This window comes from Georgenia sp. SYP-B2076 (assembly GCF_003991205.1).
Classification (GTDB): Bacteria; Actinomycetota; Actinomycetes; order Actinomycetales; family Actinomycetaceae; genus Georgenia.
This window is the reverse complement of sequence record NZ_RXOZ01000031.1, coordinates 173,015-288,357: the sequence shown is the minus strand read 5'-3', so window position 1 is coordinate 288,357 and position 115,343 is coordinate 173,015. Positions and strand designations below refer to the sequence as shown.

Genomic DNA, 115,343 nt, shown 5'->3' with positions numbered 1-115,343 from the left:
GATCAGGTTGAAGCGCACCGTGGTGCGGGTGGGATCCTGCACCGTGAATCCCACGCCCTCGGTGTGCACGGTGGTGCCCGCCAGGCTCGTGGCCTGCCACACGATCCCGGCGATCACGAGCGCGGCGGCGAGGACCGCGGCGACGATCAGCCCGCGTCGGCTGCCCGGTGCGCCGGGCCGGCGGCCGTAGCGGGCGTTCATGATGGCCGGGTCGACGGCGGCAGGGTCGCGGTGACCGGGTGCTGGCGTGGTGGGCACGCTTGTCCTTCCCTCGGGGATCCGTGACGGGACGTCGCGTTCGGTGCACGGATGCGAGACCATTGTCCCCGCACCCGCCCTCCCGCATGTCCGCCCGTCGGCCACGATCCCCCGTCGGGCACCCACCTTCTTGAAGGAGCTGTCCCTTGTCGCACCACGCGCTCCGCCTGATGGCCGTGCACGCCCACCCCGACGACGAGTCCAGCAAGGGTGCGGCGATGATGGCGCGGTACGCGGCGGAGGGCAACACCGTGCGGGTGGTCACCTGCACGGGCGGCGAGCGCGGCGACATCCTCAACCCGCACCTCGCGGGCAGGACGGACATCCTGCGTGACATGCCTTCCTACCGCCGCCGGGAGATGGCCGCGGCCGCGGCAGCGCTGGGGATCGAGCAGGTCTGGCTCGGCTTCGTCGACTCGGGCCTGCCCGAGGGGGACCCGCTGCCGCCCCTGCCCGAGGGTTGCTTCGCGCTCGAGCCGATGGACGTCACGGTCCGGGCGCTGGTGCGTCAGGTCCGCGAGTTCCGCCCCCACGTGATGACCTGCTACGACGAGAACGGGGGCTACCCGCACCCGGACCACATCATGAGCCACAAGGTCGCCGTCGCGGCCTTCGACGCCGCGGCGGACCCGGCCGCCTACCCCGAGGCGGGCGAGCCCTGGGCGGTGCAGAAGCTCTACTACGACACGTCCTTCTCGGTCTCGCGGATCGAGGCGGTCGACACCGCGATGCGCGAGCGCGGCCTCGTCTCCCCGTTCGCGGACTGGCTCACGCATCGCTCGGACCGGCCACGTCGGCGGGCGACGGCGCGGATCGAGTGCGCCGCGTACTTCCCCCAGCGGGACGCGGCGCTGCGAGCCCACGCCACCCAGATCGACCCCGACGGGTTCTTCTTCTCCGTGCCGCGGGACATCGAGGCCGAGGTCTGGCCGTACGAGGAGTTCGAGCTCGTGCGCACCCGGGTCCCCGTGGCGCAGGACGTCGAGGATGACCTCTTCGCCGCCGTCGTGCCCGGCGGGCTCACCGTCGTCGACGCGGTGCCCGCCGACCTCGCGGTCACCCGCTCGGGCGAGGCACGTGTCGCCGGCGCGCCTGGCCATGACCGTGCTGTCGCGGAGGCCGGCGCGCGGACGGCCGAGGCACGCGGAGATGGCAAGGTGGGGTCATGACGCCCGTGCTGGTCCTCCTCGCGGCGACGCCCACGCCGGCGCCGCCCCCCACCCAGATGCAGCCGTGGGAGGTCTCTCCCGGCATCACGGGATTCTTCCTGGGATTTTTCGTGCTCGCGGTCGTCTGCATCCCGCTGTTCCGCTCGATGAACAAGCACATGCGCCGGGTCGACCACAACCAGCGTCTGCTCGAGCGCGCGGAGGAGCTGGAGGCCGAGCGGGCGGGGGAGACGCAGGCGGCGGAGACTCAGACGGGGAAGACGCAGGCGGCCAGCGACGTGCGGCCCGCTCGCACGACGGCGGATGGCGCCGGGCGCGACGGGGCCCACCCCGGGACGGACGAGCGCACGGACTGACCGACGCCGGACCCTCGATGCCGCGCACGCCGTCGCCGACACGTGCGCAGGGGGCCGACCCCCAGGGCTCGTCCTCGCGCACGTGGTGAGGGACACTGGTGAGGTCGTTGCACCGGTGCCTCGCCGCGCCGGTGCAACGACCCGCACCCACGGGCCCACCACCGTGCGCCGGCACGCGCTGACCCGCACGGACGCTGGCCCCGCCAGGACGCGGAGCCCGGACGCTCCGGCCTGGTGGGCCGTGAGGCCGGACGGCTCGGCCCCGCCAGGACGCCGAGCCCGGATGCTCAGGCCTGGTAGGCCGCGATCGAGACCGCGATGTAGTGGCACACGTACCCGACCACCGTCGCGACGTGGAAGATCTCGTGGAAGCCGAACCACCGGGGGCTGGGGTTGGGCCGCTTGGTGCCGTAGACGACGGCGCCGAGCACGTACGCCAGGCCGCCCCCCAGCACCAGCCAGACCACCGCGGGCCCGCCGCCCTGCCAGAACTGGGGCAGGAATCCCAGGGCCACGACGCCCAGGGCCACGTAGCTCGGCACGTACACCCACCGCGGGGCGGAGAGCCACAGGAGCCGCGCCGCGATGCCGACGGCGGCGCCGGCCCACACGATCACAAGGAGCGCCGTAGCGGTGCCGCGGTCGAGCAGCAGCACGGCGAGCGGGGTGTAGGTGCCCGCGATCAGCAGGAAGATGTTGGAGTGGTCCAGCCGGCGCAGCACCGCGAACGCCCGCGGCGACCACGTGCCGCGGTGGTAGACCGCCGAGCACGTGAACAGCACCAGCGCGGCGAGCGCGAAGACCGCCGTGGACCACCGGGCCGCGGGCGTGGGGGAGAGCGCGACGAGCACGCTCCCGGCCACCAGCGACACGGGCGCCATCCCGGTGTGGATCCACCCCCGCAGCCGGGGCTTGACGACGGCGGCGATCGTCTCGACCGCGTCCTGCGGGGATGAAGCGGCGGCCGGGCCGTTCTCGTGCGCCATGACTGGGTCTCCGGAGGGTGGGAAGAGGGTGGCCGGCGCGTGCGGCTCAGCGGGCCGGTGCGCTACCTACGGTAGCGTAGGTACGCTCGTACGGCGGCGCGGTCCCGCTGCGGCGGTAACCTCTGCCATGCGGGGGGCGACCGGCCGGTATGGCGGTGCCCTCCCGTCCGCGGCGGCGCCGCGGCCGAGCTGACGAGGGGAAGTTCGAGGGACAGATGCATTTCCCGGGCCTGCTGTACCAGCTTTACGAGCGCCGCCTCGTCAGGTCCCTCGACCGCGCCAACGTCCCGCGGCACGTCGGAGTCATCCTCGACGGCAACCGCCGCTGGGCGCGGGCGCTCGGCACGCCCGCCTCGCACGGGCACCGGCGGGGCGCCGACAAGATCACCGAGCTGCTGCAGTGGTCCGAGGAGGCGGGGGTCGAGGTCGTGACCCTGTGGATGCTCTCCACCGACAACCTCCAGCGCGACCCCGTCGAGGTGGCGGAGCTCCTCGAGATCATCGCCACGGCGGTGGACAAGCTGGCGGACACCGGGCGGTGGCGCCTGAGGGTGGTCGGCGCGCAGGAGCTGCTGCCCGCCGGCGTGGCCGAGAGGCTCAGCCGCGCCGGGACCCGCACCGACGGCGTCGCCGGCCTCCAGGTCAACGTCGCGATCGGCTACGGCGGCCGCCACGAGATCACCGACGCGGTGCGGTCGCTGCTGCGCGAGCGCGCCGAGGCGGGCCAGTCGATCGAGGACGTCGCCGCGGAGATCGGCGTCGACGACATCACTGCCCACCTCTACACCAAGGGCCAGCCGGACCCGGACCTGGTGATCCGCACGTCGGGCGAGCAGCGGCTGGGGGGCTTCCTCCTGTGGCAGTCCGTCCACAGCGAGTACTACTTCTGCGAGGTCTACTGGCCGGACTTCCGGCGGGTGGACTTCCTCCGCGCCCTGCGCGACTACGCCCAGCGGGAGCGGCGCCTCGGACGCTGAGGCCGAGTGACGCGCGGGTGAACATCGCGCGCCGAACGCGTGACAGGGTGTGTTTCGGGCCCCGGCGGTATCCTGAACCTCCTAGCGTCCGATGTGTCGGACGGCACACCCGCTGTCCTCCGGGAGGTCAGCCCATGCAGCGTCGTGCTGTTGATAGGAGGGGCCGCCGGCCCCTCCTGGGCCGGCCTGCCGCCCACACCACGCCAGGGTCGTGCCTGTGTCCCACGACCCCATGCAGCTGAGTTCGGCGCCCAGGCGCCGGAGGGAGCCCATCGTGAGCGTCAACCGCATCCCCAGCGCCCAGCAGACCCGAGCCTCCGCAGGCCGTCCGACCGACGTGCCGACGACGCCGGGCAGCCCGCCGACCGACCTCGGCGCCGTCGTCGCCGACGAGATCGGCGTGGCCGAACCGACAGGGACGGCCCTGCGCACCTACGTCCTGGACACCTCGGTGCTCCTCTCGGACCCCAAGGCGATCCTGCGCTTCGCCGAGCACGACGTCGTCCTGCCGGTGGTGGTCGTCACCGAGCTCGAGGCCAAGCGGCACCACCCCGAGCTCGGCTACTTCGCCCGCAGCGCGCTGCGGCTGCTCGACGCGCTGCGCATCGAGCACGGCCGGCTGGACTCCCCGGTCCCGGTGGGCGACGAGGGCGGGACGGTGCGCGTCGAGCTCAACCACTCCTCCGACCAGGTGCTGCCCACCGGCCTGCGCCTGGGCGACAACGACACGCGGATCCTGTCGGTCGCCGCGAACCTCGCGGCCGAGGGGCACGACGTCACCGTCGTGTCCAAGGACCTGCCCATGCGGGTCAAGGCGTCCGCCGTCGGGCTGCTCGCCGAGGAGTACCGCGCCCAGCAGGTCGTGGACTCCGGGTACAAGGGCATGACGACGGCGGAGCTCACCGAGGCCGAGATGGCGCAGCTGTGGGGCGACGAGTCCCTCGACATCGCCGCGCTCACCACGCCGGGCACCCTCGCGGAGGAGCCCTGCCACACGGGTGTGGTGCTGCACTCCACGCGCGGCTCGGCGCTGGCGAGCACCACCGCGGACGGCCGCCTGCGCCTGGTGCGGGGCGACCGGGAGGTGTTCGGGGTCCGGGGCCGCAGCGCCGAGCAGCGGGTGGCCATCGAGCACCTGCTCAACCCGGAGATCGGGATCGTCTCCCTCGGCGGGCGCGCCGGCACGGGCAAGTCCGCGCTAGCCCTGTGCGCGGGCCTCGAGGCCGTCATGGAGCGCCGTGAGCACCGCAAGGTCATCGTGTTCCGCCCGCTGTACGCCGTGGGCGGTCAGGAGCTCGGCTACCTGCCGGGCGACCAGGCCGAGAAGATGAACCCCTGGGCCGAGGCCGTCTTCGACACCCTCGGTGCGGTCGTGGCGCAGGAGGTGCTGGAGGAGGTCATGGCGCGGGGCCTGCTGGAGGTGCTGCCCCTCACGCACATCCGCGGGCGCTCCCTGCACGACGCCTTCGTGATCGTCGACGAGGCGCAGTCCCTCGAGCGCAACGTGCTCCTGACGGTGCTCTCGCGGATCGGGCAGAACTCCCGGGTGATCCTCACCCACGACGTCGCCCAGCGCGACAACCTCCGGGTGGGCCGCTACGACGGCGTCGCCGCCGTCGTCGAGGCGCTCAAGGGCAAGGAGCTCTTCGCCCACGTGACCCTGACCCGCTCGGAGCGCTCCGCCGTCTCGGCCCTGGTCACCGAGCTCCTCGAGGGGATCGACATCTAGGGACCGCGCCCCCGGGCACGCGCCCTGGCCTCAGCGCACGCTCCCCGCCCCACGGCGCCGCGGACGACGACCGTCCGCGGCGCCGCGGGGTGGGATGCTCGGGCGCGTGCCTGACCTCTCCACCCTCGACTGGACCCTGCTCGCCCTCGCCGCCGCGCTCGTGGGCGCGGCGAAGACGGCGCTGCCCGGCGCCGGAACCATCTCCGTCGCCCTCTTCGCGGCGGTGCTCCCGGCCAAGGCCTCGACCGGCGCCCTGCTGCTCCTGCTCATCCTCGGCGACCTCTTCGCCGTGCGGACCCACCACGCCCACGCCGACTGGGGCGTCCTGCGCAGGCTCGCGCCCGCGGTGCTCGTCGGCGTCCTCGCCGGCACGGTGTTCCTGCGCCTGGTCGACGACGCGTCCGTGCGGCGCGTGATCGGCGTCATCCTGGTGGCGATGATCGCCCTCACCGTCCTGCGCCGGTGGGCCGCGGTGCCGCGCGCGAGCGGGCGTGGCCGGCGCCGCACACCGGCGCAGCTCACCCCGCCGGACGGGCCCGGTGCGGCCGGGGCCGCACCGGGGGGCCGGCGTCCGTGGCGCAGGCGGGCGGAGAGCGGGACGTACGGCGTCCTGGGCGGCTTCACCACCATGGTCGCCAACTCCGCGGGCCCGGTGATGTCGATGTACTTCCTCGCCGGCAACTTCTCCATGCACCGCTTCCTGGGCACGTCGGCGTGGTTCTTCCTCGCGGTCAACCTCGCCAAGACGCCGTTCTCGGTCTCGCTCGGGCTGATCACCGCGCAGTCGCTGCTGCTCGACCTGGTGCTCGCGCCGCTCGTCGTCCTCGGCGCGCTCGTGGGCGGCCGGCTGGTGCGCCACATCAACCAGAAGCTCTTCGAGCGCGCCGTGGTGGTCCTGACCCTCGTCTCGGCGACGTACCTGATCCTCTGACCCCCGGCCCCGTGACCACGCCCACCCCCGTCACAGGTCAAGTCCTGACACCACCGGCTCGGACGGGCCGCGTGGCCCGGCCAGGCGTGCCGGAGCGCCGCCTGACCTGCCGGTGCACCGCCCCACCTGCCGGTGCCGCTTGGGCGGCGTGAGCCAGTCCCGGGACGGACATCGTCGGCGCCCCCGCTCTTGACATCGGAATGCGCGCGGGTACCGTAGGGGGAACGGCGCAGTAACCGGTTTCTAAGCCGGGGCGGCCGTGCTGGACGCGGGCGGTCCCACGATCGGGGCGAAAGCGTCCGGGCTGTCGGGCTGAACGCAGATGTTCAGCACACGCGACGCCAAGGAGTGAGCCTTGACTGTTCCCAGCCTCGTCGTAGAAGACGTGAATGTGCGGTTCAAGCAGTCCGTGATCCTCGACCACATGTCGCTCGACTTCGCGGACGGAGAGTTCGTCAGCATCATCGGCACCTCGGGCTGCGGCAAGACGACGCTGCTGCGTGCGATCGGGGGGCTCCTCCCCGAGGCAACCGGGAGGATCCTCCTCCACGGGCAGCCCCTCAACGCCCCCGACCCGCGCGTCGCGATGGTCTTCCAGCACTTCGGGCTCTTCCCGTGGAAGACCGTCGAGCAGAACGTGGCCTACGGGCTGGACGTCCAGGGACGCACGGACGACGACGGCAACATCGACCGTCTCCTGGGCATCATGAAGCTCGAGGACGCGCGCAAGAAGTACCCCTACCAGCTCTCGGGCGGGATGAAGCAACGCGTCGGGATCGCCCGGGCTCTGTGCCTGGAGCCGGAGCTGATGCTGCTCGACGAGCCGCTGAGCGCGGTCGACGCCATCACCCGCGAGACGATGCAGTACGAGGTCCTGGGCCTCTGGGAGCGCCAGACCAGGATGAACGCCCTCCTCGTCACCCACGACCTGGACGAGGCGATCATCATGTCCGACCGCATCGTCGTTCTCACCGGGCCGCCCGCGCGCATCGTGCTCGACGTGCGCGTGCCGATCGAGCGGCCCCGGCAGCTCGCCGGCATCCGGAGCCACCCGGCGTACCTTCCGCTCCGGAACCAACTCTGGGACAGCCTCCAGGGGCCGGAAGCGGCGCGGGCCCCGTCCGGGAGCAGTCAGGAGTCAGCAGCATGAGCGACCCCGCACGCGAGATGTTCCAGGAGCCGGCCCGGCTGACCCCACCGACCACCACCGGCCGCATGCGCGGGCACCGGAAGACGCGCACCCGGACCCCGAGCCAGAAGCGCATGATCCGCACGGCCTCCACGATCGTCATCCTCGTCGCCTGGGAGATCTACGGCCGCACCGTCAACCCGGTCATCTTCACGTACCCGACCGCCATCGCCCGGGCGTTCGTCGCGATGGTGCGGGACGGGACCCTGGGCCAGGCGCTCGTCCAGACGCTGATCGTGCTCGCGATCGGCACCGTGATCGGGTCGATCCTCGGGATCCTCCTCGGCCTCCTGGCCGGTCGTAGCGAGACGTTCGGGGCGATCATCGAGGTCCCGGTGAACGCCCTGTATGCGACCCCGACCGTCGCGCTGATCCCGCTGGTCGTCGTCTGGTTCGGGTTCGGTGCCACGGCGAAGACGGTGGTGGTCACGTTCTTCGTGATCTTCCCCGTCCTGATCAACACCATCCGGGGCGTCCAGGAGGTCGACCAGGAGCTGATCGAGGTGACGCAGTCGTTCTGCTCGCCCGAGCGGCGGGTGTGGCGCGACCTGCTGATGCCCTCGGCGCTGCCCTACATCTTCACGGGGCTGCGCCTGGCGATCGGGCGTGGCCTCGTCGGAGTCATCGTGGCGGAGTTCTTCACGGCGATCTCCGGGCTGGGCAACCTCATCGTCACCAACGCAAACACGTTCCAGACCGACCGGATGTTCGTGCCGATCGTGCTGCTCTCCGTCATCGGCGTCATCCTCACCTCCATCCTCGCCGGGGTGGAGAAGGCCGTCGCGCCGTGGCGCCGCGGGCGCTGACGTGCCCGGACCACTGCCAGTGCCCTGATCACTGCCACAGGAAGGGTGAGACATGACCACGAGGACAAGGCGACGTCTGGCGGGGGCGGTGGCGGTCGTCACGCTGAGCCTGACGGCCGCGGCGTGCGGCGGCGGCGCGAGCCCGGGCGGGTCCACCGGCGGGGGGTCCGCGTCGGCGGGCGGCGGGGGGACCGTCAAGGTGGGGCTGCCCACCTCAGTGACCAGCTTCGCGAACGCCGACATCGTCGTCGCCGACGAGCTGGGGTACTTCAAGGACGTCGGCCTCAAGGTCGACGTGACCAACCTCAAGTCGGGGACGTCGGTGACCACGGGGGTGGTCAGCGGGAACCTGCAGGTCGGCGGCGCCAGCATCGAGCCGGTCATCAACGCCGCCGCAGGCGGCGGGGACGTCCGCATCATCGGCAGCTACACGGACCGCCTCGAGGTCGAGATGGTCACGCCCGAGAGCGTCAAGTCCGTCGAGGACCTGCGCGGGAAGAACCTCGGCGTCCAGGAGATCGGGGCGTTCCGGGAGGTCATGACCCGGATGGTCCTCGAGAGCGCGGGGATGACCCAGCAGGACGTCAGCTACATCCCCACCAACGCCGACGCCTACATCTCCGCGCTGCTCCAGGGCCGCATCGACTCGGCCATCCTTCACCCGGAGCAGGCCATCGCGGCGGAGCAGCAGGATCCCAGCCTCCATGCGCTCGTCAACCTCTACAAGGTCGAGCCGGACTACTACTACGGCGTGTACTTCGTCTCCGACAAGTGGCTGAAGGGCAACCAGGACACCGCCCAGAAGTTCCTCCAGGCCGTGACGAAGGCGCACCGCACGATGTACGACGACAAGGCGAAGGTCGTGCCCATCATCGCCAAGGCCACCGGCTTCGACGCGGCGGTCATCGACCAGGCGTGGGGCGTCTACATGACCGAGATCCAGGCCTTCCCGAAGAACGAGGGGCTGGAGCAGAACCGCCTGGACTACACGGTGAAGCGGATGGGTGAGCTCGGCACGCTGCGCAAGGGGGAGGAGCCCGACCTGGGCACGCTCGTCGACCGCAAGCCGATCACCGCGGCGGTGAAGGAGCTGGGCAAGGCCGACGGCCGCTAGCGGCGAGCCCGGAGGGAGGTAGGGGCATGGAGGCCACGAGCGCGGCGCTGGGCGTCATCGCCGACGACTACACGGGTGCCGTGGACGTCGCGGGCGTGCTGCGCGAGCGCGGTGCGGCGGTGAACCTCCACTTCGGCGTCCCGGCGGACGAGGCCGCCGGCGCGCCGCAGCCCGACGGCGGAGCGGTCGTCGTCGCGCTCAAGACCCGCTCCGTGCCGCCCGACGTGGCCGTGGCACAGGCGCTCGCCGCCGCCCGGTGGCTGCGCGCGCGGGGCGCGCGGCAGCTGTTCTTCAAGTACAGCTCCACCTTCGACTCGACCGACGCCGGGAACATCGGCCCGGTGATGGACGCCCTCTACGACGAGACCGGGCTGGCGCACTCGCCCGGCCCCGTGGCGCCCGTGCTCGCCTGCCCGGCGGTGCCCGGCTACGGGCGGACGGTGTACCAGGGACATCTCTTCGTCGGCGACCGCCTCGTCGCGGAGTCGCCGGCCGGACGCCACCCCCTCACCCCGAAGACCGACTCCGACCTCGTGCGCCTGCTCTCCCGGCAGACCGCCGCCGTGGTGGGCCTCCTGCCGCGGCAGGTCACCGCCGGGGGAGAGGCGGCGGTGGCGGGCGCGCTCGCCGCCATGGGTCGGGCGGGCGTGCGGTACGCCGTCGCGGACGCCGTCGACGACCGCGACCTGGCCGTCCTCGGCGCCGCCGCCCGTGGCCACCCGCTGGTGACCGGGGCGGCGGGACTCGCCGCCGCGCTGGTCGGGCACCTGCCGCCGGCTCTTGGAGCCGGCGAACCCCCCGCCGGCCTGCCCGCGGCCGTCGTCTCCGGCAGCGGCACCGAGGCCACCTTGGAGCAGGTGCGGCGGTTCTCCCGCCTGCGCCCGACGTTCCGGGTCGTCCCCGGCGCGATCGCCCGGGGCGACGACGTCGTCGCCGAGGCGCTCGCCTTCGCCCGGCGTCACCTGCCCACCGGCCCGGTGCTCGTCAGCGCGACCGCCCCGCCCGAGGCGGTCCGGGCGGAGCAGCAGGCGCTCGGCGCCGAGCGGGCCGCGCGCCTCGTGGAGACCGCGCTCGCGGAGATCGCGGCCGGTCTGGTGTCTCTCGGCGTCCGCGCGCTCGTCGTCGCCGGGGGCGAGACCTCCGGCGCCGTGGTGGGCCGGTGCGGCGTCGACCACGTCGTCATCGGCCGCGAGGTGGCCCCCGGAGTCTCGTGGGCCCGCACCGCCGGGCCGGACCCGCTCTGGCTGCTGCTGAAGTCCGGCCCCCTCGGCGCACCCGATCTCTTCGCGGAGGCGCTGCCGGGCCGGGCGGGCACCGGTGGTGTGCCGGGTGGCGGCATGCCTGCGGCCGCCGTCCCCGCCCGCGGCGCCGGCAGGTAAGGGGCGTCCGTGTTCCCGTTGACAGGCCCAGGAGCCGCCACTACGTTGATAGAAACCGGTTACTACGAAGGGCTGGCATTGTCCGTCACCATCCGCGACGTCGCTGCGGCGGCCGGCGTCTCCGTCGCCACCGTCTCCCGCGTCACCGGCCCCGGCAGCACCTACCCGGTGGGGGCCGCGACGCGGGCCCGCGTGATGGCCGCCGTCGAGCAGCTGGGCTACCGGCCCAACGGCCTCGCCCGGGGGCTGACCCAGAAGAACAGCCGGCTCATCGGCGTGGTGGTCCCGGACATCGCCAACGCCTACTACCCGGAGGTCGCCCGCGGGATCGAGGACGTCGCGGGCGAGCACGGCTACCAGGCCGTGTTCTGCAGCACGGACCGCGACCCCGACAAGGCGCGCGCCTACGTCGAGGCGCTGCTGGACAAGCGGGTCAGCGGGCTCGCGGTCATCGGCGGCGGCGAGGAGGTCGCCTTCGCCGAGGCGGACCTGGCCGGCTACGGCGCCTCCGCCGTCTTCGTCGGCCGCCCCTCCAGCGCATTCCCCACCGTCCGCGTGGACAACGTGGGGGCGGCCAGGGAGATGACGGAGCACCTGCTCGGGCTCGGCCACACCCGCGTGGGGCTCATCGCCGGCAGCGAGACGTCGTCCACCGCCTCGGAGCGCCGCCGCGGCTACCACGAGGCCCTGGAGGCGTCGGGGCACGGCCCCGGGCTCGTCGAGCTCGGCGACTTCACCGAGGCGGGCGGATATGCCGCGGCCCGGCGGCTGCTCCAGGCTCCCGAAACCCCGACGGCGATCTTCGCCTCCAACGACCGCATGGCGCTCGGTGCGCTGGCGGCTCTGTCCGACCTCGGCCTGCGCGTGCCGCAGGACGTCGCCCTGGTCGGCTTCGACGACGTGCCGATGTCCACATATGTCCGGCCGGCCCTGACGACCGTGTCGGTATCCGCCCGGGAGCTGGGGGTGCGCGCGATGCTGCTCCTCCTCCAGCGCCTGAACGGGCAGCCCGGTCCGAGGGAGGTCCGGGTCAGAACGCGACTGATCGTCCGCGAGAGCTGCGGCGCGAGCCGGCAGACACGAACAGCGAAAGACCCAGACGCGCCGTCGACGTAGACGGCGCACAGCAACGAGGAGACACGATGACCGTCAAGGACTACGCGACGACCGACGCCAACCGCGACCGCAAGCACAACATCCTCGGCATGTCCTTCGCCGAGGTGGCGGAGCGGCTCAAGGAGCCCGGCCAGGACGTCGTGCTCGTGCCCATGGGAAGCACCGAGAAGCACGGCGCCCACATCCCGCTCGGCACCGACAGCTACGTCACCATGGAGGTCGTCGAGCGGGCCGCCGCGGCCGCCGACGTGCTCTTCACCCCGCTCGAGCCGTTCGGGTACTCCCCGCACCACATGGGCCGCAACGAGGAGGGCGCGGGGACGATCACGCTCCGGGCCGAGACCTACCGGCGGGTCCTGCACGACGTCGCCCGCAGCCTCATCTACCACGGGGTCCCGAAGATCATCTTCGTGAGCCACCACGGCTCGAACACCAAGCCGATCGACGAGATCATGCGCACGGTGCACTACGAGACGGGCGCGTTCATCTCCTTCTACAAGACGCCCACGGAGCGGGAGGCCGTCGTCGTGCAGGACCTGTTCGAGAACCCGCCGGAGGAGACCCCGGGCTGGCACTCGAGCGAGCTGGAGACCTCGTGCCTCATGGCCACCGCGGACGGCCTGGTGCACATGGACCGCGCCGTGGAGGACCGCGCGCACGCGCCGGCGTACATGGGATCGGCCTTCTCGAAGATCGACGGCACCGGGACGGTGAAGTTCCGGGAGTCGGAGAACATCTGGGTGCCGATGGACCACCACGAGTACTCCGACACCGCGACCATCGGGAACCCGTTCCGGGCCACCAAGGAGAAGGGCCTGGCCATGTTCGACCGGATGGCCGAGCACCTGGCCGCCTACGTCGCCGAGGTGCGCAACTTCGACGTCAAGGTGACGCACAGCGACTACCCCGAGCGGGCGTGGTGACGCGAGCGTCAGGTACGGGAGGTGTCCCATGAGCGAGGAAGACCGCTCCAGCCGCCTGGCTTCCGTGGAGCCGTCGGTGCTCCGCCTGCTGCGGGAGGAGCTCGTCGCGATCTCGCGGCGGGGATATGAGCGCGGCCTCGTCACCGGGGTCAGCGGGAACAACAGCCTGCGGATCCCGGGGACCGACCTCCTGCTGATCAAGACGACCGGCTGCTGCCAGGGCGACATGGACACCGCGGACACGGTGGTGATCTCCATGGAGGGGGAGGTGCTGGAGGCGGGCAAGGTGCCCTCGAAGGAGTGGCGCTGGCACTCCCGGATCTACCGCGTGCGGCCCGACGTCGGCGCGGTGGTCCACCTCCACCCGCCCTACTCCGTGGCGTTCGCCGTGGCGAACCGGGTCCCGCCGCTCGTGCACGGCGCGGCCCGGGGGCACCTGCGCAGCGTCGGCCTGGTCGACCTCCTGCCCGCCGGCTCGCCCGAGCTGGCCGACCGCATCACAGAGATGTTCTCGGACGGCGAGCTGCGGGTGGCGCTGATGCGGGAGCACGGCACCATCTCCGTCGGGCCGGACCTGCGGACCGCGTACTTCCGGACGGAGTACCTCGAGGACGACGCCAAGGTGGCGATCTTGGCCGCCCAGGTCAGCGCCATGTCGCCCGACGAGCACATCCACCTGGCGGGGGACCCGTCACCCCTGGCGGACGCCGGATGACGGCCGCCCCGCGCATCGCCGTCCTCGCCACCCTGGACACCAAGAGCGAGGAGGCTGCCTTCCTGCGCGCGGTGATCGGGGCGGAGGGCGGCGAGGCGCGGGTGGTCGACATCGGCCTGGGCGCCGCCGCCTACCCGTTCGCCGCCGTGGGCGCCCCCGAGGTGGCCCGGGCGGCGGGCCGCGAGCTCCCCGAGCTCCGGGCCGGGCTCCGGGGCGAGGCGATGGCGGCCATGGGCCGCGGCGCCGGCCGCCTGCTCGTGGACTGGTACGCCCGGGGCGAGCTGGACGGCGCCATCGCCGTCGGCGGCAACCAGGGCACGGCCATCGCCTCGATCGCGATGCGGCAGCTGCCCATCGGCCCGCCGAAGCTCATCATCTCCACGGTGGCGTCCGGGAACGTCCGCAGCTACGTCATGGACAGCGACATCGCCATGCAGTTCTCCGTCGCGGACCTGCTCGGCGGGCCGAACCTCATCACCACCCCGATCCTGCGGCGGAGCGCGGCCGGCATCGTCGCGATGGCCCGCGCGGCGTCCGCCGAGACCGAGGTCGCGCACGCGCCCGCCGTCGCGGTCACCGCGTTCGGCAACACCGAGCAGGCGGTCGTCGCCGCCGTCGCCGAGGTGCGCGCCGCGGGCCTGGAGGTCATCCCCTTCCACGCCTCCGGCGCCTGCGGGTCCGCCATGGAGCGGCTCGTCGACGAGGGACGCATCCAGGCGGTCCTCGACCTCACGACCCACGAGGTCCTCGGTGAGCTCCACCCCGAGGACATCTACGCGCCCGTGCGCCCGGGGCGCCTCACCGCGGCCGGGCGCGCGGGGATCCCGCAGGTCGTCGTCCCCGGCGGCCTCGAGTACCTGTGCTTCGGAGGGGTGGAGACGATCCCGCCCCGCTACCGCGGCCGTCCCACGCACATCCACAACCCGTACAACACGAACGTGCGCACGACGGCGGAGGAGCTCGCCGCCGTCGGCCGGCTCGTCGCGGAGCGCCTCAACGCCGCGACCGGCCCGGTCGCGGTGCTCATCCCGCTGCGGGGATGGTCCCACGTGGGCAGCCCGGGCGGCGTCCTCCACGACCCCGCCGCGAACGCCGCGCTCGTCGCCGAGCTGCGGGCCAGGCTCCGGCCCGACATCCCGCTGGAGCTCTTCGACCTGACCATCAACGACCAGGAGTTCGCCCACGCGGCCGCCCACGCGGTCGTGCGGATGATGGCGGAGCCCTCCCGGCCCCCTATTCCCGCCCAGAACCCGATGGAGACATCATGACAACGACGTCAACGAGCTCGGCGGCCCCCACCGGCACCGGCATCCCGGCCACGATGCGGGCCGCCGTGATGTTCGGTCCCGGCGACATGCGGGTCGTCGACAAGGCGGTGCCCGCGCCGCTGGCGGACGAGGTGCTCGTCAAGGTCGCCATGTGCGGCATGTGCGGGACCGACCTGAAGATCTACGACGGCCACTTCCCGCAGACCCCGCCGTACGGGGAGTACACCCCCGGCCACGAGTGGACCGGCACCGTCGTCGCCTGCGGCGAGAGCGTGGACGAGCTGGCCCCGGGCGACCGGGTGTGCATCGAGGCCCACCACGGCTGCGGGCGCTGCGACAACTGCCTCCGGGGCCTCTACACGGCGTGCCTGAACTACGGCAACCGGAAGAAGGGCCACCGGGCGAGCGGCATGACCGCCGACGGCGGGTTCGCCGAGTACGCGATCCATCACGTCTCGTCCCTGTACAAGATGCCCGAGAACGTCTCCTTCAAGGACGCGGTGCTCATCACCACCGCGGGCACCGGGCTGTACGGCCTCGAGGCCACCGGCGGCTACGTCGCCGGCCTGGACGTCGTCATCTTCGGGCCCGGCCCGGTCGGCCTCATGACCGTGCAGGCCTGCAAGCAGCTCGGCGCCCGCCGCGTGATCCTGGTGGGCACCCGCGCGAGCCGGCTCGAGATGGGCGCGCACCTCGGCGCCGACCACGTCATCAACACGCGCGAGACCGACGCCGTCCAGGCCATCAAGGACCTGACCGGCGACGGCGCCGACCTCGTCATCGAGACCTCCGGGTCGACGGCGACGCCCCAGCAGTGCGTCGAGACGGTCCGCCGGGGCGGCAAGATCCTCTTCGTCGCCTTCTACCCTGGGCCGGTGACCTTCGACCTCAGCGCCGTGGTGCGCAACGACGTGACGATGTACACCACCCGCGGCGAGGGCGGCAACAACGTCAAGCGGGCCGTGGCGCTGGCCGAGATGGGCCGGCTGAAGGGCGAGGAGCTGGTCACCCACGAGTTCCCGCTCGAGAGAATCGAGGAGGCCCTGCGGGTCATGCGCGAACGCGAGGGAGACCCCCTGAAGGTCGTCATCACGTTCTGACCCACCCCCACAGCAGTGACCGGTCAAGTCCTGACACGTCCCGCAACCCGGAGGAGGCCCCCGGTGATCGTCACCCTGCGCGGCACGACGTCCGCGGCGGTCAACAACCGCATGGTCACGCTGCGCCAGGAGCAGGGCGTCGTGTCCCTGGGGCGGGTGCTGACCCTGGTGATCCTCGCCCGGGACGAGGACTCCGCCGAGCGGGCCATCACGGTCGCGAACGTCGCCTCCCACGAGCACCCCGCCCGGGTGCTCGTGGTGCTGGCGGACGCGGGGGACCAGCCGCCGGGCCTGGACGCGGAGATCAGGGTCGGCGGGCACGCCGGCGCCTCCGAGGTCGTCGTGCTGCGGCCCCGTGGCGGCGCCGGCCTCACCCCCGACACCCTGGTCCAGCCCCTGCTCCTGCCCGACGCCCCGATCGTGGCGTGGTGGGCCGACGAGCCGGCCGCGGCGCCGTCGAAGGACCCGATCGGCACGATGGCGCAGCGGCGGATCACCGACTCCCTGCGCGCCCGCGCGCCGCGCGCCACCCTGGCCGCGCTGGCAGCCAGCTACGCCCCCGGTGACAGCGACCTGGCATGGGCCGGCGTGACCATGTGGCGCAGCGTCCTCGCCGCGGCCCTCGACGAGCCGCCCTTCGAGCCCGTCACGTCGGCGGCCGTCGCCGGGTCCGCGACGCGCCCGACGATCCCGCTGCTCGCCGGGTGGCTCGCGGCGCGCCTGCGGGTGCCCGTCACGATCCGCCCCGACGGCAGCGACGCGATCAGCAAGGTCGTCCTGGACCGCGGCCCCGGGCCGATCACCCTCGCCCGCGCGCAGGGCTCCGACGTCGCCGTGCTCTCCCGCGCTGGACGGCCCGACCAGGAGGTCAACCTCCCCAGGCGGGCGATCGAGAACTGCCTCATGGAGGAGCTCCGCCGCCTGGACCCGGACGTCACCTACGAGCAGGCCCTCAAGGAGAGCCTCACGGTGCCAGTCCTGGAGCCCGACGGGTCCGGGGCACCCGCGCGCCCCGACGCGCCGTGACCGCGGCGCGCCGTATGAAGCCATAAAAACCGAAAGGACGAACGAGATGCAGACAACCACCGGGGTCGAGATCACCGGAGCCGTCGGCGACCGCTACGAGGAGATCCTCACCCCTCGTGCCCTGGAGCTGGTCGCGCTCCTGCACCGCGAGCTGGGTGGCCGGCGCCTCGAGCTGCTCCGGGCGCGGGAGGAGCGCGTGGCCGCGCTCGCCGCCGGCGGCACGCTCGACTTCCTCACCGAGACCGCCCACATCCGCGAAGACGACTCGTGGCAGGTGGCGCCGCCGGCACCCGGGCTGGTGGACCGGCGGGTGGAGATCACCGGCCCCACCGACAAGAAGATGACGATCAACGCGCTGAACTCCGGGGCGAAGGTGTGGCTGGCGGACCACGAGGACGCTAACACCCCGCTGTGGCCCAACGTGGTGGGCGGCCAGCTCAACCTCCTCGACGCGATCAACCGGGCCATCGACTTCACCGCCGACGGGGGGAAGTCGTACGCGCTCAAGCCGGACGAGGAGCTCGCCACGATCGTGGTGCGCCCGCGCGGCTGGCACCTGCCGGAGAAGCACATCCTGGTCGACGGCGAGCGCACGTCGGGCTCGCTGGTGGACTTCGCGCTGTACCTGGCCACCGGTGGCCTGCGCCAGATGGAGAAGGGCCTCGGCCCCTACTTCTACCTGCCGAAGATGGAGTCCCACCTCGAGGCGCGGCTGTGGAACGACGCGTTCGTCCTGGCGCAGGACTTCCTCGGCATCCCGCGGGGCACCATCCGCGCCACGGTGCTCATCGAGACCTACCCGGCCGCGTTCGAGATGGAGGAGATCCTCTACGAGCTGCGCGAGCACTCCGCGGGCCTGAACGCCGGGCGCTGGGACTTCATGTTCTCCGTCATCAAGTCGTTTCGGACGCGCGGCGCGGAGTTCATGCTGCCCGACCGCAACGCCGTGACGATGACGGTGCCCTTCATGCGCGCCTACACCGACCTGCTCGTGCGCACCTGCCACAAGCGCGGCGCGCACGCGATCGGCGGCATGGCCGCGTTCATCCCCAGCAAGGACCCCGCGGTCAACGAGGCCGCCTTCGAGAAGGTGCGCGCGGACAAGACCCGGGAGGCGAACGACGGTTTCGACGGCTCCTGGGTCGCCCACCCCGGCATGGTGGAGCTGTGCAAGGAGGTCTTCACCGCCGTCCTGGGGGAGCGGCCGAACCAGCTGGACAAGAAGCGTGAGGACGTGACCGTCACCGCCGCCCAGCTCCTCGACGTCGCCTCCACGCCCGGGGAGGTCACCGAGGCGGGGCTGCGGAACAACATCTCCGTGGGCATCCAGTACCTCGCCTCCTGGCTGCAGGGGACCGGCGCCGTCGCGATCTTCAACCTCATGGAGGACGCCGCGACCGCGGAGATCTCCCGCTCCCAGGTGTGGCAGTGGCTCCACAACGACGTCACGCTCGCCGACACCGGGCACAAGGTCACCCGCGCGCTGGTCGAGCGGATCGTCGAGGAGGAGATCGCCAAGCTGCCCGGCGAGCCGGCCGACTACGAGGACGCCCGCACCACGTTCCTCGAGGTCGCCGTCGCCGACCACTACGCGGACTTCCTCACCCTCCCCGCGTACGAGCGCATGGACTAGCGCCGGGGGCGACGGCGGAGCGCGGCGCCGCCGCAACGTGGCGGGGAGACGGCGGATCGCGGCGCCGTCGCCCCACCGCGGTGCGGCGGCACCGCTGGCTGCGTCAGAGCGCGCCGATGTGGTCGACGATGTGCGCCGTCCCGTCCGCCAGGGCGTACTCGACGCCCACGATGGCGCAGCGCCCCTCGGCCACCGCGGCACCGAGCGCGCCGGAGTAGTCCCGCAGCATCTGGACGGTGGCGCGCACGTGCTGGCGCCGGAGCTCGTCGTCGTCGGGCAGGTGGAGGGTCCGGCTGGCCTCGCCGCCCTCGCTCGCCGCGTCGACGCCCGGTGCGGGCGTGGCGGGCGTGGGCTCGGGGCCCAGCTCCGCCCGGGTCAGCAGCGAGGGGATGACCCGGTCGGCGATGGCCCGCACGAACCCGGTCGGCATGTGCCCGGTGAGCAGCGCCTGCGTGGCCGCGCCCACGGCGCCGCAGTGGTCGTGCCCGAGGACGACGACGAGCGGGGCGCCGAGCTCCTCCACGCCGAACTCGATGGAGCCGATGACCGTGGTGTCCAGGACGTGTCCGGCCGTGCGGACGACGAAGAGGTCGCCCAGGCCCTGGTCGAAGATGATCTCGGCGGCGACCCGGGAGTCGGAGCAGCCGAAGAGCACGGCATAGGGCTGCTGGTTCTGCGCAACGGCGGCCCGGCGGTCCGCGCCCTGCGAGGGATGCTGCATGGCGTCGGCCACGAAGCGGGCGTTGCCCTCCTCGAGGCGGCGCCAGGCCTCGGCCGGGGAGATCTGTGGGGTGGGGGTGGTGGATGTGCTCACCCGTCCATAGTGCCCGCTGCCGGGCGCGCCCGCCGAGCCGGCTCTCGGGTGGCGCTCAGGGGCCGACGGGAGTTTGCTAGCACCGAAGTCACCAATGACCAGGAGGTCTCGTGCGACGACGCCGACTTCTAGGTGCGGGCCTGGCGCTCGCGATGGCCGCGGCCGTGTCGGCCTGCGCCGCCGAGGCAGGCCCACCGACGCTGACGTGGTACATCAACCCCGACGACGGCGGTCAGGCCGCGCTCGCGAAGGCGTGCACCGACGCCTCCGACGGGCAGTACCGGATCGAGACCGCGCTGCTGCCCCGCGACGCCGCCTCCCAGCGCGAGCAGCTCGCCCGCCGCCTGGCCGCCAAGGACACCTCCATCGACCTCATGAGCCTCGACCCGCCGTTCATCCCCGAGCTGTCCGAGCCGGGGTTCCTCGCGCCGGTGCCCGACGCCGTCGCGAAGAAGACCACGGAGGGCGTCGTGCAGGGCGCGATCGACGGGGCCAGCTGGAAGGGCAAGCTCGTCACGGTGCCGTTCTGGGCCAACACCCAGCTCCTCTGGTACCGCAAGTCCGTGGCCGAGGCCGCGGGGCTCGACATGAGCCAGCCCGTGACGTGGCAACAGCTCATCGACGCCACCAAGAGCCAGGACAAGCTCATCGCGGTCCAGGGGAAGAAGGCCGAGTCCCTGACCGTCTGGATCAACGCGCTCGTCGCGTCCTCGGGCGGGAAGATCATCACCAACCCCGAGGCGCCCGGTCGGGACATCAAGCTCGGTCTGGAGTCCGACGCCGGGCGCACGGCCGCCGAGATCATCGGCGAGATCGGGAGGTCCGGGCTCGGCGGCCCGGGCCTGCCGACGGCGGACGAGTCCGCGTCCCTGACCCTGTTCCAGGGGGACCAGGGCTCGTTCATGGTGAACTGGCCGTTCGTGTGGTCCTCCACCGCGGGGGGCGTGGAGGCCGGGACGTACGACAAGTCCCTGCTGGACGACATCGGCTGGACGTTCTACCCGCGCACCGACGCCGGCACCCCCTCGGCGCCGCCATACGGCGGGATCAACCTCGGGGTCGGGGCGTTCAGCGACCACGTGGACCTCGCCTACGACGCCGCGCAGTGCATCGTCACCCCGGAGCACCAGGCGCAGTACTTCGCCACCAACGGCAACCCGGCGGCCAGCACCGCCGCCTACGACGACCCGGCGGTCCAGAAGGCGTACCCGATGTACGCGACGATCCGCGACTCCCTCCAGGAGGCGACGCCGCGACCCCAGACGCCGTTCTACAACGAGGTGTCCACGGGCCTGCAGCAGACCTGGTACCCGCCCGCCGAGGTCGACCCGAGCCGCACACCCGAGCGGTCCACCCAGCTGATCACCAGCGTGCTGCGAGGGGAGAGTCTGCTGTGACAACTCAAGCCACCCCGCCGATCGCGCCCAACCGGGCGCCCGCCACCCAGCCGCCGGCGCGGGCCGGGAAGAGCGACCGCGCCCGGGCTGAGTCGCGGCTGGGCTGGTGGCTCGCCGGCCCGGCGTTCGTCGTCATGCTCGCGGTCACGCTCTACCCCATCCTCCAGGCCGTCTACGACTCGCTGTTCAGCTACCGCCTCACCGCCCCGGGCGAGCGCCGGTTCGTCGGCCTGGGCAACTACGCCGTCGTCCTGTCCGACCCGGTGTGGTGGCGCGACCTGCTGGTCACCGTCCTGATCACCGTCGTCACCGTGGTGATCGAGCTCATCCTGGGCTTCGCCCTGGCCATGGTCATGCACCGGGCGGTGCACCGGCTGCGCGGCCTGCTGCGCACCGCGATCCTGGTGCCCTACGGCATCATCACGGTCGTCTCCGCCTTCGCCTGGTTCTACGCCTTCGACGTCACCTCTGGGTACGTCAACCACTGGTTCGACTGGGTGCCGGGCATCAGCCCCGACCTGAACTGGTTCGCCAGCCAGGGCACCTCCCTCCTGGTGATCATCGCCTCGGAGGTCTGGAAGACGACGCCGTTCATCTCGCTGCTCCTCCTCGCGGGGCTGGCGCAGGTGCCCGGTGACATGGAGGAGGCCGCGAAGGTCGACGGCGCGACGACCGGCCAGGTGCTGCGCCGGGTGATCCTGCCGAACATGAAGGCCTCGATCATGGTGGCCGTCCTGTTCCGGGCCCTGGACGCGTTCCGGATCTTCGACAACGTGTTCATCATGACCAACGGCGCGAACGGCACGGAGACCTTGTCGCTGCTGGCGTACCGGACGTCCATCGGGCGCCTGGAGATCGGCCTCGGCTCGGCCGTGTCGGTGCTGCTGTTCGTCTGCGTGATCCTGATCTGCTTCGCGGCGATCAAGCTGTTCAAGGTCGACCTGGCCAGCGCGAGGGGGGAGTAGCGATGAGGCTCACGACGCGGCAGAAGGTGGGCTGGACCGTCATCGCGGTCATCGTGCTCGTCTACGCGCTCTTCCCCGTGGTGTCGATCTTCATGACCTCGCTGAAGTCCAGCAGCGAGATCAACTCCGGCACGTTCCTGCCCCCGACCGTCTCCTGGGAGAACTACAGCCAGATCCTCGCCGGCTCGGCGCAGGGCCTGTTCCTCCCGGCCCTGCGCAACTCGATCGGCATCTCGCTCATCGCCACGGCCATCGCCGTCGTGCTGGCCACCCTGTGCGCGTACGGGATCGCCCGGCTCGACTTCCCCGGCAAGCGGCTCATCCTCACCACGGCCCTCGGCGTCTCGATCTTCCCCGTCATCTCGATCGTCACGCCCCTGTTCAACCTGTGGCGGAACATCGGCCTGTACGACACGTGGCCCGGCCTGATCATCCCGTACCTGTCGCTGACCCTGCCGATCTCGATCTGGACGCTCTCGGCGTTCTTCCGGCAGATCCCCTGGGAGCTGGAGCAGGCGGCCCAGGTGGACGGCGCGACGCCGTGGCAGGCGTTCCGCAAGGCGATCGTGCCGCTGGCCGCCCCCGGCGTCTTCACGACGGCGCTCATCGCGTTCTTCATCGCCTGGAACGACTTCGTCTACGGCATCTCGCTGACGTCGACCAGCGCCGCCCGGCCGGTGCCGGCCGCGCTCGCCTTCTTTACCGGCGCGTCGTACTTCGAGCAGCCGACGGGCGCCATCTCCGCGGCGTCGATCATCGTCACCATCCCCGTGGTGATCCTCGTGGTGCTCTTCCAGCGCCAGATCGTGTCCGGACTGACCCAGGGCGCCGTCAAGGGCTGAGGCCCCGGCACCAGGAAGAAGAGAGGCCCACATGGCATCCATCACCATGGACCACATCGTCAAGAAGTACGGCGACGGGTTCCCCGCCGTCAACGACGTCTCCCTGGACATCGACGACGGCGAGTTCGTCATCCTCGTGGGCCCCTCGGGCTGCGGGAAGTCCACGCTGCTGCGGATGATCGTCGGGCTGGAGGACATTACCTCCGGCGAGATGCGTATCGACGACCAGGTCGTCAACGACAGGGCCCCGCGTGACCGGGACCTGGCGATGGTGTTCCAGAACTACGCGCTCTACCCACACCTGACGGTCTACGAGAACATCGCGTTCCCGCTGCGCCTGCAGAAGGGGCTCCCAGACGAGGAGATCGACAAGCGCGTGCGCAAGGCGGCGGGGCTGCTCGAGCTGAACGAGCACCTCGACCGCAAGCCCGCGAACCTCTCCGGCGGGCAGCGCCAGCGCGTCGCCATGGGCCGGGCCATCGTCCGTGAGGCCCGCGCGTTCCTCTTCGACGAGCCGCTGTCCAACCTGGACGCGAAGCTGCGCGGGCAGATGCGCACGGAGATCTCCCGCCTGCAGCGCGACCTCGGGGTCACGACCGTGTACGTGACCCACGACCAGACGGAGGCCATGACCCTCGGGGACCGTGTGGCGGTGCTCAAGCGCGGGATCCTCCAGCAGGTCGCCAGCCCCCGGGGGCTCTACGACCAGCCCGTCAACCTCTTCGTCGCGGGGTTCATCGGCTCCCCGCCGATGAACTTCCTGCCCGGGGAGGTCCGCGGTGACGTGCTCCACCTCCCGATCGTCGACGTGCCCCTGGACGACCGGCTCCGTGCGGCCGTCGCGGGCAAGGACCTCGTCATCGTCGGGATCCGCCCCGACGACTTCGACGACGCGAGCACGCTCTCCGACGACAAGCGCGCACAGGGTCTCCTCTTCGACGCGAACGTCGACGTGACGGAGTGGCTCGGCGAGGTGCTCTACGCCTACGTGCCGTTCGAGACCCACGAGGCCGTGCGCGGCAAGCTCGAGGAGCTCGACCGGGACCTGGACGGTGAGGGGATGCGCACCCAGCTCGTCGTGGCCCTGGAGTCCATGAGCGGGGTCCGGGACGGCGACACCGCCGAGCTGTGGGTCGATCCGTCGAAGATGCACATCTTCGACCCGGAGACCGGCGACAACCTCACCCGGGACGAGGACCGGGCGAACCAGCTCGACGAGGAGGCGCGGCGCCAGCGGGAGCGGTCGATCGAGCGGGCCCGGAAGCGGGCGGCCGACCGGGAGGCCATGGCCCGGGTGTAGTCAGGACGCGCGGCGGCTGACCCGGCGCCCCGGCCCGAGGCGCCGGGGTGTCGCTGCGCCGCGGGTCGGCTGTGCCACGGCCGGCCCGCGCGGCCGTCACTCGGCGGTCAGCTCGGCGCGGCTCGGCGGGTTCGCCCCCGCCCGGGAGACCGTGATGGCCGCGATGTGCGAAGCCTCGTCCAGCACCCGTTGCAGCGTGCCCGCCTCGATGTCGCGCAGCGCCTCGCGGTGCGCGGCCCCGAGCAGCCCCGCGCTCCAGAGACCGTCGATGAGCCCGGCCGTGAAGGAGTCGCCGGCCCCCACGGTGTCGGCCACCTCCACGGGCCAGGGGGCGACGTCGAGCTCGATGCCGGTCGAGGTCACCGCCCACGCGCCCCGGCCGCCACGGGTGACCACCACGAGCGCGGGACCGAGGCCGAGCCACTGCCGTGCGACCGCCTCCGGGGCGGTGTCCGGGACGAGCCAGGCGAGGTCCTCGTCGGACACCTTCACGACGTCGGACTGGGCCACGAACTCCTCGACCGTGCGGCGCGTCTGAGCGGCCTCGCCCATGAGGTTGGGGCGGACGTTCGGGTCGTACGTGATGGTCGCCGTGCCGCGGTACCGCGCGATGGTGGCGGCCACCGTGCCGGCGCCCGGTTCGAGCACGGCGGCGATGGAGCCCGTGTGGACCACCAGCGGCTCCACCATGGGTTCGGGCGGGGGCGGCGCCCACTCCAGCTCGAAGACGTAGGTCGCCCCGCCGGCGGCGTCCAGGCGCGCCCGGGCCGTCGAGGTGCGCGCCGCCCGGGCGGAGGCGGCGGAGAGCCGCACGTTCTCGAGCTCCAGGTGGGAGCGCAGCAGGCTGCCGTGCGCGTCGGCGGCGAACCAGCTCACCAGCTCGACGTCGCGGCCCAGCCGGGCCAGCCCCACGGCGACGTTGGCGGGTGAGCCGCCGGGGTGCTCGGCCGGGGTCTCGCCCGGTCGCTCGACGATGTCGATGAGTGCCTCGCCGATCACGAGCGCCGAGCCGTCGTCGCCGCGCTCGCCCGGCAGATGGGCGTGCTGGCCGGGGCCGTACGCGCGCGTGGTCGACGGCGGCGGCCCGGCGCGCAGCTCCGGGTCGTCCTCCGCGCGGAAGCGGCGGTGCTCCGCCGGCGCCTTCGCCGAGCGGCGGGTGGGCTCGCTCATCGCGGGTCCTCGCCGACGGCGGCCGCCGCGTCGTCCAGCGCGGCCTCTCGCGCGGCCTCCGTGTCCGGGCCCCCGGTCTCGGTGCCCACCGCCGACGCCGAACGGGCGGAGTCCAGGCGCTCGCGGGCGTTGTCGAGCCACGCCTGGCAGCGGGCAGCGAGCGCCTCCCCGCGCTCCCAGAGGGTGAGCGCGTCCTCGAGCGCGGTGGAGCCCGCCTCCAGGCGGCGCACGACGTCCACGAGCTCGTCACGTGCCTGCTCATAGGACAGCGTGGAGACGTCGGGCAGCTGGGTCGTGTTGGTCTGGCTCACGCCCGTCAGTCTCCCAGAGGCCTCAGACATCCGCAGGATCCCCCTCCTTCGTGGACGCGCTGACGACCTCGACGCCCAGGCGCCCGGAGGAGAGCAGCGCCTCGAGGCGCTGCCCGGCGGCGACGTCCGTGGCCGCGCGGACCACCGCGCCCGCGTCCGTGCGCAGGACCGAGTACCCGCGGGCCAGGGTCGCCGCGGGGGAGAGGGCCCGCAACTGCGCGTGCGCGGCCCGCAGCTCGGCGGAGGCCCGTTCGGTGCGCCACGCGAAGGCGCGGCGAGCGGCCGTGCGCAGGCGGTCGACCTCCTCCGCCCGGACGGTGACCAGGGCGTGCGGGCTGGCCAGGACGGGACGGGAGCGGAGCTGGTCGAGGCCGCGCTGCTCCGCCCGCAGCCGGCCGGTGATGGCCAGGTGCATGCGCTGGCGCGCCTGGGCCAGCCGGCGCCGCTCCTCGACGACGTCCGGCACGATGCGCTTGGCCGCGTCCGTGGGAGTGGAGGCTCGGTAGTCGGCGACCAGGTCGAGCAGCGGGCTGTCGGTCTCGTGTCCGATGGCGGAGACGAGGGGCGTGCGGCACACCGCCGCGGCGCGCACGAGGGTCTCGTTCGAGAAGGGCAGCAGGTCCTCCACCGCGCCGCCGCCGCGGGCCACCACGATGACCTCCACGGCCGGGTCGGCGTCGAGCTCGGCGATGGCGGAGGTCACCTCGGCGACGGCCCGGGCGCCCTGGACGGCGACCTCGCGGATCTCGAAGCGCAGGGAGGGCCAGCGGGCATGGGCGTTGACGACGACGTCGTGCTCGGCCTTGGACTCGCGCCCGCAGACGAGGCCCACGCACCGCGGCAGGAAGGGCAGCGGCACCTTGCGGTCGGCGTCGAAGAGTCCCTCGGCCGCCAGGATGCGCTTGAGGTGCTCGATGCGGGCGAGCAGCTCGCCTACCCCCACCGGGCGCACGTCGTCGGCCTGCAGCTGGAGCGACCCACGCTTGGGCCAGAAGGTCGGCTTGGCGTGGACGACGACGTGCGCGCCCTCCTCGAGCGGGGTGGCCATGGCCGCGAGCACCCGCGCCTGCACGGCCACGGGCATCGACATGTCGGCGTCGGTGTCGCGAAGCGTCAGGAACGCGAGGTTCGCGCCCGGGCGCCGGTTGAGCTGGACCACCTGCCCCTCGACCCACAGCGGGGACATCCGGTTGACGTACTGGTCGATCTTCGAGGAGAGCAGGCGCAACGGCCACGGGTTCTCGGCCGTGGTGTCGAGGGCGCGGGCGGCCAGCCGGCGCGCGGTCTGGGAGGGGCTGTCACTGCTCACGGCCCCAGCCTCTCACCGTCCACCGACACGACGGCGTGGCCGCCCACACCCGAGACCCCCGGCACCCGGCCGGCCACCCTCGGGGCCGCCGGCACGCCCGGCCCGCCACGCCCGGGGCCGCCGGCACGCCCGGCCGGCCAGCTGTTCAGCGATCCACGCCGAGGACGGCGAGGGCCTCCGGGTCGGAGTCGTCGAGCAGCTTGTGGCACCGCGCGACCTCGTCGGCCTCGCCGATGGCGGCGGCGGCGTCGGCCAGCGCCAGCACCGAGAGGAGGAAGCCCTGGTTCGGCAGGTGGCTGGCGGGCACGGGGCCCTGCCCGCGCCATCCGGCCTTGCGCAGCGCGTCGAGGCCGCGGTGGTAGCCGGTGCGGGCGAAGGCGTAGGCGGCCACGGGGTCGCCGCCGTCGAGGGCGGCGCGCGCCAGCGTCGCCCAGGCCAGGCTCGCGGCCGGGTAGCGGGCCGCCACCGCGCGGGCGTCCTCACCGGCGTCCAGTGCCGCGCGCGCCGGCACGTCGGGGTGGTCTTCGGGCAGCAGGATCGGGTCGGGACCGAGGAGGTTCGTAGGCATGTGCTGATCCTGCCTCCCGAGGGCGGCGGGCGGCTGCTGGGCGCGCCGCGCCCCCCGCCGCCGTGACCCACGCCCCCGGGCGTCCCGGCCCGACGAATCCCCGAGCCGGGACCCACCCGCCACGGCCGACGCCGCCGGGCACGTCGCCGTCATGGTGAGCAGGCGTGACGCAGCTCATGGCCCGGTTTGTGGGGCGCCCGTACTCTGGAGCGGTGACTTCCGCCGACGCCACCGCGCCAACCGCCACCACGACCGCCACCACGACCCCGGGCGTCGGGACGACGTCGTCCCTCGCCGGGGCGTCGGCGTTCCCCAGCCCGGTCGAGAGCGTGCCGGCCGTGAACGGCAAGCGCATCCTGCTGGCGGCGCCGCGCGGCTACTGCGCCGGCGTCGACCGCGCCGTCGACGCCGTGGAGAAGGCGCTGGAGCTGTACGGGGCGCCGGTCTACGTGCGCAAGGAGATCGTGCACAACAAGTTCGTCGTCGAGACGCTCAGCCAGCGCGGCGCCATCTTCGTCTCGGAGACCGACGAGGTCCCCGAGGGCGCGCGGGTGGTGTTCTCCGCGCACGGAGTCTCGCCGGCCGTGCACGCGCAGGCCGCGGCGCGCAACCTCGCCACCATCGACGCCACGTGCCCGCTGGTGACCAAGGTGCACAAGGAGGCCGTGCGCTTCGCCAGCGAGGACTACGACATCCTCCTCATCGGCCACGACGGCCACGAGGAGGTCGAGGGCACCCAGGGCGAGGCGCCCGAGCACATCCAGGTCGTCAACGGCCCCCACGAGGTGGACGGGGTGCAGGTGCGCGACCCGGAGAAGGTCATCTGGCTCTCGCAGACCACTCTGAGCGTGGACGAGGCCATGGAGACGGTGAAGCTGCTGCGTGAGCGTTTCCCCCACCTCCAGGACCCGCCCAGTGACGACATCTGCTACGCCACCCAGAACCGTCAGGTCGCGGTGAAGAAGCTGGCGCCCGGCGCCGACGTCGTCATCGTCGTCGGGTCCGCGAACTCCTCGAACTCGGTGCGCCTGGTCGAGGTCGCCCTCGAGGCCGGCGCCGGCGCCGCCTACCGGGTCGACAAGGCCGACGAGGTCGATCCCGCCTGGCTGGAGGGGGCGACGACGGTCGGGCTGACCTCGGGTGCGTCGGTGCCCGAGATCCTCGTGCGCACCGTGATCGAGCAGCTCAAGGAGCTGGGCTTCACCGGCGTCGAGGAGGTGCGGACCGCCACCGAGGACATCATGTTCTCCCTGCCCAAGAACCTGCGGTCGGACCTGAAGAAGGCCGGCGAGCAGCCCGACCGTCCCCACCGGGCCCGGCGCGAGCGCGCGGTCGCCGCTGCGGCGACGGCGACGCCTGGCGCCTAGGCCAGGCGGGCCACGCGGTCCTCGCCCTCCACGTCCACGAGCTCGGGCGCGGTGAACGTCCGCACCTGGGCGTCGTCCGCGTCGATCGCCTCGACGGTGAGGTCCTTGCCCTCCGCCAGCGACTCGAAGTCCCGCGCCGTGACGAGCAGACGCTGCTCCATCGACGCCACCGCCTTGTTGTAGTGCTGCACGCTCGAGCGCAGCGAGCGGCCGAGCGTGGAGAGGTGCCCGGCCACCACACCGATCCGCTCGTACAGCGTGCGACCCAGCGCGAGCAGCTCCTTGGCCTCGGCGGTGACCTGCTCCGCGGACCAGATCGACGCCGTCGTGCGCAGCAGAGCCAGCAGGGAGGCCGGCGCCGTGGGCGCCACGCCGTGACGCAGCGCGTACTCCAGGAGCGACGGGTCGGCCTCCATCGCCGCGGCAAGCAGGCCTTCGGAGGGCACGAACATGACCACGAGTTCGGGGGAGCCGGGCAGCTGCTCGTGGTAGCGACGCTTGGCCAGGGCGTCGACGTGGGCGCGCAGCGCCTTGGCGTGGGCCGCCAGCAGGCGCTCGCGCCGGTCGGCCTCCTCGCCGCCGGCGCGCTCGCTGATCGCGCTGGCCTCGAGGTAGGAGTCCATGGGCACCTTGGCGTCCACGGCCAGGTACTTCTCGCCCGGCAGGTGCACGACGACGTCGGGCCGCCCGGCGCCGGCGGCGCCCCGTCCGGCGGCGCCCACCCCGCCGAGGGAGCGCTGCTCGACGAAGTCGACGTGGCGCATCATGCCCGAGGCCTCCAGGACACGGTGCAGCTCGACCTCGCCCCACTGCCCCCGCGCGGACGTCGAGCGCAAGGCGCTCTCGAGCTGCGCCGTCGTGCGCTGGAGCTCGACGTCGGAGCGCCTGGCGTGGTGCAGCTGCTCGGTCAGCACCGTGTACTGCTCCGTGCGCTCCCGCTCGAGCAGCGCGACGTGCTCCCCGACCTGGGCGAGCGTGGCCCGGACGGGGGCGAGGGCCTGCAGCACGTCGTGGTCGTGACGGGCGCGCTCGTGAAGCTCGTCGACCTCCTCGGCGAGGCGCTCGGCGCGGGCCTCGGCGGCCGCCGCCCGCGCGCGCAGCCCGCTCGACTCGGCGCCGATGGCCGCCACCTCGTCCGAGCGGCGGGCCGCGGCGCGCGCGGCCGCCACCGCGAAGCCCACCGCCAGCCCGACGGCGATCCCCACGAGCATCAGCAGCACTGTTGTCATCTCCATGGTCCGCACCCTGCCAGCAGGCACCGACATCGCCGCGGACGCGCGGCCGCCCGGGTGCATGACGACCCTTCAGGTCCCGGCGCGTGCCCCCGCGATCCCGGCGCGGCGGCCCACGTGCCGGCAACGTCACACGGGCCGCCGCCTTCCCAGCACGTAGACTCGGCCCACGTGGCCCTCACCATCGGAATCGCTGGACTGCCCAACGTCGGCAAGTCCACCCTGTTCAACGCCCTGACCCGCGCGAGCGTGCTCGCGGCGAACTACCCGTTCGCGACTATCGAGCCGAACATCGGCATCGTCCCGCTGCCCGACCCGCGCCTGGGCAGGCTGGCGGAGGTGTTCCGCTCCGAGCGCCTGGTCCCGGCCACGGTCTCCTTCGTCGACATCGCGGGGATCGTCAAGGGCGCCTCGGAGGGGGAGGGGCTCGGCAACCAGTTCCTCGCCAACATCCGCGAGGCCGACGCCATCTGCCAGGTCACCCGCGCCTTCGCCGACCCCGACGTCGTGCACGTCGAGGGCAAGGTCGACCCCAAGGACGACATCGAGACGATCTCCACCGAGCTGGTCCTCGCGGACCTGCAGACGCTGGAGAAGGCGCTGCCGCGGCTGGAGAAGGAGGTCCGAGGCAAGAAGACCGCCCCGGAGGTCCTGGAGACCGCCAAGGGCGCCGTCGCGCTCCTCGAGCAGGGCACGCTGCTGTCCGCGGGCGCCGCCGCGGCCGGCCTGGACCCCGAGATCCTCGCCACCTTCCAGCTCATGACGACGAAGCCGTTCATCTACGTCTTCAACACCGACGACGACGGCCTGGCCGATGAGGCCCTGCAGGCCGAGCTGCGTGAGCTCGTCGCCCCGGCCGAGGCAATCTTCCTCGACGCGAAGTTCGAGTCCGAGCTCGTCGAGCTCGAGCCCGACGAGGCCGCCGAGATGCTCGCCGAGACCGGCCAGGACGAGGCGGGACTCGACAAGCTCGCCCGCGTCGGCTTCCAGACCCTCGGCCTCCAGACCTACCTGACGGCCGGCCCCAAGGAGGCCCGGGCGTGGACCATCCACCAGGGCTGGACCGCCCCGCAGGCCGCCGGCGTCATCCACACCGACTTCGAGCGCGGCTTCATCAAGGCCGAGGTCGTCTCCTTCGACGCCCTGATCGAGCTGGGCTCGATGGCCGAGGCGAAGGCACACGGCAAGGTGCGCATCGAGGGCAAGGACTACATCATGCAGGACGGCGACGTCGTGGAGTTCCGCTTCAACGTCTGAGACGGCGCGTTTGCGCAGCTCAGGTGTGACCACTCCCAGTCCGCAGAGAGTGCGCATGGCTCTTAGCGGGATGGCTTGAATCGGGCTGCTTCGGAGGGGCATCCCGGACCCGGCGCTATCGGTTGGCACGTCTTTAATGTGACGTCACCCGCCGGTCGGCCTTGTAGAAGCTGAACCACGGGATGCCGTTCGATGCCTGCCGTTCAACGCAGGAGAAGAAAGTCTGGTACTCCTGAGCCACCCCGACCGCCACCACCCCGGAATGGCCGGCCTTCGCCTGGGCGTCGAGGTACCGGCACATCACCTCGACCTTCCGGTCGCCCTTGCCGAACCGGATGATCCGGATGCCGTTCGCCTCGGCGAAGGCGTTGACAGCGCGACGGAACCGGGTGCCGATCTTCTCCATGATCGCCGGCGAGGGGATCGGGAATCCCAGGGCATTCCGCATGAACTTCACCACCTGCCCGGCGACCTGCAGTGTCGGAACGCACCCGTTGAGGTTGGATCCGGTCGAGGCACTCGATCTTCAGCGCCACGTGACCATCGAACACTTCGTTCACCGTCACCGTCGACATCCCACCACACTGCGGACCGATCAGGCAGCGACGCGCGAGACGAGCAGTGCGCCGCAGTGAGCCAGTCCCGGCGCTCCCCGACAACCGCGATAGCCACCACGGGTCTCAGGCAGCGCTTCGTACCGCGTGGCGCACGTAGATCACGCCATTGCGGAATCGACGGTGGTCCAGCAGCTCGAGGTCGAGCCGAACGCCCCGGGGCAGCGCCGGCTTGCCGCCGCCCACAGTCACGGGGCACAGGAGCAGCACGCACTCGTCCACCAGCCCGTGGTGGAACGCTTCGGCCCCGATGGTAGCGCCGCCGATGCTCAGGTCCGAGTCGGAGGTTTCCTTGAGCTGCCGTACCGCCTCGGGCTCGAACTGTCGCTCAATCCTCGTCCGCGCCGTCGACACCTCGTCGAGCGTTGAGGAGTAGACCACCTTGTCGGCGTCGCGCCAGATCCGTGCATATTCGCGGACGACGGCTGGTTCGGTCGTCAACCAGTCGTCGCTCTCCCATACGCGCATCGTCTCGTACATGCGGCGGCCGTACAGCGAGGTGCCGATGTGCCGCTCGTGCTCGTTCCAGAACGCGTGCACCTCCTCGTCAGGCACGGACCAATCGAAGGAGCCGGTCTCGTCCTCGAGGTAGCCGTCGAGCGAGGTGTTGGCTGCGTAGATCAACTTGCCCATGGGTGCCTCCGGCCGGACGGGTCTCCAGGGTGCATGGTCACGGCGACACCGGCAAGCATCGACGGCGGAATAAGCCGATTCCGTCGGGCAGGAGCCACGTAGGCGTCGGTGGCGTGCCTCTCGATGCATGGCTGCGACGGAAATCCGTGACGCCTGCTGGTGGGAGTCAAGATCGAGGCCGACGTCTCGGACCGCCACGTCGACATCGTCGAGGTGCGCCCACCGTGGGGCGGCGCCGGCGAGCACACCCGGTTCCCGATTGCGCGGCTCCACGACACGAAGTGACCGGCCTGTGGGCATCTACTGTCGCGACCGCGAGGTCCACGAGTACAAAGGCAAGTGCCCGACCGTGAGCGTCCACGCGCTGCTGGACTACATCGACACGGGTGGCGACCCGATCTTCTGGGGGTGACTGGGACGTCAGCGTTATCTATCGATATCGTGGAGGATATTCTCAGTTATATGAGAACTGAGGCGCCGCTCCTGGCTCCGATCTTCCGGTCGGACGGTCAGGCGCGCCTGCTCTCGACGCTCTTGCTCACCGGCGACGAGCTGAGCATCACCGATCTGGCCAAACAAGCCGGCCTGGCCTAACCGACCGCGCACCGCGAGGTCGCGCGACTGCTGGAGGCCGGCATCCTGAGCGAGCGGCAGGTGGGCCGCACGAGGCTGCTCCGCGCCAACGACGTAAGCCCGCTGGTGAACCCCTTGCGCGAAATTCTCATGGTCGCGACCGGTCCGGTGGTGATCCTGGCCGAGGAGCTTGCCCACATCGACCGGATCGAGTCGGCGTTCCTTGTACGGCTCCTTCGCGGCCGGATGCTGGGGGATGCCGGCCCGGCACCGCACGACATCGACGTCATGGTGCTCGGTGAGCCCGACGGCGAAGCCGTCTACGAAGCGTGCACCCGGGCGGAGGCCGCGGTGCACCGTCCCGTGAACCCGACCATCCTCACAACTCAAGAGTTCGGCGAGCGTTCCGCTTTCCTGAACAACGTGCGCAGCGGCCCGGCCGTCGCCGTGATTGGGCAGCTGCCATGGCGCTGAGAAGGACCCTATCCACGGCGCTCGTCCTGCGGGCGGTCGCGAACCGGCTCGGCGGCATCCTCCACGGCTGCTTGCGCCACCACGCCTTTTACGACGAGCACACCGCCTGGCACGCCACCCACAGCACGGCCGAGCCCGCCGCGGCTTGACAGCCCGGAACCGTGGGATGGCTAGCCTCGCGCTTTCATGCGCGGCGCTCCTCGGCATCCGGCCCTTATGCTCTCTGCATGGCTTCGAACCGCAAGCCACTCGACGACTTTCGTGAGACTGTGGGTCGCCTGGGCGATCAACTTCAGCGGCCCGGTCTGCGGGGCGTGGACGACCTCTTCGGCGGGCGTCCCAGACCGGTTCGGCCGCTCTCGGCGGTGCAGGCGGAGCTCGAAGGGCTCGTTGGACTGGAGACGGTGAAGGAGCAGGTACAGGCGCTGGTCGCCTTCCTGCAGGTGCAGGCGCGCCGCAAGACGCACGGCCTGCCCGAGGTGGCGACGTCCCAGCACCTCGTGTTCCTCGGAAACCCGGGCACGGGCAAGACCACGGTGGCGCGGCTCCTGGCCGAGATGTATCGGGCGGTCGGCTTGCTGCAGAAGGGCCACCTGGTGGAGGTCGATCGGGCCGCTCTGGTCGGGCAGTACGTCGGTGCGACCGCGATCAAGACCGACCGCGTGATCCGCCGGGCGCTCGACGGCGTCCTGTTCATCGACGAGGCCTACTCGCTGGCGCCGGAGGGCGAAGGACGGCTCGACTTCGGACCCGAGGCGGTCGAGGTACTCCTTAAGCGCATGGAGGATTACCGCCATCGCCTGGTGGTGATCGTCGCCGGCTATCCCCGGCTGATGGAGTCGTTCCTGGTCTCAAATCCTGGCCTCCGCTCCCGTTTCGCTCGCGAGGTCAGGTTTCCCGACTACTCGACGGACGAACTCGAGGCGATCTTCGCGACCATCCTGATCCAGCACGAGTACGTGCTAGAGCCTGGCGCCGAAGCGACGCTCCGCCGCATCCTCGGTGGCCTCCGTCATGGTGAGGAGTCCGGCAACGCGCGCTTCGCCCGCACGCTGTTCGAGCAGGCGCTCAACCGCCAGGCGCTGCGCCTGACGCGCGACGAGAACCGGAGTGTGGATGCGCTCGACCGTGCCGACGTGACGACCCTCACCGCCGACGACGTCGCCGAGGCTGCCCACGCGCTGGGCGAGGAGCCAGTGCGTGAACCCGAGCTCTCTCGATGGCGACGCTGGCTCGGGTAACGTCCTGGGCGCCGGCGGCGTCCCGGGCGCGACCCAAATATCGGCCAACCCGAGGCCTCGTGCTGACAGCCCAAGATGGTGTGGTCCGTGACGCGATCATCGCGCGGAACCCGGTTTGAGAGCCTCGCGAGCGGCGCCGGGGCTCCCGGACTCACGAAACGCTCTAGCCCGCTGAGTGACATCAGGAACTACGCGTCCCGTGACCGAAATGGTCGAGGGTTGTTGCCGCGGGTCGACAACAGAAGATGGTCGACGAGGTCTTGCTGCCGTTCCATGCACCGAAGATTGCCGCGGGCAAGAGGGGCGAAATGACGTCGCGGAAGGACTGGCGTCCGCATCGAGTCGCCAGTGCGACATCGTCATCGTGGATGAAGCGTATGACTTCTCGGTCATCCAAATTAGAGCCATGATCGCTCGTCTGCTGCCCGAAGTTTTACCGACCGTTAGGTGATCCTTCCCTGGCGGCCACCCCTCCGGTACTGTCTGGTGCGCACCTCCGAGGCGAGGAGTCGATCGTGCCGGAACCGTTTGCCTTCTCCGACGTCACAATTGTTACCGGTGATCGAGACGGGACCGTGCTGCCCGGTAGAACTATTGTCGTGGGAGCGAACGGGAAGATCGAACAAGTCGGCCTGTCGGCGGATACCGTTGTCCCGGCCGGCTATAAGGTCGTTGACTTGACTGGGCGCTTCGTCGTTCCTGGCTTGATCAACGCCCACGCGCACCTGTTCTCCAACGGCCTGCCGCTTCCCAAGATCCTCCTGAAGGAGTCCACGGCGGGAGTCCTCGCGAGGTTCGGACGCGGCCCTGTCGGCCGGCGGCTGTTCAAGAAGCGCGCAAAGGCCAATGTGCTGACCCAGTTGTATTCCGGAGTCACCACGATTCGCAGTGTCGGCGACGTGGCCTACGAGGTTGTCGAGGTTGCAGACGAGATCGAGCGAGGCGAGTATCGCGGCCCGCGGGTGCTCGGCTCGGGACCGCTGCTCGCGATCACCGGAGGGCATGGAGCACCCCAGATCGCTTTGACCAGCGATTCTCCGTGGGAAGCTCGCCGAAATGCCCGTATCAACGTGCAACGAGGAGTCAAGGCGATCAAGATCTCCGCTACGGCGGGTGTCACGGACGCTCGCGCGATCGGTTACGCCGGGCGCCCGGAGATGACCGAGGAGGAGATGGCGGCGATCTGCGAAGAGGCACACAACGCCGGTATCCGCGTAGCCGCCCACGCGCAGAGCACGGCCGGTATTCGTGCATCGCTCCGTGCGGGAGCCGACACGATCGAACATGGTGCGGCGCTGGATCCAGAGGTAATCGACCTATTCCTCGACAATCCGCGTTCGCTAAGCGGCTTCTCGGCACTCATTCCGACAATCCTGGTATGTCTGCCGCTCGTGAAGCTCGACCAGTCGATCACGGGCGCCAGCGACGTCGTCAGAGCCAACGCGGCAATGGTCTTTGAAGAGATGATGCGGGGGATCGAGGACGCACGGCAGCACGGCATCGCGATCGGCATGGGCACCGACTCGGCACTGACTTACGTGACACACTACGACGCGTGGCGAGAGATGGACCTCCTCGTGCGTTACGGGGGGTTCGCTCCGGCTCAGGCATTTAACGCCGCCACTCAAACTAACGCGCGGATTCTCGGTCTGGACGACATTACCGGTTCGATCGAGACGGGCAAAGACGCGGACCTGGTTGTACTCGATGCGAACCCGATCGACGGGTTCCGTGCCTTCGTGAATCTGAGAATGGTCGTCGCGCGAGGCGACATGATCGACACGCCCTCGGTCACTCGTCATGCGGAATTGGATGCACGGCTCGACTCCTTCTGAGTTGGGCGGGCATCGTGGCACGTCAGCCGCGGTCGTAAGCCGGGCCGCCGCTGTCAGGCGTCGACGAAACGAGCGGCTGCCGTGCCAGTGCGACGAACGTCATAGGGCGCGCCTTCGTCGTGAGGTTGAGCGGTATCGAGGGCAAGGACTACGTCATGCAGGACGGCGACGTCGTGGAGTTCCGCTTCAACGTGTGAACGGCGCGTCTTCGCACGGAGCCCGCCCTGCAGGGAGCATGGCCTGAGTTGGCTCACGGTCGGGCGCGTTTGACCGGTGGAGGTTCATGACCTGCGGTGATGGCCCGTGGTTAGTGCGTTTTCACGCACTAAAGGGTGTCTAGAGCCGGCGGTGTGGCGGTCATCGGGCGTGTGAGGACCGCGTCGGGAACGGCGGTCCAGATCGCCGATGTCGCCTGCATGGCGCCGGGCTTGAGGCGTGGGAGGTCGTGGCCGGCGCCGAGGGCGACGATGCCGCGCGCGCCTGGTTCATCGGGATGAACCCGTTCCTCTGCGAGACGCGCTCGGTCAGCGCCTGCGCCGGCCGCGTGGATGACGTCCGGGCCGCGGCGAAGGCGCAGGCGGGCGCATCCGGCGCGGCCTCGCCTACGGGGAGAGACTGGCATTGAGTTCGTTCTCGTACTCGAGCGCGGATGCCCACATCTCGTCCTCGGTGATGAACGAGTCCCATGTCCTGAGGTACGGACGGTGCTGTTCGATGCCGTTGCTGCAGACGACGTCGTCGTGCCAGTCGTCGTTCATCGTCGGGTCGTAGAAGCAGGTCCAATAGGAAGGGCCGGGCTCGGGTGCAGGTGCTGGTACTGGCGCGGGCGGCGCCTCGTAGACCGCCTCGGTGTCGGGCGGGCCGTTGTCGTCGAGCCAATCACTTCCGTCCGTGCCGGAGTATCTGTCGTAGCCGGTGCATCCGGCCACTGCGAGGCTCGCCACGGCGGCGATCAGGGCGCTTGCCGTCACTCGTCGCAACACTGAGACGCCTTCCGTTGATGGCCGCGGGGTCGGCTCTGGTCGGAGCGTATCGAGGCAACCGCAAGAATGCGCTGAAGGTCGGCCGCTTTCTTGAACTGGCGCTCCTGACCGGTGCCGCACCGGGCTCGCTATCAGCAACGTCGTCCGTCCGCTCCGGCGCTTGCACTCAGCGACCATCGCGATCAACGGCACCACACAGACCTTCGCCCCGGCCGTACCCACCGACCACCAAGCCATCCTCGACGCGACCCAAGGCGCGAAACTCACGCACTAAACGAATGAGCCAAGTCAGGCATGAGGCGGAGGCGGCTGGCCGCGCACGATCATCGGCAGATTTGATCGTTCTTCTCTACGCCGACACACGGTGGGTGACGCCCAGGCCCGCGCTGTCAGCCGACGAGGGCGGCCAGGGCGGGCACGGCCTCCGTGGGCAGCGGCAGGTTGCCCATCTCCACCGCGATGCGGCGCGCTGACGCGGCGTAGGTGGGAACCGCCAGCAGTCGGGGGACCTCTGTTGCGGCGAGCCCCACCGCTGTCGGCCCCCTCCCCACGGTGAGCCCCGCGCCCACAGCCGCGACGTGCTGGCCGTTGACGACCTGGTCGAAGCTGAAGAGCGGCACGACCACCTGGGGGACCCCCGCTGCCAGAGCGCCCATGGTCGTGCCGAATCCGCCGTGCCCGAGCATTGCCGCGGCGTGCACGAGCACAGCATCCTGAGGCCACCACTGCTCGACGTGGGCGTTCAGGGGCAGCGCACCGAGCCCGGCGGGGTCGATCTTCCGCCCGACCGTCAGCAGCACGCGCGCCTCGACATCGGCGAGGGCATCCAGCGCCGCACGGAAGACGCCAGCGAACGTCGGGAGCGAGCCGGTGACTGAGCCGAAGGTGACGTAGACCAACGGGGCGTCCGGGTCTCCCCACCCGGCTAGGCGATGGTCGCCGGTGGTCGGCGGAGGTTCGTGGAACCGCATGAAGCGGTCGGCTCCCGGCAGCACGCGGCCACCCGCGTGGTCGAGGACCTCGGGCACCAGGCTGAGGACCGTCTCGGAGGCGAGCGCGGCGGTCATCCGGCCCTCTGCCAGACCGGCGAGCCGACCCAGCTCCTCCAGCGGGTCGCCGATGGCCTCGGCGAATCGAGAGACGACCTCGTGCATGCCGATGCAGACGTGCACGTGCGGCACGCCGGCGCGCTCAGCGGCGGCGAGCGAGGCGAGCTCGGCGGATTCACGGATCACCAGATCGGGACGCCAACGCTCGACCGTCTCGATGAGCGACGGCAGCCCGGCCTGCGCGTCAATCCGCGCGAACACCTCACGGACCACCACGTCGTCGGCCTCGTCGAACGCCAAGGTCGGCAACCTGGCCATGACCGGACCTATCAGCTCACGTGGGGCGTCGGCGAACGGTTCGTGAAGGAACCCCGCCCCTGACACCGCGCCGGTGTATGACGCGGGAGCCGCCACCCGCACCTCGAATCCCGCCGCCGCAAGGGCTCGTGCGAACGGCAGGAGCGGCCCGAAGTGGCCGTCGTTGCCCGTCGTGGCACACAGCACGCGCACATGCCGAGGGTCCCACCGGGCGTCATCCCCGGCAACGCCGTGGTGCGCGTCGACCGCCGGCCGAGACCGCGAACCGAAGCCGCCCGGCCCGCCCGAGCGAGCGCCGGCGGAACAGCTTCCTGCAACGCCCTGCATCCGAACCGCCCGCTCCGGCGGAATACCTTCCACAACGTTCCTCAGGGCACGGAAGGTCACGAACTCAGATGTGCACGAGCACCGCCCGCCTCACCCCACTCCCGCCCGACGGCGCCGGCCGGACCCCCTTGCTCCGCGCGGGCCACGTCGTCCGGATCCGCCCCGCACAGGAAGCGTCCGACCGCTGATGCTCCCCGGCCGATACGCGTCCACGGCCGCGCCGACCTTCGCCGACAGGTATCTCGACGACACGCCCTGGCGGCGGCACGGCTATCCCGCACGCCCCGCCGAGTACGAGGTCGACCGGGCGCTCGAGGCGGACCAGGCGAGGTTCGTCGCCCACCTGCGCCAGGTCCTCGCCGCGGGCATGCGCATCCCGTGCGTCTTCTGGAGCGAGCTCGAGTCCGGCTGGACCTCGGACCTCCCCACTGAGCAGGAACGTGCCGCGGCGCTCTGCCGCGGTTGTCCCGCGCTCGACGCCTGTGCCGACTACGGCCGGCGCCACCCCGCCGAGCGGGGCGTCTACGGTGGCGTGACGGAGCGGCAGCGGCGGCGGCGCGGCGCACGCGCCGAGAGCCACCCGTGCACGGGCACCGGGTAGGGCGCCGGGCCGCCGTGCCCGGTGGGGCGCGGCGGCCCCCACCCCTCCGGGCACCGGGATCCGGTCGGGGCGCGGCACGTGTCGGACCCGCATGGCAGGGTGAGCGCCATGCTCATGGGTGTCGCGCAGCTCAGCGCCACGACGGACAAGACAGCGAACCTGGCCGAGGCCACCGACCTGGTCGCGCGCGCCGCGGCGGCTGGGGCGCGTCTTGTGGTGCTTCCCGAGTACACGATGTCCTACGAGCCCGGCGCCGCCTCGCTCCTGGACGCCGCCGAGACGTTGGGCGGTCCCTTCGCCGGCGCGATCGCCCGCGCGGCGCACGAGCACGGCATCGCGGTGGTGGTCGGCATGACCGAGCGCCCGGCCGACGGCGCGGCGCGGCCCGCGAACGCCGTGATCGCCGTCAACCAGGGGGGCGAGCTGGTCGGCGTGTACCGCAAGGTCCACCTCTACGACGCGTTCGGGGACCGTGAGTCGGACCGGCTCACCGCCCATCGGCCCGAGGCGCTGGTCCTGGAACTGGGAGGGCTCCACGTGGGCGTGATGACCTGCTACGACCTGCGGTTCCCCGAGATGGCGCGCTTCCTCGTCGACGCCGGCGCCGACGTCCTCGCCGTGCCCGCGGCCTGGGCGGCCGGGCCGGGCAAGGTGGACCACTGGGTCACCCTCGCCAGGGCCCGCGCCATCGAGAACACCGCCTACGTGCTGGCCAGCGGTCAGACGGGGCCGCACTGCACGGGCCACAGCATGGTCGTCGACCCGATGGGCGAGGTGCTGGCATCGGCGGGAGAGGAACCTGGCGTGGTGGTCGCCGAGGTTGTGGCCGAGCGCATCAGCGCCGTGCGCGAGCGCAACCCCAGCCTGGTCAACCGGCGGTTCGAGGTCCGCCCGCTGTAGCCGGGCGGCGCGGCCCGCCCCTACGCTGGACTCGCCGCACCCCTTCGACGCACCGCCGCCCGCCCCCGGAGGCCACGATGAACGAGTCGGTCACAGGCAACGTCAACCTCCCCACCGAGAGCGCCCGCGAGGCACTGACGGTGCGACGGGTCTTCGGCGAGGCCTACCAGCACGAGGGCGTGCTGGTGATCCCGGTCGCGAAGATCATGGGCGGGAGCGGCATGGGCTTCGGAAGTGGCCTGACGGGGGAGCAGCGGCCGGGTGAGCCGCCCAGGCCCGAGGGGCGTCACGGTCACCACGAGGCGGGTGAAGGCTCCGGCGGTGGCGGCGGCTTCGGCGTGCGCGCCCGGCCGGTCGGGGTCTACGTCATCCGCGAGGGCAAGGTGCACTGGCAGCCCGCCATGGACCTCAACCGCATCATCCTCGGCGGCCAGATCGTCGGCGCGATCGCCGTCGTGTCCTTGTCCTGGGCGCTGCGCAAGCGCCGCCGCTTCGGCGGCCGCTGAGCTCCGGCGTCGGCGCCCCGAGCGCCCAGCCGCCGGCACCGCCGAACCCCCGACGGGCGGCCGCCGGCACCGCCGAACCCCCGACGGGCGGCCGCATCGGTCGCGACTCCCCGGCAAAGCGTTAACGGACCCGGGTGTCCCAGGCCGCCGCGCGCCGTCCTCCCGTCCGGGGCCCCAGCCGGTCGTTGGGGCGTGCCCGTCGACTGGCCCCGCTGCCGGGGTGAACACCGTGCAAACGTGCGGTTTCGGGCAAACGGCCGCGTGGCGTCTCAGGTACGTCCGTGTGGGACGTCTCACATGGTGGTCACGATCGCGTAACGATCAGCTACCCTATTTCGTTCCGGGCCGGACCGAGATCTATCCTTGCCGAAACCTACCCAGCGTCGGCTGTGTCGCCGAGCGTGCTGCGCGCGGCTCTGGGCCGGAAGAGCATCGTGCTCTCTCATCAGGAGGAACATTGAAGACCAGGCGTATGGCGGGCGTGGCCGCCTCAGTCCTCGCCGGTTCCCTCGTGCTTGCCGCGTGCAGCTCGAGTGACACCAGCGACGAGAACACCACAGCTGCGGACGGCGGCGCGAGCACCGCGGTCGTCACCGTCAATGGCGGTGAGCCCCAGAACCCGCTCCTTCCGGCGAACACCAACGAGACCAACGGCGGCAAGATCACCGACATGATCTTCGCCGGCCTCGTGTACTACGACGCCGAGGGCAGCACGCACAACGAGGTCGCCGAGTCCATCGAGACCGAGGACAACCAGACCTACACGATCACCCTGAAGGACGGCTGGACGTTCTCCGACGGGACGCCCATCACGTCCAAGAGCTTCGTGGACGCCTGGAACTACGGCGCCCTGCTGAGCAACGCGCAGGCGAACAGCTACTTCTTCGAGACCATCGAGGGCTTCTCCTGGGATGTCGACTCGGAGCTGACCGGCCTCAAGGTCGTCGACGACAAGACCTTCACCGTCACCCTCACGGCGCCCGACGCCAACTTCCCGCTGCGCCTGGGCTACACCGCGTTCGCGCCGCTGCCCGAGTCCGCCTTCGCGGACATGGCGGCCTTCGGCGAGAACCCCATCGCCAGCGGCCCGTACATGCTCGACGGCGAGGGGGCCTGGGAGCACAACGTCCAGGCCACGCTCGTGCCGAACCCGGAGTACAAGGGCGAGCGCGTCCCGCAGAACGGCGGCGTCACCGTCAAGTTCTACGACACCCAGGACGCGGCGTACAACGACCTCCTCGGTGGGAACCTCGACGTCATCGACGCGATCCCGGACTCCGCATTCGCCACCTATGAGGACGAGCTGGCGGGCCGCTCGGTCAACCAGCCGGCCGCCATCTTCCAGTCCTTCACGTTCCCGGAGTACCTGCCGGAGTTCGCGGGCGAGGCGGGCCACCTGCGTCGTCAGGCCATCTCCCACGCGATCAACCGCCAGGAGATCACCGAGACGATCTTCCAGGGCACCCGCACCCCGGCCACCGACTTCACCTCCCCGGTGGTCAACGGCTGGTCCGACTCCATCCCCGGCTCCGAGGTGCTCGCGTTCGACCCGGAGAAGGCCAAGGAGCTGTGGGCGCAGGCCGAGGCGATCGAGCCGTACACCGGCACGTTCTTCATCGCCTACAATGCCGACGGCGGCCACCAGACCTGGGTCGACGCCGTGGCGAACTCGATCCGCAACACCCTGGGCATCGACGTCGAGGGCCAGCCCTACCCGGCCTTCCAGGCGCTGCTCGACGACCGCGACGCCGGCACGATGAAGGGCGCGTTCCGCTCCGGCTGGCAGTTCGACTGGCCGGGCATGGACAACTCGCTGGGGGCCATGTTCGCCACCGGCGCCGGCTCCAACGACGGCCAGTACACGAACCCCGAGTTCGACGCGCTCCTGAAGGAGGCCGCCACCGCGGGCTCCGTCGACGAGGCGACCACCCTGTACCAGAAGGCGCAGGAGATTCTCTTCACAGATCTCCCGCAGGTGCCGCTGTGGTACTCCAACGTCAACGGCGGTTGGGCCGAGGGCGTCGAAAACGTGGAGTTCAGCTGGAACAGCATCCCGCAGATGTACGAGGTGACCAAGAACTGACGCTGATGCAGCCGCATCTGTGACGGTTATTGGGGGGCGGGACCTCACGGTCTCGCCCCCCACATCTGTGCTGTGGGACGGATCACAGCAATTCGTAGACGGCTGTCCGCGGCGTATTGTCGTACGGCGCGTGTGGCCACCGCAGCGCGAGACGCGAAATTCGAACGAGGAGGAGACCTGATGCTCCAGTACATCGGGCGCAGGGTTTTGCAGGTGATCCCTGTGTTTCTTGGGGCCACCCTGCTCATTTATTTCATGGTCTTCGCCCTCCCCGGCGACCCCATCGCGGCGCTGGGCGGTGACCGCGGGCTGCCGGAGGCCGTCCAGGACCAGCTCCGGCAGCGCTACAACCTCGATGAGCCGTTCATCGTGCAGTACCTGCTCTACCTCCAGGGCATTCTCACGCTTGACTTCGGCATCACGTTCTCCGGCCGTGACGTCTTCGACGTCATCAAGGAGGCGCTGCCGATCACGTTCAAGCTCTCGGTCATGGCGCTGGTCTTCGAGGCCATCTTCGGCGTGGCCGCCGGCCTGCTCTCCGGCCTGCGCAAGGGCGGCATCTTCGACTCGACGCTGCTGGTCATCAGTCTCGTCGTCATCGCGGTGCCGACCTTCGTGATCGGCTTCGTGCTGCAGTTCGTCGTGGGCGTGAAGCTCTCCTGGCTCCCCACCACCGTGGGCGGCAACGTCTCGTTCGAGAGCCTGCTGATGCCGGCGATCGTGCTGGGCGCGGTCTCCTTCGCCTACGTCCTGCGCCTGACGCGCACGTCGGTGTCCGAGAACCTGGGCGCCGACTACGTGCGCACCGCCACCGCGAAGGGCTTGTCCCGGCCGCGCGTGATCAACGTGCACGTGCTGCGCAACTCCCTCATCCCCGTGGTGACCTTCCTCGGTGCGGACCTCGGTGCGCTCATGGGCGGCGCCATCGTCACCGAGGGCATCTTCAACATCAACGGCGTCGGCGGCACGCTCTTCCGGGCGATCACCCAGGGAGAGGCCGCCACCGTCGTGTCCCTGACCACCGTGCTCGTGCTGATCTACATCGTCGCGAACCTGCTCGTCGATCTGCTCTACGCGGCCCTGGACCCGAGGATCCGTTATGCCTGACATCACCCACACCGGTCCATCGCGCGGCCCCGAGCCGCTCGCGGTCCGCCGCCACCAGGAGCACTTCTTCGCGGAGCTCGACGAGACGGGCCTGGGCGCCGTCGACGCCGTCAGTGACACGGGGGCGCCGTCGAGCATGTGGAGCGAGGCGTGGCAGAAGCTGCGCCGTCGTCCCATCTTCTGGGTCTCGGCCGCCATCATCGTGCTGGTCTGCGCCGTCGCGGCGTTCCCGCAGCTGTTCACGTCGCAGGACCCGCGGTTCTGCGAGCTGGCCAACAGCCTCGCCGCGCCGACCGCCGGCCACCCGTTCGGGTTCGACCGCCAGGGCTGTGACATCTACTCGCGCACGATCTACGGGGCGCGCGCCTCGGTGACGGTCGGCGTCCTGACGACGATCGCCGTGCTGATCGTCGGCACCATCGTCGGGGCCATCGCGGGGTTCTTCGGCGGCTGGTTCGACACGATCCTCTCGCGCGTCACCGACATCTTCTTCGCGATCCCGCTGGTGCTGGCGGCCATCGTGATCATGCAGCTCTTCTCCGACAGCCGCACGACGATCACCGTCGCCGCGGTGCTGGCCTCGTTCGGCTGGACGCAGATCGCGCGCATCACGCGTGGGTCCGTCATGAGCGTCAAGAACAACGACTACGTCACGGCGGCGAAGTCCCTCGGGGTGAGCCGGTTCGGGGCGCTGGCGCGGCACATTTTGCCCAACGCCGCGGCGCCGATCATCGTCTACGCCACGGTCGCGCTCGGCACGTTCATCGTGGCCGAGGCGACGCTGAGCTTCCTGGGCATCGGCCTCCCGTCGTCCATCGTGTCCTGGGGCGGCGACATCTCCCAGGCCCAGGCCTCGCTGCGCTCCAACGCCTCGGTGCTCTTCTACCCGGCCGGGGCCCTGGCGCTGACCGTGCTCGGCTTCATCATGATGGGCGACGCCGCGCGCGACGCCCTGGACCCGAAGGTGCGGACCCGATGAGCCACTCGATGACCGACACGACGACGCAGCCGGCCGCGGACCTGGACGGCGCCCAGCCGCTGCTCGAGATCCGCGACCTCGAGGTCGCCTTCACGTCGAGCACCGGGATGGTCCCGGCCGTGCGGGGCGCCAACCTCACCGTCTACCCGGGCCAGTCGGTGGCCATCGTGGGGGAGTCCGGCTCGGGCAAGTCCACGACCGCCCACGCGATCATCGACCTGCTGCCCGGCACGGGCAAGGTGGTCGGCGGGTCCATCACCTTCATGGGCCAGGACATCACGCACCCCTCGCGCAAGCAGATCGAGGGGATCCGCGGCAAGGAGATCGGGCTGGTCCCACAGGACCCGATGTCCAACCTCAACCCGGTGTGGAAGATCGGGTTCCAGGTCAAGGAGACCCTCGCCGCCAACGGCATCGCCAAGGGCGCGGCCGCGAAGCAGCGCGTCCACGAGGTCCTCACCGAGGCGGGTCTGCCCGACGCCGAGCGGCGCGCAAAGCAGTACCCGCACGAGTTCTCCGGCGGCATGCGCCAGCGCGCGCTCATCGCCATCGGCCTGGCCGCGCGGCCGAAGCTGCTCATCGCCGACGAGCCCACCTCGGCGCTCGACGTGACGGTGCAGCGGCAGATCCTCGACCACCTCGAGCACCTCACCAAGGAGCTCGGTGCGGCGGTCCTGTTCATCACCCACGACCTCGGCCTGGCGGCCGAGCGCGCCGAGCACCTGGTGGTCATGCACCGCGGACGCGTGGTGGAGTCGGGCCCCGCCCGGCAGATCCTGGCCGACCCGCAGCACCCCTACACCCAGCGGCTCGTCTCCTCGGCGCCGTCGCTCGCCTCCCGGCGGATCCAGAGCGCCAAGGAGCGTGGCGAGGAGTCCTCCGAGCTGCTCACGAGCGCCGGCACCGCCCAGGCCGCGAACATCGTGGAGGTGGAGCACCTCACCAAGGAGTTCCACCTGCGCGGGGGCGTGCCGGGCGCGGGCAAGACGTTCAGGGCCGTCGACGACGTGTCCTTCGCCATCCCGCGCGGCTCCACCATGGCGCTCGTGGGGGAGTCTGGCTCGGGCAAGTCCACCGTGGCGAACGTCATGCTCAACCTCCTCGAGCCGACCAGCGGGAAGGTCGTCTTCGAGGGCACGGAGGTCGGCAGCCTCGACAAGCGCCAGCTGTTCGACTTCCGCCGGCAGGTCCAGCCGATCTTCCAGAACCCGTACGGGTCCCTGGACCCGATGTACTCGATCTTCCGCACGATCGAGGAGCCGCTGCGCGTGCACGGCGTCGGGAACAAGAAGGCCCGGGCCGAGAAGGTCGCCGAGCTGCTCGACATGGTGGCCCTGCCGAAGTCCGCGATGCGGCGCTACCCCAACGAGCTCTCCGGGGGCCAGCGCCAGCGCGTGGCCATCGCCCGGGCGCTGGCGCTGCAGCCGAAGCTGATCGTGTGCGACGAGGCCGTCTCCGCCCTCGACGTCCTCGTCCAGGCCCAGGTCCTCACCCTGCTCAACGACCTCCAGGCCGAGCTCGGGCTGACCTACCTCTTCATCACGCACGACCTCGCCGTCGTGCGCCAGATCGCCGACCACGTGGCGGTCATGCAGAAGGGGAAGATCGTCGAGATGGCGACCACCGACGAGGTCTTCGACAGCCCGCGGCAGGCATACACCCGCGAGCTGCTCGCGGCCATCCCCGGCTCGACCCTCGACGTCGTGCCGGCCGGTCCCGAGGACACGCTGCTGGTCTGACACGGACCGCGCGAGAGCACAGCGAAGGGGACCGCAGGCCACGCCTCCGGTCCCCTTCGTGGTCGCGCCGAACCGTTCCGGACACCGACCGCCATGTAATCTGGCCGGGCGCCGCTCAGACGCCCGTCAACCCGTGGGACGGCGGCCCGGCGCAGCCGCCCGCCACGGCCGGTCCGTCGCCGCGCGCCCGAAAGCTGGCCCATGCTGCAGTACCTCGCCCGCAGGCTCGTGAGCTACGTGGTGCTGCTCGTCCTAGCGGTGAGCCTCGTCTACCTCCTCGCGGCGTCCCAGCTCGACCCCCGGTCGCTGTACGAGCTGCGGAACCCGCCGCTCGACCGCGCGGCGGTCGAGGCCTCGCTGCGGGCGTACAACCTCAGCGACGCGACCCCGCTGCTCGAGCGCTACCGGACCTGGCTGGCCGGGGTCGTGACGTCCTGGGACTGGGGGCGCACGCCGTCGGGCGCCAGCGTGAACGAGGAGATCGGCACCCGCGTGTGGGTCTCCGTGCGGCTCATGACCCTCGGCTCGGTGCTCGGCACCGTCGCCGGGGTGGCGCTGGGGGCGTGGTCCGCCACGCGGCGCCACCGGGCCGGCGACCGCGTCGTGACCCTGGCGTCCCTGCTGGTGGTGTCGACGCCCGCCCTGGTCCTCGGCGTCGTGCTGCAGATCGTCGCCGTCCGGGTCAACCAGGCCACCGGCACCCAGGTCTTCGAGTTCCTCGGCGAGACGGGCCGCCACGGCGACGGCGTGCTGGCGCCGGTCGCGGACCGCCTCCAGCACCTGCTGCTGCCCACGCTGGCCCTGGCCGCTGGGCAGGCCGCCTACTTCAGCCGCATCCAGCGCAACCTCATGCTCGACACCATGGGCGCCGAGCACGTCCGCGCCGCCCGCGCCCGGGGCCTGCGCCGGGCGACGGCCCTGCGCCGCCACGCCCTGCGGACCGCGCTGGTGCCCACCGCGTCCTACTTCGCCTTCACCGTCGCGGGCCTCGTGCTGGGGGCGACCTTCACAGAGCTGGTCTTCGGCTGGCACGGCATGGGGGCCTTCGGCATGGCGGCGATCGCAGGCCAGGACGTCAACGGCGCTGTGGCCTTCGCCGCGTTCGGCGGGGTGTGCGTCGCGGCCGGCGCGCTGCTCTCCGACCTCGTCGTCGCGGCGCTGGACCCGCGGGTGCGGCTGCGATGACGACGACGGGCGCGCCGGTGACGGGCCGCGGGGCACCCGTGGGCCCTGGTCTCGCGGCGGGTGTCGCCGTCCCGCGCCGCACGCGCGGACGGCTCGTCGCCCGGCGGTTCGTCCGCCGTCGCAGCGCGGTGACCGGCCTGGTCGGCGTCGTCGCGCTCGCACTGCTGGCGGTCGTCGGCCCGATGCTGCTGCCGTGGGGCCACCTGGACGTGGACCGGGACAGCTTCCTCAGCCCGCCGGACGGCGAGCACTGGTGGGGGACCACCCAGGCCGGCCGCGACGTCCTCGCCCTCACGCTCCAGGGGCTGCGCACCTCGATGGTCGTCGGCCTCGGCGTCGCCGTCCTGCAGACGGCGGTCGCCGCCGTCGTCGGGACCGTCGCCGCCTGCTACGGCGGCTGGGTGGACCGGGCGGCCCAGTGGGTCATCGACCTGCTCCTCGTCGTCCCCAGCCTCATACTCGTGGCCGTCGTCGCGGGGCGCCCCGGCGGGCCCGGCGCCTCCGCGGCCACGATGGTCGTCGTGCTGGCCGGACTGGGCTGGATGCTCTCGGCGCGCGTGGTGCGCTCGGCGGTACTGGCGGTCACGCGGCTGGAGTACGTCGCGGCGGCGCGCTACATGTCCGTCTCCACGCCGCGCCTCATCGCCCGCCACATCCTGCCCAACATCTCCTCGCTGCTAGTGGCGGACGCGACCCTCGCCCTGGCCGGCGCGGTCCTCGCCGAGACGTCGCTGTCCTACTTCGGCCTGGGCGTCCAGGCTCCCGCGACGTCGCTGGGCACGCTCATCGCCGAGGGACAGCGCACGGCGGCGACGTTCCCCTGGGTCTTCCTCGGCCCCGCGGGGGCGCTCGTGCTCCTGCTCGTGCTGGTAGCCCTCGTGGGCGACGGCCTGCGCGACGCGCTCGACCCACGCTCGGGGCGCCCGTGACCGTCCTGCAGGTCACGGACCTGGACGTGCGCCTGCCCACGGACGACGGCGTCGTCCACGCGGTCCGCGGCCTGAGCCTCGCGGTCCGGGCGGGCGAGGTGCTCGCCGTCGTGGGGGAGTCCGGCTCCGGCAAGACGATGACGGCGCTGGCGATCATGGGCCTGGCCCCCGAGGGGAGCGCAGTCACCGGCTCGGTGCGCCTGCGCGGCGAGGAGCTGCTGGGCGCCGGTGACGCCGCGCTGTCCCGGGTCCGGGGCGCGCGCGTCGCGATGGTCTTCCAGGACCCCATGGCCGCACTGACCCCGGTGTACACGATCGGCGACCAGGTCGTCGAGGCGCTCCGCGCCCACCAGGCCATGCCGCGCCGCGCCGCGTGGGAGCGGGCGGTCGAGCTGCTCGACCTGGTGGGCATCGACCGGCCGCGCGCCCGGGCCACCGCCTTCCCCCACGAGCTCTCCGGCGGCATGCGCCAGCGCGCCGTGATCGCGATGGCGATCGCGAACGAGCCCGACGTGATCCTCGCCGACGAGCCGACCTCCGCGCTCGACGTCACGGTCCAGGCGCAGATCCTTGACGTCCTGCGCGCCGCGCAGCGCGCGACCGGTGCGGCGCTCGTCCTCATCACCCACGACCTCGGCGTCGTCGCCGGCATGGCCGACCGCGTCGCGGTCATGTACGCGGGCCGGATCGTCGAGCACGGCGACGTCCGGGAGATCTTCGCCCGCCCCCGGATGCCGTACACGATCGGGCTGCTCGGCGCGCTCCCGCGGCCGGACGCCGACGGGCGGACGGCGCTCGCCACGATCGACGGGCAGCCGCCGTCGCCGCTGGGCGCCGGACCAGGATGCTCCTTCGCGCCGCGCTGCCCCGGCGCGGTGGATGTGTGCCGCCGCGTGGAGCCGCCGCTCGCGGCGGTCGGGGCGCCGCGCGCCGCCGGCGACGCCCCGGCCGACGGCGGATGGGCCGACGGCGGATCGGCCGACGGCGGATCGGCCGGCCTCCACACGGCGTCATGCCACCGCGGCGGCGAGCTGGCCGACGGGTCCCTCACCGGCGACGCCCTCTACCCTCGGCCGCCAGCCCCCCACCGGGGCGCCCCGAAGGGGCGCCTCGAGGCCCCGGAGATCCTGCGGGTGACGGGTCTCGTGCGGCACTTCCCCCTCCGGTCCCGGGGCGTGCTGCGCCGCCGTGCGGGCACCGTCCGGGCCCTCGACGGCGTCAGCCTCGACCTGCGCGCCGGCGAGGTCCTCGGCCTCGTGGGCGAGTCGGGCAGCGGGAAGAGCACCCTCGTGCGCGAGATCCTCGAGCTCCGGGCCCCGGCCGCGGGTCGGCTCACGGTGCTCGGCGAGGACGTCGCCGGCCTGCGGGGCCCGGCGGCCCGCGCCGCGCTGCGCAGGGACCTTCAGGTCGTCTTCCAGGACCCGAGCGCGTCCCTCGACCCGCGCATGCCGGTCTTCGACCTGCTGGCCGAGCCGCTCCACGCCCACGGCGTGCGCGGGGGAGCGCGCGAGCGGCGGGTCGGCGAGCTCATGGACCTCGTCGGCCTGGAGGCCGCGCACGCCGCCCGCTTCCCCGAGCACCTCTCGGGCGGCCAGCGCCAGCGCGTCGCCATCGCCCGCGCCCTGGCGCTGGAGCCACGGCTGCTGGTGCTCGACGAGCCGGTCTCCGCCCTCGACGTCTCCGTGCGCGCGGGGATCGTCAACCTCCTGGACGAGCTCCGCACGCGGCTGGGCCTGAGCTACCTCGTCGTCTCGCACGACCTGTCGGTGGTGCGTCACCTCGCCGACCGGGTGGCCGTGATGCACCTCGGGCGCATCGTGGAGGTCGGCGCGGCCGGCACCGTCTTCGCGCGCCCCGCGCACCCCTACACGCAGGCCTTGCTCTCCGCCGTCCCCGTGCCCGACCCCGCTGTCGAGCGGTGGCGCACGCGCGTCGTCCTCCGGGGCGAGGTGCCCGCTCCGGCCGACGTCGACGTCGACGCCGTCCCCGACGCCGGGTGCCGGTTCCGCGGCCGCTGCCCGCTCTTCGCCGACCTCGACGCACCCGAGCAGGCCAGGTGCGCCACCGAGGACCCCTCGCTGCGGCCGGTGCCCACGGGACGGCACCGACGGACGGCGGACGAGGCGTCCCTGCGGCAACGGGGCGCGGGACGGCTCACGGTCGAGCGCGAGCGCGCGCCCGACCAGCAGGCCGCCTGCCACTTCGCCGGCCAGGCCCCGACGCCGTGACGGGTCTCGATCCGGTCACGATGGCGACGCCAATGGTGAGACCAATGCGGGCTTCTGACCGTCGCCGTGGTTCTATCTCCGGAGAACGTGGAGCAGACCGAGTTGCTGCGCCAGAGGCCACGGCCCCGCTCGAGGGCCGTCGCCCGTTTCCCCGGACGGCATGATGGAGGAGTTCTCGGTGCGGAGGACGAAGGGGCTCGCCGCCCTGGCGACGGGTGTGGCGCTGGCGCTGGCCGGATGCACCACCAGCAACGTGGGCGGCGCCGACCCCACCGCCTCCGCCGGCGTGGTCGAACCGGGCGGCGGCATCGCCACCGGCGAGGGCGAGCTCTTCGAGGTCAACGCCACGCCGCGCGCGGAGCTCGACCAGGGCGGCACGCTCCGTCGCGCCGTCGGCCCCCTGCCCGAGCAGTGGAACCCGCTGCACGTGGGCGGCGCCAACGCCGCCTACTCCGACGTCTTCGCGCCGATCAGCGTCGCCAACTGGGACTTCGACGGTGCAGGCGTGCCCACACCGAACGAGAACTTCCTGCTCGGCTTCGACGACGACATGGTGGGAGAGCAGGAGGTCGTCGTCCTGCACCTGAACCCCGACGCGGTCTGGAACAGCGGGAAGCCGATCACCTGGCAGGACTACGCGGCGACGGTCTCCGCGTGCAACGGCTCGAATGCCGAGTTCCAGTGCGCCACCGGCGCGTTCGCCGCGGTGCAGTCAGTCGAGCAGGGCGACACCCCGTTCGACGTCGTCGTGACGTTCAGCGCCGCCTTCCCCGACTGGAAGGCGGCGCTGTCCACCGTCCTGCCGGCCGACGGCGTCGCCGACCCGGCGACGTTCAACGAGGGCTGGCTCGAGCACCCGGCGGACTGGGCCACGGGGCCCTTCGCGGTCGAGAGCACCGATGCGGCCCAGCAAGTCCTCACCCTCGTGCCGAACGAGCGCTGGTGGGGCCCGGCCCCGATCCTCGACGAGATCCAGTACCGCGTCGTGTCGCCCGAGGGCACCGCGCTGGCCTTCCAGAACGGCGAGCTCGACGTCTTCGACGTCGGTGCCGACCCGAACGCCTTCCAGATCGCGAGCGCCGTGCCCGGTGCCGACGTGCGGCGGGCCGGCAGCACGAGCTGGCGCAACATCACCTTCAACTCCTCCGCCGGGGCGCTCACCGAGCTGGCCGTGCGCCAGGCGATCGTGCGCTCCCTCGACCGGTCGGTGATCGCCGCCTCCAGCCTCGCCGGGCTGCCCGCCGAGCTGCAGCGCCCCCTGGACAACCACATCTTCCTGGAGGGTCAAGAGGGCTACGAGGACAACGCGGCCGACTACGGGTACGACCCCGTCGGTGCCCGCGCCGCCCTCGACGCCGCCGGCTGGACGCCCGACCCGCGCACCGGGATCCGCGAGCGCGACGGCGAGCCGTTGGTCGTCCGGTTCAGCGTCCTCACCGGGGTCCCGGTCTCGGAGAACGAGGGCCAGCTCGTCCAGGCGCAGCTGCGCGAGGTCGGCATCGACGTCGAGCTCGATCAGGTGCCCGAGGCGAAGTTCGGGGAGACGCTCTTCTCCGGCGACTTCGAGCTCATGGGCATGTACTGGTACGGCTCTCCGTACCCGATGGTCGGCCTCGGCGAGATCTACGGCGACCCGGCGACGGCGCACTCGAACTTCGCACGGGTGGCATCGCCCGAGCTCGACGAGGTCATCGCCAAGATCGCGACGGAGACGGACCACGAGGCACGGCTCGAGCTGGCCGACCAGGCCGACGAGCTCATCTGGGCCGAGGCACACACGCTGCCGCTCTACCAGCGCCCGCAGCTGGTCGCCGCCGTCAGCGATCTCGCCAACGTGGGCGCGACGGGGCTGAGCAGCACCCGGCCGGAGAACTGGGGCTTCGTCGCCGGCTAACCCCCTCCCCTCCCGCCGAGCGGTCAAGTACTCGCGGGAAAACTCCGCGGGCTCGCCGGCGTGCGAGGACTTGACCGGTCGAGCGCGGTGGTGTGCGAGGACTTGACCGGTCGAGCGCGGTGGTGTGCGAGGACTTGACCGGTCGAGCGCGGTGGTGTGCGAGGACTTGACCGCTCGAGCCCCTTCCCTGGCGTGCCGGGGTGCCGCGGCGAACGGTCCGTGTACTCTCGGCCTCGACGATGATGTGACGAACGTCACGGCGGACACGTTGCGGACCCACACCGTCTGTGGGCCCGGGTCACCCGTCGGCTCCCACCTCCGAGCCTGGGTATGCACCGATCCCCGAACCAGCGCGCTGGTCCGGGGACCTCCTCCCCGCACTGGAGGAATGATGAGGCGTACTGCTGCGGCCGTGTCGGTCCTCTCCGGAATCGCGCTCCTGCTGGCCGCGTGCACGAGCGGGACCCCTGAGGAGCCCACCCCGAGCGCGTCGACGAGCGAGGGGGGCGGCGGGGAGGCCGCCACCTCGGGCGCGAAGGCGGACCTCGGCAACATCAAGACCGCCGACGGCGACATCTACTTCTCGACCGGCCAGGACGAGTGGACCGGGTACAACGACTACACCGCCGACACGTACTCGACCTACAACTCGGTGATCAACGGCCAGATCCGGCCCGGAGGGTTCAACTACAAGGGCACCGACGGCAAGCTGTACCCGAACCCGGAGTTCGGCACCTACAAGGCGGTCTCGGGGCTGGAGGGCGACGCCCCGCTGGTGGTCGAGTACACCATCAACGACAAGGCCGTCTGGTCCGACGGGAGCCCCATCGACTACGCCGACATGCTCCTGGAGTGGGTCGCGCAGAACCCCACCTGGCTCTCGCCCGACCCGCAGCACCCGGTGTTCAACCACGTCTCCGCGCAGTACCCGCAGGACGTCCCGGACGGCCCCAAGGGGAAGGTCGGCGGGAAGACGTTCACGGTCACGTACGCCAGGAAGAACCCCGACTGGGAGCTCATGGTCGGGGGCTACATCCTGCCCGCCCACGTCGTCGCCAAGCAGATCGGGATCACGGAGGACGCGCTCACCCAGGCCATCCTCAACAAAGAGGTCGACGTCGTCACGCGGGCCGCGAAGTTCTGGAACGGCTGGATCTCCCCGAACCCCGGTCAGCTGCCCGACCCGGCCATCGCCCCCTCGGGCGGCCCCTACCAGCTGAAGCCGGGCGGCTGGGAGGCCGGCCAGTCGCTCACGCTCGAGGCGAACCCCAAGTACTGGGGCACGCCCGCCGCCACGGACCGCCTCACCTTCCGGTTCCTGGCCGCCGACGCCCACGTCCAGGCGCTGCAGAACGGCGACCTCAACGTCATCGAGCCGCAGGCCACGGTGGACACGCTCGCGCAGCTGCGGGCGCTTGGCTCCGCCGTCAAGGTCGAGACGGGGGCCAAGCTCACCTGGGAGCACCTGGACTACAACTTCAAGAACGGCGTCTTCTCCGACGCCGAGGGCGGCCTGGCGCTGCGGCAGGCGTTCGCGATGTGCGTGCCCCGCCAGCAGATCGTCGACAACCTCATCAAGCCGATCAACAAGGACTCCGTGGTGATGAACGCCCGCGAGTACTTCCCCTTCCAGGACCACTACGACGACGTCGTCGCCGCCGCGTACGACGGCCGCTACGACAAGGTCGACATCGCCGGCGCGAAGGCGAAGATCGCCGAGTCGGGCATCGCGGGCCCGATCGACGTCCGCATCGGCTACTCGGCGCCCAACCCCCGCCGCACCTCGGAGGTCGACATCATCAAGTCGAGCTGCGACCAGGCCGGCTTCAACGTCATCGACGTCGGCAGCGCGGACTTCTTCTCCAACGCCCTGCCGGCGGGGGACTACGAGGTCTCCCTCTACGCCTGGTCGGGGTCCGGCCAGATCGCCTCGGGCCAGAACATCTACACCACCAACGCCCCGCAGAACTACGGCGGCTACTCCGACAAGGAGGTGGACGACGCGTGGGCCACGCTGGCGTCGTCGCTGGACCCGGCCGTGCACCTCGAGCAGAAGAAGAAGATCGAGAAGCGCCTGTGGGACACGCTGTACGGCATCCCGCTCTTCGCGCACCCGGGGACCATCGCCTACTCCGCGGACTTGAAGAACGTGCGGTTCACGGCGGTCCAGACGGGCGTGAGCTGGAACGCCGAGCAGTGGCAGCGCGCGGAGTGAGGCGGCCGGCGCCGGCCTAGCACCCGCCCGACGCCCGACGCCCGACGCCCGACGTTCGCCCCCGCCCCCCGCCCGGCACCCAGCGCCCGTCTCACGCCCGCCCGCCACACAGCGCCCGGCCGGCACGCACGCCGACCCCGCGGCCGACCCGTCGAAGGGTTTCCTGTGGTCACGTTCATCCTCCGCAGGCTCGGGATCTCGTTCCTGATCCTGCTCGCCGGCTCGCTGGTGATGTTTGTCCTCACCGTCCACGCGGGCGACCCGCTCGCGGACCTCCGGGAGTCCAACGACCCGAACCGGGACAACCTCATCGCCCAGCGCATCACCAACATGGGCCTGGACGTGCCCTGGTACGTGCGGTACCTCGGCTGGCTCGCCGGGGTGGCCGGATGCCTGGTGGGCCACTGCGACCTCGGCACCGACCGGTCCGGCGTCAACGTCACCGCCCTGCTGGCCAATGCCGCCGGAGCCACGCTGCGGCTCGTCATCCTCGCGACGCTCCTGGCGATCGTCGTCGGCGTCTTCCTGGGGATCCTCACCGCCGTCCGCCAGTACTCCGGGTTCGACTACCTCGTGACCTTCCTGGCGTTCCTGTTCTTCTCCCTGCCGGTGTTCTGGGCCGCCGTGCTCCTCAAGGAGTACGGCGCGATCCGGTTCAACGACTGGATCGCCCAGCCGCACCTGGCCCCGGCGACGAAGGTGCTCATCGCCGCGGGCGTCGGCGTGGTGCTGCAGGGCATGCTGGGCGGGGACACCCGCCGGCGCCTCGTCACGGGCGGTGGCACGTTCGTGTTCGTCCTCGCCGCGCTCGTCTACTTCGACGCCGTCGACTGGTTCCGCCGGCCGGCGCTGGGCGTCGGCGTCGTCGCCCTGGTCAGTGCGGGCGGCGCCCTGCTCGCCGTCATGCTCACGACGGGCCTGGGCAACCGCCGGGTCGTGTACGCCGCGCTCACGACCGTCGGCGCCGGGCTTGTCGCCTACGTCGCGCTCGGCGGCGTGCTGGCCGACCCGAGCTGGCCGATCCTCCTCGGGCTCCTCGCCCTGGCCCTCGCCGTCGCGGTGGCCGCCGGATGGTTCTGGGGCGGCTTCTCCCGCCGGGCCGCCGTCGGCGTCTGCGTCGTGACGGCGCTGTTCATGAGTGTCGTCATCGTCGCGGACAAGGCGCTGTCCGCCTGGGCCGGGTACCTCCAGCTCCAGCCGCGCCCGATCTCCACCATCGGGGCGAGCACCCCCAACTTCGCCGGCACGTTCTGGGAGGGCATCCTGGACAAGGGCACCCAGCTGATCCTGCCGACCATCGTCCTGACGCTGATCTCGGTGGCGTCCTTCACCCGGTACACGCGGGCCTCGATGCTCGAGGTGCTCCAGCAGGACTACGTGCGCACCGCCCGATCGAAGGGCCTGTCCGAGCGGGTCGTCATCACCAAGCACGCGTTCCGCAACGCCCTGATCCCGCTCACCACCATCGTCGCCTTCGACTTCGCCGGCCTCATCGGCGGCGCGGTGCTCACGGAGACGGTGTTCGGCTGGAAGGGCATGGGCCAGCTGTTCCGGACCGGCCTGGAGCACGTCGACCCCGCCCCGGTGATGGCCTTCTACCTCGTGACCGCGACCGCCGCCGTCGTGATGAACATGCTGGCCGACATCGCCTACGCGTTCCTCGACCCGCGGATCCGGCTGAGCACGACGCGTCGTCGCCAGGGGGCACCGCGCCCGCGCCCCGGAGCGGCCGGCGACCCGGCCGGCGTCCGACCCGCCGCCGCCCGCCCGGGCACGCTGGGAGCCACCCATGAGTGAGAGCACCTACGCCGAGGACGTCGTCCCGGTCCCGCAGTCCCCGGGCACCGACCCCACCACCGCCGCGCACGTCGACCGGCTGCTGGACGAGGACCTCGAGGGCCGGACCGACAAGAACTACTCCCAGGGCCAGCTCGTCCGGCGCCGCTTCGTGCGGCACAAGGCAGCCATGATCTCCCTCGGCGTCCTCGTGCTCATCACGCTCCTCGCCTACACCTCGATCGGGTTCGGCCCGTTCCCCGGCTGGTGGAAGCACGACTACGTCACCGCCACCACCCTCGTCGACGGCGGCCGGCCCACCCTGCGGCTCTACCCGCTGCGCGTGGGCGAGCACCCCTTCGGTCAGGAGGACGCGGGCAAGGACTTCTTCGCGCTCGTCATGCGCGGCACGCAGCGCTCGCTGCTGATCGCGTTCATGGTGGGGCTCATCGCGACCGTCGTCGGTACCACGGTCGGGGCCGTCGCCGGGTACTTCCGCGGCCGCGTCGAGGCGGTCCTCATGCGCACGACCGACCTGTTCATCGTCATCCCCACCCTCGTGCTCGCCGCCGTGCTCGGGCAGATGGCCTCGGGCTCGGGGATCTTCGTCCTGGCCCTCATGCTGGGCCTGGTGGGCTGGACGTCGCTGGCCCGCCTCGTGCGCGGGGAGGTGCTCTCCCTGCGCGAGCGGGAGTTCGTCGCCGCCGCCCGCGCGGTCGGCACGCACCCCGCCCGGATCATCGTCAAGCACATCCTCCCCAACACCCTGGGCACGATCATCGTGGCCGCCACCCTGTCGATCGCCGCGGCGATCCTCCTGGAGACCTCGCTGTCGTTCCTCGGGTTCGGCGTGACGCCGCCGGACACGTCTCTCGGCCAGCTCATCTCGACCTACCAGAACGCCTTCACCTCTCGCCCGTGGCTGTTCTGGTGGCCCGGCCTCTTCATCCTCGCCGTCGCGCTGAGCGTGAACTTCATCGGCGACGGGCTGCGTGACGCCTTCGATCCGCGCCAGAGCAGGAGGAAGGACTGATGGCCTCCACCGAGCCCGGTGGGCGCGCCCGCGACGACGGAGGTCGCGTCGGCGACGACGCACGTCGCGTCTGGGCGGGCGCCAGCCCCAGCACCGCCCGCGCCGGGGCCGGCGCCGGGCCCAGCGCCGCCAGCGCCGGCCGCGACCGTGTGCTGCGCTTCACCGACCTCGACGTCCGCTTCCGCACCGAGTTCGGCTCCGTCCACGCCGTGAAGGGCATCTCGCTGGACGTGCGCCCCGGCGAGGTCGTGGCCCTCGTGGGCGAGTCCGGCTCGGGCAAGTCCGTCACCTCGATGACCGCCCTCGGGCTGCTGCCCGGCAACGCGCGTGTCGGCGGCGACGTCGTGGTGGGCAGCCAGCATGTGCGCCGCCTCGACGCGCGCGGGCTGCGGCACCTGCGCGGCGACGACATCGGCATGGTGTTCCAGGAACCGATGACGGCGCTCAACCCTGTCCTGACGATCGGCGACCAGCTGACCGAGGCCCTCGAGGTGCACGGCCGCGCGTATGGGCGCCAGGCCGTCGAGCTCGCCGTCGAGCTGCTGCGGATGGTGGGCATCCCGGAGCCGGAGCGGCGCGTGCGGCAGTACCCGCACGAGCTCTCCGGCGGGCAGCGCCAGCGCGTGGTCATCGCGATCGCGATCAGCTGCGACCCCAAGGTCATCATCGCCGACGAGCCGACGACGGCCCTCGACGTCACGGTCCAGGCCGAGATCCTCGACCTGCTCCGATCGCTCAAGGACAAGCTCAACACCGGGATCCTGCTCATCACCCACAACATGGGCGTGGTGGCGGACATGGCCGACAGGGTCGCCGTGATGTTCAAGGGCGAGCTGGTCGAGGTGGGCAGCGCGGACCAGGTCCTGAATCACCCACGGCACCCCTACACGAGGCGGCTGCTCGACGCCGTCCCGCACCTGGGCCAGGGGCCCGGCCAGTTCGGCACCGCGCCGGCGCCGGACGTCGGGACCCGGGCGGTGCCCGCGCCGGCGCAGGACACTGGAGTCCTGGCCGCGCCCGCGCTGGAGCTCGTGGACCTCGCCGTCGACTACGAGCACCACGGGCGTCTGGCGTTCCGCGCCGTCGACGGCGTGTCCTTCCTGGTCCAGCAGGGCGAGATCGTCGGCCTGGTGGGGGAGTCGGGCTCGGGGAAGTCGACGATCGGACGGGCCGCGCTGGGCCTCATCCCCCCGGCCGCGGGCCGCATCGACCTGTTCGGCCTCAACTTCGACTCACTGCGCCGCCGGGAGGCCAAGGCCCTGCGACGGCGAATCGGCGTGATCTTCCAGGACCCGGCCGCGTCGCTGAACCCCCGCCTGCCGGCGGGGGAGATCATCACGGAGCCGCTCGTCGTGCATCGGCTCGGGGACAGGCGGGCTCGCCAGCAGAAGGTGTTCGAGCTCCTCGACGCGGTGCACCTGCCGCGCAGCGTCTACAACCGCTACCCCCACGAGCTCTCCGGCGGGCAGCGCCAGCGCGTCTCCGTCGCCAGGGCCCTCGTCCTCGAGCCGGAGCTGCTGGTCGCCGACGAGCCCACCTCCGCCCTCGACGTCTCCGTCCAGGCCAGCGTGCTGGCGATGTTCACCGAGCTGCAGCGGCGCTACCGCTTCGCGTGCCTGTTCATCTCCCACGACCTGGCGGTCGTGGACCTGCTCGCGCACCGCGTGGTCGTGCTCCAGGACGGGAGGGTCGTCGAGCAGGGCGACCGGGAGGCCGTGCTGCTCAACCCGCAGCAGGAGTACACCCGGCGTCTCCTCGCCGCGGCGCCGGTGCCCGAGCCCCGCGAGCAGCGCCGCCGACGCGAGGAGCGGCACCGCCTCCTGGCGAGCCTGGGCGAGGAGGTCACCGAGCTCAAGGTGGGGGAGTAGGCGGCGCCAGGCGCTGTGTGCCGCCAGCCGCTGGCCGCCGTCGGGCCGCCTTTGCGGGCCCCTCGGCGACTGGTAGTGCTCTGCCCGACGAGGTCGTAGATCGCGGAACATGACTTCGTCTGCTTGAGCACGACCAGTCATCAGGGTGGGCACCCGCAGGCCGAGTTTGCCCCCGGAGCCACCGAACCGGGCGTCCGATGGGCTACCGGGTCCAGGTCGGCCTCGGGCTCCGCACGCGGCGCTACACCCATCGCGGAGCTACCCGGGTATGCGGCGGGTGTCCACCTGCGCTCGCAGCCCCGGTCACCCACAGCTGGCCATCACGCCGAGTACCTTCTCCTGCACGATCCCTGGATGGTCTCCCCCATCCTTCCGCGCACGCTTCCCCGTGTGATCCTCAGGCGAGACATCGGGGACGACGCTGTTCGCGCCGCGTGCCGCTCCGGCGTCATCGTCCGGGTGCGGCCCGGCGCCTACGTCGAGGCGGTGGCTGACCAATCTCCCTGGCAACGGCGTGGGCGAGAGGCTCTCGCGTGTGCCGTGGCCGTCAGCCGCCGGCTGAGCGCGGACCATGTCCTCAGCCACATCACTGCGGCCCTCATCCACGGCTGCTGGATCTGGCGCGTCGACCCGCTGACGCACATCACGCAGCGCGCGAAGCCCAGCAACAAGGAGGCGCAGGGGTTGCGCCGTCACTGCGGCGCGCTGCCCGACGAGGACATCGTCGTCGTCAACGGGCTCCGGGTCACCACCTTGGAGCGCACCATCGAGGACTGCGCAATGTCTATGCACCCACGTGACGTACGAGACGGTGGTGCGCTGGATCGCGGTCTCCCGCGGTCTGCCGATCCCCATCGCGCAGTACCGGGTGGTCACCGCCCGTGGCGTCTACTACACGGACCTGGCATGGCGTCTCCGCAAGTGGATTGGCGGTCGGGTCGTGCGCGAATGGGCCATCCATGCGGAGTTCGACGGCGCGATGAAGTACGGGGCTGGGACTTCAATCGGCCGTGGTGCGGACGCTGCGCGCACGGTTGTGAACGAAAAGCTCCGCGAGGACGCCATCCGGGAGCTGGGGGACACCTTTCGCCGCTTCGACCGGCGCGACGTCGAGGACGAGGACAACGTGTTCCGGCGGCTGTGCGCGGCCTTCCCGGCAAGCATGACCGTCGGGCTTCGGCCCGTGCCGGGCCTTCTCGCACCGCCTGGCTCGAAGTGAGGTACCTCTGCGGGCTCGTGGGCAATGATCGAGCTGCGCCCACGCCGGCGCAGAGCCGACCGGCCGCAAGCGGTAGCGCTCCACAGGACGAGGTCGTAGATCGCGGAACATGACTTCGTCCGCCCGCGCACGACCAGTTCCCCAGAGCAGTTTCCCAGAGGCGGAGCCAAGCCCGAGGACCGAGCGCGTCGGTGGTGCGCACGCCCGGAACGACGGCGTTTCCGGCGCGCGCCCGGGTGATACTGCTTACAGCATCACCGGAGGGGGTGCCGCAAACTGGTCATTCAACGGTAGAATCGCGGTTTGGCGCCTGAAACAGGCGCCTGGCTCTGTGCGAGCAGCGACCTACGAGGTTGTGCGGCCGCGGGAAGCCTGCCTCTCACGATGAAATGAGCTCTGCGTATGCCTGTGCGCTCTGATCTGCGCAACGTCGCGATCGTCGCCCACGTCGACCACGGCAAGACCACCCTCGTCGACGCCATGCTGTGGCAGTCCGGCGCCTTCGGCGAGCACCAGCACGTCGACGAGCGCGCCATGGACTCCGGCGACCTCGAGCGCGAGAAGGGCATCACGATTCTCGCGAAGAACACCTCGGTGCACTACCGGGGTCCGGCCGCCCAGAAGGCCGGTCTCGAGAACGGCCTGGTCATCAACGTCATCGACACCCCCGGCCACGCCGACTTCGGCGGTGAGGTCGAGCGCGGCCTGAGCATGGTCGACGGCGTCGTCCTGCTCGTGGACGCCTCCGAGGGTCCGCTGCCCCAGACCCGGTTCGTGCTGCGCAAGGCGCTGGCCGCGAAGCTGCCCGTGGTCCTCCTCGTCAACAAGGTCGACCGCCCGGACTCGCGCATCGTCGAGGTCGTCTCCGAGGCGCAGGACCTCCTCCTGGGCCTCGCCTCCGACCTGGCCGACGAGGTGCCCGACCTCGACCTCGACGCCATCCTCGACGTGCCGGTCGTCTATGCCTCCGCCAAGGCCGGCCGCGCCAGCCTGAAGCAGCCCGCCGACGGCGAGCTGCCGGACTCGGAGAACCTCGAGCCGCTCTTCGAGACCATCATCGAGAAGATCCCGGCCTACTCCTACGATGAGGGTGCGCCGCTCCAGGCGCACGTCACCAACCTCGACGCGTCCCCGTTCCTCGGCCGCCTCGCGCTGCTGCGCATCCACAACGGCGAGCTGAGGAAGGGCCAGACCGTGGCCTGGGCCCGCCAGGACGGCACCATGAAGAACGTGCGGATCTCCGAGCTGCTCCGCACCGAGGGCCTGACCCGTGTCCCCGCCGAGAGCGCGTTCGCCGGTGACATCGTCGCCGTCGCAGGCATCGAGGACATCACCATCGGCGAGTCCCTCGTGGACCCCGACGACCCGCGCCCGCTGCCGCTCATCACGGTGGACGACCCCGCCATCTCCATGACCATCGGGATCAACACCTCACCGCTGGCCGGCCGCGTCAAGGGCCACCTGGTCACCGCCCGCCAGGTCAAGGACCGCCTCGACCGCGAGCTCATCGGCAACGTCTCCCTCAAGGTGCTCCCGACCGAGCGCCCCGACGCCTGGGAGGTTCAGGGCCGCGGCGAGCTGGCGCTGGCCATCCTCGTCGAGCAGATGCGCCGTGAGGGCTTCGAGCTGACCGTCGGCAAGCCGCAGGTGGTCACCAAGGAGATCGACGGCAAGCGCCACGAGCCCATGGAGCGCATGACGATCGACGTCCCCGAGGAGTACCTCGGCGCGGTCACCCAGCTCATGGCCGCCCGCAAGGGCCGCATGGAGACGATGTCCAACCACGGCACCGGCTGGATCCGCATGGAATTCGTCGTTCCGGCCCGCGGGCTCATCGGCTTCCGCACCCGGTTCCTCACCGAGACCCGCGGCACCGGCATCGCCTCCTCGATCCACGAGGGTTACGAGCCGTGGCAGGGCACGATCGACATGCGCAACACCGGCTCGATGGTCGCTGACCGCGCCGGAGCGGTGACGCCGTTCGCGATGATCAACCTGCAGGAGCGCGGCTCGTTCTTCGTCGAGCCCACCACGGAGGTGTACGAGGGCCAGGTCGTCGGGGAGAACTCCCGCAACGAGGACATGGACGTCAACATCACCAAGGAGAAGAAGCTCTCCAACATGCGATCCTCCTCGGCGGACAACTTCGAGAGCATGGTCCCGCCGCGCCTCCTCACGCTCGAGGAGTCGCTCGAGTTCGCCGCCGAGGACGAGTGCGTGGAGGTGACGCCCGAGTCGGTGCGCATCCGCAAGGTCATCCTTGACGCGCAAGACCGGTTCCGTTCCGCCTCGCGCAGCCGCCGCTCCGAGAAGGTCTGAGCACACTTCTTCCCGCGGGCGGCGACGTCCCCGGGAAGTAGTCGCCCGCGCCGTCGGCCCGTCCCCTCCTGCGAGGGGGCGGGCCGACGGCGTACCGGGCACCCGGCCGGGCCGACGCGGACGGCGGATCCGTCCCCAAACCGGGACGGCGGCCCGGGCGCGTCGTTGGATGTGCAGGCACGCCGAGAACGGCCATGATGAGCACATGACGTCCACGCGCGGCATCGCCCCCGAGATTCTCACCGGCGGTCTCGTCGGGGTCTTCGCCCATCCCGACGACGAGGTCCTCGGCGCGGGCGGGCTGCTCGCCACCGCCGTGCGCGCCGGGGTCGGTGTGACGGTCGTGACCGCCACGCGCGGCGAGCGCGGCGACGTCATCCCCGGCGACCTCGCCCATCTCAAGGGCAACGGCCCCGCCCTGGCCCACGAGCGTCAGCACGAGCTGACCCGGGCGCTCACGGCCCTGGGCGTGCACAGCCACTTCTTCCTCGACTCGCTCCCCGGCCTCGCCGGCCGCCGGCCGCCGCGCTTCACCGGCTCCGGCATGGTCTGGCAGCGTCCCGGCGTGGGCGAGCCCGAGCCCGACGCCGGACCCAGCGCCTTCGCCGGTGTACCCGTCGAGCTGTCGGCCCGGCTGCTGGCGGGGCTCCTGCGCCGCGCCCGGCCCCAGGTGGTCGTGACCGAGGAGCCCAACGGCGCCTACGGCCACCCCGACCACGTGCAGACCCACCGCGTCACGATGCGGGCGGTCGAGCTCGCCGCCGAGGCGAGCGAGATGGCCGACGACGACCCGCTGGTCGGTCTCGAGCCGTACCGGGTGCCGGTGGTCGCCTGGGTCGTCGAGAGCGAGACGCGGTACCGGTCCGCGCTGCGCTGGCTGCAGGAGGTCCATCGGCACCGTCCGGTCTTCGGTGCACTGGGACAGGCGCTCGCCCCGATCCCCGCCGACGGCGCGATGCCCTCGATGGTGTTCCCGGATGACCAGGTCGACCTGGTCATCGACATCTCGCACGCGCTGCCCGCCGTCGCCGCAGCCCTGCGGGCGCACCGCAGCCAGGTGCAGTCCGTCCACCTGGCCGACCTGACGGAGCCCGAGGAACGGGCCCAGCCGGCGCTGGGGTGGTTCGCCCTGAGCAACGGGCTGCTGCTGCCGCTGCTCGGCACCGCGTGCCTCCACCTCGTCCCGGGGTACGACGACGTCGACCGGCTCGCGGTCGAGCCGATCCACCACCGCTACAACGACCCCATCCCCGTCGCGGAGCGGTACGGCCTGGCCGGCATCGTCGGTCTCGCCGGTCTCGACGTCCGCGACCGCCTGGGCAGGACGGCCGGGCGTGAGCGCCTCGCCGCGTTCCTGGGCGCGGACGTGGCCAGGTGAGGGCGCGGTCCGCCGACCGGGTCGGCGTCGTGGTCGCCGCTGCCACCTCGCTGGTGACCGGCGTGATCGTCGGCGCCTGCGGCACGCTCGTGCACCGCTCGGATCTCGGTGGGTTCCCGGCCGGGCTGGCGCTCGCGCTCTTCGCCGCGGCGGTGGGCGCGGTCTTCGCCCGCGCCGTGGGCGACGGCGTCGCCGTCTTCGTGTACGGGCTCGCCGGCCTGCTTACGTGTCAGGTGATGACCTTCGTGGCGCCCGGCGGGGACGTGCTCGTCACCGATCAGGCGCTGAGCTACGCCTGGCTCCTCGGCCTGCCGCTGATGGCCCTCGCCGCCGCGTTCACGCCTCGTGCCTGGTACTCGGACCTGCCCGCACCGCGCCCACGCCACACCGCGGGGCCCTCGGCGAATGACTGACGCCGCCGCGACGGACCCGGGCGCGGCACGGAACGGCGGGACGGGCGCGGGCGAGGGCCCGACAGACCCGGAGGACCTCGTCGAGCGATTCCGGGCGACCATGGGGCGCCTGGCGGGTGGCGTCACCGTCGTCTCCCTGCGCAGCGGCAACCTGGACCTCGCGATGACGGCCACCGCTGTCGCCTCAGTCTCGCTGCGCCCCCCGATGGTGCTCTTCTGCGTGTACTCCGACGCCCGCCTGCGGGAGGCCCTCGACGAGACGGACACCTGGGCGGTCAGCCTCCTCGACGGCAGCGCCGCGGTGGCCGCCGAGCGGCTGGCGAGCCCGGGCCGACCGAACTTCGGCCAGCTCATCGGCGTCTCGCACCACCGCGGCGAGCGGTCCGGCGCGGCGCTCGTCGACGCCGCGCAGGGATGGCTGGAGTGCCGGACCGCCTGGATCAAGACGGCCGGCGACCACGACGTCGTCGTCGGCGAGGTCCTCGGCGCCACCCTCGGGCGGACGGGCACGGGCGGGCTCGTCCACCACCTCGGTCGCATCAAGACGGTGAGCTGACCTCGACACGGCGGGACGCACTCGCGGCGAGAGATTCCGCGTGAGGCTTAATCCGGTCACAACTTGGTGACGTTGAGCGCAGTCGCGTTCTGGCCGCCTTTGGCGCATTAACATGTCGAGGTCGCACGCACGCTGGGGGAAGAGAGCTCATCTAGTGGCACAGGACTTCAAGCCCAGGCGGAGGCCCGGTCGGCGCCCGGTAGTTCGGGCGACCGCTCACGCCGGCACACCGACACCGACCGGCCCGCACGAGGCCACCCTCGACGCTGCCCCGCAGGTCCCGGACGATGTTCCCGCCGCCACCCCCGGTACGGGGATGAACAACCTGGATGCGGTCCTGGCCGCCCGCTGGGGCGACGAGCCCGCCGACGGCCCGGCGGCCGCGGCGACGGCGGACGGTGCGGCCGGCGGCGTGGACACCGCTCCGCGGGCCGCGGGCAACGGCGTTCCGGACACGACGCCCGCGCGCGCCCCGGAGGCGGCGCCCGAGCCCGTCCCGGGGGCGGCGCGCGAGCCTGCGACCCCTACGCCCGACGACGGTGCGATCCCCGCCGCGGCGCACGCGCCCGAGCGACCGGCCACCGACGAGGTGGCGCGTGAGGGCGCTACAGCGTCTTCGGATGCCCCGCCCAGGCCTGATGCCGCGCCGGGCGACACGGCCTCGGCGACGCCCGAGGCCCCTCTCGGTGCGGGCCACGCCGTTCCCGAGCGCGAGCTGCCGGCGCCCGACGACCTCCCGACTCCGGACGGCGCACCCGCCGCCGAGGGGGAGCCCGTCGACGCACTGCCCCAGAGCGCAGAGGCCACGCAGGCCGACTTGGGGACCGTGCGCGGTGAGAGCGCCCCCGCCGCCGAGGCCGACTCTGCCCACGACCAGCCGACGCAGCGGTTTGCCGTGGCGGATGTCGACGATGCCGCGGGTGAGCCGACGCAGCGGTTTGCCGCGGTGGATGTCGACGATGCCGCGGGTGAGCCGACGCAGCAGCTCGGCGCGCACCCCGCCGGCGCAGCCGCCGCCACAGCGGAGCTGCCCCGCGCGGCGGAGGCACCTCCCGTAGCGGACGCTCCTCCCGCCTCGGACGCCCCTCCCGCCGCGCAGGACACACCGCCCCCGCCCGGCTCGCCCCTCGACCAGTTCGAGGCCGAGCAGCCCCGACGCCGCAGCAAGCGCGGCCTCGTCGTCGCCGCGATCGTCGTGCTCGTCGCCGTCGTCGCGTACGGCGTCGGCGCCTGGTTCTTCGGCGGTCGAATCCCCAGCGGGACGGTCGTCGCGGGCGTGCCGATCGGCGGGCTCTCGGCGGACGCCGCACGCGATCGCCTGGACACCGAGCTCGCGGCGCTGCAGACCGAGCAGGTGCCGGTTAGCGTCGGTGAGGCGCTCTCGAGCGTCGACCCGGCGGCCGCAGGCCTCACGTTCGACGTGGACGCCACCCTGGACAACCTCACCGGCTTCACCCTCAACCCGCGCGTTCTGTGGGGTCGCGTGTTCGGCATGGGCGAGGCGCCCGTCATCTCCACCGTCGACGAAGACGGCTTGCGCGCTGAGCTCAAGGCTGCGTCGTCCGAGGTCAACCTCGCCGCGGTCGAGGGTGTCATCGCCTTCGAGGGCGCGGTCCCGCAGGTCACCGAGCCGGTCGCCGGCAAGGAGGTGGACCTCGACGCCGCCCAGTCGTTCCTGCAGGAGGAGTGGCTGACCGCCGAGCGCCCGCTCGAGCTGCCCACCGACGAGGTCCAGCCCACGATCGGTGAGGACGCGGTCCAGGACGCCCTGACGACGCTGGCCGAGCCGCTGGTCTCCGCGCCGGTCGCCGTCAGCGTGGAGGGGCACGTCGCCGAGCTGAGCCCGGAGAAGCTCGCGTCCGCCGCCCGCTTTGTCGCGGACGGCGATGCCCTCGCCCTCGAGATGGACGGCAAGGTCCTGGCCGCCGCCGTCGCCGAGGTGGACCCGGAGATCGGGGTCGCCGGCGAGGACGCCCGGATCGTGCTGGGCGCCAACGCCCAGCCGGAGATCATCCCCTCGACCTCCGGCCGCGGCCTGGACCCCGAGGCGCTCGCGGAGGCGGTGCGCACGGCCGGCACCTCGAGCAACCGGACCGCCGAGGCGCAGCTGGTCGACGCCGAGCCGGAGTTCACCACCGCGGAGGCCGAGGCGCTGGGCGTCAAGGAGATCATCGTCGACTTCTCCACCCCGATGCCGTACGACCCGGTACGCACCGAGAACCTCAAGGTGGGCGCCGCGAAGGTGACCGGCACGCTCGTCATGCCCGGGGAGGAGTTCTCCCTCCTGAAGGCGCTCGGCCCCATCACCGCGGAGAACGGGTTCGTCTCCTCCGGCGTCGTGGAGGACGGCTTTTCCACCACCGCACTGGGCGGCGGGCTCTCGCAGCTGTCGACGAACACGTTCAACGTCGGCTACCTCGCCGGCATGGACGACGTCACCCACCAGCCGCACTCGCGCTGGTTCGACCGCTACCCGGCGGGCCGCGAGGCCACGCTGTGGGAACCCAGCGTCGACATGATCTGGCGCAACAACACCGACTACGGGATCCTCGTGCACGCCTGGGTGACCTCCGACGCGGTCCACACGCGGCTGTGGAGCACCAAGGTCTGGGACGTCAAGACCACCACCTCGGCGCACTACAACATCACCAAGCCGACAACGGTCTACAACCCCGCCGAGGAGTGTGTCTCGGAGTCGGGTGGCAAGAACGGGTTCACGGTCACGGTCAACCGGCAGCGTTTCCGCGACGGTGCGCTCGTGGACGACAAGGACATGAGCTGGACCTACCGGCCCTGGCACCGCGTGGTCTGCGGCCAGGCGCCGTCGGCGACCGCTGCGCCGGAGACGCCGAGCGCCACCCCGGAGGGCTGAGGGGCGTTCCGGCGGGGGCGGGCCGTCGTTTAGGGTCGTGGCCGTGAGCCGCATCCGCGCCGCCCGGCCAGAAGACGTCCCGACCATCCTCCAGCTCATCCACGACCTCGCGACCTACGAGCATGAGCCGGACGCCGTGAGGACGACGGCGGAGCAGCTCCGGGACGCCCTGTTCGGCGAGGCGCCGTCGGTGTTCGCCCACGTGGCCGACGTCGACGGCGACGTCGTGGGCTTCGCGCTGTGGTTCCGAAGCTTCTCTACCTGGGAGGGAGTGCACGGGATCTACCTCGAGGACCTCTACGTCCGCCCCGACGCCCGCGGCGCCGGGCACGGCAAGGCGCTGCTCCGGACCCTGGCCCAGCACGCCACGGAGCGCGGCTACGCCCGCGTGGAGTGGAGCGTGCTGACCTGGAACACCCCGTCCATCGAGTTCTACCGGAGCCTGGGCGCGCGGCCCCAGGAGGAGTGGTCGACGTTCCGGCTCACGGGCGACGCGCTGGCGGCCTTCGGCGCCCGCGGCATCACGGCTCAGTCGGGCGCGTGATCCAGATCCGGCGCGCGTGACGGCAGGGGAGGCCCCGGCGTGTCACCGTGCGGCGGAGGCCCCTGCGGGCGTGACGGCGCCGGGGGCACGAGCTTGCCCCCCACCATGAGCGCGGCGGGCACGTCGACGTCGCCCCGGCTCCGGGTGCGCACGACGACGCCGTCGAGCCGGACCTCCAGCAGGTCACCGAGCGCGTCGCTGAGGCCGCCGTCGACGCGGTAACGCACGACGACGCGCTGACCGACCCGCCACTGCAGCCAGGGCGGCGCCGGGGGGCGGGGACGCGCCGGTGGCTGCGGCGGGGTAGGTGCGGCGTCGGTCATGAGCCGAGCCTGCACCCTCGCACCCCGGTCCGCGCAAGCGGGGGCGCCGCCGGGCGGGGCGTCGGCGGCCTGAGCGCCGCCGGGGGACAACCGAAAGGTATGCCGGGCCAGATGTTCCCCACGCCACAGTGAGCGGTCAGAGGCGCACCCGGAACAGCGCCCCGCCCGGCTGGCACACCCGCCGAGCAGCCGGGACGTTCGTCGTTCCCCGGCCACTGCGGGATACTGGGTCGACGCCGCCCGCGAGGTGCCGTCGCGCTGTCGCCAAAGGAAAGGACCTCCCGTGACCTACGTCATCGCCCAGCCCTGTGTGGACGTCAAGGACAGGGCGTGCGTCGATGAATGCCCGGTCGACTGCATCTACGAGGGCAAGCGCTCCCTCTACATCCACCCGGACGAGTGCGTGGACTGCGGCGCCTGTGAGCCCGTCTGCCCCGTGGAGGCCATCTTCTACGAGGACGACACCCCGGCGATCTGGTCCGACTACTACCGCGCCAACGTCGAGTTCTTCAACGACCTGGGCTCGCCCGGCGGCGCCGCGAAGATGGGCGTCATCGACAAGGACGACCCGATGATTGCCGCGCTCCCCCCGCAGGCCTGAGGGGTGCCGCTGTACGGCAGGTCGCTGCCCGACTTCCCCTGGGACTCGCTCGCCCCGGCCAAGGTCCGCGCCGCCGCGCACCCCGGCGGCATCGTCGACCTCTCGGTCGGCACCCCGGTCGACCCGACCCCCGACGTCGCCCGGGAGGCCCTGCGCGCCGCGGCCGACGCGCCCGGGTATCCGACCACCGTGGGCACCCTCGCGCTGCGCCAGGCCGTCGTGGCGTGGTTCCGCCGCCGCCGCGGCGTGCCGGACGTGAGCACGGACGGCGTGCTGCCCACCATCGGGTCCAAGGAGATGGTGGGGCTGCTGCCCGCCCTGCTCGGGCTGGGGGAGGGCGACGTCGTCGTCCACCCGCGGGCGGCGTACCCCACGTACGACGTCGGCGCGCGGCTGGCCGGGGCGACGGCGGTCCCCGTCGACGACGACCCCGCCACGTGGCCGGAGAACGTCCGGCTCGTCTGGCTGAACTCGCCGGGCAACCCCGACGGGCACGTCCTGTCCGTGGACCAGCTGCGGCGGGTGGTCGCCTGGGCGCGCGAGCGCGGCGCCGTCGTCGCCTCCGACGAGTGCTACGCCGAGCTGCCCTGGGCCGAGCCCTGGGCGAGCGAGGGCGTGCCGTCCCTGCTCGACCCGCGTGTCACGGGCGGGTCGCACGCCGGCCTGCTGGCGCTCTACTCACTGAGCAAGCAGTCGAACGTCGCCGGGTACCGGGCCGCGTTCGTGGCCGGGGACCCGGCGCTGATCGGACCGCTGACCGAGGTGCGCAAGCACATCGGAATGATGATGCCCGCGCCGGTCCAGGCGGCGACGGCCGCGGCGCTGGCCGACGACGACCACGTCGACACCCAGCGCGAGCGGTACCGCGCGCGGCGGGCCCAGCTGGTCGACGCCGTCGAGAGCGCCGGGCTCGAGCTCGACCCGAACAGCGTCGCGGGGCTCTACCTGTGGGCCCGCGCCGCGGGGCGGCCCGAGATCGGCTCCTGGCAGATCGTCGACGCCCTGGCCGCGCACGGCATCCTCGTCGCGCCGGGCACCTTCTACGGCGGCGCGGGCGAGGGCATGGTGCGGATCGGGCTGACCGGGACGGACGAGCGCATCGGCGAGGGCGCCCGGCGCCTGCGCGCGAGCGGACCGCTGTTCCGGTAGGCCCCTCCCTCGGCGTCGCCCGGTCTGCACTAGAGTCCCGGGGGCGCCGTCGCGCGGGTCCCGCCAGACGCGGTCCGGTTCCTGCTTTTCGGTCCGCATGGCATATCTTTGTGCGACGGATCACCTTCGTCGGGGGCCATAGGTCCCCTGAGAATTGCAACGCGGCGCTCGGACCGAGGGCCCGACCATCCCGAGGAGGGGACTTATGTCGACTGCTGAGCTGAGCCCGGCAACGTTCGAGGTAGACGGGAAGACGCTCCGGTTCGACCGAGTCCCCGCCGTGGAGGGCAACGACGGGATCAACATCTCGTCGCTGCTCAAGGAGACCGGCCTGGTCACCCTCGACCCGGGCTTCATGAACACCGCCTCCACCCAGTCGTCCATCACGTTCATCGACGGCGACGAGGGCATCCTGCGCTATCGCGGATACCCCATCGACCAGCTCGCCCAGGGCTCGACGTTCCTCGAGGTCGCGTACCTCCTGATCTACGGCGAGCTGCCGGACGCCGAGACCCTCGAGTCCGTCACGCGCCGCATCAAGCGCCACACGATCCTGCACGAGGACTTCAAGGCGTTCTTCACGGCCTTCCCGGCGAACGGGCACCCGATGTCGATCCTGCAGGCCGGGATCTCGGCGCTGGGGACCTACTACCAGCACACGCTGGACCCCAAGGACCCGTACCAGCTGGAGCTGTCCACGGTCCTCCTGATGGCCAAGGTCCCCACGATGATCGCCTCGATCGCGAAGCGCGCCACCGGCCTGCCGCTGCTGTACCCCGACGCCTCGAAGAGCTACATCGAGGACTTCATCCGCATGACGTTCGGGCTGCCCTACCAGCGCCACGACGTCGACCCGGCCATTGTCAAGGCCCTCGACATGCTCCTCATCCTGCACGCCGACCACGAGCAGAACTGCTCCACCTCGACCGTGCGCATGGTGGGCTCCTCCCACGCCAGCATCTACTCCTCGATCGCCGCGGGCGTTGGCGCCCTCTCCGGGCCGCTGCACGGTGGCGCCAACGAGGCCGTCCTCGAGATGCTCACCAAGGTCCAGAGCGCGGACTACTCGGTGGACAAGTTCATGCAGAAGGTGAAGAACAAGGAGGACGGCGTCCGCCTCATGGGCTTCGGGCACCGGGTCTACAAGAACTACGACCCCCGCGCCGCGATCGTGCGCGAGGCCGCGCACGACGTCCTGGCCCGCCTGGGCAAGAGCGACGAGCTCCTCGACATCGCCATGGGCCTGGAGGAGATCGCGCTCCACGACGAGTACTTCATCGAGCGCAAGCTCTACCCGAACGTCGACTTCTACACCGGCCTCATCTACAAGGCCATGGGCTTCCCGACGAAGATGTTCACGCCGTTGTTCGCGCTGGGCCGCCTGCCCGGCTGGATCGCCCAGTACCGCGAGATGATCACGGACCCCGCGACGAAGATCGGGCGCCCGCGCCAGGTCTACACCGGCGAGGCCGAGCGCCGTTACGTGCCGATGGACGAGCGCTGACGCCGGATCCCGACGCGCGCCGCACGCCCCGCACCGATCGTGGTGCGGGGCGTGCGGCGTGTCGGGGCCGGTGGGGCGGCGTGCGGCGTGTCGGGGCCGGTGGGGCGGCGCGCGGCGTGCCGGGGCCGGTGGGGCGGCGCGCGCCCCGGCGTGACCGGGGCGCGCGGCCGGGCGGCTCAGTTGGGCAGGAACGTGCTGACGTCCACCGGCTTCTTGAGGAGCTTGTCCTTGACCGCGAGATCGCTGAGCGCGGTGATCGCGTCAGGGTTGATCGTGGCGCCGAAGTCCTCGATCAGCACCTTCTGAGCGAGGCCCTGGTCCATCTTGAGGAACGTCAGGAGGGTCTCGCGGACCTCGTCGGGGTGCGCCTGGGCATACTCGGTGGTCTCGTCCACCGCGGCGACGAACTCCTTGACCATCGCCGGGTCCTGCTCGACCTGCTTGCCGCTGGAGAACACGGCCATGGTGGCCACGCCGGGCATGGTCTCCTGGTAGTTGTACGACACCAGCTGGGCGCCGGAGTCCTGCAGGATGGTCTGGAACGGCTCGGGCACCCAGGCGGCGTCGATGTTGCCCGACTCCAGGGCGGCCGGCTGGTCCGGGAAGGCCAGCTCGACGAAGTTCACGCTCGCCGGGTCACCGCCCGCCTTGCGCACGACCTCGCGGATCGACAGCTCGCCCATCGTCTTGAGGTTGTTCACCGCGACTGTCTTGCCCTCCAGGTCCGCGGGGGAGGTGATGCCCGATCCCGCCTTCGACCACACGGACGTGATGTCCTGGCCCTCGGCCTTGGAGTGGGAGAAGCCGGTGACGACCCGGACGTCGAGGCCCTGGTCCTGGGCGACCATGAGGCTCAGCGGGTTGCTGATGGCGAACTGCATCTGGCCGGAGACGACGGCCGGCAGCAGCGCGGCCCCGCCCTGGCCCGTCTCGAGGGTGACGTCGAAGCCGTGCTCGGCGAAGATGCCCTTGTCGACCCCGAGCTGCAGCGCGGCGCTGGGAACGATGGGGAGCACCCCCATGGTGATCTTCTGGGCCGCCCCGGACGCTCCGCCCTCGGAGGCGCCGTCGCCGGGGGTCTGGGTGCTGTCGGCGGTGCCGCCGTTGCCGGTGGTGGAGCAGGCCGTGAGGGCGAGGAGGAGTCCCGCCGCCAGGGCACACATCTTCGTGCGCATGGGCTATTCCCTTTCGTTCGGTCGTGCCGCGCGGCCGGGGTGGCCGCCGTCAGCTGACGTGGTTGAGCTGCCGGTGGACCACCCGGTGCAGCAGGTCGCGCAGCGTCTCGCGCTCGGAGCCCGCGAGGTCGGCGAGCACGTCGTCGAGGGACCGCTCGACGAGGCCGCTCGCCTCCTCCAGGAGGGTGCGCCCGCGCGCGGTGATGACGACGAGGCGCTGGCGGCGGTCGTGGGGGTTGGGCCTGCGCTCGAGCAGCCCGCGCCGCTCGAGCGTGTCCAGCAGCGTGACGATCTGGCTGGGGTCGAGCCGGATGGCGTCGGCGAGCTCGCGCTGGCTGGCGCCGTCGGCGTGGGCCACGACCTCCAGCAGGGAGAACGACCGTGAGCTGAGCTCGAGCGGCCGCAGCACCGCGTTGGCCGCCGCGACGCCCTGGGCGCTGGCGAGGGACAGCAGGAGGCCGATGTTCTCGGTCACGACCTGCGTGCTCACCGGCTCGGAGGGGTGCATGGCCGTGATGCTAGGCACGAACCGTTGAGAGAGTCAATGATTGACGATCTCCATGGAATGTGGTCACACTGGGCGCGGACGTCGAGGGGGACGCGAACAGCCCCTCTCGGCGATGTCGACGCAGACACGAGGAGAGCCGCATGAGCCTGTCAGGGAAAGTCGCGATCGTCACCGGCAGCGGGCGGGGTCTGGGCCTCGCCTACGCCCAGGAGCTCGCCCGCCTGGGCGCCCGCGTGGTCGTCAACGACGTCGACCAGCAGGTGGCCGACGACGCCGTCGCCGCGATCACCGCCGCGGGTGGCGAGGCGGTCGCCGTCGTCGCCCCCGTGGGGCCGACCGAGACGGCCAAGGCCCTCGTCACGGCCGCCGTCGAGAGCTTCGGGCGCCTGGACATCCTGGTGACCAACGCCGGTGTGCTGCGCGACACCGTGCTGTGGAAGATGACCGACGACGACTTCGACACCGTCGTGGGCGTGCACCTGCGCGGCACCTTCACGTGCGTGCGCGAGGCTGCGACCTACCTGCGCGCGCAGGGCGAGGGCGGGCGGATCATCTGCATCGGCTCGCCGACCGGCCAGCGCGGCAACTTCGGGCAGACCAACTACGCCGCCGCCAAGGCCGGCATCGTCGGCATGGTGCGCACCTGGGCGCTCGAGCTCGCCCGGGCGGGCATCACCGCCAACGCCGTCATCCCGGTGGCCGCCACGGCCATGACGGAGACGGTCCCGTTCTTCAAGCAGTTCGTCGACGCCGCCACGCGCGGGGAGCAGCTGCCGCCCTTCGCGCGCCGGGTGCTGGGCTTCGGCACGCCCGACGACGTCGCCGGGGTCATCGCGTTCCTCGCCTCCGACGCCGCGGCCGGCATCAACGGCCAGGCCGTCGGCGTGGGCGGGGACCGCCTCGCGCTGTGGTCGCACCCGCAGGAGGTGGCCACCGCGTTCCAGGACGGTGGGTGGTCCTACGACGACCTCACCGAGGACTTCGACTCCCTCTTCGGCCAGGGGCTGCAGAGCGTCGGCCAGCCGATGCCGCAGCCGCCCGCGGAGAGGGGCGCCCCGGACGGGCAGCCGGCCGCCGCGAGCGGCCAGCCCGCCGCGCAGAGCGGCCAGCCTGCCGCCCAGCAGAGCGCCCGGAAGGCCGAGCAGCGATGACCCGCTACGAGTGCGCCGTCGACCCGGCCGCCGTCGTCGCCGTCGACACCCACGTGCACGTGGAGAAGGACCACGACGGCCACCTCTCCCTGCCCGGCGAGGTGCTGGACGCCGCCGCGAAGTACTTCAAGGCGCCCACCGACCGGCTGACCATCGACGAGACGGCCGCCTACTACCGCGAGCGGAAGATGGCCGCCGTCGTCTTTACCGTGGACGCCACCACGAAGCTCGGCCACGCCCCGAACAGCACCGAGGAGATCGTCGAGGGCGCCGCGCGCAACAACGACGTGCTCATCCCCTTCGGGTCCGTGGACCCCCACGCCGCGGACGCCGTCGACCGCGCCCGCCGGCAGGTCGAGGAGCTGGGCGTGCGCGGGTTCAAGTTCCACCCCTCGCTGCAGGACTTCGACCCCTCCGACGAGCGGTACTTCCCGCTGTACGCCGCCATCGAGGAGGCCGGGCTGCCGGCGATCTTCCACACGGGCCAGACCGGCATCGGCGCCCGGATGCCCGGTGGGTTCGGCATCAAGCTGGGCCTGTCCAACCCCATGCTGCTCGACGCCGTCGCCGCCACGTTCCCCGGGCTGGACATCATCATGGCCCACCCCTCGGTGCCGTGGCAGGACGAGGCGATCTCGGTGGCCACGCACAAGGGCAACGTCTACATCGACCTGTCCGGGTGGTCGCCGAAGTACTTCCCGCCGGCCCTGGTCAAGCAGGCCAACTCGGTGCTGCAGGACAAGGTCCTCTTCGGCTCCGACTTCCCGCTGCTGACGCCCGAGCGGTGGATGCGGGACTTCGAGGGCCTCGACCTCAAGGACGAGGTGCGCCCGAAGATCGTCAAGGACAACGCCGTGCGCGTCCTCGGGCTCGGGTCGGGTGCCGCCGGGGGTGAGCCGCGTGCGTGACCTGGGCATCGGCTCCTGGCCGGCGCGGCGGGTCAAGAACGGGGCCGCGCGGCCCGCGCTGGTCCACGGCGACCGGGTGGACACCTACGCCGACGTCGAGCGCCGCACCAGGCAGCTGGCGAACGCGCTGCGGGCGGCCGGCGTGCGGCGCGGGGACCGGGTGGCCTACGTCGGGTTCAACCACCCCTCGCTCCTCGAGACGTTCTTCGCCACCACCCAGCTCGGCGCCATCTGGGTGATCATCAACGCCCGGCTCGCCCCCGCGGAGGTGGAGTACATCCTCACCGACTCCGGGGCCTCCGTCGTCGTCCACGGCGCCGAGCACGCCGGGCACGCCGCGAGGCTGGCCCACCTGCCCGGTGTGCGCTGGGTGGGCGTCGACGGCGCGTCCGCCGGGGCGGCGGGCGCCGACGACTACGAGGCGTTCCTCGCCTCGGGGGGCACCGAGGTCATCGACGAGCCGGTGAGCTGGGACGACCCGGCGATGATCATGTACACCTCGGGCACCACGGGGCGGCCCAAGGGCGCCGTCCACACCCACGGGTCCCTGAGCTTCCAGTACTTCACGGCGCTGGTGGACACCGACTTCGTCCGCGACGAGGTGATGCTCGCCGTCGCGCCGCTCTTCCACGTGGCCGGCCTGAACACGATGACGATGCCGACCTTCCTCAAGGGCGGCAAGGTCATCATCCAGTCCGCGTTCAAGCCAGAGACGGTGCTCGCGACCATCGCGGACGAGGGTGTCACCTCCCTGTTCGCGGTGCCGGCCATGATGGACTCCCTCGCCCTCCACCCGGACTTCGCCGGCACGGACCTGTCCAGCCTGCGCAACGTCCTGGTGGGCGGGTCGCCGCTGCCCGACCGGATGCTGCGCACCTGGGCCGACCGCGGCGTGGCCATCCAGCAGGGCTTCGGCATGACGGAGACCGCGCCGGGCATCTACCTGCTGCTCTCCGAGGACTCCTTCCGCAAGTCCGGGTCGGCGGGCCGGCCGCACTTCTGGGTGGAGGGTCGCGTCGTGACCCCGGACGGGCGCGACGTCGCGCCGGGGGAGATCGGCGAGGTCATCGCCCAGGGGCCCAACATCATGCGGGGCTACTGGAACAAGCCCGAGGCCACCGCCGAGGCCATCCGCGACGGCTGGTACCACACCGGGGACCTCGCCACCGTGGACGAGGACGGCTACGTCTACATCAAGGACCGCCTCAAGGACATGTTCATCTCCGGCGGGGAGAACGTGTACCCCGCCGAGGTGGAGAACGCGCTGCTGGACATCCCCGGGGTGGCCGAGGCGGCCGTCATCGGGGTGGCGGACCGCAGGTGGGGCGAGGTCGGCCACGCCTACGTCGTCCTCGCCGAGGGGGCCACCCTGACCGCCGAGCAGCTCATCGCCACGCTCCAGGACCGCCTCGCCCGCTACAAGATCCCCAAGGACATCGTGTTCGTCGACCAGCTCCCACGCACCGCCACGGGCAAGCTCCAGAAGCACCTCATCCCCACGACCATCGAGGAGACCGCGTGACCACCACCGTCAGCTTCCAGGACCTGCCGGCGCTCGCCGGCACCGACCTCGGGTACTCCGCGTACCGCGAGATCACCCAGGAGCAGGTCAACCTGTTCGCCGACGCCACCGACGACCACCAGTGGATCCACGTCGACCCCGAGCGGGCCAAGGGCGGCCCGTTCGGCGCGCCGATCGCCCACGGCTACCTCAGCCTCGCGCTGATGATCCCGCTGTCCGAGGAGCTCCTCCAGGTCGACGGCGTCACCACGAAGGTCAACTACGGCCTCGACAAGGTGCGCTTCCCGTCCCCGGTGAAGGTCGGCGCGCGCGTGCGCATGGGCTCCACGATCAAGGACGTCACCGAGATCGCCGGCGGCTACCAGATCGTCCTGGAGAACGTCGTCGAGGTCGAGGGCACCACCAAGCCAGCGGTGGCGGCGACCACGCTCTACCGGTTCTACGAGTGAGGCCGGCGCCGGTGGGCCAGGAGAACGCGACGAGGCTCTACGGGGCCGTCGACCCGTTCAACTACGAGTCCCTCCTCTCGGACGCGGAGCGTGCCGTGCTGGGCAGGCTGCGCGCCGTGCTCGACCGGGACGTCAAGCCGCTCGTGAACGACCACTGGGACCGGGGCGAGTTCCCCGAGCAGATCCGCGGGCCCATCGAGGAGCTGGACCTCATGTCGCCCCCGGAGCTGGCGGGCGACGAGCCGAGCGCGCTGTACAAGGGCTTCCGCATGCTCGAGCTCGCGCGCACCGACGTCTCGGTCGCGGTGTTCTACGGCGCCCAGGCGACCCTGTTCCGCAACAGCATCCTGCTCGGCGGCTCGCCCGAGCAGGTGGCCCGGTTCGACCCGGGGGTGCGCTCCTGGGCGGTCAAGGGCGTCTTCGCGCTCACCGAGCCGGACCACGGCAGCGACGTCGCCCAGGGGCTCGAGACCACCGCCCGGCGGCAGGGCGACGCCTGGGTCCTGAGCGGCGCCAAGCGGTGGATCGGCGGCGCGGCGTACGCGGACTACCTCACGGTGGTCGCCCGCGACGAGGCCGACGGCCAGGTGAAGGCGTTCCTCGTCGACGCCCACGCCGACGGCGTCGCCATCGAGAAGATCGAGCGGAAGATCGCCGTGCGCATCGTCAACAACGGGGACATCACCCTTGACGACGTCGTCGTTCCCGAGGCGCAGCGCCTGCAGAACGTCAGCTCCTTCAAGGACGTCAACCGGCTGCTGCGCTCGATGCGGGCCGACGTCTCGTGGCTCGCCGTCGGCGCGCAGGCGGGCGCGTACGAGGCGGCCGTGCGCTACACCGGCACCCGGACGCAGTTCGGGCGGCCGATCGCCGGCTACCAGCTGGTCCAGGACAAGCTCGCGACCATGCTGGGCAACCTCACGGCGTCGCTCGGCATGGCGGTGCGGCTGAGCCAGCTGGAGGACGCCGGGGGCTACCGCAACGAGGACGCGGCGCTCGCCAAGGGCTGGATCGCCCGGCGCACCCGGGAGACGGTCGCGCTCGCCCGCGAGGTCGCCGGCGGCAACGGCATCACCCTCGACACCGACGTGGCCCGGTTCTTCGCCGACGCCGAGGCGATCTACACGTTCGAGGGCACGAACGAGATCAACCAGCTCGTCGTCGGCCGCGCCATCACGGGGATCAGCGCGTTCGTGGGGTGACCGGGGGCATGACCACTGTCAGGCGATGACGACGACGCCCGGCCCGGCCGCGGCCGCCGCGCCCGCGATGGCGCCGGGCAGGCCCGCGTCCGCGATCGGGCGCCACCGCGCCTCGTCGCCGTCCGCGCGGACCCACGCCTGCCCGTCGACGGCGACGACGCTCGCGCCGGTCTGGCTGGCCGTGGCGACCGCCCACTGGGCCACGCCCCAGGCCTGGCGCTGCGGTGTGGGGGCGAGCCCGGCGGGCAGGGAGGTGGCGTCGACCTCGAGGACGCCGCCCGCGCCCACCTGGGAGGCGATGTCCACGTAGTCGCGCACGAGGCGCTGCTGGATGATGCCGAGGCGCTGGGTGGCGGTGAGCTGGCCGTCCGTGGCGGTCGGGCCATCGGCCGGCGTGCCGGGAGCAGCGGCCTGGGCGCCCGCGCCGCCGGACGCCGCGGCGGCACCGGCGTCGCCCGACGCCCCGGACTGGGGATCGAGGTGGCAGGTGAGCGCGGCGGGGGAGTAGCCCGACAGCGCGGACGCGAAGGCGCGCCCGCGGGACTCGTGCTGGGCGTAGGCGTCGGGGAAGGCGGAGCGCTGGACGTCCTGGGCCGCGTCGGTGACGGCCTTGCCCTCCCAGCCCTCGACCGTGACGAGCACGTCGTAGAAGGCGTTCGTGGAGTAGACGGGGTCCATGATCTGCTCGACGGTGCCCCAACCCTGGGACGGGCGCTGCTGGAACAGCCCGACGGAGTCCCGGTCGCCGTAGTCGATGTTGCGCAGCTTCGACTCCTGCAGCCCGGTGGCGATCGCGACGGTCACGGCGCGCGCGGGCAGGTCCCGGTGCGCGGCCACGGCGGCGAACAGGGCGGCGTTGTCCGCCTGGTCAGCGTCCAGGGCCTGCTGGGTGCCGTCGTCCAGCGTGACCACGCAGGATCCCGAGGCGCTGGAGGTGGTGAAGACGTTCAGCGCCAGCACCACGCCGGCGACCGTGAGGGCGAGGGCCAGCAGCAGGACCACCGTGCGCCCGACGAGCCGGCGCGCGCGCGAGCGCCGGCGGCCCGGCCGCGTCCGGTGCGGCTGCGTCCGGCGGGGCTGGGACCGGGCGGGCTGGGACCGGGGCGCGGGGGACCGGCGCGGCTGCGACCGGGACGCCGAGGACCGGCGCGGCTGCGACCGGGGTGCCGGGAACCGGCGCGGCTCGGGCCGGGCAGCGTTCGCCCTAGGCATGCAGCGCGGCGTTGAGCTCCACCCCGGTGCCCTTGCGCGGGATCGCCTCGACGGCGCCGGAGAGGGAGTTGCGGCGGAAGAGCAGGTTGTCCTTGCCGGAGAGGTCACGGGCCGAGACGACCGGCGGCTCGTCGAGCTGGCCGCTCTCGGGCCGGGTCCCCCCGCCGGTCAGCACGGAGACCTTGGTGCCGGCCGTGAGGTACAGGCCGGCCTCGACGACGCAGTCGGCGCCGAGGGAGATGCCCAGGCCGGCGTTCGCGCCGAGCAGGGAGCGGGGGCCGACGGAGATGACCTGCTTCCCCCCGCCCGAGAGGGTGCCCATGATCGAGGCGCCCCCGCCGATGTCCGCGCCGTCGTGCACGACGACGCCCTGGGAGACCCGGCCCTCGACCATCGAGCGGCCCAGCGTCCCGGCGTTGAAGTTGACGAAGCCCTCGTGCATCACGGTGGTGCCCTCGGCGAGGTGCGCGCCCAGCCGCACGCGGTCGGCGTCGGCGATGCGCACGCCGGCGGGGACGACGTAGTCCACCATGCGGGGGAACTTGTCGACGCCGTACACGGTCACGGCGCCGTGCGCGGCGCGCAGGCGCGCCCGGGTTGCCTCGAAGCCGTCGACGGCGCACGGGCCCGCCGAGGTCCACACGACGTTGGGGAGCTGGCCGAAGATGCCGTCGAGGTTGATCGTGTTCGGCGCGACCAGGGTGTGGGAGAGCAGGTGCAGGCGCAGGTACGCGTCCGCGGCCGAGGCGGGCGCGGCGTCGAGGTCGATCTCTGTGCGCACCAGCTCGGTGCGGACGCGGCGGGCCGCGTCGGCGCCCTCCAGCCCGCTCAGCTCGGCGGGGACCGCCGCGCCCTCGGGGGCGGCGCCCAACGCGGGGGCTGGGTACCACACGTCGAGGGTGTCGCCGGCGTCGGTGATCGTGGCCAGTCCATGGGCCCAGGCGGTGCGCTCGGTCATGCCTGACAGGGTACGTGGACCCGCCGGCGCGACGTCCGAGGCGTCCAGCGCGTGGGGGCCGGTGTGAGCGGTCTCTCGGCGGTCAGTTGCGCACCAGGCGCGGGCCGAGGGTGCGGGCGCCGAGCGCCTCCACCCGCGCGGCGAGCCCGCGGTCGGCGGTGGTCACGGCGACGTCGACGCCCTGGGCTGCCACGCGGCCGCCCTCCCCGTCCCGGGCCCCGGCCCGTGCGCGGCCGCCCTGCAGCCCGCGCACGGTCGCGACGACCGCGTCGTCGCCGCTGCCGTCGGCCTCCACGACCAACACGCCGTCCACGCCCGCGACGCCCCGGCCCGCGCCCTCGGTGACCAGCACGATCTCGGGGTACCACCGCTCGCCGGGCAGGCCGACGTCGGCCGCGGGGAGGCCCTCGTGGGCGAGCCGGACGAGGTGGTCGCGCAGGCGCAGGGTCGCGCCGTGGCGGTCGGCCCACCAGCCGTCGGGGCGGGAGCCGACGACGTTGGCGGCGTCGACCACGAGCACCAGGCGGCGCAGCATCGTGCGCAGCTCCGGGAGCGTCGCGCCGAACGCCGGGAGGAGCTCGTAGTCCTCGATCGACGCGAGGTCGACCCACTGCACCGCGATGCTCTCGGGGTCGCTCACGCGCGGGGTGACGGGCCCGGTGGCCTCGGCCAGGACGGTGGTGTACGCCCAGTCCGGGTGGACCAGGGCCCGCGTCGCGCGCACGCGCATCGACGCCGGCACCACGCCCGCCTCCTCCGCGGCCTCGCGGACCGCGCCGGCCACCGGTGTCTCGCCGTCGCTGATGGCCCCGCCGGGCAGGCCCCAGGTGCCGCCGTGGTGCGACCACAGGGCGCGGTGCTGCAGCACGAGCTGGGGCCCGTCGGCGCCGGACCGCCACAGCAGCAGCCCCGCGGCGCCGTTGAGGCCCCAGTGCGGGTTCCCGCAGGCGCACTCGACCCAGCCGTCGCCGGGCTGGCGGTGGACGCGCGCGTCCGGCAGGCGGCGCGCGCGCGAGGGGCGACGGGCGGGCGAGGGCACGGGATCAGCCTCGCACAGCCGTGCCGCCGCGTCCCCGCGGCGGGACACCCGTCGGGGCGACTTGGCCCGCAGAGGCGCCTTCGACCGGGCAGCCGGGGCAAGTGCCCCACGACTGGGGCAGGAGTGATCAACCGCGCCGCAGAGCGCCAGGTCACGCGCCGCGCGTCGTCACTCCAGCACCACTCGTGGGGCGATCGCCCGCCGCGGGTCGACGCCCCGCCCGGTCAGTGCAGCTCGGCGTCGTCGAGCGGGTCGATCTGGCAGATGACGGCCCCGGTGGCGATGTTCTGGCCCACGCCGGCCTGCATGCTGTGCACGCGCCCGGCGCGGTGCGCCACCAGCGGCTGCTCCATCTTCATGGCCTCGAGCACGACGACGAGGTCGCCCTCGGCCACGGTCTCGCCGTCGGCCACGGCCACCTTGACGATGGTGCCCTGCATGGGGGAGGTCAGGGCGGCGCCGTTCGCGGCGGCGCTCATCGCGCGGGCGATGGAGGAGCGGCGCGCGGGCCGGCGGGCGGCGCCGCGGGGCCCGGTGGAGATGCCCATCCCGGCGGGGATGACGACCTCGAGGCGCTTTCCCCCGACCTCCACGACAACGCGCTCCGTGGCCTGCACGGGCCGCTCCGCCGGGGCGGAGGTGGGCACGGCGGGCCGGGTGGTGGGCAGCGTGCGGAGCTTGCCGGCGTAGTCGGTCTCGATCCAGGTCGTGTGCACGCGGAAGCTGCCCGCGCCCTCGTCGGCCACGAAGTCCGGCTCAGTCATCACGGAGCGGTGGAACGGGAGCACGGTGGGCATCCCGACGATCTCGATCTCGCGCAGCGCGCGGCGGGCGCGCTGGAGGGCCTGCTCGCGGGTGGCGCCGGTGATGATCAGCTTGGCGAGCAGGGAGTCGAAGGCCCCGGAGACGGTGTCGCCGGCCACCACGCCGGTCTCCACCCGGACGCCCGGCCCGCTCGGCCACGTCAGGGACGTGATGGTGCCCGGAGACGGAAGGAAGCCCGAGGCCGGGTCCTCGCCGTTGATGCGCATCTCGATGGCGTGCCCGCGGGTGGCGACCTCGGAGTAGCCGAGCTCCTCGCCGGCCGCCAGCCGCAGCTGCTCCCGGACGAGGTCGATGCCCGAGACCTCCTCGGTGACCGGGTGCTCGACCTGCAGGCGGGTGTTGACCTCGAGGAAGGAGATGGTCCCGTCCTGGCCGACGAGGAACTCGCACGTCCCGGCGCCGACGTAGCCCGCCTCGCGGAGGATGGCCTGCGAGGCGCGGACGAGCTCGGCCTCCTGCTCGGCGGTCAGGAACGGCGCCGGGGCCTCCTCGACGAGCTTTTGGTGGCGGCGCTGGAGGGAACAGTCGCGGGTGGAGACGACGACGACGTTGCCGGCCACGTCCGCGAGGCACTGGGTCTCGACGTGGCGGGGCCGGTCCAGGAACCGCTCGACGAAGCACTCCCCGCGGCCGAAGGCGGCGACGGCCTCGCGCACGGCCGAGTCGAACATCTCGGGGATCTCCTCGCGGGTGCGCGCGACCTTCAGCCCGCGGCCACCGCCGCCGAACGCCGCCTTGATCGCGATCGGCAGCCCGTTGGCGTCGGCGAAGGCGAGGATCTCGTCGGCGTCCGCCACCGGGTCCGCGGTGCCGGGGACGAGGGGTGCGCCCACCCGCTGGGCGATGTGCCGGGCGGTGACCTTGTCACCGAGGGCCTCGATGGCCGCCGGCGGGGGCCCGATCCACACCAGGCCGGCGTCCAGGACCGCCTGCGCGAACCCGGCGTTCTCGGACAGGAAGCCGTAACCCGGGTGGACGGCGTCCGCGCCCGAGCGGCGGGCGACCTCGAGGATCTTGCCGGCGTCGAGGTACGTCTCGGCGGCGCGCTCCCCGTGGAGGGCGAAGGCCTCGTCGCAGAGCTTGACGTGGAGGGCGTCGCGGTCACTGTCCGCGTACACGCCCACGGTGGCGATGCCGGCGTCGGTGCACCCGCGGGCCACGCGTACGGCGATCTCCCCGCGGTTCGCGATGAGCACCTTCGTGAGCCGGCGCATCTCGCGCGGCTGGCTGGAGGTGCTCGTCATTAGCGCTCCTTGAGTTCGGGCCCGCTGGGCGGGCGGCGGTGTTCGGGTTGGTGTCGTGCCGTGGCACCGGGGGTGCAGCGGGCGGCGGTCGGCTGCCGGCGGCGGCAGGCGGCGGGGGCGCTGACCGACCCACGGTAGCCGGGTGGGGTTGACTCCTCCCACTTTGTCCGCCCGGCGTGCCGCAAGTCTGTCCAACCAGCCAAGCCTGCTTCCGCCGGGTTGGATGATACCTACAAGTCCGGCGGTGTGAGCGGCGTCATATTGCGTGACTCTTGGTAGCAAGGTCACAAAGCGGGGCGGTGCGCTCCGGTGTGCTCCGGGCGTCCGGGTGGGACGGCCGCCGCGGGCAGGTGAGGGTGAGGGCGCCGCGGGTGAGCGGCGGCGGCGTCGACTCCCCGGCGTCGGCTCCCCGGCGTCGGCTCCCCGGCGGGGCGGCGCCCGCGCCCGCGTCGGCTCACCTCCGTCGCCGTTCCGGGCGACCCGCGGGAGGATGTCCTCCGTGCGTATGACACCCGCGCGCGGCAACGACGCGCCACCACCTGGCGGCATTCCCTCGTCCGACGGCGTACGCCTGGCCGACGAGCCCGCCGGGACGACGCCGTATGCCGCGTCCGCCGCCGGGACGACGCCGGCAGCCGCGTCCGCCGCCGTCACAGCCGAGTCCGTCGCCGCCGAGCCGGTCGCGCCCGCCGTCGAGCTCCGCCCCCACCCGCTCACGGGCGCGCTGTTCCCCTCCCCGGTGCCGCCCGGCTCGGGCTGGCCGGGGGACCCGGCAGGCGTAAGCACCCCGGTGGCGACGACGGCAGGCAGGGTCGCGCGCCTGGCCCGCACCGCTGCCGACGTGCCCGAGCTCGACGCCCGGGTCTCCGTGTGCCGCGCCTGCCCCCGCCTGGTGGCGTGGCGCGAGGCCGTCGCGACCACGGGCCGGCGGGCGTCCTTCGCGGACCAGCCCTACTGGGGCCGGCCGGGGCCCGGGTTCGGTGATCCGACACCGCAGATCCTCGTGGTCGGGCTGGCACCGGCCGCGAACGGCACCAACCGGACGGGCCGGATGTTCACCGGGGACCGCAGCGGCGACTGGATCTACGCCGCGCTGCACCGCGGCGGGTACGCCAGCCAGGCGGCGAGCCGCGCCAGCGGCGACGGGCTCGAGCTCACCGGGGTGCGGATCGTGGCCGCCGTGCGCTGCGCACCGCCCGCGAACCGGCCGACGCCCGAGGAGCGGCAGACCTGCGGGCACTGGCTCGACCGTGACCTCGAGCTGGCGGCGCCCGGGCTGCGCTCGATCCTCGCGCTCGGAGCCATCGGCTGGGATGCCGCGATCGCCGGCGCCCGGCGCCTCGGCTGGGCCGTGCCCCGGCCGAAGCCGCGGTTCACACACGGGGCCGAGGCGGAGCTCCGCACCGGCTCCGGGCATCCAGTCCGCCTGCTGGGCAGCTACCACGTGAGCCAGCAGAACACTTTCACCGGCAAGCTCACCGAGGAGATGCTCGACGCCGTGATCGCGCGGCTGTGACGCGCCAAGGTCCCCCCGTGGGTGTCGGTGCCCCGTCCTACTCTGCTCGCATGGGCACCACGAACTACTGCGACACGTTCATCGCGGTGGCCGAGGACTGCCGGGCCACCGCGGGCACCGTCCCGCCCGCCGGCGCGAGGCCGACCGTGGCAGCGCTGACGTACGAGCTGATCTCCGCGGCCCCGTACGCGCTCACGTCCGACGATGTGCTCTTCACCGTCCATGCGATCCGGCACGGTATCCCGGAGGCCGAGCGCGCGCGGGCACGCGAGGAGTTCTTCGCCCGGCCCCAGCCCTGTCTGCGTTCCTCGCCGCTGGGCAAGAGCTACGGCTGGGGCGTCCACAGCGACGGCGACGGGCGCGTGGCGCTGGTGGGGAGGGAGACAGAGCGCTACCGCGTGCTCACCGACCCCGCGGCGACGACGCCGGAGGGGAGGCCGATCGCGCAGACGCGCGCCATGCGCAGCTCCCGGCGTTAGCGGGCCGGCTCAGTCCGCCGTCACAGCGCGCCTGCTCGCCGCCCACAGGTCGGTGATCGCCACGCCGAGGTCGGCCAACAGGGTCCGCAGCAGCGGCAGGCTCAGCCCGACGACGCCGTGGTAGTCGCCCTCGATGCCGGTGACGAACGGGCCGCCCAGGCCGTCGACCGTGAAGGCGCCGGCCACCCAGAGCGGCTCGCCCGTGGCCACGTAGGCCTCGATCTCGTCGTCGCTCAGGTCGGCGAAGTGCACGATGGTCGACGACGTCGCCCCCACCTCGGCGGGCGGCCCGCCCGCCTCGGCGCGCAGCAGCCAGTGGCCGGTGTGCAGGACGCCGGAGCGGCCCCGCATGCGGCGCCAGCGGGCGACGGCGTCGCCCGCGTCGGCGGGCTTGCCCACCACGTCGGTGCCGTCGGGGCCGTCGAGCTCGAGCATGGAGTCGCACCCCAGGACCAGGTCGACCGTCGCCGCCGCGGGGGAGTGTGCATGGACGTCGCGGGCCTTGGCGCGGGCGAGCAGCAGCACCTGGTCGGCCGCCGGCACGGGACCGCTGCCCTCCCGGGCGGCGTCGGCAGCCGCGGCGGCGAGCAGCGCGGGCTCGTCCACGGCCGAGACCGCGACGAGGGGCTCCATGCCCGCCGAGCGCAGGGTGCTGAGCCGGGCGGGGGAGGCGGAGGCGAGGAGGAGCGTGGTCACGGCGGCCAGCCTAGGACGCCCGCCTCGGAGGCCGTCGCCCCGCCTGCGATGCCGTCGCCCCCGCCTCGAAGGCCCCGCCCACCCCGCGCCGGGCCCGCATGCCCCCCGCTCCGTCGCCGGTCGCCCGCCGCCGGGGCGCCGTGGGGCGCCGGCGGGGGCGCCGGCGGGGCGTCGCCGTGGTCGGTGCGGCGACGGTCGCCGGCAGCCCCCGCCGGAGCCAACCGGCGATGCCTGCACCGACGCATGACGTACGTAACCCCGGCGGACAAAGCCTTCACCAGCAGATATTTTAGGACGGATATCGCTATTACCAGATCGGTCCGTTTCACGCAATGGGCGAGCCCCTAGTTCCCCTAGGCAACCGACATCTGTCGCAGTAGCGTGGGGGTCCAGTCAACGAGGACCGGGCGCGGTCGGGCGGGGGTTCCATGTCCTATTCCCTGGGTATCGACATCGGGACGAGTTTTGTCGCGGCGTCGGTGACCCGCGTCGTGGACGGGCACGCCGTGCCGCCGCAGCAGCTGAACCTGGGGTCGCGCGCCAGCGTCGTGCCGTCGGTGATCTTCCTGGGCGAGGACGCCCAGGTCCTGGTCGGGGACCCCGCGGAGCGCCGTGGCGCCACCTCGCCGGAGCGGGTGGTGCGCGAGTTCAAGCGCCGGATCGGGGACACCATCCCGGTCGTGGTCGGCCGGATGAGCGTGGCGCCCGAGGACATCTTCGCGACGGTGGCGCGCTGGGTGGTCGACCGTGCCGAGGAGCAGGAGGGCGCCCCGCCGGACACCATCGCCGTGGCCCACCCGGCGAGCTGGGGCCAGTACAAGACGGGGCTGGTGCGCGAGGCCCTCGCCTGGGTCGGCCTGACGGACGTGGTGCTCATCAGCGAGCCGGAGGCCGCCGCGCTGCACTACGCCTCCCAGGAGCGCGTGGAGGCGGGCAGCACCGTCGCCATCTACGACCTGGGCGGCGGCACCTTCGACGCGGCCGTCCTGCGGAAGAACGCCGCGGAGACCTTCGACGTCCTCGGGCGCCCGCAGGGCATCGAGCGGCTCGGTGGCGCGGACTTCGACGACCAGGTCTTTGCGCACGTGACGGCCAGCGCCGAGGACGCGTTCGCCGGCCTCGACGCCACGGAGCCCGGTGTGCTGCTGGCGCTGGCCCGCGTGCGCCGCGAGTGCACCGAGGCCAAGGAGGCGTTGTCCGTCGACTCCGAGGCGACCATCCCCGTCCTCCTGCCCGGCGTGCACACGCAGGTCCGCCTCGTGCGGGGCGAGTTCGAGGCGATGATCGCAGCCTCCGTGCGCGAGACCATCCAGACGCTCGAGCACGCCATGACGACGGCGGGGGTGGGCGCCGAGGACCTCACCGCCGTGCTGCTCATCGGCGGGTCGTCGCGGGTGCCGCTGGTCGCCCAGCTGCTCTCCGAGGACCTGGGGCGCCCGATCGCGATCGACGCCGATCCCAAGGCCAGCATCTCCCTCGGTGCGGCGCTCGCGGCGCGTGCCGAGAATGCGGCTGGCGCCGAGAACGTGGCGGGGGCCGCGCGGACCGAGGAGCCGGCGCTCGCCGTGGCCGGCGGGACCCTGGCCGTGGGGGCGGACGGCGGAACGCTCGCCGGGCCGGACGGCGGAACCGGCGACGCAGAGCCGGACGGCGGAACCGGCGACGCAGAGCCGGCCCGGCCACGCTTCGGCGGCTGGCAGGACGGCTTCGTGGCCCACGCCGCGCCGGCTCAGCACGTCCTGGCCAGGCGCAGCACGCGGGTGATCGCGATCGCCGCCACGGTCGCCAGCATCACGGTGCTCACCGCCGCGGCCGGGGAAGCGCCCACCAGGATCCTCCAGGACGCCCTCGGGGGCTTCTCCACCCAGGCCAAGGCCGGGACCCTGGGCGACCTCAGCGCCGCGGCCGCGGAGATCGCCACGAACGGCGGGACCGCCGCAGCGGGCGCGGGCAAGGGCGCCGCGAAGGACCGGGCCACCGACGCGGCGTCCAAGAAGTCGGCCGAGCAGACGGACGCGTCCGGCGACTCGCTGACGAAGCAGCCCACCGATGCGGTCAGCGGGGCCCCGACGAGCCCGGGGACGGACCCCACGGCCGGTCCGACGCCCGGGCACCCGACCCCGGTGACCGGGACGACGCCGCCCCCGGCGGCGGACCCGACGACCCCGCCGCCGGCCGATCCCACCACGCCGCCGCCGGCCGATCCGACGACGCCGCCGCCCGCGGCGGACCCGACGACGCCGCCGCCGGTCGATCCCACGACGCCGCCGCCGGCTGACCCGACGACCCCGCCGCCGGTCGATCCCACGACGCCGCCGCCCGCCGATCCGACGACGCCGCCCCCGGCGGCGGACCCGACGACCCCGCCTCCGGCCGATCCGACGACGCCCCCGGCGGCCGATCCGACGACGCCCCCGGCGGCCGATCCGACCGCACCTCCGGCTGGTGGCGACACGCCGAGTGACGGCGCCACCACGCCCGCCGCGGGGCCCGCCCCGACCGCGGCGCCGACGGACGCCGTTCCCGCCGAGGTCGGCTAGGCGTGGACGGGGGAACCTGGGGCCCGTGGGGGGCGCGCGTCGCACGCAGCGCCGCGGCCGTGGCGCTGCACAACGAGGTGGCGGCGAGCCCGCACACCCGGCTGCTCACGAGCGTCTCCGGGCCGGGCGGCTCGGGCAAGAGCATCCTCCTGGCCGATCTCGCCTCGCTCTACCGCGCGGCCGGCTTCGAGACGCGGCACGCGGACGACGAGCTGGCCCTCAGCGACGTCGCGGCGCACAGCGCCGTGCTCGTGGACGACGCCCACGAGCTCACCGAGCCGGCCCTCGCCCGCCTGCAGACCCTCATCGAGCAGCGCGACGTCCACCTCATCGTCGCCCATCGGCCGTGGCCCCAGCCCGCCGCGCTGCGGCGGCTGCTCTCCGCCCTGGACCAGCACCACCCCCCTGTCGTGCTCGGCCCGCTGACCTGCGAGGAGATCGCCGTCTACGCGTCCTCCCTGCTGGGGCGCGCCGTGCCGACCGCCGTCATCGACCACGTGGGCGCGGCGACCGGGGGCATGCCGTGGCTGGTCCACCGCGTCGTCTCCGCGTGGCAGCGGGAGGGCGGCCGCGGCCTGGACGGGCACGACGGCCCGCGCCCGCCCTACGGCGGTGTGGTCTCGGCCGGCATCGTCGAGCAGCTCGGGCACGAGCTCGAGCACCTTGACGGTGAGCTCCGCGAGCTGCTCCTCGACCTCGCCGTGGGCTTCGACCTGAGCAAGGCGTTGCCCCCGGTGATCGAGCGCAGCCCCTACCGCACCGACGACCTGGTGGCCCGGGCCCGCTCCGACGGCCTGCTGCTCCCCGACGGCGCGCTCATCCCGCTCGTGCGCCAGGCGCTGCTCGCGACCACCGCCACGCACCACGTGCGCGCCCGCCAGCGCTCGCTCGTCGAGACCCTCGCCGGGGCGGGCCGCTCCCTCGACGCCGTCGCGCGGGGGCTCGCGCAGGCCGGGCTGGAGGATCCGCGGGTCGCGGCCACCCTTGAGGCCGCCGCGGACGACGCCCTGGAGACCGATCCGGCCGTGGCCGCCCAGCTCTACGACGAGGCCTCCGCCGCCGGCGGCGACGACCACGCGATGGCCGCCCGCCGCGCCCAGGCCGCGGTGCTCGCCGGGGACCTCGACGGGGCGGGACGGATCGTCGACCACCTCCTGACACAGTCGGGAGCCCCAGACCTTCCGCGCGCCGTCGACGTGGCCGCCGCGGTCTGGGCGCAGCGCGGCATGCTCTCCCGCAGCGCCGAGGTCTACCGGTGGCTCGGCCGTGACCGCGTGGGGGCGTCCGCGCCCCTCGCCGCCCTGTGCATGTTCGCCACCGGCGACCGCGAGGGCGGGGAGGAGATGCTCGCGGCGGAGAGGCCCCCCGGCTCGCCCACCCTGCTCCCCGCGGCGCTCGCCCTGATGGGGGAGGGCATCCGCGAGTCGATCGTCGGCACGCCCACGCGGGCGCTGTCGATGCTCGTGCGGGCCTCAGACATGATGACCTCCGCCGGCAACATCACGCCCCTGCCCTACCCGCCCGCCGGGCTGGCCGCCCTGGTCGCGCTGCACAGCGGCGAGCTGAGCGTGGCGGAGACGGTCGTCGACGACGCGATCCGGGGCGGCCAGGGTGGCGCCTGCGCCCGGTCGCCGCTGCTGCTCCTGCGCGCGTGGACGGCGATGCTGCGGGACCGGCCCGACGTCGCGCGCGCCGCCCTGCAGGCCGCCGTCTCCGCCGGTCCCGAGCTCGCGCCGCGGGAGGAGCTGTTCCTCCGGGCCCTCGAGGTCGGCCTCGCCCGGCGCACCGACGACACCCCCGGGCTGGTACAGGCCTGGACGCGCGCCCGCGAGTCCATCCTGCACTTCCCCGTCGACCTCTTCTCCGTCCTCCCGCTCGGCGAGCTGCTCGTCACGGCCGCCCGCCTGCGGGACTCCGCCCGGGCGGAGTCCCACGTGGCGGAGGCATGGACGCTCCTCGGCCGCCTCGACGACCCGCCGCTGTGGACGCTCCTCCTGCACTGGTCACAGATCCAGGCCGCGATCCTCACCGAACGCCCCGGCGACCTGGCACCCCACGCGGCCGCGCTCGTCCGGGCGTCGAAGCAGAACCACTTCGCCCTGGTCCTGGCCGCCGCGGGCCGCGCCTGGGTGAGCGTGCTCGCGGGCGACTTCAAGCCGCAGACGGTCGAGGCCGCCGCCAGGGGCCTGGCCTCGGTCGGGATGACGTGGGAGGGCTCGCGCCTCGCCGGCCACGCGGCCGCGCGGTCCGGCGAGCGCAAGGACATGACCCGCCTGCTGGCCCGGGCCCGCGACCTCCACCCGGGGTCGGGCCTGCCGGGCGGCACGCCGGCGGCCGTCTCGCCCGTGGCGCAGGGGATGCGCCCGGGGATCGGCGCGGACGAGAACGGGCTGAGCGCGCGCGAGCGGGAGATCGCTGCGCTGGTGCTGGCGGGGAAGACGTACCGGGAGATCGGCGAGACCATCTACATCTCCCCCCGCACGGTCGAGCACCACGTGGCGCGCATCCGGCGTCGCCTGGGTGCGGCGTCCCGCTCGGAGCTGCTCGCTCGGCTGCGGCTGGTGCTCGGCGAGGAGAACTGGGCGGTGCAGTAACGCGCCGATGATCGGCCGCGCCCGCTCGCCCAGTCCCTCGGTTTACGTCCTTGGCACGCCCTGTCGGGCGACTTGCGCACGCACGCCCGATCGGGCGGTTGGGCATCATGCACGCTCAATCAAGCGGATGCGCCTTGGGTGCGCCCTACTTGGGCGGATTGCGCCTTTCGCGCGCCGCGCGTGTCGTCCGCGCGGTCATTTCGGGGGAATCCTGTTCGTGTCAAGACTAAACGCGGATGAAATGCTGCGAGCACGGCCTCACCCGCGGCGTGAATAACCGTCACCCCGGTCACCCGCGCGAGGCGAATGCGGGGGGATCCCCCGCCGCCGGACCAGGGCTAGACCCCATGTAATACGGCGCAATGACGGGGAATGGCCCCGATGTGAGTGCGGGCACGCCGGCAATACGTTCGCCCCATGCCGGGCGGACCCCGTCTGGCGCAGGCACTCTCAAAGACGAGGACACCTCACATGACCACCATCGCCAACTCGTTGCTCGAGTTCTTGATGAACCTCCTCAGGGACCCGGAGGCGGCGGCCCAGTTCCGTGACAACCCCGACAAGGCGCTCCACAGCGCCGGCCTCGCCGACGTCTGCGGCGCGGACGTCGAGGCAGTCGTGCCGGTCGTCATCGGCCACGAGAAGGTCCGCCCCGAGAAGGAGCACCAGCGTCCGGAGAAGGAGCACGAGCGCCCGGAGAAGGAGCACGAGCGCCCGGAGAAGGACCACGAGCGCCCCGACCACGAGCGGCCCGACCACGACCACGAGCGGCCCGACCACGACCATGACCACGGCGAGGACCACGACCACGCCGTCACGCAGCTGACCCACATCGTCAACAACTACAAGTACACGTCGACCATCGACGACCGCGACAACATCGTCGACCAGTCGGTCAACCAGAACATCTGGGCCGACGGCGACGTGCACCAGGTCTTCGACAACGAGTCGGTCATCGCCTCGGGCGACGACTCGATCGCCGCCGGCGAGGACGTGAAGATCGACAACTCCTCCGACGAGTCGGTCAACGTGGACGCCGGCGGTGACGCCGAGGTCAACATCGGGAACAAGGACGTCGACGTCAAGGACTCTTTCAACGACGACCATTCCTTCGACGCGGACGACTCGTTCAACGACGACCACTCCGAGAACGTCGAGCTCGAAAACTCGTTGAACGACAACTCCACGGACATCGACGTCGACGTCGACGACTCCTTCAACCAGGACAACGACGGCCTCGACGTGGACGACGTAGAGGTCGACCTCTCGGAGACGGACAACTCGGAGAACGTGGACGTCAGCGACTCCTACAACGAGGAGACCACGGTCGACGCCGACCTGGACTTCTCGGAGACGGAGACCACCATCACCGACTCCTTCACGGTGGACGACTCCTTCAACCAGGAGACGGACGTCAACATCGAGGACAACTTCTCCGACAACGAGCTCGAGGCCGCCGTCTGAGCCACGGGACGACCCGGGGGCCGGTTGGGTGGCCCCTATCCGGCGGCCGGCCCATCCCCCTCGGTAGGCCCGCAGGTACGGGGGTACGCCCCGATGTGGCTGGCGCCGCCCAGCCATACGTTCGCCCCATAGGCCGAGCGGGAGACCGCCCGGCTAACACACTTCACACACTTCGAGGACGAGGACATCTCACATGACCATCGCCAACTCGCTGCTTGAGTTCCTGATGAACCTTCTGCGTGACCCCGAGGCCGCCGACGAGTTCCGGAACGACCCGGAGAAGGCCCTGCACGCGGCCGGGCTGGGCGACATCAACGCCGACGACGTCGACGCCATCATGCCGGTCGTGCTGGACTACGCGCCGGTCCGGGTGGACTCCTCCTTCGACCGGGACTACAACACCGGCGACAACTCCTCCTGGGCCGGCGGCCCCGGCTGGGGAGGTGGCGACAGGGACGGCGGGCACGGCCGGGACTGGGACAAGGACGACGGCCGCGGCCGTGACGACGACGGCCGGGGCCATGACGACGGTCGCGGCGACCACGACGACGACGACCGCGGCTGGGGTCACGACGACGACCACCACCACGCCGTGACCCAGCTGCGGCACATCGTCAACAACTACTCGTACACGTCCGAGATCGACGACCGCGACAACATCGTCGACCAGTCGGTCAACCAGAACATCTGGGCGGACGGGGATGTCACCCAGGTGTTCGACAACGACTCGGTCATCGCCTCGGGCGACGACGCGATCGCCGCCGGCGACGACGTCCACATCGACAACTCCTCCGACGAGTCGGTCAACGTGGACTCGGGCGGCGACGCCACGGTCAACATCGGCAACACCGAGGTCGACGTCGACGACTCGTTCAACGACGACCACTCCTTCGACGCGGACGACTCGTTCAACGACGACCACTCGACCAACATCGACCTGGACGACTCGCTCAACGACAACTCGGTCGACGCCGACGTGAGCATCGACGGCTCCTTCAACCAGGACAACGACCTCGTGGACGTCGACGACGTGCAGGTGGACGCCTCCGAGACGGACAACTCCTCCCACGTCGACGTGACGGACTCCTACAACGAGACGACCGACGTCGACCTGGACGTCGACGCCTCGACGACCGAGACGGCCATCACCGACTCGTTCACCGTGGACGACTCCTTCAACGAGGAGACCGACGTCAACGTCGAGGACAACTTCTCCGACAACGACGTCGACGTCGACGGCGCCTGACCGCTTCAGCACCTGGCCGGTCCCGCGGGGATTTCACTCCCCGCGGGGCCGGCCAGTGGTGTGATATGGGTCTGACAAAGGGGGACGCCGTGGTCGATCTGGTTCAGCTCGTCGAGAGCACCATCGAGCTCGTCAGCGCGGGGGACAGGGCCGACCTGCGCCGCCGCCTCGAGCAGACCCGCCGTCGTCTGCTCGATCCGAGCATCCGGGTGATCGTGGTCGGCGAGTTCAAGCAGGGCAAGAGCATGCTCATCAACGCCCTGGTCAACGCCCCGGTGTGCCCGGTCGACGACGACGTCGCCACCTCGGTGCCCACCGTCGTGCGGCACGGGGACACCCCCTCCGCCGTCGTCCTCACCGCCCGCACGGACGGGCCCGGCGACGGCGAGCCGGTGCTGGAGCGCCAGCCCGTGCGGATCGAGGACCTGCCCCAGTTCGTCAGCGAGTCGGGCAACCCCGGCAACGAGCGGCGCCTCGTCGCGGCCGAGGTGACGCTGCCCCGCGCGGTGCTGGCGGGCGGGCTCGCCGTCGTCGACTCGCCCGGCGTCGGCGGGCTGGACTCCTCCCACGCCCTGACCACCCTGACGGCCCTGCCGACGGCGGACGCGATGCTGCTGGTCTCGGACGCCTCCCAGGAGTACACCGAGCCCGAGATCCGGTTCCTGCGCCAGGCGATGCGGGTGGTGCCCAGCGTCGCGTGCGTGCTGTCCAAGACGGACCTGTACCCGCAGTGGCGCCGGGTCGCCGACCTCGACCGCGCCCACCTGGCGCACGTCGACCCCGACATCCCGCTCATCCCCGTCTCCTCCGTGCTGCGCCTGCACGCGGCGCAGCACACGGACAAGGAGCTCAACGAGGAGTCCGGTTTCCCCGCGCTCGTGTCCTACCTGCGCCACCAGATCGTCGGCAACGCCGAGCGGCTGCAGCAGCGCTCGGTCATGCAGGACCTGCTCTCGACCACCGAGAACCTGCGCATGTCGCTGCAGTCCGAGCTCGCCGCGCTGGAAGACCCGGAGCGCTCGCCGCAGATGATCGTCGCCCTCGAGGCGGCGAAGGACCGCGCGGACGAGCAGCGCCGGCGCTCGGCCCGCTGGCAGGTCACCCTCAACGACGGCGTCTCCGACCTGATCTCGGACATGGACTTCGACCTGCGCGACCGGATGCGGGCGGTCCAGCGCGACGCCGAGGCCGCGATCGACGCCGGGGACCCCGCGCCGGTGTGGGAGCAGTTCTCCGACTGGCTCGAGCAGCGGGTCGCCTCCGCCGTGTCCGAGACCTTCATCTGGACCAACGAGCGCTCGCAGTGGCTGGCCGAGCAGGTCGCGACCCTCTTCGCGGAGGACGTCGTGAGCCTCCCCGTGCTCCGCGTCGACGACACCGAGGACGTCCTCGACCCGGTCGCCCCGGTCCCGCACCTGGACGCCGACGTCGTCGGGCCGATCCAGAAGGTCCTCATCGGCATGCGCGGCTCCTACGGCGGCGTGCTCATGTTCGGCCTGCTCACCGGGCTCGCCGGCATGGCGCTGGTCAACCCCATCTCCGTCGGCGCCGGGCTCCTCATGGGCGGCAAGGCCTACCGCGAGGACAAGAAGGCCCGCCTCAAGCGCCGCCAGGTCGAGGCGAAGGTGATCGTGCGCCGCCAGGTCGACGACGTCGTCTTCCAGGTCGGCAAGCAGCTGCGCGACCGGCTGCGCCTCGTCCAGCGCACCACCCGCGACCACTTCACCGAGATCGCCGAGGAGCACCACCGCTCGCTGGCCGACTCGGTGCTCGCGGCGCAGAAGGCCGCCAACACCTACGCCGCCGTGCGCGAGCAGCGGATCAAGGAGCTCAAGGTCGAGCTGAAGCGGGTGGAGGTCCTGCGCCGGCACGCCGAGGCGCTGGGCGGCCCGGCGGTCGAGGTCCGGGCCGCGGGAGCGGCGGCGAGAGCGGTGGGTTCCGCGCGGAGCGCGCCGGGGCCGGCGGCCGCGCAGCCCGGTGGGGGTGCGCGCGCCGCGCAGCCCGATGGCGCCGCGCAGGCCGCGCAGCCGGATGGCGCCGCGCAGGCCGCGCAGCCGGATGGCGCCGCGCAGCCCGACAGGGCCGCGCAAGCATGAGCGGGGGTACCGGGGAGGCCGTGCCGAGGCTCGTCCGGGAGGCCCTGGAGGTCTACGCGGACGACCCCGACATCACGGCCCTCCTCGAGGGGTACGCGCGCCGGCTGGAGGAGCCGCTGCGCGTGGCCATCGCCGGGATGGTCAAGGCCGGCAAGTCCACGCTCCTCAACGCCATCATCGGCGAGGAGATCGCCCCCACGGACACCGGCGAGTGCACGCGGGTGGTGACCTGGTACCGCTTCAGCCCCACCCCGCGCGTGACCCTGTACCCGGTCGAGGGCGAGCCGCGGGGCCTGCCGGTCCGCCGCGTCGACGGCCTGCTGCGCCTGGACCTCGGCGGCACCCCGGCGGAGGAGGTCGCCCGGCTCGTCGTGGACTGGCCCGCGAAGAGCCTGCGGGAGGTCACGCTCATCGACACCCCCGGCATCGCCTCGCTGTCCGGGGACGTCTCCGCGCGCACGACGGCGTTCCTCACGCCCGAGGACGCGCCATCGGAGGCCGACGCCGTCGTCTACCTCATGCGTCACCTGCACGCCTCCGACATCCACTTCCTCGAGGCCTTCCGTGACACCGCGGCGGGCCGCTCCGGCACCGTCAACGCCCTGGCCGTCCTCTCCCGCGCCGACGAGGTCGGCGCCGGCCGGCTCGACTCCCTCGTCTCCGCCCGCGACGTCGCGCGCCGCTACCGGGACGACGCCGCGCTGCGCCCCCTCGCGCTCGCGGTGGTGCCCATCGCCGGGCTACTCGCGCAGAGCGCGCGGACCCTGCGGCAGGCCGAGTTCACCGCCCTGACCGAGCTGGCGCGGCTCTCCCGGGAGGATCGCGAGCTGCTGCTGATCTCGGCGGACCGCTTCGTCAGCGACACCGCGCGGGTGGACGTCGACCCGCGGATGCGCGCCAACCTGCTCGAGCGCTTCGGCCTCTTCGGCATCCGCCTGGCGCTGGTCCTCATCCACGGCGGCGGCATCACCGAGCCGACGGCGCTGGCCCGCGACCTGGCCCGCCGCAGCGGCCTGCACGAGCTCCTGCGCCTGCTCGACGGGCAGTTCCAGGCCCGGGCCGACCACCTCAAGGCGCGCACCGCGCTGGTGGGCATCGAGGCGCTGCTGCGCGAGCGCCCGCGGCCCGGGACCGAGCGGCTCGCCGCCTCGCTCGAGCGGATCCAGGCCAGCGCGCACGAGTTCCGCGAGCTCCGCCTGCTGGCGACCTCGCGCACCACCGGCCTGGGCCTGGCGCCCGGCCTGGCCGAGGAGGCGGAGCGCCTCGTCGGCGGGCGTGGGGTCAGCCCCGCCCGCCGGCTCGGCGGCCCGGAGAGCGCCTCCGCCGAGGAGCTCCGGTCGGCGGCCCTGGCGAGCCTGGGCCGGTGGCGCGCCCTCGCCGAGAACCCGTTCACTGACCGCGCCACCGCCGAGGTGTGCCACGTCGTGGTGCGCAGCTGCGAGGCCATCCTCGCCGAGGTGCCGGAGGCGGACCGGACGACGGCGCGCCTGGTGCTCGGCCCGGAACGTGGCGCCCTTGCCGAGCACGGGCCGGCTGGTTCGTTGCCGGGCGAGGCGGGCGCGGAGGGCCCCACGCCGGGCGAGGCGGGCGCGGGGGGCCCCACGCCGGCCGACCACGGAGCGGCTCACTCGCTGCCGGGCGAGCGGCGGGCGACTGCTTCGGTGCCGGGACAGCGGCGGACGGCCGGCTGGAGGCGGCGCGGGCCCGGCGGCGACGCACATGGGCCGGGTGAGGAGTCCGGAGGCCCGGGTGCCGAGCCGCCGGTGCTCTCCCAGAACCGGTCGTAGCCGGCGGTCAGGACTGGCCGTAGCCGGCGGTCAGAACCCGCCGGAGCTGGCGGTGCGCCGGCCCTGCACGGCACGGAACCACGCATTGGCCCCAGGCAGCAGGCTGGTGACGAGCGCCGCGCAGGCGAGAAGGAGCTGCGCCACGAGCGGCCACCGCACCGCGCCGCCGGCCGTGCCGGGCGCCGCGAGGAACGACTCCGCGAGGATCGCGACCACCACGTGCACGACCACCATGACGAACAGGCCGACCCGGGCCGAGCCGCGGCCGCGCATCATCGAGCGCATCAGCAGCGCCTCGATCGCGATGACCAGGACGACCGCGCCGATCGCCCCCCAGAAGACGATGGTCGCGACCTTGTCCAGCGTCTCGGCGTCACGGGACGGGTCGAGGGCGGTGACCTGGTCGAGCAACCGGGTGTGCTGGTCGACCCTCACGAGGAAGGCGAAGGCGGCAGCGGCCAGCCCGCTGGCAAAGCTGAGGAGCCACAGGGCACGGCTGACGCGCAGCGTCGTCGTCGGTGTGACGTGCTGCTGGATGGGTGCGGGGAACCGGTTGGCGATCTCGGGTCGCGGCGGTGGTGCAGGCGTGACCGGCGGGGCTGCGAGCGGCTCCGTGTTGGCCGCCCAGCTCACCGGGGCGACTCGTGCCTCGGGCGGCTCGGCCGTCGTCGACTGCGCCCGGCCCGCGGCAGCCCCGGGCGGCGAGGCGTGGCCGGGACCGGCTGGCGGCGGCTGGTCCACCGGTCCGGGGGCGGCGTGCCGGGGCCCGGTGACCGGCGCCTGGGGCGTCGGCCCGGACGGGGAAGCGGCGTCGCCTCCGAACGGTTGCGGCTCGTTCCCGGTCCCGGGGAGGTGGGAGTCATCCGCGGTGCCGCCGATGTGGGACTCGTCGCCGGTGCCGCCGGGGTGCGCGTCGTCGCCTGTGCGGTCCTGGTACGACTCGTCTCCCGTCCCCGCTCCGCCGTGACCGGCCATGCGGCGGTGCCGGCGCGCCGACCGGCCTGCGAGGGGCTGCCCCGCCCTGTGCTCCTCAGACATGCCGAAAACCTAGCCGTCGTGAGGCCGTCGCGTCCGGCGAACGTGCCGATCGCCCGCGTACCGACCCCGGCCGGCGAGACTCCGCCGTCGCCGCCGAGGTCAGACGAGCGCCTCGCGCAGCGCGTCCAGGCCGACGGACCCGACGTCGAGGGCCCGCCGGTGGAAGGCCTTGAGGTCGAAGGCCTCACCGCGTGACTCAGCCGCCGCGCGGGACTCGTCGCGGATCTCCTCCCACAGCCGCTGACCGATCTTGTAGCTCGGCGCCTGGCCGGGCCAGCCGAGATACCGGTCGAGCTCGAAGGCCAGGAAGCCCTGCGCCATATTGGCGTTGTCCTTGAGGAACACCCACGCCTTGCCCGCGTCCCAGGTGCCGCCGCCCCACTGCTCGGGCGCCGTCTTGCCGAGGTGGACGCCGATGTCGAGCACCACGCGGGCCGCGCGCAGGCGCTGACCGTCGAGCATGCCCATCCGGTCCCCGGGGTCGTCGAGAAAGCCGAGGTCGGCCATGAGGCGCTCGGCGTACAGCGCCCAGCCCTCGCCGTGCCCGCTGACCCAGGACGCCATCCGCCGCCACATGTTCAGCAGGTTGGCGCGGTAGGTCGTCTGGCCGATCTGGAGGTGGTGGCCCGGCACGCCCTCGTGGAAGACGGTCGTCTTCTCGCGCCACGTGGCGAACTCGGTCACCCCCGGCGGCACCGACCACCACATGCGCCCGGGCCGGGAGAAGTCGGCGCTGGGACCGGTGTAGTAGATCCCGCCGGACTGCGTCGGCGCGATCCGGCACTCCAGGCGCCGCACGGGCTCGGGAATGTCGAACTGCGTGTCGGTCAGGGCGGCGACGGCGGCGTCCGACGTGGCCTGCATCCACTCGCGCAGCGCGTCGGTGCCGCGCAGCATGCGGGCGGGATCGGCGTCGAGGCGCGCCATGGCGTCCTCGATGGGCGTGCCCGCGCCGTAGAGCTGGTCCGCGACCTCCTGCTGCTCGGCGACGATGTGTGCGAGCTCCTCGAGGCCCCACTCGTACGTCTCGTCGAGGTCGACGGTGGCGCCGAGGAACTCCCGCGACCACAGCGCATAGCGATCGCGACCCACGCCGTCGGACACCGGCGCCTCGGGGGCCAGCTCCTCGCCGAGCATGCGGGCGAGGTCGGCGTAGGCCTGCCGGGCATCCGCGGCGCCCGTCTCCAGCGCCTGGGCCAGCGCGGAGGTCGGGGCCTCGCCGTCGGGCCGCGCGCCTCGGACGAAGGTCGTGAAGAAGGAGGAGTCGGCGTCCGCCAGGTCGTCCGCCTGCTTGATGCACGCCTCGATCTGCCGCAGCGCGGCGACGGCGCCGGCGTCCCGGGCCGTGCGCAGCGACTCCTGGTACCCCTCGAGGGCCTCCGGGATCGCCTGCATGCGCGTCGCGATGACCTCCCAGTCCTGGCTCGTGCTCGCGGGCATGAGGTCGAACGTGTCGCGGAGCGCCTGCACGGGGGAGGCGATGACGTTGAGCTCGCGGGTGAGCTCACCGGCCTCGGCCAGCTCGACGGCGAGGCCCAGGCGCTCGCGCATGGCGGCGTGGGTGACGCGATCGACGTCGTCCAGGGGCTCGGTGCCGTCGAGCGCGGCGAGGGTGCTGCGCTCGAGGGCGGCGCGCGCCTCGATGCCGGCGGGGGAGAGGTCCGGCAGGAGGTGGTCGAACCCGGGCAGGCCCAGCTCGGTGGCGGCCAGCGGGTCGAGCTCGACGCTGCGGGCCACGTAGGCGTCCGCGACGGCGTCGGTGGGGGTGGGGGTACGCATCGGCTCGGTCACAGCTGGGAGCGTAGCGCTCGTCCCCCCGCCGCCCCCCCCCGCCGGCGAGAGGTCAAGTACTAACCGGGCGGTCCGGTGAGCGCGGCGGCCTCCGGTGCGAGGTGCGGGACAGGGTCCGGCCGTGCCAGTAGATGACCGCTCACCGGCGTTGAGAAGATGACCGCTCACCAGCACTCATGGGTGCAGGGACCAGCGCCACGCGCCGGCACCTGGCGCGGGCGTCATGCCCAGGCGGCGGGCGCGGTCGGTCCAGCGGCCGCGGACCGGCTCCGCGGACTCGTCGGGCAGCCCTCCGAGCTCGTAAACGTGGGTGCGTGCCGCGACGATGCCCGCAACGAGCGCGGCGAGCTCGAGCTCGTCCGGCCGCCCACGCACGACGCGCACGGCCGGTGGCGGCGGCGTCGCGAGCGCGGCGTCCGCGCCGCCGTCGGGGCCCGCGCCGGGCCGGACGAGCGCAGCGGCGACGGCGTCGTCCTCGCCGCCGGTGGTCCATCCCTCGGGCGAGCTCGCGCTGCGCGCCGGGACGCCGCCCAGCAGGCCGGCAAGCGCGGCACCGGGGGCGCGCCGCGCGGCGGGAGTGACGTGCGGCGCCTTCGCGGGGCGCTCGGTCGTGGCGCTCACAGCGGGATGTTCCCGTGCTTCTTGGCGGGGCCGCTCGCCCGCTTGGTGCGCAGCGCCCGCAGGGCCCGCACGATCTGCGCGCGGGTGTCCGCCGGGGTGATCACGCCGTCGATGTACCCGCGCTCGGCGGCCTCCCAGGGGTTCACGAGCGCCTCTTCGTACTCCGCGACGAGCCGGGCGCGCTCGGCCTCGACGTCGCCACCCTCCTCCGCGACCTTCTTCAGGGCGCCGCGCTGAAGGATGTTCACGGCGCCGCCGGAGCCCATGACGGCGATCTGCGCGGTGGGCCAGGCGAGGTTCACGTCCGCGCCGAGCTTCTTGCTGCCCATGACGATGTAGGCGCCGCCGTACGCCTTGCGGGTGATGAGCGTGACCAGGGGGACGGTCGCCTCCGCGTAGGCGTAGATGAGCTTCGCGCCGCGGCGGATGATCCCGTTCCACTCCTGGTCGATGCCGGGCAGGAAGCCGGGCACGTCCACGAACGTCAGGACCGGGACGTTGAAGGCGTCGCAGGTGCGCACGAACCGGGCGGCCTTCTCGGAGGCGTTGATGTCGAGGGTGCCGGCCATCTGCAGCGGCTGGTTCGCCACCACACCCACCGGGCGGCCCTCGACGTGGCCGAAGGCCGTGATGATGTTGGGCGCGAAGCCGGGCTGGACCTCGAGCAGCTCGCCGTCGTCGAGGACGTGGTCGATGACCGTGCGCATGTCGTAGGGCTGGTTGTCCGAGTCCGGCACCAGCGTGTCGAGCTCGCGGTCGGCGTCGGTGATGTCGAACGCGGCCGCGGCCTCGTCGTGGCTGATCGGCCACGCGGGGGGCTCGGACAGGTTGTTCGCCGGCAGGTAGGACAGGAGGGCGCGGACGTAGTCGATGGCGTCGTCCTCGTCGGCGGCCTGGTAGTGGGCGACGCCGGAGCGCTGGTTGTGGGTGGCCGCGCCCCCGAGCTCCTCGAAGCCGACCTCCTCGCCCGTGACTGCCTTGATGACGTCGGGGCCGGTGATGAACATGTTCGAGGTGCCCTCGGCCATGACGATGAAGTCCGTCAGCGCGGGGGAGTACACGGCCCCGCCGGCGGACGGGCCCAGGATCAGGGAGATCTGGGGGATGACGCCCGAGGCGGCCACGTTGCGGCGGAAGATCTCCGCGAACTGGGTCAGCGCCGCGACGCCCTCCTGGATGCGGGCGCCGCCGCCGTCGGAGATGCCGATGAGCGGCACGCCCGTGCGCAGAGCCAGGTCCATGACCTTGGTGATCTTGTTCCCGTGCATCTCCCCGAGGGAGCCGCCGAAGACGGAGAAGTCCTGGGAGTAGATGCACACCTGGCGACCGTCCACGGTGCCGAAGCCCGTGACGACGCCGTCGCCGGCGATGCGCTTCTTGTCCAGGCCGAAGTTCGTCGAGTGGTGCGTGGCGAAGGCGTCCAGCTCGGTGAAGGAGCCCGGGTCGAGCAGCGCCTCGACGCGCTCGCGGGCGGACTTCTTGCCGCGCGCGTGCTGCTTCTCCGCGGCCGTCGCCGCCGGGGCGATCAGCCCCTGCTGTGTGCGGGCGGCGAGGTCGGCCAGCTTCTCCGCCGTGGTGGAGGTGCCCGATGAGGGGGCGGAGGGTGCGGCCTTGGCCGGCGTGGTCGTCTCAGTCACCCAACGAAGCGTAGTTGTTGCTTCCCCACGCATCGTTGCGGGAGCCGCGCGTGTTCCGTCACGGTCGGTTGTGGGAGTCCTACAAGTTTGGGGGCAGAGGGTGCGGCTGAGTGGGCCTTCGGAGGCCCGAGCGGCGCCGGCGGCGGCCGGCCTGGCTTGCCGGGCCACGGACCCTGGAGCTGGCGGGCGGATCGCGCCACATACGCGATCGAGTCCGCCTCCCAGAGGACAAGATTGGCGTAAGTCCGCCATCCGCTTGTGCGCCGTCCCCGCGTTTGTGGCGCGATCCGAGTGCTCCCCCAGTCCTGGGAGCCTGGGGATGACTCTGTGTGATCCACAGACAACGTCGGCGGGCGAGCGCCCGATGCGCGTCAGCGGCCACCTTCGTCGGATGGAGCTCTACGCGCGGCTGCAGGATGTCGGTGGTGTGGGCAAGCGCGCCAACGTGGCGCGCAGCGCGCGCCTGCGGCGGGAGCTTGCGAGCGCGCTCGCGGAAGGCATGGTCCTCGACCTGGGAGCGGGCTGGCTCGCCACCGCCGACACTCAGGCGGCGCTGGTCAAGGCCCGACGGTTCAACGCGACGGTCACGTGCGTCAGCGCCGCCGGCTTCTATGGACTCCAGGTGCTCAGGGAACCGGCGCACGTCCACCTGGCAGTGCCCCGGTCCCGCGGCTGCCGTCCCCGCCCGTCCCGTCCCACCACCGGGGTCTACCTCCACCGAGAGTCGGCCTGGACGAGGCCCGTGGATCCACGGGTCCCGCTGGCGCCCATCGCCGAGGTGCTCACGCGAGTGCTGCGGTGCCAGCCGGAGGAACACGCGATCGTGGTGGTGGACTCCGCCCTCAACAAGAACATGATCCGAAAGGAGGAGCTCGTGCGTGCTCTGGTCGGTCCGGGCAGCGCCCACGCCCGGGTGGCGCTCGACCGGTGCGACAGGCGGAGCCGGTCTGCTATCGAGACCCGTGCTCGGCTGATCCTGAGAGCCGACGGCCTGGACGTGCGGGCCGGTGTGGTGATCGCCGGGGTCGGCGAGGTCGATCTTCTCGTCGAGGGACGGGTGGTCCTCGAGTGTGACGGGTACGCCTTCCACTCCAGCCGGCGACAGTTCGGCGAGGACCGTCGTCGTGACCGCGCCCTCGTGGCGGCCGGCTACCTGGTGCTTCGCTTCACTGCGGAAGAGATCATGAACCGGCCCGAGCTTGTGGTCGAAGAGGTACGAAGGGCACTTGCCCGACTCTGAGACGTGCGGATGCCCACGGGCGCTGGGCAAGCCCGGCGGCCAGGGTCGTCTCCCGCCGCTCTGACATGCGGCGCTCAGCGGATGACATGCGGCGCTCAGCGGATGACATGCGGCGCTCCGCGGACGGACGGGCAACTGGCGCGGGCGGCTGTTTCGGGCAAGCGCGGTGGCCTTGAGCGCGTCGCGGGGGCTTCGAGCAGGGCAGGTGCGCGGATCGCGCCACAAAGGCCCCACACGGGCGCCGCGAACTGGCGCACCCTGAGTCGGAAGGGTGCTCGAGCAGCCCCCTTTGTGGCGCAATCGTTACGAGGACCGTCCCTGGGGGCGGTCCACGGACGCAATCGTCACCGGGAACCGTGCTCTGAGCCGTCCATGGGGGCGATCGTCGCGAGGATCGCGCTCTGAGCCGTCCATGGGTGCGGTCGTCACGGCGAGCGCGCAGCCGGACGCCCACGAGTGGTTGGCTGGCCCCATGGCTGACACCTTCCCGTTCGCGCGCGTGCTGCGCGTTGCCCGCACCGGCTCGACCAACAGCGACCTTCGCGCCGCGGCGGCGACCGATCCGGGCGCCTGGCCGCATCTGTCGGTGCTGGTCACCGACCAGCAGGACGCCGGCCGCGGTCGCGCCGGGCGCACCTGGGTCACCGCGCCCGGCACCGCGCTCACCGCCTCCGTCCTGCTGCGCCCCCGCGTGCCCGCCGAGCGGCTGGCATGGGTGACGCTGCTGGGCGGCCTGGCCGTCCAGCGCGCCACCGCCGAGCTGGCCGGGGTGCGCACGGGGATCAAGTGGCCCAATGACGTCCTCGTGGTGGGCGCGGGCGACGAGGACGTGCCGGGCTGGGGCCGGGACCGCAAGGTCGCCGGCATCCTCGCCGAGGTGCTGCTGCCCGCAGGTGGCGCCGAGGGTGCGGTCGTCGCGCACGAGGCCGGCATGGCCGCTCGCTCCGATGCGGGCGCGGCCTCCGGCGCGTTCGCCTCGGCCGATACAGGCGCGGCCTCCGGCGCCCCCGCCTCCGCCCACGCCTCCGCCCACGCCTCCGCCGATGCTGACACGCGCGACCACCTCCCTGCGGTCGTCCTGGGCATCGGTGTCAACGTGCGCCAATCCCCGGAGGAGCTGCCGGTCGACTGGGCGACGTCCCTGGCGCTGGCCGCGCGCGCGACGGGGGGTGCCACGGTTGGGGCCGGCGCGACCGGTGGCCCGGCAGAGGGCGACACTGCGCCGAGCGTGGACGACACGCTCGCCGCGGTCGGCGCGCACCTCGCAGATCTGCTGGCGCGCTGGGAGCGGGCGGGCGGTGACGCCGAGGCGGCCGGCCTCGCGGACGAGGTCCGCGCCGCCTGTCTCACCATGGGCCGCCCGGTGCGCGCGGAGCTGCCCGGCGGCGCGGTCGTGGCCGGCACGGCGACCGACATCGACGGCGCGGGGCGGCTGCTCGTGCGGACGGATGCCGGTGAGGTGACCACCGTCCAGGCGGGGGACGTGCTGCACGTGCGCGCCGACATCTGAGGGTGGGGCCGTGCGGTGCTGCGAAGGCCGCCACGGCGTGGAACCGCCACCGCGTGGAACCGCCACCGCATAGAGCCGCCACCGCATTGAACGGGCCCGCTGCGACGCGTAGGCCGGGACCTCTCTCATCTGGCGTCAAGCTTCGGCGAGATACCCTCTGGGAGTGAGTACGGACACAGGCAGGACCGCAGCCGACCCGACCGGGGAAGCGGGTCACGCGGCGGGCCATGCCACTGGCTCCGGTCCCGCGTCCAACGGCGGGGCCGCCCCGGGGGCGTCCGCCAGTTTCGACGGCGGGGCCGCCCCGGGGCGGTCCGCCAGTTTCGACGGCGGGGCCCTCCAAGCGTCGTCGGCCGGCTTCAACGGCGGCGTTGCCCCCGGGTCGTCCGCCGCGTCCAACGGCGGGACCCCTGAGCCCGCCCCGGCGGCGGAAGGAAACGTGGCCGACAGCGCCCACCTGGCCCCCACCGACGCCACGCCCCCCGAGACCACCGGCCACGACGACCTCGGCCTCAACGACGGCCTCGCCGAGCCCGACACCCAGGAGCCGCCGTCGTCGACGGTCTCGGCGCGCATCGACAGCCTCCTCGGCGGCTCGGCCACCATGACGATCGTGGAGCTGGCCGAGCGGGCAGGCGTGGGCGTGCCGTTCGCCCGCACGTTCTGGAAGGCCATGGGCTTCCCCAACGTCAAGGACGACACCGTGCTGTTCGGCGAGGCCGACGTGGAGGCGCTGCACACGATGGGCGCGATGATCGAGGACGAGGTCATCGACACCACCACCGCCATCTCGCTGCTGCGCGCGCAGTCGCACATGACCGACCGGCTCGCGCTGTGGCAGACGGAGGCGCTCGTCGAGGGGGTCGTGCGGCACCGCAACGTCGACGACGTCTCCGCGCGCCTGGTCGTGCTGGACAAGATCACCACCATCGCCGGTGTCCTGCAGTCCCAGCTCGACTACTCCTGGCGCCGCCAGCTCGCCGGGCTCATCGCGCGCACGGACGCCGAGGTCGCCCACAGCCGCGCCACCTCCAGCGACCCCTACCGGATGCCGCTCCAGCGCGGCCTCGGCTTCGTCGACATGGTCGCGTACACCCGCCGCTCCACCGAGCTGGGCACCCGGGCGCTCGCGGACCTGGTCCAGACGTTCGAGTACACCTCCCGCGACGTCATCACCTCGCGCGGCGGCCGGGTCGTCAAGACCATCGGAGACGCGATCCTCTACATCGCCGACGACATCACGGTGTCCGCCGAGGTTGCCGTCAGGCTGGTGGCGGCGCTCAAGGCCGAGGAGAACATGCTGCCCGTGCGGGCGTCGATGGTGTGGGGCGGGGTGTTCTCCCGCAACGGGGACGTCTTCGGTCCCACGGTCAACCTCGCCTCGCGCCTGGTCGACGTCGCCCCGCCCGGCAGCGTCCTCATGGACCGGCCGACCGCGGACGCCCTGGCCGCCAGCCCCGCCGCGAAGCTGTACACGATGGTCCCGCGCGAGGGCGTCGACCTCCACGGGCTCGGCGAGGTCCAGCCCATCGAGCTGCGCCGCCTGCCGGACTGACGCCCCCGGCGCGGGCCCGGCCCATCGAGCTGCGCCGCCTGCCGGACTGACGCCCCCGGCGCGGGCCCGGCCCGCCTCGTCATCCAGCAGTGACACGGACTTGACCCGCACTTGACGTTTTGGCATACGATGCGACAGTGACTAACGTGCTGCTCGTAGAGGACGACCCGGCCATCGCGGAGCCGCTGGCTCGTGCCCTGGGCCGAGAAGGCTATGACGTGCGCCCACACGGGACCGGGCAGGCCGCGCTCGACGACCTGCTCAACGGCGCGGACCTGGTCGTGCTCGACCTGGGTCTGCCGGACATGGACGGGCTCGACGTGGCCCGCCACATCCGCGGGCAGGGGCTGACCCTGCCGATCCTCGTGCTCACCGCGCGCGCGGACGAGGTGGACCTCGTCGTCGGCCTCGACGCCGGCGCCGACGACTACGTCACCAAGCCGTTCCGCCTGGCCGAGCTGCTCGCCCGCGTCCGCGCCCTGCTGCGCCGCGCCGGGGGCGACGTCACCGACGACGACGAGCTCACGGCGCAGGACGTGCGCGTGGACGTCGCCGCCCACCGCGCCTTCCGCGGCACCCGCGAGATGCACCTGACGGCCAAGGAGTTCGAGCTGCTGCGCGTGCTCGTGCGCGACGCGGGCTCCGTCGTCGGGCGCGAGACCCTCATGCGGGAGGTGTGGGGCACCGACCCCACCGGCTCGACGAAGACGCTGGACATGCACGTGTCATGGCTGCGCCGCAAGCTCGGCGACGACGCCAACGACCCGAAGTACATCACCACGGTCCGCGGGATGGGCTTCCGGTTCGAGACCAGCGGGGAGTAGCCCGCCGTGCGCCGCCGCGCGGTCCAGATGATCGTCGTGGCCGTCACGGTCGCGGTGCTGCTGCTGGGCGTCCCCATGGCCGTGTTCGGCGCGATCCTCGTCTGGGACGCGGAGAACGCCACGCTGAACCTGCGCGCGGCCTCGCTCAGCCGCTCGGTCGAGCGGCGGCTGGTCCGCGACGAGGTCCTGGACGAGGACATGCTCACGCCGTGGGTCGGCGGCGTGGACAACCTCGAGGCCTCGATCCTCGTGCGCGCGCCCGACGGGCAGGAGTACACCGCCGGGCCGCGGTTCACCGACCGGGTCATGCGCTCCCGCGAGGTCACGCCGTCCGGGGCGACGGTGCGCATGGACGTCGACGCCTCGCAGGTGCAGTGGCGCGCCGCGCGGATCGTCATCCTGGTCGTGGTCGCCTCCGCGGTGGCGCTCGCGGTCGGCGTGATGGTCGCCGCCCGGCAGGCCCGAAAGCTCTCCGCGCCCCTGATCTATCTCGCCGCGTCCGCGGAGCAGATCGGCTCCGGGCAGGTGCGCCCGCGCCTGAAGCCGTCGGGCGTGGAGGAGATCGACCTGGTCGCGGCGGAGCTCGTGCGCACCGCCGACCGGATGGCCGGGCGGCTCGCCGCCGAGCGCCAGTTCGCGGCCGACGCCTCGCACCAGCTCCGCACCCCGCTGACCGCGCTGTCGATGCGGCTGGAGGAGATCCTCGCCCTGAGCGAGCAGGAGGAGGTGCGTGAGGAGGCCCGGATCTCCCTCGAGCAGATCGAGCGGCTCACCGGCGTCGTCCAGGACCTGCTCAACACCTCGCGGTCGGCGAGCGGCGGCACCACCGAGGTCGTGCACCTCGAGGAGGTCTTCGCGCAGCAGGTCGAGGAGTGGCGGCCGTCCTACCGCAAGGCCAAGCGCGAGCTCGTGCTCGAGGACGCCGCGGGCCTCGCCGTCCTCGCCAGCCCGGGGGCCCTCGCGCAGGTCCTCGCGACGCTCCTGGAGAACTCCCTCAAGTACGGCGGCGGCGCCACCCGCGTGGTCACCCGCGCGGCACCGGGTGGGCACGGGGTCTTCATCGACGTCTCCGACGAGGGCGAGGGTGTCGACGACGAGCTCGCCCCGGACATCTTCACCAAGCACGTCTCCGGCGGCTCCGGCACCGGGCTCGGCCTCGCGCTGGCCCGCGACCTGGTGGCGGCCGACGGCGGCCGGCTCGAGCTCAGCCGGCGCCGGCCCCCGGTGTTCACCGTCTTCCTCAATGCCGTGCCCAAGTCGCTGGACCCGGACGTCGTGCTCCCGAAGGGCGCGCTGGTCAGCGTCGGTCGCCGGCGACGGCGGCGCTGACCCGCCCCCCTCATGCGGTGAGCGGTCAAGTCCTAGCACCGCAAGTCCGCGCGATGTGAGGACTTGACCGCTCGCGGGCATGTGGGGCGGGCGGGGCATCACGTCCTGCGCGGGCGTCACGACCGGCGCACCCCGAGGGTGTCGACGCGGTCGTCGTTCCAGTCGCCGACCAGGATCTCGTCGCCGGGGTTGCCGTAGGCCACGGTCCGGTCGGCCACCCCGGTGCTCATGGAGTTCTTCAGGTAGTACGTGATGCCCCGGCGCACGCCGAGGGTGTCGACCCGGTTGCCGTCCCAGTCGCCCACGATCACGACGTCGCCCGGGTTGCCGTACCCGATCACCGCGTCGGCCACCCCCGTGCTGATGGAGTTCTTGACGAAGAACTGGTTGCCGCGCCGCACCGCGAGGGTGTCGACCCGGTTGCCGTCCCAGTCGCCCACGAGCACCTCGTCGCCCGGGTTGCCGTACCCGATCACCGCGTCGGCCACCCCCGTGCTGATGGAGTTCTTGACGAAGAACTGGTTGCCGCGCCGCACCGCGAGAGTGTCGACGCCGTCGCCGTTCCAGTCGCCCACGAGGATCGCGTCGCCGGGGTTGCCGTAGGCGAAGACCCGGTCGGCCGTGCCGGTCGTGTTGGAGTCGCGGACGTAGAACAGGTTGCCGCGACGCACGGCCATGGTGTCGACGCCGTCGCCGTTCCAGTCGCCGACGAGGACCTGGTCGCTGGGGGAGCCGTACTGGAAGACGCGGTTGGCGCTGCCCGTCCACGAGTCGTTGAGGTAGAACCCGACCTCGGAGGGACGGGGGGTCGGCGCGGGACCCGGCCCGGGACCCGGCCCGGGCCCCGGCCCCGGACCTGGCGCGGGGCCCGGCGCGCCCCCCTCCGTGATGGTGACGCTCGCCGCGGCCGAGACGGTGGAGGCGAGCAGCATGACCTCGCCGGTCCACGCGTCCCTGGTGCTGGTGACGTTGTTGTAGCTGCCGTTCATCAGGACGCTGGCGGGCGCCGAGAAGTCGATCGCCCGCAGGGGGGACGTCTTCGTGAGGATCTTGCCGAACTGGACGTCCTCGGTGTAGGCGACCCGCACGGTCTGCTCGCGCTCGTTCAGCAGCACGATGCCGCGGGTGCCGCGCCGGTCGACCTCGTGGAGGGGGTCCCACCGGCCGTCGGGGTGACGGACGAGCAGGCCGATCACCGGCCGTGACGCGCTGTCGTAGGAGGTCTTCACCGCCGCGTACAGCGTCCCGTCCGAGGCGACGGCGATGTTGAGGTGGTCATCGGCCATGCCGTTGCCCACGTCCAGCGCCGACTGGCTCGCCGGGACCTCCGAGCCGCTCCAGCTCTCCGGGTTCGCGCCGTCGGCGTGCGTGCGGAACCCGAACCGCTGGGAGGCCTGGTTCGACCACAGCACCCCGATCTTCCCGTTCATCGCCGCGACATCGGCGATGTCGTCCTCGGTGATGCCGGAGGCGAGCGTGATCGGCGTCGAGAACGACTTGTACGGCGCGTCGCTGTAGCGCACCTCCACCGTGGAGGAGCCGTCGGACGCGAGCCACATGCGGCCGGTGGAGTCGATGTCGATGGTCCCGGTCTCGCTGCCGGGCAGCGAGACGGCGGTGGCGCCGGGCCGCCCGCCCCACGGCCGGTACGAGCGCGTGGCGCCGACGTACTCGATGGAGACCAGCTCGCTGGAGGGCCCGTGGAGCAGGATGTGTGTCACGCCGCCGGCGGCCTTGGCGTCCGCGCGGACGGTCGTCTTGTCGCTCAGGCGCAGGACGTTCGTCCAGCCGCCGGCGTCGTGGCGCCACAGCCAGGTGCCCTGGGGGGAGACCGACGTGGACGCCAGGACGGCCCACCACCGCCCGTCGTGCTGCCAGAGTTTCGACTGGGGCTTCTCGCCCGTGTTGACGGAGACGGGGATGCTCGCCGCGGTGATCGTCGTCTGCGCCTCGGCGGCGCGGGTGGCGTCCGCCGCCGGCCCCTGGCCGGGCCGCTCGCGCTGCCACGCCAGGTCCACCGTGCCCGCCTCGCCGACGGCGGAGCGGACCTCGACGTAGTACGTCTCGCCGCCGACGGCCGCGAAGGCCGCCGAGGAGGTGCCCACGTCGCCGTCGTCGTCGTTGGCGACGACCTCGGTCAGCGCGCCCGGCACGCCGGAGTAGATGCCCAGCACGGTGTCGATCTCGCTGCCGTGGGTGCCGAACCGGAACGTGCCCGACGCCGGGGCGGTCCAGCTCCACCACGAGGGCGCGACCTCGCCGGGCGCCCCGGGCCCCGCGGAGGCGAAGTTCGCCGCGGCCGCCCGGCCCTCGGCACCGGAGATGGGCTGCGCGACCGACGCGTCGTCGCCGGCGACCATCGGCGGCCCACCGGCCGCGCGCGCCGCCTCGGGCACCGGCAGGGCCACCGTCGCGAGCACGAGGGCGAGGGCCGCCGCCAGCACGAGCGCGAGCCGCTGTGCTCCCGGCCCGCGCGCAACCACGTTCGACATGACACTCCCAAGCATCAGCACAAGCTGCCGATGCCTCCTCTGGTGGCCTGGGGAAGGCGCCGCACGGCGAGACCGTCGCGTGAGTATGGCAAGACGACGGGCTTTCCGGTGGCGGTTTCGGCAAACATTCGCGCTGAAGTCAGAGGAGCGAAGCGGCTGGTAAGGGGCAGTGCGACGAATGGGTGAGCGGTCAAGTCCTGACTGCGAGGACTTGACCGCTCACCGGTACGGGGGCCGTCTTGTGTGTCACGGGGTCCGGCGGATCCCGAGGGTGTCGGTGTTGTCGCCGTTCCAGTCGCCCACGAGGATCTCGTCGTCGGGGTTGCCGTAGGCGAAGACGCGGTCCGCGGTGCCGGTCGAGATCGCGTTCTTCAGGTGGTACTGGATGCCCCGGCGGACCCCCAGGGTGTCCGTGCCGTTCCCGTCCCAGTCGCCGACGATCGTGATGTCGCCGGGGTTGCCGTACGCGATGACGTTGTCGGCGGTGCCGCTGCTCATCGTGTTCTTGACGTAGTAGACGTTGCCGCGTCGCACGGTGAGGGTGTCCTTGCCGTCGCCGTTCCAGTCGCCCACCAGGACCTGGTCGCCGGGGTTGCCGTAGTGGACGACCTGGTCGGCCCTGCCGGAGGTGTTGGAGTTGCGGATGTGGAACTCGTTGCCGCGCCGGACGGCGAAGGTGTCGACGCCGTCGCCGTTCCAGTCGCCGACCAGGATGTCGTCGCCGGGGTTGCCGTAGGCGAGGACGGTGTCGGCCGGGCCGGTGGTGTTGGTGTTGCGGGCGTAGAAGACGTTGCCGCGTCGCACGGTGATGGTGTCCTTCTTGTCGCCGTTCCAGTCGCCGGTGAGCACCTGGTCGTCGGGGTTGCCGTACTGGAAGACCTGGTTGGCCACGCCCGAGGTCCAGGCGTCGGAGAGGAAGAACCCGAACACGGGCTGGGCCTGCACCGCCGCGGAGAACGGGTGGCTCCACCGCGTCGCGGCGCCCGCGGCGATCCGGTGGCCCGCCGTCGCGCGCGCCGTGACCGTCACGGTTCCGGTCCCGGGGTACGTGCCTGCCGCGCGGACGGAGCCGCCCAGGACGTACTCAACGCCCGTGACGGCGGGGATGGTGTAGGTGTCCGTGGCGGTCCCGTCGTTGTCGGCGAACGACACGGCGGTGGGCGTCACGGTGACCGCGTTCCCGCCCGGGTCGGCGGACCCCAGGTCGGCGACCTCCGCGGCGGTCAGCGCGCGGTCGTAGAGGTAGACGGAGTCCACCGTCCCGTTCAGGGTGCGCGAGCCGCCCGGTTCGCCACCGATCGCCAGGCCGAGATCGTTCACCCCGATCGCCGCCGGGCCGGCCACCGCGGCCCGCTCGGCGCCGTCGACGTAGATCCGCATCGTGGTTCCGTCGAAGGTGCCCACGAGGTGGGCCCAGTTCCCGTTCGCCAGGGGCGACGTCGCCGTCGCGCGGTAGGTGTCTCCCGACGTGGTCTGGTTGACGCGGAAGAACGCCTGCCCGCCGCTCGCCAGGCCGAGCT

At 72.4% G+C, this 115,343-nt stretch carries 98 protein-coding genes (2 of these 98 running past the window's edge); 72 read left to right on the top strand and 26 right to left on the bottom strand.

The features are described from left to right. Positions 1 to 258, bottom strand: partial view of a DUF4307 domain-containing protein gene (locus EJK16_RS12470; RefSeq protein ID WP_164737335.1) — the 5' portion only. The gene continues 189 nt to the left of window position 1, outside the view; 258 of the gene's 447 nt are visible here — the first part of the coding sequence; its start codon is at positions 256 to 258; its stop codon lies off the left edge, out of view. A 146-nt stretch (positions 259 to 404) separates the two neighbouring features. Here EJK16_RS12470 and mca point away from each other — a divergent pair, with 146 nt between their 5' ends. Together mca and EJK16_RS12460 are read left to right on the top strand one after the other, a co-directional pair. Next, on the top strand, positions 405 to 1,427 hold the full coding sequence (mca, locus tag EJK16_RS12465) for a mycothiol conjugate amidase Mca (RefSeq protein ID WP_370276031.1): 1,023 nt from the start codon (positions 405 to 407) through the stop codon (positions 1,425 to 1,427). Continuing rightward, the gene (locus tag EJK16_RS12460; protein WP_127129755.1) at positions 1,424 to 1,783 is read left to right on the top strand and encodes a hypothetical protein; all 360 of its coding nucleotides are present in this window, start codon (positions 1,424 to 1,426) and stop codon (positions 1,781 to 1,783) included. The genes mca and EJK16_RS12460 overlap by 4 nt, the downstream gene beginning before the upstream one ends. A 287-nt stretch (positions 1,784 to 2,070) precedes the next feature. Here EJK16_RS12460 and EJK16_RS12455 read toward each other — a convergent pair whose 3' ends face one another. Continuing rightward, a complete protein-coding gene (locus tag EJK16_RS12455) occupies positions 2,071 to 2,769 on the bottom strand; it encodes a hemolysin III family protein (RefSeq protein ID WP_127129753.1) in 699 nt (232 codons plus the stop codon). Between the two features lie 215 nt (positions 2,770 to 2,984). Between EJK16_RS12455 and EJK16_RS12450 the strand changes: the two genes are divergently transcribed. The 14 genes from EJK16_RS12450 (at position 2,985) to aceB (ending at position 18,675) form a co-directional block, all read left to right on the top strand. After that, on the top strand, positions 2,985 to 3,746 hold the full coding sequence (locus tag EJK16_RS12450) for an isoprenyl transferase (protein WP_127129751.1): 762 nt from the start codon (positions 2,985 to 2,987) through the stop codon (positions 3,744 to 3,746). A 400-nt stretch (positions 3,747 to 4,146) separates the two neighbouring features. Next, on the top strand, positions 4,147 to 5,475 hold the full coding sequence (locus tag EJK16_RS12445; protein ID WP_240646021.1) for a PhoH family protein: 1,329 nt from the start codon (positions 4,147 to 4,149) through the stop codon (positions 5,473 to 5,475). Between the two features lie 106 nt (positions 5,476 to 5,581). Beyond that, positions 5,582 to 6,406: a sulfite exporter TauE/SafE family protein gene (locus EJK16_RS12440; RefSeq protein WP_240646002.1), complete on the top strand. Its 825-nt coding sequence runs from the start codon at positions 5,582 to 5,584 to the stop codon at positions 6,404 to 6,406. A 355-nt stretch (positions 6,407 to 6,761) separates the two neighbouring features. Further along, positions 6,762 to 7,556, top strand: a complete 795-nt coding sequence (locus EJK16_RS12435; RefSeq protein WP_127129747.1) for an ABC transporter ATP-binding protein — start codon at positions 6,762 to 6,764, stop codon at positions 7,554 to 7,556. Further along, positions 7,553 to 8,401, top strand: a complete 849-nt coding sequence (locus EJK16_RS12430; protein ID WP_127129745.1) for an ABC transporter permease — start codon at positions 7,553 to 7,555, stop codon at positions 8,399 to 8,401. The genes EJK16_RS12435 and EJK16_RS12430 overlap by 4 nt, the downstream gene beginning before the upstream one ends. 52 nt (positions 8,402 to 8,453) lie before the next feature. Beyond that, positions 8,454 to 9,515 carry an ABC transporter substrate-binding protein gene (locus EJK16_RS12425; protein WP_127129743.1) on the top strand — a complete coding sequence of 354 codons (1,062 nt, stop codon included), beginning with the start codon at positions 8,454 to 8,456 and terminating at the stop codon, positions 9,513 to 9,515. A 26-nt stretch (positions 9,516 to 9,541) separates the two neighbouring features. Beyond that, positions 9,542 to 10,894, top strand: coding sequence for a 3-oxo-tetronate kinase (otnK, locus tag EJK16_RS12420; protein WP_127129741.1), 1,353 nt, complete (start codon positions 9,542 to 9,544; stop codon positions 10,892 to 10,894). A 78-nt stretch (positions 10,895 to 10,972) separates the two neighbouring features. Next, positions 10,973 to 12,010 (top strand): LacI family DNA-binding transcriptional regulator, encoded by a 1,038-nt coding sequence (locus EJK16_RS12415; protein WP_164737334.1) that lies wholly within the window; start codon positions 10,973 to 10,975, stop codon positions 12,008 to 12,010. Between the two features lie 26 nt (positions 12,011 to 12,036). Further along, positions 12,037 to 12,933, top strand: a complete 897-nt coding sequence (locus EJK16_RS12410) for a creatininase family protein (RefSeq protein ID WP_127129737.1) — start codon at positions 12,037 to 12,039, stop codon at positions 12,931 to 12,933. Positions 12,934 to 12,961: 28 nt separating this feature from the next. Then, the gene (locus tag EJK16_RS12405) at positions 12,962 to 13,648 is read left to right on the top strand and encodes a class II aldolase/adducin family protein (protein ID WP_127129735.1); all 687 of its coding nucleotides are present in this window, start codon (positions 12,962 to 12,964) and stop codon (positions 13,646 to 13,648) included. Further along, complete coding sequence (locus EJK16_RS12400) at positions 13,645 to 14,916, top strand: Tm-1-like ATP-binding domain-containing protein (RefSeq protein ID WP_127129733.1); 1,272 nt, start codon at positions 13,645 to 13,647, stop codon at positions 14,914 to 14,916. The genes EJK16_RS12405 and EJK16_RS12400 overlap by 4 nt, the downstream gene beginning before the upstream one ends. Beyond that, complete coding sequence (locus tag EJK16_RS12395; protein ID WP_127129731.1) at positions 14,913 to 16,016, top strand: zinc-binding dehydrogenase; 1,104 nt, start codon at positions 14,913 to 14,915, stop codon at positions 16,014 to 16,016. The genes EJK16_RS12400 and EJK16_RS12395 overlap by 4 nt, the downstream gene beginning before the upstream one ends. A gap of 63 nt (positions 16,017 to 16,079) precedes the next feature. Continuing rightward, on the top strand, positions 16,080 to 17,042 hold the full coding sequence (locus EJK16_RS12390) for a glucose-6-phosphate dehydrogenase assembly protein OpcA (RefSeq protein WP_127129729.1): 963 nt from the start codon (positions 16,080 to 16,082) through the stop codon (positions 17,040 to 17,042). Positions 17,043 to 17,088: 46 nt separating this feature from the next. Beyond that, complete coding sequence (aceB, locus tag EJK16_RS12385; RefSeq protein WP_127129727.1) at positions 17,089 to 18,675, top strand: malate synthase A; 1,587 nt, start codon at positions 17,089 to 17,091, stop codon at positions 18,673 to 18,675. 103 nt (positions 18,676 to 18,778) lie between these two features. On the opposite strand, the gene EJK16_RS12380 is transcribed toward aceB, so the two are convergent. Continuing rightward, positions 18,779 to 19,489, bottom strand: coding sequence for a carbonic anhydrase (locus EJK16_RS12380; RefSeq protein ID WP_240646000.1), 711 nt, complete (start codon positions 19,487 to 19,489; stop codon positions 18,779 to 18,781). A 152-nt stretch (positions 19,490 to 19,641) separates the two neighbouring features. On the opposite strand from EJK16_RS12380, the gene EJK16_RS12375 reads away from it, so the two are divergent. Genes EJK16_RS12375 through EJK16_RS12360 form a run of 4 tightly spaced genes read left to right on the top strand, consistent with a single transcriptional unit; the run spans position 19,642 to position 23,993 of the window. Next, positions 19,642 to 20,886, top strand: coding sequence for an extracellular solute-binding protein (locus tag EJK16_RS12375; protein WP_127129881.1), 1,245 nt, complete (start codon positions 19,642 to 19,644; stop codon positions 20,884 to 20,886). Positions 20,887 to 20,906: 20 nt separating this feature from the next. Next, the gene (locus tag EJK16_RS12370; RefSeq protein ID WP_240646019.1) at positions 20,907 to 21,851 is read left to right on the top strand and encodes a carbohydrate ABC transporter permease; all 945 of its coding nucleotides are present in this window, start codon (positions 20,907 to 20,909) and stop codon (positions 21,849 to 21,851) included. A 2-nt stretch (positions 21,852 to 21,853) separates the two neighbouring features. Further along, positions 21,854 to 22,693: a carbohydrate ABC transporter permease gene (locus EJK16_RS12365; RefSeq protein ID WP_127129723.1), complete on the top strand. Its 840-nt coding sequence runs from the start codon at positions 21,854 to 21,856 to the stop codon at positions 22,691 to 22,693. Positions 22,694 to 22,724: 31 nt separating this feature from the next. Next, a complete protein-coding gene (locus EJK16_RS12360) occupies positions 22,725 to 23,993 on the top strand; it encodes an ABC transporter ATP-binding protein (protein WP_127129721.1) in 1,269 nt (422 codons plus the stop codon). Between the two features lie 96 nt (positions 23,994 to 24,089). Here EJK16_RS12360 and EJK16_RS12355 read toward each other — a convergent pair whose 3' ends face one another. The 4 genes from EJK16_RS12355 to EJK16_RS12340 all read right to left on the bottom strand — a co-directional run bounded on the left by EJK16_RS12355 (position 24,090) and on the right by EJK16_RS12340 (position 27,351). Next, a complete protein-coding gene (locus EJK16_RS12355) occupies positions 24,090 to 25,163 on the bottom strand; it encodes a carbohydrate kinase (protein WP_127129719.1) in 1,074 nt (357 codons plus the stop codon). Further along, positions 25,160 to 25,504: an exodeoxyribonuclease VII small subunit gene (locus EJK16_RS12350; RefSeq protein WP_127129717.1), complete on the bottom strand. Its 345-nt coding sequence runs from the start codon at positions 25,502 to 25,504 to the stop codon at positions 25,160 to 25,162. The genes EJK16_RS12355 and EJK16_RS12350 overlap by 4 nt, the downstream gene beginning before the upstream one ends. Next, on the bottom strand, positions 25,497 to 26,783 hold the full coding sequence (xseA, locus tag EJK16_RS12345; RefSeq protein ID WP_164737333.1) for an exodeoxyribonuclease VII large subunit: 1,287 nt from the start codon (positions 26,781 to 26,783) through the stop codon (positions 25,497 to 25,499). Before xseA ends, EJK16_RS12350 begins: the two co-directional genes overlap by 8 nt. Positions 26,784 to 26,928: 145 nt before the next feature. Continuing rightward, positions 26,929 to 27,351 (bottom strand): DUF3151 domain-containing protein, encoded by a 423-nt coding sequence (locus EJK16_RS12340; RefSeq protein ID WP_205739737.1) that lies wholly within the window; start codon positions 27,349 to 27,351, stop codon positions 26,929 to 26,931. A gap of 329 nt (positions 27,352 to 27,680) precedes the next feature. Between EJK16_RS12340 and EJK16_RS12335 the strand changes: the two genes are divergently transcribed. Next, positions 27,681 to 28,718 carry a 4-hydroxy-3-methylbut-2-enyl diphosphate reductase gene (locus EJK16_RS12335; RefSeq protein ID WP_240646017.1) on the top strand — a complete coding sequence of 346 codons (1,038 nt, stop codon included), beginning with the start codon at positions 27,681 to 27,683 and terminating at the stop codon, positions 28,716 to 28,718. On the opposite strand, the gene EJK16_RS12330 is transcribed toward EJK16_RS12335, so the two are convergent. Further along, a complete protein-coding gene (locus EJK16_RS12330) occupies positions 28,715 to 29,953 on the bottom strand; it encodes a DNA recombination protein RmuC (RefSeq protein WP_127129713.1) in 1,239 nt (412 codons plus the stop codon). The two genes, EJK16_RS12335 and EJK16_RS12330, sit on opposite strands and share 4 nt — an antisense overlap. Before the next feature lie 168 nt (positions 29,954 to 30,121). On the opposite strand from EJK16_RS12330, the gene ychF reads away from it, so the two are divergent. Then, entirely contained in the window at positions 30,122 to 31,207 is a 1,086-nt protein-coding gene (ychF, locus tag EJK16_RS12325) for a redox-regulated ATPase YchF (protein WP_127129711.1), read from the top strand. 133 nt (positions 31,208 to 31,340) lie between these two features. On the opposite strand, the gene EJK16_RS12320 is transcribed toward ychF, so the two are convergent. Together EJK16_RS12320 and EJK16_RS12315 are read right to left on the bottom strand one after the other, a co-directional pair. Next, positions 31,341 to 31,655, bottom strand: coding sequence for a hypothetical protein (locus EJK16_RS12320; RefSeq protein WP_127129709.1), 315 nt, complete (start codon positions 31,653 to 31,655; stop codon positions 31,341 to 31,343). A 232-nt stretch (positions 31,656 to 31,887) separates the two neighbouring features. Next, a complete protein-coding gene (locus EJK16_RS12315; protein WP_127129707.1) occupies positions 31,888 to 32,454 on the bottom strand; it encodes a dihydrofolate reductase family protein in 567 nt (188 codons plus the stop codon). Between the two features lie 159 nt (positions 32,455 to 32,613). On the opposite strand from EJK16_RS12315, the gene EJK16_RS20460 reads away from it, so the two are divergent. The 7 genes from EJK16_RS20460 to EJK16_RS12295 all read left to right on the top strand — a co-directional run bounded on the left by EJK16_RS20460 (position 32,614) and on the right by EJK16_RS12295 (position 36,577). Next, a complete protein-coding gene (locus tag EJK16_RS20460) occupies positions 32,614 to 32,739 on the top strand; it encodes a hypothetical protein (RefSeq protein WP_255411503.1) in 126 nt (41 codons plus the stop codon). A 7-nt stretch (positions 32,740 to 32,746) separates the two neighbouring features. Further along, positions 32,747 to 32,866, top strand: coding sequence for a DUF3024 domain-containing protein (locus EJK16_RS20280; protein ID WP_240645998.1), 120 nt, complete (start codon positions 32,747 to 32,749; stop codon positions 32,864 to 32,866). A 50-nt stretch (positions 32,867 to 32,916) separates the two neighbouring features. Next, positions 32,917 to 33,048 carry a hypothetical protein gene (locus tag EJK16_RS20455; protein WP_255411502.1) on the top strand — a complete coding sequence of 44 codons (132 nt, stop codon included), beginning with the start codon at positions 32,917 to 32,919 and terminating at the stop codon, positions 33,046 to 33,048. A gap of 60 nt (positions 33,049 to 33,108) precedes the next feature. After that, positions 33,109 to 33,501 carry a hypothetical protein gene (locus tag EJK16_RS12310; protein ID WP_205739736.1) on the top strand — a complete coding sequence of 131 codons (393 nt, stop codon included), beginning with the start codon at positions 33,109 to 33,111 and terminating at the stop codon, positions 33,499 to 33,501. Beyond that, positions 33,492 to 33,650, top strand: a complete 159-nt coding sequence (locus EJK16_RS12305) for a hypothetical protein (protein WP_205739749.1) — start codon at positions 33,492 to 33,494, stop codon at positions 33,648 to 33,650. Before EJK16_RS12310 ends, EJK16_RS12305 begins: the two co-directional genes overlap by 10 nt. 78 nt (positions 33,651 to 33,728) lie before the next feature. Continuing rightward, positions 33,729 to 34,742 carry an AAA family ATPase gene (locus EJK16_RS12300; RefSeq protein WP_127129705.1) on the top strand — a complete coding sequence of 338 codons (1,014 nt, stop codon included), beginning with the start codon at positions 33,729 to 33,731 and terminating at the stop codon, positions 34,740 to 34,742. A 515-nt stretch (positions 34,743 to 35,257) separates the two neighbouring features. After that, positions 35,258 to 36,577, top strand: a complete 1,320-nt coding sequence (locus tag EJK16_RS12295; RefSeq protein WP_127129703.1) for an amidohydrolase family protein — start codon at positions 35,258 to 35,260, stop codon at positions 36,575 to 36,577. A 602-nt stretch (positions 36,578 to 37,179) separates the two neighbouring features. Here the strand turns inward: EJK16_RS12295 and EJK16_RS12285 are convergent. Beyond that, complete coding sequence (locus EJK16_RS12285) at positions 37,180 to 37,548, bottom strand: hypothetical protein (protein WP_127129701.1); 369 nt, start codon at positions 37,546 to 37,548, stop codon at positions 37,180 to 37,182. A gap of 401 nt (positions 37,549 to 37,949) precedes the next feature. Beyond that, positions 37,950 to 39,254 (bottom strand): glycosyltransferase, encoded by a 1,305-nt coding sequence (locus EJK16_RS12280; protein ID WP_370276037.1) that lies wholly within the window; start codon positions 39,252 to 39,254, stop codon positions 37,950 to 37,952. 187 nt (positions 39,255 to 39,441) lie between these two features. On the opposite strand from EJK16_RS12280, the gene EJK16_RS20535 reads away from it, so the two are divergent. The 22 genes from EJK16_RS20535 to EJK16_RS12170 all read left to right on the top strand — a co-directional run bounded on the left by EJK16_RS20535 (position 39,442) and on the right by EJK16_RS12170 (position 69,598). Then, on the top strand, positions 39,442 to 39,855 hold the full coding sequence (locus tag EJK16_RS20535) for a WhiB family transcriptional regulator (protein WP_127129697.1): 414 nt from the start codon (positions 39,442 to 39,444) through the stop codon (positions 39,853 to 39,855). A 108-nt stretch (positions 39,856 to 39,963) separates the two neighbouring features. Further along, positions 39,964 to 40,755 (top strand): carbon-nitrogen hydrolase family protein, encoded by a 792-nt coding sequence (locus EJK16_RS12270; protein ID WP_127129877.1) that lies wholly within the window; start codon positions 39,964 to 39,966, stop codon positions 40,753 to 40,755. Between the two features lie 77 nt (positions 40,756 to 40,832). Then, positions 40,833 to 41,261, top strand: a complete 429-nt coding sequence (locus tag EJK16_RS12265) for a spore germination protein GerW family protein (protein ID WP_127129695.1) — start codon at positions 40,833 to 40,835, stop codon at positions 41,259 to 41,261. Positions 41,262 to 41,718: 457 nt separating this feature from the next. Continuing rightward, complete coding sequence (locus EJK16_RS12260; RefSeq protein ID WP_370276030.1) at positions 41,719 to 43,344, top strand: ABC transporter substrate-binding protein; 1,626 nt, start codon at positions 41,719 to 41,721, stop codon at positions 43,342 to 43,344. Positions 43,345 to 43,524: 180 nt separating this feature from the next. Further along, positions 43,525 to 44,451, top strand: a complete 927-nt coding sequence (locus tag EJK16_RS12255; RefSeq protein ID WP_127129693.1) for an ABC transporter permease — start codon at positions 43,525 to 43,527, stop codon at positions 44,449 to 44,451. Further along, a complete protein-coding gene (locus EJK16_RS12250) occupies positions 44,444 to 45,430 on the top strand; it encodes an ABC transporter permease (protein ID WP_127129691.1) in 987 nt (328 codons plus the stop codon). The genes EJK16_RS12255 and EJK16_RS12250 overlap by 8 nt, the downstream gene beginning before the upstream one ends. Further along, positions 45,427 to 47,169 (top strand): ABC transporter ATP-binding protein, encoded by a 1,743-nt coding sequence (locus EJK16_RS12245; protein ID WP_127129689.1) that lies wholly within the window; start codon positions 45,427 to 45,429, stop codon positions 47,167 to 47,169. The genes EJK16_RS12250 and EJK16_RS12245 overlap by 4 nt, the downstream gene beginning before the upstream one ends. 201 nt (positions 47,170 to 47,370) lie before the next feature. Continuing rightward, positions 47,371 to 48,354, top strand: a complete 984-nt coding sequence (locus tag EJK16_RS12240) for an ABC transporter permease (protein ID WP_127129687.1) — start codon at positions 47,371 to 47,373, stop codon at positions 48,352 to 48,354. Next, positions 48,351 to 49,283, top strand: coding sequence for an ABC transporter permease (locus tag EJK16_RS12235; RefSeq protein ID WP_127129685.1), 933 nt, complete (start codon positions 48,351 to 48,353; stop codon positions 49,281 to 49,283). Before EJK16_RS12240 ends, EJK16_RS12235 begins: the two co-directional genes overlap by 4 nt. Further along, positions 49,280 to 51,511 carry an ABC transporter ATP-binding protein gene (locus EJK16_RS12230; RefSeq protein ID WP_205739735.1) on the top strand — a complete coding sequence of 744 codons (2,232 nt, stop codon included), beginning with the start codon at positions 49,280 to 49,282 and terminating at the stop codon, positions 51,509 to 51,511. The genes EJK16_RS12235 and EJK16_RS12230 overlap by 4 nt, the downstream gene beginning before the upstream one ends. 178 nt (positions 51,512 to 51,689) lie before the next feature. Further along, positions 51,690 to 53,405 (top strand): ABC transporter family substrate-binding protein, encoded by a 1,716-nt coding sequence (locus EJK16_RS12225; RefSeq protein ID WP_164737331.1) that lies wholly within the window; start codon positions 51,690 to 51,692, stop codon positions 53,403 to 53,405. Positions 53,406 to 53,796: 391 nt separating this feature from the next. Beyond that, positions 53,797 to 55,620 (top strand): ABC transporter family substrate-binding protein, encoded by a 1,824-nt coding sequence (locus tag EJK16_RS12220; RefSeq protein ID WP_127129681.1) that lies wholly within the window; start codon positions 53,797 to 53,799, stop codon positions 55,618 to 55,620. Positions 55,621 to 55,785: 165 nt separating this feature from the next. Then, a complete protein-coding gene (locus EJK16_RS12215; protein ID WP_127129679.1) occupies positions 55,786 to 57,417 on the top strand; it encodes an ABC transporter permease in 1,632 nt (543 codons plus the stop codon). After that, positions 57,410 to 58,429, top strand: coding sequence for an ABC transporter permease (locus EJK16_RS12210; protein ID WP_127129677.1), 1,020 nt, complete (start codon positions 57,410 to 57,412; stop codon positions 58,427 to 58,429). Before EJK16_RS12215 ends, EJK16_RS12210 begins: the two co-directional genes overlap by 8 nt. Continuing rightward, on the top strand, positions 58,429 to 60,297 hold the full coding sequence (locus EJK16_RS12205) for an ABC transporter ATP-binding protein (protein WP_127129675.1): 1,869 nt from the start codon (positions 58,429 to 58,431) through the stop codon (positions 60,295 to 60,297). Before EJK16_RS12210 ends, EJK16_RS12205 begins: the two co-directional genes overlap by 1 nt. A gap of 796 nt (positions 60,298 to 61,093) precedes the next feature. Continuing rightward, positions 61,094 to 61,516 (top strand): hypothetical protein, encoded by a 423-nt coding sequence (locus tag EJK16_RS12200; protein WP_127129673.1) that lies wholly within the window; start codon positions 61,094 to 61,096, stop codon positions 61,514 to 61,516. 402 nt (positions 61,517 to 61,918) lie between these two features. Continuing rightward, a complete protein-coding gene (gene typA / locus EJK16_RS12195; protein WP_127129671.1) occupies positions 61,919 to 63,835 on the top strand; it encodes a translational GTPase TypA in 1,917 nt (638 codons plus the stop codon). Positions 63,836 to 64,040: 205 nt separating this feature from the next. Further along, positions 64,041 to 65,213 carry a PIG-L family deacetylase gene (locus EJK16_RS12190; RefSeq protein WP_164737330.1) on the top strand — a complete coding sequence of 391 codons (1,173 nt, stop codon included), beginning with the start codon at positions 64,041 to 64,043 and terminating at the stop codon, positions 65,211 to 65,213. Beyond that, positions 65,210 to 65,626 (top strand): hypothetical protein, encoded by a 417-nt coding sequence (locus tag EJK16_RS12185; protein ID WP_127129667.1) that lies wholly within the window; start codon positions 65,210 to 65,212, stop codon positions 65,624 to 65,626. The genes EJK16_RS12190 and EJK16_RS12185 overlap by 4 nt, the downstream gene beginning before the upstream one ends. After that, entirely contained in the window at positions 65,619 to 66,182 is a 564-nt protein-coding gene (locus EJK16_RS12180) for a flavin reductase family protein (protein WP_127129665.1), read from the top strand. Before EJK16_RS12185 ends, EJK16_RS12180 begins: the two co-directional genes overlap by 8 nt. A gap of 316 nt (positions 66,183 to 66,498) precedes the next feature. Continuing rightward, positions 66,499 to 69,054: a VanW family protein gene (locus EJK16_RS12175; protein WP_127129663.1), complete on the top strand. Its 2,556-nt coding sequence runs from the start codon at positions 66,499 to 66,501 to the stop codon at positions 69,052 to 69,054. Beyond that, positions 69,017 to 69,598, top strand: coding sequence for a GNAT family N-acetyltransferase (locus tag EJK16_RS12170; RefSeq protein WP_127129661.1), 582 nt, complete (start codon positions 69,017 to 69,019; stop codon positions 69,596 to 69,598). Before EJK16_RS12175 ends, EJK16_RS12170 begins: the two co-directional genes overlap by 38 nt. Here EJK16_RS12170 and EJK16_RS20270 read toward each other — a convergent pair. Then, entirely contained in the window at positions 69,583 to 69,921 is a 339-nt protein-coding gene (locus EJK16_RS20270) for a hypothetical protein (RefSeq protein WP_164737329.1), read from the bottom strand. The genes EJK16_RS12170 and EJK16_RS20270 overlap by 16 nt on opposite strands. A 283-nt stretch (positions 69,922 to 70,204) precedes the next feature. Here EJK16_RS20270 and fdxA point away from each other — a divergent pair, with 283 nt between their 5' ends. The 3 genes from fdxA to EJK16_RS12155 all read left to right on the top strand — a co-directional run bounded on the left by fdxA (position 70,205) and on the right by EJK16_RS12155 (position 73,175). Continuing rightward, a complete protein-coding gene (gene fdxA, locus EJK16_RS12165; RefSeq protein ID WP_127129659.1) occupies positions 70,205 to 70,522 on the top strand; it encodes a ferredoxin in 318 nt (105 codons plus the stop codon). Positions 70,523 to 70,525: 3 nt separating this feature from the next. Continuing rightward, complete coding sequence (dapC, locus tag EJK16_RS12160; RefSeq protein WP_370276029.1) at positions 70,526 to 71,671, top strand: succinyldiaminopimelate transaminase; 1,146 nt, start codon at positions 70,526 to 70,528, stop codon at positions 71,669 to 71,671. A gap of 205 nt (positions 71,672 to 71,876) precedes the next feature. After that, positions 71,877 to 73,175: a citrate synthase gene (locus EJK16_RS12155; protein WP_127129657.1), complete on the top strand. Its 1,299-nt coding sequence runs from the start codon at positions 71,877 to 71,879 to the stop codon at positions 73,173 to 73,175. 176 nt (positions 73,176 to 73,351) lie between these two features. Here the strand turns inward: EJK16_RS12155 and EJK16_RS12150 are convergent, their stop codons facing one another. Further along, positions 73,352 to 74,350 carry an ABC transporter substrate-binding protein gene (locus tag EJK16_RS12150; RefSeq protein ID WP_127129655.1) on the bottom strand — a complete coding sequence of 333 codons (999 nt, stop codon included), beginning with the start codon at positions 74,348 to 74,350 and terminating at the stop codon, positions 73,352 to 73,354. Positions 74,351 to 74,399: 49 nt separating this feature from the next. Further along, positions 74,400 to 74,858, bottom strand: a complete 459-nt coding sequence (locus EJK16_RS12145) for a MarR family winged helix-turn-helix transcriptional regulator (RefSeq protein ID WP_127129653.1) — start codon at positions 74,856 to 74,858, stop codon at positions 74,400 to 74,402. 140 nt (positions 74,859 to 74,998) lie between these two features. Between EJK16_RS12145 and EJK16_RS12140 the strand changes: the two genes are divergently transcribed. Genes EJK16_RS12140 through EJK16_RS12120 form a run of 5 tightly spaced genes read left to right on the top strand, consistent with a single transcriptional unit; the run spans position 74,999 to position 80,090 of the window. Next, positions 74,999 to 76,009 (top strand): SDR family NAD(P)-dependent oxidoreductase, encoded by a 1,011-nt coding sequence (locus EJK16_RS12140; protein WP_127129651.1) that lies wholly within the window; start codon positions 74,999 to 75,001, stop codon positions 76,007 to 76,009. Continuing rightward, positions 76,006 to 76,917, top strand: a complete 912-nt coding sequence (locus tag EJK16_RS12135) for an amidohydrolase family protein (protein ID WP_127129649.1) — start codon at positions 76,006 to 76,008, stop codon at positions 76,915 to 76,917. The genes EJK16_RS12140 and EJK16_RS12135 overlap by 4 nt, the downstream gene beginning before the upstream one ends. Continuing rightward, the gene (menE, locus tag EJK16_RS12130) at positions 76,910 to 78,439 is read left to right on the top strand and encodes an o-succinylbenzoate--CoA ligase (protein ID WP_127129647.1); all 1,530 of its coding nucleotides are present in this window, start codon (positions 76,910 to 76,912) and stop codon (positions 78,437 to 78,439) included. The genes EJK16_RS12135 and menE overlap by 8 nt, the downstream gene beginning before the upstream one ends. Continuing rightward, positions 78,436 to 78,888, top strand: coding sequence for a MaoC family dehydratase (locus EJK16_RS12125; RefSeq protein ID WP_127129645.1), 453 nt, complete (start codon positions 78,436 to 78,438; stop codon positions 78,886 to 78,888). Before menE ends, EJK16_RS12125 begins: the two co-directional genes overlap by 4 nt. Before the next feature lie 11 nt (positions 78,889 to 78,899). Next, positions 78,900 to 80,090 carry an acyl-CoA dehydrogenase family protein gene (locus EJK16_RS12120; protein ID WP_127129643.1) on the top strand — a complete coding sequence of 397 codons (1,191 nt, stop codon included), beginning with the start codon at positions 78,900 to 78,902 and terminating at the stop codon, positions 80,088 to 80,090. Between the two features lie 18 nt (positions 80,091 to 80,108). Here EJK16_RS12120 and EJK16_RS19875 read toward each other — a convergent pair whose 3' ends face one another. The 4 genes from EJK16_RS19875 to EJK16_RS12100 all read right to left on the bottom strand — a co-directional run bounded on the left by EJK16_RS19875 (position 80,109) and on the right by EJK16_RS12100 (position 85,338). Then, positions 80,109 to 81,092, bottom strand: a complete 984-nt coding sequence (locus tag EJK16_RS19875; RefSeq protein WP_205739734.1) for a hypothetical protein — start codon at positions 81,090 to 81,092, stop codon at positions 80,109 to 80,111. Between the two features lie 202 nt (positions 81,093 to 81,294). After that, positions 81,295 to 82,260, bottom strand: a complete 966-nt coding sequence (gene dapD, locus EJK16_RS12110; protein ID WP_127129641.1) for a 2,3,4,5-tetrahydropyridine-2,6-dicarboxylate N-succinyltransferase — start codon at positions 82,258 to 82,260, stop codon at positions 81,295 to 81,297. An 82-nt stretch (positions 82,261 to 82,342) separates the two neighbouring features. After that, complete coding sequence (locus tag EJK16_RS12105) at positions 82,343 to 83,299, bottom strand: NUDIX domain-containing protein (protein WP_240645996.1); 957 nt, start codon at positions 83,297 to 83,299, stop codon at positions 82,343 to 82,345. 224 nt (positions 83,300 to 83,523) lie between these two features. After that, a complete protein-coding gene (locus tag EJK16_RS12100) occupies positions 83,524 to 85,338 on the bottom strand; it encodes a biotin carboxylase N-terminal domain-containing protein (RefSeq protein ID WP_127129866.1) in 1,815 nt (604 codons plus the stop codon). Between the two features lie 529 nt (positions 85,339 to 85,867). Between EJK16_RS12100 and EJK16_RS12095 the strand changes: the two genes are divergently transcribed. Beyond that, complete coding sequence (locus EJK16_RS12095; protein ID WP_304999948.1) at positions 85,868 to 86,884, top strand: uracil-DNA glycosylase; 1,017 nt, start codon at positions 85,868 to 85,870, stop codon at positions 86,882 to 86,884. A gap of 50 nt (positions 86,885 to 86,934) precedes the next feature. Further along, on the top strand, positions 86,935 to 87,363 hold the full coding sequence (locus EJK16_RS12090) for a DUF6157 family protein (protein ID WP_127129639.1): 429 nt from the start codon (positions 86,935 to 86,937) through the stop codon (positions 87,361 to 87,363). Between the two features lie 9 nt (positions 87,364 to 87,372). Here the strand turns inward: EJK16_RS12090 and EJK16_RS12085 are convergent, their stop codons facing one another. Next, positions 87,373 to 88,059, bottom strand: coding sequence for a nucleoside triphosphate pyrophosphatase (locus tag EJK16_RS12085; RefSeq protein WP_127129637.1), 687 nt, complete (start codon positions 88,057 to 88,059; stop codon positions 87,373 to 87,375). A gap of 428 nt (positions 88,060 to 88,487) precedes the next feature. Between EJK16_RS12085 and EJK16_RS12075 the strand changes: the two genes are divergently transcribed. From EJK16_RS12075 to EJK16_RS12045, 6 genes are all read left to right on the top strand, one after another. After that, on the top strand, positions 88,488 to 90,599 hold the full coding sequence (locus tag EJK16_RS12075) for an Hsp70 family protein (RefSeq protein WP_127129633.1): 2,112 nt from the start codon (positions 88,488 to 88,490) through the stop codon (positions 90,597 to 90,599). Positions 90,600 to 90,601: 2 nt separating this feature from the next. Then, positions 90,602 to 93,193, top strand: a complete 2,592-nt coding sequence (locus EJK16_RS20265; protein ID WP_240645994.1) for a LuxR C-terminal-related transcriptional regulator — start codon at positions 90,602 to 90,604, stop codon at positions 93,191 to 93,193. Between the two features lie 471 nt (positions 93,194 to 93,664). Beyond that, positions 93,665 to 94,657 carry an IniB N-terminal domain-containing protein gene (locus EJK16_RS12065; protein ID WP_127129631.1) on the top strand — a complete coding sequence of 331 codons (993 nt, stop codon included), beginning with the start codon at positions 93,665 to 93,667 and terminating at the stop codon, positions 94,655 to 94,657. Between the two features lie 193 nt (positions 94,658 to 94,850). Continuing rightward, entirely contained in the window at positions 94,851 to 95,903 is a 1,053-nt protein-coding gene (locus tag EJK16_RS19625; RefSeq protein ID WP_164737328.1) for an IniB N-terminal domain-containing protein, read from the top strand. A gap of 89 nt (positions 95,904 to 95,992) precedes the next feature. Further along, on the top strand, positions 95,993 to 97,999 hold the full coding sequence (locus EJK16_RS12050; RefSeq protein ID WP_240645993.1) for a dynamin family protein: 2,007 nt from the start codon (positions 95,993 to 95,995) through the stop codon (positions 97,997 to 97,999). After that, positions 97,996 to 99,786 carry a dynamin family protein gene (locus EJK16_RS12045; RefSeq protein ID WP_370276028.1) on the top strand — a complete coding sequence of 597 codons (1,791 nt, stop codon included), beginning with the start codon at positions 97,996 to 97,998 and terminating at the stop codon, positions 99,784 to 99,786. The genes EJK16_RS12050 and EJK16_RS12045 overlap by 4 nt, the downstream gene beginning before the upstream one ends. 30 nt (positions 99,787 to 99,816) lie before the next feature. Here the strand turns inward: EJK16_RS12045 and EJK16_RS12040 are convergent, their stop codons facing one another. The 4 genes from EJK16_RS12040 to EJK16_RS12025 form a co-directional block, all read right to left on the bottom strand. Then, positions 99,817 to 100,824, bottom strand: coding sequence for a hypothetical protein (locus tag EJK16_RS12040; RefSeq protein ID WP_127129625.1), 1,008 nt, complete (start codon positions 100,822 to 100,824; stop codon positions 99,817 to 99,819). 99 nt (positions 100,825 to 100,923) lie between these two features. Then, the gene (locus tag EJK16_RS12035; protein WP_127129861.1) at positions 100,924 to 102,603 is read right to left on the bottom strand and encodes a DUF885 domain-containing protein; all 1,680 of its coding nucleotides are present in this window, start codon (positions 102,601 to 102,603) and stop codon (positions 100,924 to 100,926) included. Between the two features lie 186 nt (positions 102,604 to 102,789). After that, positions 102,790 to 103,236 carry an acyl-CoA carboxylase subunit epsilon gene (locus tag EJK16_RS20260; RefSeq protein ID WP_127129623.1) on the bottom strand — a complete coding sequence of 149 codons (447 nt, stop codon included), beginning with the start codon at positions 103,234 to 103,236 and terminating at the stop codon, positions 102,790 to 102,792. Beyond that, positions 103,233 to 104,873 carry an acyl-CoA carboxylase subunit beta gene (locus tag EJK16_RS12025; protein ID WP_240645992.1) on the bottom strand — a complete coding sequence of 547 codons (1,641 nt, stop codon included), beginning with the start codon at positions 104,871 to 104,873 and terminating at the stop codon, positions 103,233 to 103,235. The genes EJK16_RS20260 and EJK16_RS12025 overlap by 4 nt, the downstream gene beginning before the upstream one ends. A 391-nt stretch (positions 104,874 to 105,264) precedes the next feature. Between EJK16_RS12025 and EJK16_RS12020 the strand changes: the two genes are divergently transcribed. From EJK16_RS12020 to EJK16_RS12000, 5 genes are all read left to right on the top strand, one after another. Then, on the top strand, positions 105,265 to 106,113 hold the full coding sequence (locus EJK16_RS12020) for an endonuclease domain-containing protein (protein ID WP_164737327.1): 849 nt from the start codon (positions 105,265 to 105,267) through the stop codon (positions 106,111 to 106,113). Positions 106,114 to 106,585: 472 nt separating this feature from the next. Further along, on the top strand, positions 106,586 to 107,623 hold the full coding sequence (locus EJK16_RS12015; protein WP_127129617.1) for a biotin--[acetyl-CoA-carboxylase] ligase: 1,038 nt from the start codon (positions 106,586 to 106,588) through the stop codon (positions 107,621 to 107,623). Positions 107,624 to 108,062: 439 nt separating this feature from the next. Continuing rightward, complete coding sequence (locus EJK16_RS12010) at positions 108,063 to 109,178, top strand: adenylate/guanylate cyclase domain-containing protein (protein WP_127129615.1); 1,116 nt, start codon at positions 108,063 to 108,065, stop codon at positions 109,176 to 109,178. A 137-nt stretch (positions 109,179 to 109,315) separates the two neighbouring features. Beyond that, a complete protein-coding gene (locus tag EJK16_RS12005) occupies positions 109,316 to 110,002 on the top strand; it encodes a response regulator transcription factor (protein WP_127129613.1) in 687 nt (228 codons plus the stop codon). Positions 110,003 to 110,008: 6 nt separating this feature from the next. Further along, complete coding sequence (locus tag EJK16_RS12000; protein ID WP_127129611.1) at positions 110,009 to 111,331, top strand: ATP-binding protein; 1,323 nt, start codon at positions 110,009 to 110,011, stop codon at positions 111,329 to 111,331. A 116-nt stretch (positions 111,332 to 111,447) separates the two neighbouring features. Here the strand turns inward: EJK16_RS12000 and EJK16_RS19620 are convergent, their stop codons facing one another. Both EJK16_RS19620 and EJK16_RS20530 read right to left on the bottom strand, forming a co-directional pair. Next, complete coding sequence (locus EJK16_RS19620) at positions 111,448 to 113,823, bottom strand: hypothetical protein (protein ID WP_164737326.1); 2,376 nt, start codon at positions 113,821 to 113,823, stop codon at positions 111,448 to 111,450. Positions 113,824 to 114,069: 246 nt separating this feature from the next. Then, positions 114,070 to 115,343: the 3' portion of a LamG domain-containing protein gene (locus EJK16_RS20530; RefSeq protein ID WP_127129607.1), read on the bottom strand. It continues 403 nt past the right edge of the window; only the last 1,274 of its 1,677 coding nucleotides appear in the window; its start codon lies off the right edge, out of view; it ends in the stop codon at positions 114,070 to 114,072.

Excerpts from the sequence above, each read along its gene's own strand:
- EJK16_RS12460 (WP_127129755.1), top strand. The coding sequence starts at position 1,424 with ATGACGCCCGTGCTGGTCCTCCTCGCGGCGACGCCCACGCCGGCGCCG.
- EJK16_RS12455 (WP_127129753.1), bottom strand. The coding sequence starts at position 2,769 with ATGGCGCACGAGAACGGCCCGGCCGCCGCTTCATCCCCGCAGGACGCG.
- EJK16_RS12450 (WP_127129751.1), top strand. The coding sequence starts at position 2,985 with ATGCATTTCCCGGGCCTGCTGTACCAGCTTTACGAGCGCCGCCTCGTC.
- EJK16_RS12430 (WP_127129745.1), top strand. The coding sequence starts at position 7,553 with ATGAGCGACCCCGCACGCGAGATGTTCCAGGAGCCGGCCCGGCTGACC.
- EJK16_RS12425 (WP_127129743.1), top strand. The coding sequence starts at position 8,454 with ATGACCACGAGGACAAGGCGACGTCTGGCGGGGGCGGTGGCGGTCGTC.
- otnK (WP_127129741.1), top strand. The coding sequence starts at position 9,542 with ATGGAGGCCACGAGCGCGGCGCTGGGCGTCATCGCCGACGACTACACG.
- EJK16_RS12410 (WP_127129737.1), top strand. The coding sequence starts at position 12,037 with ATGACCGTCAAGGACTACGCGACGACCGACGCCAACCGCGACCGCAAG.
- EJK16_RS12405 (WP_127129735.1), top strand. The coding sequence starts at position 12,962 with ATGAGCGAGGAAGACCGCTCCAGCCGCCTGGCTTCCGTGGAGCCGTCG.
- EJK16_RS12400 (WP_127129733.1), top strand. The coding sequence starts at position 13,645 with ATGACGGCCGCCCCGCGCATCGCCGTCCTCGCCACCCTGGACACCAAG.
- EJK16_RS12395 (WP_127129731.1), top strand. The coding sequence starts at position 14,913 with ATGACAACGACGTCAACGAGCTCGGCGGCCCCCACCGGCACCGGCATC.
- aceB (WP_127129727.1), top strand. The coding sequence starts at position 17,089 with ATGCAGACAACCACCGGGGTCGAGATCACCGGAGCCGTCGGCGACCGC.
- EJK16_RS12375 (WP_127129881.1), top strand. The coding sequence starts at position 19,642 with ATGGCCGCGGCCGTGTCGGCCTGCGCCGCCGAGGCAGGCCCACCGACG.
- EJK16_RS12365 (WP_127129723.1), top strand. The coding sequence starts at position 21,854 with ATGAGGCTCACGACGCGGCAGAAGGTGGGCTGGACCGTCATCGCGGTC.
- EJK16_RS12360 (WP_127129721.1), top strand. The coding sequence starts at position 22,725 with ATGGCATCCATCACCATGGACCACATCGTCAAGAAGTACGGCGACGGG.
- EJK16_RS12355 (WP_127129719.1), bottom strand. The coding sequence starts at position 25,163 with ATGAGCGAGCCCACCCGCCGCTCGGCGAAGGCGCCGGCGGAGCACCGC.
- EJK16_RS12350 (WP_127129717.1), bottom strand. The coding sequence starts at position 25,504 with ATGTCTGAGGCCTCTGGGAGACTGACGGGCGTGAGCCAGACCAACACG.
- EJK16_RS12340 (WP_205739737.1), bottom strand. The coding sequence starts at position 27,351 with ATGCCTACGAACCTCCTCGGTCCCGACCCGATCCTGCTGCCCGAAGAC.
- EJK16_RS12330 (WP_127129713.1), bottom strand. The coding sequence starts at position 29,953 with ATGGAGATGACAACAGTGCTGCTGATGCTCGTGGGGATCGCCGTCGGG.
- EJK16_RS12320 (WP_127129709.1), bottom strand. The coding sequence starts at position 31,655 with ATGCGGAATGCCCTGGGATTCCCGATCCCCTCGCCGGCGATCATGGAG.
- EJK16_RS12315 (WP_127129707.1), bottom strand. The coding sequence starts at position 32,454 with ATGGGCAAGTTGATCTACGCAGCCAACACCTCGCTCGACGGCTACCTC.
- EJK16_RS20455 (WP_255411502.1), top strand. The coding sequence starts at position 32,917 with ATGAGAACTGAGGCGCCGCTCCTGGCTCCGATCTTCCGGTCGGACGGT.
- EJK16_RS12305 (WP_205739749.1), top strand. The coding sequence starts at position 33,492 with ATGGCGCTGAGAAGGACCCTATCCACGGCGCTCGTCCTGCGGGCGGTC.
- EJK16_RS12300 (WP_127129705.1), top strand. The coding sequence starts at position 33,729 with ATGGCTTCGAACCGCAAGCCACTCGACGACTTTCGTGAGACTGTGGGT.
- EJK16_RS12280 (WP_370276037.1), bottom strand. The coding sequence starts at position 39,254 with ATGCAGGGCGTTGCAGGAAGCTGTTCCGCCGGCGCTCGCTCGGGCGGG.
- EJK16_RS20535 (WP_127129697.1), top strand. The coding sequence starts at position 39,442 with ATGCTCCCCGGCCGATACGCGTCCACGGCCGCGCCGACCTTCGCCGAC.
- EJK16_RS12270 (WP_127129877.1), top strand. The coding sequence starts at position 39,964 with ATGCTCATGGGTGTCGCGCAGCTCAGCGCCACGACGGACAAGACAGCG.
- EJK16_RS12265 (WP_127129695.1), top strand. The coding sequence starts at position 40,833 with ATGAACGAGTCGGTCACAGGCAACGTCAACCTCCCCACCGAGAGCGCC.
- EJK16_RS12255 (WP_127129693.1), top strand. The coding sequence starts at position 43,525 with ATGCTCCAGTACATCGGGCGCAGGGTTTTGCAGGTGATCCCTGTGTTT.
- EJK16_RS12250 (WP_127129691.1), top strand. The coding sequence starts at position 44,444 with ATGCCTGACATCACCCACACCGGTCCATCGCGCGGCCCCGAGCCGCTC.
- EJK16_RS12245 (WP_127129689.1), top strand. The coding sequence starts at position 45,427 with ATGAGCCACTCGATGACCGACACGACGACGCAGCCGGCCGCGGACCTG.
- EJK16_RS12240 (WP_127129687.1), top strand. The coding sequence starts at position 47,371 with ATGCTGCAGTACCTCGCCCGCAGGCTCGTGAGCTACGTGGTGCTGCTC.
- EJK16_RS12235 (WP_127129685.1), top strand. The coding sequence starts at position 48,351 with ATGACGACGACGGGCGCGCCGGTGACGGGCCGCGGGGCACCCGTGGGC.
- EJK16_RS12220 (WP_127129681.1), top strand. The coding sequence starts at position 53,797 with ATGAGGCGTACTGCTGCGGCCGTGTCGGTCCTCTCCGGAATCGCGCTC.
- EJK16_RS12210 (WP_127129677.1), top strand. The coding sequence starts at position 57,410 with ATGAGTGAGAGCACCTACGCCGAGGACGTCGTCCCGGTCCCGCAGTCC.
- EJK16_RS12205 (WP_127129675.1), top strand. The coding sequence starts at position 58,429 with ATGGCCTCCACCGAGCCCGGTGGGCGCGCCCGCGACGACGGAGGTCGC.
- typA (WP_127129671.1), top strand. The coding sequence starts at position 61,919 with ATGCCTGTGCGCTCTGATCTGCGCAACGTCGCGATCGTCGCCCACGTC.
- EJK16_RS12190 (WP_164737330.1), top strand. The coding sequence starts at position 64,041 with ATGACGTCCACGCGCGGCATCGCCCCCGAGATTCTCACCGGCGGTCTC.
- EJK16_RS12180 (WP_127129665.1), top strand. The coding sequence starts at position 65,619 with ATGACTGACGCCGCCGCGACGGACCCGGGCGCGGCACGGAACGGCGGG.
- EJK16_RS12175 (WP_127129663.1), top strand. The coding sequence starts at position 66,499 with ATGAACAACCTGGATGCGGTCCTGGCCGCCCGCTGGGGCGACGAGCCC.
- EJK16_RS20270 (WP_164737329.1), bottom strand. The coding sequence starts at position 69,921 with ATGACCGACGCCGCACCTACCCCGCCGCAGCCACCGGCGCGTCCCCGC.
- EJK16_RS12155 (WP_127129657.1), top strand. The coding sequence starts at position 71,877 with ATGTCGACTGCTGAGCTGAGCCCGGCAACGTTCGAGGTAGACGGGAAG.
- EJK16_RS12150 (WP_127129655.1), bottom strand. The coding sequence starts at position 74,350 with ATGCGCACGAAGATGTGTGCCCTGGCGGCGGGACTCCTCCTCGCCCTC.
- EJK16_RS12145 (WP_127129653.1), bottom strand. The coding sequence starts at position 74,858 with ATGCACCCCTCCGAGCCGGTGAGCACGCAGGTCGTGACCGAGAACATC.
- EJK16_RS12140 (WP_127129651.1), top strand. The coding sequence starts at position 74,999 with ATGAGCCTGTCAGGGAAAGTCGCGATCGTCACCGGCAGCGGGCGGGGT.
- EJK16_RS12135 (WP_127129649.1), top strand. The coding sequence starts at position 76,006 with ATGACCCGCTACGAGTGCGCCGTCGACCCGGCCGCCGTCGTCGCCGTC.
- dapD (WP_127129641.1), bottom strand. The coding sequence starts at position 82,260 with ATGACCGAGCGCACCGCCTGGGCCCATGGACTGGCCACGATCACCGAC.
- EJK16_RS12100 (WP_127129866.1), bottom strand. The coding sequence starts at position 85,338 with ATGCGCCGGCTCACGAAGGTGCTCATCGCGAACCGCGGGGAGATCGCC.
- EJK16_RS12090 (WP_127129639.1), top strand. The coding sequence starts at position 86,935 with ATGGGCACCACGAACTACTGCGACACGTTCATCGCGGTGGCCGAGGAC.
- EJK16_RS12075 (WP_127129633.1), top strand. The coding sequence starts at position 88,488 with ATGTCCTATTCCCTGGGTATCGACATCGGGACGAGTTTTGTCGCGGCG.
- EJK16_RS12065 (WP_127129631.1), top strand. The coding sequence starts at position 93,665 with ATGACCACCATCGCCAACTCGTTGCTCGAGTTCTTGATGAACCTCCTC.
- EJK16_RS19625 (WP_164737328.1), top strand. The coding sequence starts at position 94,851 with ATGACCATCGCCAACTCGCTGCTTGAGTTCCTGATGAACCTTCTGCGT.
- EJK16_RS12045 (WP_370276028.1), top strand. The coding sequence starts at position 97,996 with ATGAGCGGGGGTACCGGGGAGGCCGTGCCGAGGCTCGTCCGGGAGGCC.
- EJK16_RS12040 (WP_127129625.1), bottom strand. The coding sequence starts at position 100,824 with ATGTCTGAGGAGCACAGGGCGGGGCAGCCCCTCGCAGGCCGGTCGGCG.
- EJK16_RS12035 (WP_127129861.1), bottom strand. The coding sequence starts at position 102,603 with ATGCGTACCCCCACCCCCACCGACGCCGTCGCGGACGCCTACGTGGCC.
- EJK16_RS12020 (WP_164737327.1), top strand. The coding sequence starts at position 105,265 with ATGGAGCTCTACGCGCGGCTGCAGGATGTCGGTGGTGTGGGCAAGCGC.
- EJK16_RS12015 (WP_127129617.1), top strand. The coding sequence starts at position 106,586 with ATGGCTGACACCTTCCCGTTCGCGCGCGTGCTGCGCGTTGCCCGCACC.
- EJK16_RS19620 (WP_164737326.1), bottom strand. The coding sequence starts at position 113,823 with ATGTCGAACGTGGTTGCGCGCGGGCCGGGAGCACAGCGGCTCGCGCTC.